This window comes from Streptococcus rubneri, assembly GCF_004785935.1.
Taxonomy (GTDB): Bacteria; Bacillota; Bacilli; order Lactobacillales; family Streptococcaceae; genus Streptococcus; species Streptococcus rubneri.
The window spans coordinates 287241-402583 of record NZ_SRRP01000001.1 but is presented as its reverse complement, the minus strand read 5'-3'; the positions used below and the strand labels follow the sequence as shown (position 1 = coordinate 402583).

106 protein-coding genes, 6 pseudogenes and 1 other annotated feature (2 of these 113 cut by a window edge) are annotated in these 115343 nt (G+C 44.1%); of the genes and pseudogenes, 22 read left to right on the top strand and 90 right to left on the bottom strand.

Annotation, left to right across the window (positions count from 1 at the left end; genetic code table 11):
- The 16 genes from ldcB to hemW all read right to left on the bottom strand — a co-directional run.
- Positions 1-684, bottom strand: the 5' portion of a protein-coding gene (gene ldcB, locus E5S68_RS02140; RefSeq protein WP_135782161.1) for an LD-carboxypeptidase LdcB/DacB. The gene continues 90 nt to the left of window position 1, outside the view; the window shows 684 of its 774 coding nt (coding positions 1-684); its start codon is at positions 682-684; the stop codon falls past the left edge of the window.
- Positions 685-711: 27 nt separating this feature from the next.
- On the bottom strand, positions 712-2034 hold the full coding sequence (locus E5S68_RS10775) for a DUF6574 domain-containing protein (protein WP_135782160.1): 1323 nt from the start codon (positions 2032-2034) through the stop codon (positions 712-714).
- A gap of 106 nt (positions 2035-2140) precedes the next feature.
- Positions 2141-2422 carry a rhodanese-like domain-containing protein gene (locus E5S68_RS02130; protein WP_135782159.1) on the bottom strand — a complete coding sequence of 94 codons (282 nt, stop codon included), beginning with the start codon at positions 2420-2422 and terminating at the stop codon, positions 2141-2143.
- Between the two features lie 21 nt (positions 2423-2443).
- Positions 2444-2935, bottom strand: a complete 492-nt coding sequence (locus E5S68_RS02125) for a prolyl-tRNA synthetase associated domain-containing protein (protein ID WP_135782158.1) — start codon at positions 2933-2935, stop codon at positions 2444-2446.
- A gap of 32 nt (positions 2936-2967) precedes the next feature.
- Positions 2968-3561: a uracil-DNA glycosylase family protein gene (locus E5S68_RS02120; protein ID WP_135782157.1), complete on the bottom strand. Its 594-nt coding sequence runs from the start codon at positions 3559-3561 to the stop codon at positions 2968-2970.
- A gap of 52 nt (positions 3562-3613) precedes the next feature.
- Positions 3614-5020: a dipeptidase PepV gene (pepV, locus tag E5S68_RS02115; RefSeq protein ID WP_135782156.1), complete on the bottom strand. Its 1407-nt coding sequence runs from the start codon at positions 5018-5020 to the stop codon at positions 3614-3616.
- 135 nt (positions 5021-5155) lie between these two features.
- Positions 5156-5761, bottom strand: a complete 606-nt coding sequence (locus tag E5S68_RS02110; protein ID WP_135782155.1) for a nitroreductase family protein — start codon at positions 5759-5761, stop codon at positions 5156-5158.
- Positions 5762-5909: 148 nt separating this feature from the next.
- Positions 5910-6752, bottom strand: a complete 843-nt coding sequence (locus tag E5S68_RS02100) for a metallophosphoesterase family protein (RefSeq protein ID WP_135782153.1) — start codon at positions 6750-6752, stop codon at positions 5910-5912.
- Between the two features lie 95 nt (positions 6753-6847).
- Positions 6848-8680, bottom strand: coding sequence for an excinuclease ABC subunit UvrC (gene uvrC, locus E5S68_RS02095; RefSeq protein ID WP_135782152.1), 1833 nt, complete (start codon positions 8678-8680; stop codon positions 6848-6850).
- A 606-nt stretch (positions 8681-9286) separates the two neighbouring features.
- Complete coding sequence (locus E5S68_RS02085) at positions 9287-9727, bottom strand: hypothetical protein (RefSeq protein ID WP_234697736.1); 441 nt, start codon at positions 9725-9727, stop codon at positions 9287-9289.
- 246 nt (positions 9728-9973) lie between these two features.
- Positions 9974-10933: a CPBP family intramembrane glutamic endopeptidase gene (locus E5S68_RS02080; protein WP_135782151.1), complete on the bottom strand. Its 960-nt coding sequence runs from the start codon at positions 10931-10933 to the stop codon at positions 9974-9976.
- A 12-nt stretch (positions 10934-10945) separates the two neighbouring features.
- A complete protein-coding gene (locus E5S68_RS02075) occupies positions 10946-11575 on the bottom strand; it encodes a TIGR01906 family membrane protein (RefSeq protein ID WP_135782150.1) in 630 nt (209 codons plus the stop codon).
- A complete protein-coding gene (locus E5S68_RS02070) occupies positions 11568-12338 on the bottom strand; it encodes a TIGR01457 family HAD-type hydrolase (RefSeq protein ID WP_135782149.1) in 771 nt (256 codons plus the stop codon). Before E5S68_RS02070 ends, E5S68_RS02075 begins: the two co-directional genes overlap by 8 nt.
- Positions 12328-13032: a hypothetical protein gene (locus E5S68_RS02065; protein ID WP_200773504.1), complete on the bottom strand. Its 705-nt coding sequence runs from the start codon at positions 13030-13032 to the stop codon at positions 12328-12330. Before E5S68_RS02065 ends, E5S68_RS02070 begins: the two co-directional genes overlap by 11 nt.
- On the bottom strand, positions 13014-13772 hold the full coding sequence (locus tag E5S68_RS02060; RefSeq protein ID WP_135782148.1) for an acyl-ACP thioesterase domain-containing protein: 759 nt from the start codon (positions 13770-13772) through the stop codon (positions 13014-13016). Before E5S68_RS02060 ends, E5S68_RS02065 begins: the two co-directional genes overlap by 19 nt.
- Before the next feature lie 3 nt (positions 13773-13775).
- Entirely contained in the window at positions 13776-14906 is a 1131-nt protein-coding gene (gene hemW, locus E5S68_RS02055; RefSeq protein ID WP_135782147.1) for a radical SAM family heme chaperone HemW, read from the bottom strand.
- A 318-nt stretch (positions 14907-15224) separates the two neighbouring features.
- Here hemW and E5S68_RS02050 point away from each other — a divergent pair, with 318 nt between their 5' ends.
- On the top strand, positions 15225-16748 hold the full coding sequence (locus E5S68_RS02050; protein WP_135782146.1) for an ATP-binding cassette domain-containing protein: 1524 nt from the start codon (positions 15225-15227) through the stop codon (positions 16746-16748).
- 33 nt (positions 16749-16781) lie between these two features.
- Here E5S68_RS02050 and E5S68_RS02045 read toward each other — a convergent pair whose 3' ends face one another.
- The 10 genes from E5S68_RS02045 to E5S68_RS01995 all read right to left on the bottom strand — a co-directional run bounded on the left by E5S68_RS02045 (position 16782) and on the right by E5S68_RS01995 (position 22981).
- Positions 16782-16895: a hypothetical protein gene (locus E5S68_RS02045; RefSeq protein WP_411292320.1), complete on the bottom strand. Its 114-nt coding sequence runs from the start codon at positions 16893-16895 to the stop codon at positions 16782-16784.
- A gap of 283 nt (positions 16896-17178) precedes the next feature.
- A complete protein-coding gene (locus tag E5S68_RS02035; protein WP_135782145.1) occupies positions 17179-18069 on the bottom strand; it encodes an RluA family pseudouridine synthase in 891 nt (296 codons plus the stop codon).
- Positions 18059-18520 carry a signal peptidase II gene (gene lspA / locus E5S68_RS02030; RefSeq protein WP_135782144.1) on the bottom strand — a complete coding sequence of 154 codons (462 nt, stop codon included), beginning with the start codon at positions 18518-18520 and terminating at the stop codon, positions 18059-18061. The genes E5S68_RS02035 and lspA overlap by 11 nt, the downstream gene beginning before the upstream one ends.
- 3 nt (positions 18521-18523) lie before the next feature.
- Positions 18524-19426 carry a LysR family transcriptional regulator gene (locus tag E5S68_RS02025; RefSeq protein ID WP_135782143.1) on the bottom strand — a complete coding sequence of 301 codons (903 nt, stop codon included), beginning with the start codon at positions 19424-19426 and terminating at the stop codon, positions 18524-18526.
- 242 nt (positions 19427-19668) lie between these two features.
- Complete coding sequence (gene rpmA / locus E5S68_RS02020) at positions 19669-19962, bottom strand: 50S ribosomal protein L27 (protein ID WP_003002805.1); 294 nt, start codon at positions 19960-19962, stop codon at positions 19669-19671.
- Positions 19963-19979: 17 nt separating this feature from the next.
- Complete coding sequence (locus E5S68_RS02015) at positions 19980-20324, bottom strand: ribosomal-processing cysteine protease Prp (RefSeq protein ID WP_006596492.1); 345 nt, start codon at positions 20322-20324, stop codon at positions 19980-19982.
- A 15-nt stretch (positions 20325-20339) separates the two neighbouring features.
- Complete coding sequence (rplU, locus tag E5S68_RS02010) at positions 20340-20654, bottom strand: 50S ribosomal protein L21 (protein ID WP_003007734.1); 315 nt, start codon at positions 20652-20654, stop codon at positions 20340-20342.
- A gap of 33 nt (positions 20655-20687) precedes the next feature.
- Positions 20688-20774, bottom strand: a sequence feature (ribosomal protein L21 leader region).
- A 124-nt stretch (positions 20775-20898) separates the two neighbouring features.
- Positions 20899-21435 (bottom strand): lipoprotein, encoded by a 537-nt coding sequence (locus E5S68_RS02005; RefSeq protein WP_135782142.1) that lies wholly within the window; start codon positions 21433-21435, stop codon positions 20899-20901.
- Between the two features lie 83 nt (positions 21436-21518).
- Entirely contained in the window at positions 21519-22346 is an 828-nt protein-coding gene (locus E5S68_RS02000; protein WP_135782141.1) for a pyruvate, water dikinase regulatory protein, read from the bottom strand.
- Positions 22343-22981, bottom strand: coding sequence for a CBS domain-containing protein (locus E5S68_RS01995; protein WP_135783082.1), 639 nt, complete (start codon positions 22979-22981; stop codon positions 22343-22345). The genes E5S68_RS02000 and E5S68_RS01995 overlap by 4 nt, the downstream gene beginning before the upstream one ends.
- A 239-nt stretch (positions 22982-23220) precedes the next feature.
- On the opposite strand from E5S68_RS01995, the gene ppdK reads away from it, so the two are divergent.
- A complete protein-coding gene (ppdK, locus tag E5S68_RS01990) occupies positions 23221-25842 on the top strand; it encodes a pyruvate, phosphate dikinase (RefSeq protein WP_135782140.1) in 2622 nt (873 codons plus the stop codon).
- Between the two features lie 117 nt (positions 25843-25959).
- On the opposite strand, the gene thiI is transcribed toward ppdK, so the two are convergent.
- Positions 25960-27180 (bottom strand): tRNA uracil 4-sulfurtransferase ThiI, encoded by a 1221-nt coding sequence (gene thiI, locus E5S68_RS01985; RefSeq protein ID WP_135782139.1) that lies wholly within the window; start codon positions 27178-27180, stop codon positions 25960-25962.
- Between the two features lie 21 nt (positions 27181-27201).
- Positions 27202-28344 (bottom strand): cysteine desulfurase family protein, encoded by a 1143-nt coding sequence (locus E5S68_RS01980; RefSeq protein WP_135782138.1) that lies wholly within the window; start codon positions 28342-28344, stop codon positions 27202-27204.
- 239 nt (positions 28345-28583) lie between these two features.
- Between E5S68_RS01980 and E5S68_RS01975 the strand changes: the two genes are divergently transcribed.
- Positions 28584-29147: a hypothetical protein gene (locus E5S68_RS01975; protein WP_135782137.1), complete on the top strand. Its 564-nt coding sequence runs from the start codon at positions 28584-28586 to the stop codon at positions 29145-29147.
- Between the two features lie 107 nt (positions 29148-29254).
- Positions 29255-29659, top strand: coding sequence for a DUF6556 family protein (locus tag E5S68_RS01970; protein ID WP_135782136.1), 405 nt, complete (start codon positions 29255-29257; stop codon positions 29657-29659).
- 87 nt (positions 29660-29746) lie between these two features.
- Here E5S68_RS01970 and rfbB read toward each other — a convergent pair whose 3' ends face one another.
- From rfbB to yghU, 8 genes are all read right to left on the bottom strand, one after another.
- The gene (rfbB, locus tag E5S68_RS01965; protein ID WP_135782135.1) at positions 29747-30793 is read right to left on the bottom strand and encodes a dTDP-glucose 4,6-dehydratase; all 1047 of its coding nucleotides are present in this window, start codon (positions 30791-30793) and stop codon (positions 29747-29749) included.
- A gap of 202 nt (positions 30794-30995) precedes the next feature.
- Positions 30996-31589: a dTDP-4-dehydrorhamnose 3,5-epimerase family protein gene (locus E5S68_RS01960; RefSeq protein ID WP_135782134.1), complete on the bottom strand. Its 594-nt coding sequence runs from the start codon at positions 31587-31589 to the stop codon at positions 30996-30998.
- The gene (gene rfbA, locus E5S68_RS01955; protein WP_048690233.1) at positions 31589-32458 is read right to left on the bottom strand and encodes a glucose-1-phosphate thymidylyltransferase RfbA; all 870 of its coding nucleotides are present in this window, start codon (positions 32456-32458) and stop codon (positions 31589-31591) included. The genes E5S68_RS01960 and rfbA overlap by 1 nt, the downstream gene beginning before the upstream one ends.
- A gap of 92 nt (positions 32459-32550) precedes the next feature.
- On the bottom strand, positions 32551-33375 hold the full coding sequence (locus E5S68_RS01950) for a ZIP family metal transporter (RefSeq protein WP_135782133.1): 825 nt from the start codon (positions 33373-33375) through the stop codon (positions 32551-32553).
- A gap of 224 nt (positions 33376-33599) precedes the next feature.
- Positions 33600-34715, bottom strand: a complete 1116-nt coding sequence (locus E5S68_RS01940) for an NAD(P)/FAD-dependent oxidoreductase (protein WP_135782131.1) — start codon at positions 34713-34715, stop codon at positions 33600-33602.
- Between the two features lie 9 nt (positions 34716-34724).
- On the bottom strand, positions 34725-35522 hold the full coding sequence (locus E5S68_RS01935) for a Nif3-like dinuclear metal center hexameric protein (RefSeq protein WP_135782130.1): 798 nt from the start codon (positions 35520-35522) through the stop codon (positions 34725-34727).
- Positions 35509-36198 carry a tRNA (adenine(22)-N(1))-methyltransferase gene (locus E5S68_RS01930; protein WP_135782129.1) on the bottom strand — a complete coding sequence of 230 codons (690 nt, stop codon included), beginning with the start codon at positions 36196-36198 and terminating at the stop codon, positions 35509-35511. The genes E5S68_RS01935 and E5S68_RS01930 overlap by 14 nt, the downstream gene beginning before the upstream one ends.
- A gap of 81 nt (positions 36199-36279) precedes the next feature.
- On the bottom strand, positions 36280-37071 hold the full coding sequence (gene yghU / locus E5S68_RS01925) for a glutathione-dependent disulfide-bond oxidoreductase (protein WP_135782128.1): 792 nt from the start codon (positions 37069-37071) through the stop codon (positions 36280-36282).
- A 137-nt stretch (positions 37072-37208) separates the two neighbouring features.
- Between yghU and add the strand changes: the two genes are divergently transcribed.
- A complete protein-coding gene (add, locus tag E5S68_RS01920) occupies positions 37209-38228 on the top strand; it encodes an adenosine deaminase (RefSeq protein ID WP_135782127.1) in 1020 nt (339 codons plus the stop codon).
- A 35-nt stretch (positions 38229-38263) separates the two neighbouring features.
- On the opposite strand, the gene E5S68_RS01915 is transcribed toward add, so the two are convergent.
- The 4 genes from E5S68_RS01915 to recJ all read right to left on the bottom strand — a co-directional run bounded on the left by E5S68_RS01915 (position 38264) and on the right by recJ (position 42847).
- Positions 38264-38950, bottom strand: a complete 687-nt coding sequence (locus tag E5S68_RS01915) for a DnaD domain-containing protein (RefSeq protein ID WP_135782126.1) — start codon at positions 38948-38950, stop codon at positions 38264-38266.
- A 9-nt stretch (positions 38951-38959) separates the two neighbouring features.
- The gene (gene metA, locus E5S68_RS01910; protein WP_135782125.1) at positions 38960-39904 is read right to left on the bottom strand and encodes a homoserine O-acetyltransferase MetA; all 945 of its coding nucleotides are present in this window, start codon (positions 39902-39904) and stop codon (positions 38960-38962) included.
- 101 nt (positions 39905-40005) lie between these two features.
- Positions 40006-40518 carry an adenine phosphoribosyltransferase gene (locus tag E5S68_RS01905; RefSeq protein WP_135782124.1) on the bottom strand — a complete coding sequence of 171 codons (513 nt, stop codon included), beginning with the start codon at positions 40516-40518 and terminating at the stop codon, positions 40006-40008.
- Between the two features lie 112 nt (positions 40519-40630).
- Positions 40631-42847 (bottom strand): single-stranded-DNA-specific exonuclease RecJ, encoded by a 2217-nt coding sequence (recJ, locus tag E5S68_RS01900; protein WP_135782123.1) that lies wholly within the window; start codon positions 42845-42847, stop codon positions 40631-40633.
- A gap of 332 nt (positions 42848-43179) precedes the next feature.
- Between recJ and E5S68_RS01890 the strand changes: the two are divergent.
- Positions 43180-44115: pseudogene (locus E5S68_RS01890) on the top strand (IS30 family transposase).
- Positions 44116-44205: 90 nt separating this feature from the next.
- Here the strand turns inward: E5S68_RS01890 and E5S68_RS01885 are convergent.
- The 8 genes from E5S68_RS01885 to miaA form a co-directional block, all read right to left on the bottom strand.
- Positions 44206-45564 carry a hypothetical protein gene (locus E5S68_RS01885; protein WP_135782122.1) on the bottom strand — a complete coding sequence of 453 codons (1359 nt, stop codon included), beginning with the start codon at positions 45562-45564 and terminating at the stop codon, positions 44206-44208.
- 131 nt (positions 45565-45695) lie between these two features.
- The gene (locus tag E5S68_RS01880; protein WP_135782121.1) at positions 45696-46100 is read right to left on the bottom strand and encodes a GNAT family N-acetyltransferase; all 405 of its coding nucleotides are present in this window, start codon (positions 46098-46100) and stop codon (positions 45696-45698) included.
- Between the two features lies 1 nt (position 46101).
- Positions 46102-46812: a class I SAM-dependent methyltransferase gene (locus tag E5S68_RS01875; RefSeq protein WP_135782120.1), complete on the bottom strand. Its 711-nt coding sequence runs from the start codon at positions 46810-46812 to the stop codon at positions 46102-46104.
- A gap of 10 nt (positions 46813-46822) precedes the next feature.
- Positions 46823-47578, bottom strand: coding sequence for an SDR family NAD(P)-dependent oxidoreductase (locus E5S68_RS01870; protein ID WP_135782119.1), 756 nt, complete (start codon positions 47576-47578; stop codon positions 46823-46825).
- A 1-nt stretch (position 47579) separates the two neighbouring features.
- The gene (gene rnz, locus E5S68_RS01865; RefSeq protein ID WP_135782118.1) at positions 47580-48509 is read right to left on the bottom strand and encodes a ribonuclease Z; all 930 of its coding nucleotides are present in this window, start codon (positions 48507-48509) and stop codon (positions 47580-47582) included.
- 10 nt (positions 48510-48519) lie between these two features.
- Positions 48520-49137, bottom strand: coding sequence for a cystathionine beta-lyase (locus tag E5S68_RS01860; RefSeq protein ID WP_135782117.1), 618 nt, complete (start codon positions 49135-49137; stop codon positions 48520-48522).
- Complete coding sequence (gene hflX, locus E5S68_RS01855; RefSeq protein WP_135782116.1) at positions 49124-50374, bottom strand: GTPase HflX; 1251 nt, start codon at positions 50372-50374, stop codon at positions 49124-49126. Before hflX ends, E5S68_RS01860 begins: the two co-directional genes overlap by 14 nt.
- Positions 50361-51251: a tRNA (adenosine(37)-N6)-dimethylallyltransferase MiaA gene (miaA, locus tag E5S68_RS01850; protein WP_279635596.1), complete on the bottom strand. Its 891-nt coding sequence runs from the start codon at positions 51249-51251 to the stop codon at positions 50361-50363. The genes hflX and miaA overlap by 14 nt, the downstream gene beginning before the upstream one ends.
- An 83-nt stretch (positions 51252-51334) precedes the next feature.
- On the opposite strand from miaA, the gene E5S68_RS01845 reads away from it, so the two are divergent.
- Positions 51335-51505 (top strand): DUF3042 family protein, encoded by a 171-nt coding sequence (locus E5S68_RS01845; protein ID WP_003002781.1) that lies wholly within the window; start codon positions 51335-51337, stop codon positions 51503-51505.
- 466 nt (positions 51506-51971) lie between these two features.
- Here the strand turns inward: E5S68_RS01845 and E5S68_RS01835 are convergent, their stop codons facing one another.
- The gene (locus E5S68_RS01835) at positions 51972-52925 is read right to left on the bottom strand and encodes a hypothetical protein (protein ID WP_006596521.1); all 954 of its coding nucleotides are present in this window, start codon (positions 52923-52925) and stop codon (positions 51972-51974) included.
- Between the two features lie 151 nt (positions 52926-53076).
- Between E5S68_RS01835 and E5S68_RS01830 the strand changes: the two genes are divergently transcribed.
- From E5S68_RS01830 to E5S68_RS01815, 4 genes are all read left to right on the top strand, one after another.
- A complete protein-coding gene (locus tag E5S68_RS01830; RefSeq protein ID WP_006597143.1) occupies positions 53077-53643 on the top strand; it encodes a TetR/AcrR family transcriptional regulator in 567 nt (188 codons plus the stop codon).
- A gap of 209 nt (positions 53644-53852) precedes the next feature.
- On the top strand, positions 53853-54200 hold the full coding sequence (locus tag E5S68_RS01825; RefSeq protein WP_135782114.1) for a hypothetical protein: 348 nt from the start codon (positions 53853-53855) through the stop codon (positions 54198-54200).
- Positions 54201-54557 (top strand): class Ib ribonucleoside-diphosphate reductase assembly flavoprotein NrdI, encoded by a 357-nt coding sequence (locus E5S68_RS01820; protein ID WP_006596524.1) that lies wholly within the window; start codon positions 54201-54203, stop codon positions 54555-54557. It begins immediately after the preceding gene.
- A gap of 32 nt (positions 54558-54589) precedes the next feature.
- Positions 54590-54775, top strand: a complete 186-nt coding sequence (locus tag E5S68_RS01815) for a hypothetical protein (RefSeq protein ID WP_135782113.1) — start codon at positions 54590-54592, stop codon at positions 54773-54775.
- Between the two features lie 263 nt (positions 54776-55038).
- On the opposite strand, the gene E5S68_RS01805 is transcribed toward E5S68_RS01815, so the two are convergent.
- From E5S68_RS01805 to E5S68_RS01775, 7 genes are all read right to left on the bottom strand, one after another.
- On the bottom strand, positions 55039-55344 hold the full coding sequence (locus E5S68_RS01805; RefSeq protein ID WP_135782112.1) for a DUF4298 domain-containing protein: 306 nt from the start codon (positions 55342-55344) through the stop codon (positions 55039-55041).
- Complete coding sequence (gene addA / locus E5S68_RS01800; protein ID WP_135782111.1) at positions 55341-59024, bottom strand: helicase-exonuclease AddAB subunit AddA; 3684 nt, start codon at positions 59022-59024, stop codon at positions 55341-55343. The genes E5S68_RS01805 and addA overlap by 4 nt, the downstream gene beginning before the upstream one ends.
- Positions 59021-62299, bottom strand: a complete 3279-nt coding sequence (gene rexB, locus E5S68_RS01795; RefSeq protein WP_135782110.1) for an ATP-dependent nuclease subunit B — start codon at positions 62297-62299, stop codon at positions 59021-59023. Before rexB ends, addA begins: the two co-directional genes overlap by 4 nt.
- Before the next feature lie 134 nt (positions 62300-62433).
- Positions 62434-63198 (bottom strand): CPBP family intramembrane glutamic endopeptidase, encoded by a 765-nt coding sequence (locus tag E5S68_RS01790; RefSeq protein WP_135782109.1) that lies wholly within the window; start codon positions 63196-63198, stop codon positions 62434-62436.
- Between the two features lie 397 nt (positions 63199-63595).
- Positions 63596-64270 (bottom strand): potassium channel family protein, encoded by a 675-nt coding sequence (locus tag E5S68_RS01785; protein WP_135782108.1) that lies wholly within the window; start codon positions 64268-64270, stop codon positions 63596-63598.
- Positions 64271-64279: 9 nt separating this feature from the next.
- Positions 64280-65662, bottom strand: a complete 1383-nt coding sequence (locus E5S68_RS01780; protein ID WP_135782107.1) for a TrkH family potassium uptake protein — start codon at positions 65660-65662, stop codon at positions 64280-64282.
- A 31-nt stretch (positions 65663-65693) separates the two neighbouring features.
- The gene (locus tag E5S68_RS01775; RefSeq protein WP_135782106.1) at positions 65694-66458 is read right to left on the bottom strand and encodes a nucleoside phosphorylase; all 765 of its coding nucleotides are present in this window, start codon (positions 66456-66458) and stop codon (positions 65694-65696) included.
- 156 nt (positions 66459-66614) lie between these two features.
- On the opposite strand from E5S68_RS01775, the gene E5S68_RS01770 reads away from it, so the two are divergent.
- Positions 66615-69329 (top strand): DEAD/DEAH box helicase family protein, encoded by a 2715-nt coding sequence (locus tag E5S68_RS01770; RefSeq protein WP_135782105.1) that lies wholly within the window; start codon positions 66615-66617, stop codon positions 69327-69329.
- A gap of 58 nt (positions 69330-69387) precedes the next feature.
- Here E5S68_RS01770 and E5S68_RS01765 read toward each other — a convergent pair whose 3' ends face one another.
- The 4 genes from E5S68_RS01765 to E5S68_RS01750 all read right to left on the bottom strand — a co-directional run bounded on the left by E5S68_RS01765 (position 69388) and on the right by E5S68_RS01750 (position 75481).
- Entirely contained in the window at positions 69388-70425 is a 1038-nt protein-coding gene (locus tag E5S68_RS01765; protein ID WP_135782104.1) for a zinc-binding dehydrogenase, read from the bottom strand.
- 89 nt (positions 70426-70514) lie between these two features.
- Positions 70515-71609, bottom strand: a complete 1095-nt coding sequence (gene hemH, locus E5S68_RS01760) for a ferrochelatase (protein WP_135782103.1) — start codon at positions 71607-71609, stop codon at positions 70515-70517.
- 320 nt (positions 71610-71929) lie between these two features.
- Positions 71930-74455: an ABC transporter ATP-binding protein/permease gene (locus tag E5S68_RS01755; protein WP_135782102.1), complete on the bottom strand. Its 2526-nt coding sequence runs from the start codon at positions 74453-74455 to the stop codon at positions 71930-71932.
- A 111-nt stretch (positions 74456-74566) separates the two neighbouring features.
- Positions 74567-75481 carry a cation diffusion facilitator family transporter gene (locus E5S68_RS01750; RefSeq protein WP_135782101.1) on the bottom strand — a complete coding sequence of 305 codons (915 nt, stop codon included), beginning with the start codon at positions 75479-75481 and terminating at the stop codon, positions 74567-74569.
- Between the two features lie 132 nt (positions 75482-75613).
- Between E5S68_RS01750 and E5S68_RS01745 the strand changes: the two genes are divergently transcribed.
- From E5S68_RS01745 to E5S68_RS01735, 3 genes are all read left to right on the top strand, one after another.
- Positions 75614-76153: a TetR/AcrR family transcriptional regulator gene (locus E5S68_RS01745; RefSeq protein ID WP_229104719.1), complete on the top strand. Its 540-nt coding sequence runs from the start codon at positions 75614-75616 to the stop codon at positions 76151-76153.
- A 31-nt stretch (positions 76154-76184) separates the two neighbouring features.
- Positions 76185-76658 (top strand): HXXEE domain-containing protein, encoded by a 474-nt coding sequence (locus E5S68_RS01740; protein ID WP_135782099.1) that lies wholly within the window; start codon positions 76185-76187, stop codon positions 76656-76658.
- Between the two features lie 68 nt (positions 76659-76726).
- Positions 76727-77059, top strand: coding sequence for a glucuronide permease (locus E5S68_RS01735; RefSeq protein WP_135782098.1), 333 nt, complete (start codon positions 76727-76729; stop codon positions 77057-77059).
- Positions 77060-77111: 52 nt separating this feature from the next.
- On the opposite strand, the gene E5S68_RS01730 is transcribed toward E5S68_RS01735, so the two are convergent.
- Entirely contained in the window at positions 77112-78050 is a 939-nt protein-coding gene (locus tag E5S68_RS01730; RefSeq protein WP_135782097.1) for an AEC family transporter, read from the bottom strand.
- A 147-nt stretch (positions 78051-78197) separates the two neighbouring features.
- Positions 78198-78692: pseudogene (gene pnuC, locus E5S68_RS01725) on the bottom strand (nicotinamide riboside transporter PnuC); the annotation flags it as partial.
- Positions 78693-78784: 92 nt separating this feature from the next.
- On the opposite strand from pnuC, the pseudogene E5S68_RS01720 reads away from it, so the two are divergent.
- Together E5S68_RS01720 and E5S68_RS01715 are read left to right on the top strand one after the other, a co-directional pair.
- Positions 78785-79090: pseudogene (locus E5S68_RS01720) on the top strand (DNA-binding protein); the annotation flags it as partial.
- Positions 79078-79239 carry a hypothetical protein gene (locus E5S68_RS01715; protein ID WP_001062367.1) on the top strand — a complete coding sequence of 54 codons (162 nt, stop codon included), beginning with the start codon at positions 79078-79080 and terminating at the stop codon, positions 79237-79239. The pseudogene E5S68_RS01720 and the gene E5S68_RS01715, both read left to right, overlap by 13 nt.
- A gap of 224 nt (positions 79240-79463) precedes the next feature.
- Here the strand turns inward: E5S68_RS01715 and E5S68_RS01710 are convergent, their stop codons facing one another.
- From E5S68_RS01710 to E5S68_RS01605, 23 genes and pseudogenes are all read right to left on the bottom strand, one after another.
- On the bottom strand, positions 79464-80264 hold the full coding sequence (locus E5S68_RS01710; RefSeq protein WP_135782095.1) for an energy-coupling factor ABC transporter ATP-binding protein: 801 nt from the start codon (positions 80262-80264) through the stop codon (positions 79464-79466).
- Complete coding sequence (locus E5S68_RS01705) at positions 80251-81087, bottom strand: ABC transporter ATP-binding protein (protein WP_135782094.1); 837 nt, start codon at positions 81085-81087, stop codon at positions 80251-80253. The genes E5S68_RS01710 and E5S68_RS01705 overlap by 14 nt, the downstream gene beginning before the upstream one ends.
- On the bottom strand, positions 81063-81854 hold the full coding sequence (locus E5S68_RS01700; protein ID WP_182280183.1) for an energy-coupling factor transporter transmembrane component T: 792 nt from the start codon (positions 81852-81854) through the stop codon (positions 81063-81065). Before E5S68_RS01700 ends, E5S68_RS01705 begins: the two co-directional genes overlap by 25 nt.
- On the bottom strand, positions 81854-82456 hold the full coding sequence (locus E5S68_RS01695; RefSeq protein ID WP_135782093.1) for an ECF transporter S component: 603 nt from the start codon (positions 82454-82456) through the stop codon (positions 81854-81856). Before E5S68_RS01695 ends, E5S68_RS01700 begins: the two co-directional genes overlap by 1 nt.
- Positions 82457-83166: 710 nt before the next feature.
- Positions 83167-84687 carry an ABC transporter permease/substrate-binding protein gene (locus E5S68_RS01690; protein WP_135782092.1) on the bottom strand — a complete coding sequence of 507 codons (1521 nt, stop codon included), beginning with the start codon at positions 84685-84687 and terminating at the stop codon, positions 83167-83169.
- Positions 84680-85408: an ABC transporter ATP-binding protein gene (locus E5S68_RS01685; RefSeq protein WP_135782091.1), complete on the bottom strand. Its 729-nt coding sequence runs from the start codon at positions 85406-85408 to the stop codon at positions 84680-84682. Before E5S68_RS01685 ends, E5S68_RS01690 begins: the two co-directional genes overlap by 8 nt.
- Before the next feature lie 171 nt (positions 85409-85579).
- Entirely contained in the window at positions 85580-86731 is a 1152-nt protein-coding gene (locus E5S68_RS01680) for a DUF4767 domain-containing protein (RefSeq protein WP_135782090.1), read from the bottom strand.
- Positions 86732-86841: 110 nt separating this feature from the next.
- Positions 86842-87024, bottom strand: a pseudogene (locus E5S68_RS10605) (alpha/beta hydrolase); the annotation flags it as partial.
- A pseudogene (locus E5S68_RS10830) lies at positions 87004-87283 on the bottom strand (PTS sugar transporter subunit IIC); the annotation flags it as partial. The pseudogenes E5S68_RS10830 and E5S68_RS10605, both read right to left, overlap by 21 nt.
- A 211-nt stretch (positions 87284-87494) precedes the next feature.
- A complete protein-coding gene (locus E5S68_RS01670) occupies positions 87495-88088 on the bottom strand; it encodes a DUF1307 domain-containing protein (RefSeq protein WP_135782089.1) in 594 nt (197 codons plus the stop codon).
- 115 nt (positions 88089-88203) lie between these two features.
- Positions 88204-88827, bottom strand: coding sequence for a hypothetical protein (locus E5S68_RS01665; protein WP_135782088.1), 624 nt, complete (start codon positions 88825-88827; stop codon positions 88204-88206).
- A gap of 33 nt (positions 88828-88860) precedes the next feature.
- Positions 88861-89152 (bottom strand): annotated as a pseudogene (locus E5S68_RS10645) (hypothetical protein).
- A 464-nt stretch (positions 89153-89616) separates the two neighbouring features.
- Positions 89617-89817, bottom strand: coding sequence for a hypothetical protein (locus tag E5S68_RS10640; protein ID WP_234697737.1), 201 nt, complete (start codon positions 89815-89817; stop codon positions 89617-89619).
- 126 nt (positions 89818-89943) lie between these two features.
- Positions 89944-90942, bottom strand: a complete 999-nt coding sequence (galE, locus tag E5S68_RS01650) for a UDP-glucose 4-epimerase GalE (RefSeq protein ID WP_135782087.1) — start codon at positions 90940-90942, stop codon at positions 89944-89946.
- Between the two features lie 64 nt (positions 90943-91006).
- Positions 91007-92479 carry a UDP-glucose--hexose-1-phosphate uridylyltransferase gene (galT, locus tag E5S68_RS01645; RefSeq protein WP_135782086.1) on the bottom strand — a complete coding sequence of 491 codons (1473 nt, stop codon included), beginning with the start codon at positions 92477-92479 and terminating at the stop codon, positions 91007-91009.
- A 12-nt stretch (positions 92480-92491) separates the two neighbouring features.
- The gene (locus tag E5S68_RS01640) at positions 92492-93670 is read right to left on the bottom strand and encodes a galactokinase (RefSeq protein ID WP_234697738.1); all 1179 of its coding nucleotides are present in this window, start codon (positions 93668-93670) and stop codon (positions 92492-92494) included.
- Positions 93671-93906: 236 nt separating this feature from the next.
- Entirely contained in the window at positions 93907-96318 is a 2412-nt protein-coding gene (locus E5S68_RS01635; protein WP_135782085.1) for a glycoside hydrolase family 3 N-terminal domain-containing protein, read from the bottom strand.
- A gap of 113 nt (positions 96319-96431) precedes the next feature.
- The gene (locus E5S68_RS01630) at positions 96432-98654 is read right to left on the bottom strand and encodes an alpha-galactosidase (RefSeq protein ID WP_135782084.1); all 2223 of its coding nucleotides are present in this window, start codon (positions 98652-98654) and stop codon (positions 96432-96434) included.
- Positions 98655-98935: 281 nt separating this feature from the next.
- Entirely contained in the window at positions 98936-100378 is a 1443-nt protein-coding gene (gene gtfA / locus E5S68_RS01625; protein WP_135782083.1) for a sucrose phosphorylase, read from the bottom strand.
- 240 nt (positions 100379-100618) lie between these two features.
- Positions 100619-101452 carry a carbohydrate ABC transporter permease gene (locus E5S68_RS01620; RefSeq protein WP_049491915.1) on the bottom strand — a complete coding sequence of 278 codons (834 nt, stop codon included), beginning with the start codon at positions 101450-101452 and terminating at the stop codon, positions 100619-100621.
- Positions 101453-101465: 13 nt separating this feature from the next.
- Positions 101466-102332 carry a carbohydrate ABC transporter permease gene (locus E5S68_RS01615; RefSeq protein ID WP_167470819.1) on the bottom strand — a complete coding sequence of 289 codons (867 nt, stop codon included), beginning with the start codon at positions 102330-102332 and terminating at the stop codon, positions 101466-101468.
- A gap of 13 nt (positions 102333-102345) precedes the next feature.
- Positions 102346-103605, bottom strand: a complete 1260-nt coding sequence (locus tag E5S68_RS01610) for an extracellular solute-binding protein (protein ID WP_135782081.1) — start codon at positions 103603-103605, stop codon at positions 102346-102348.
- Positions 103606-103619: 14 nt separating this feature from the next.
- Positions 103620-105782 carry an alpha-galactosidase gene (locus E5S68_RS01605; protein ID WP_135782080.1) on the bottom strand — a complete coding sequence of 721 codons (2163 nt, stop codon included), beginning with the start codon at positions 105780-105782 and terminating at the stop codon, positions 103620-103622.
- A gap of 163 nt (positions 105783-105945) precedes the next feature.
- Between E5S68_RS01605 and E5S68_RS01600 the strand changes: the two genes are divergently transcribed.
- From E5S68_RS01600 to birA, 3 genes are all read left to right on the top strand, one after another.
- On the top strand, positions 105946-106779 hold the full coding sequence (locus tag E5S68_RS01600; RefSeq protein ID WP_135782079.1) for an AraC family transcriptional regulator: 834 nt from the start codon (positions 105946-105948) through the stop codon (positions 106777-106779).
- A 67-nt stretch (positions 106780-106846) separates the two neighbouring features.
- Complete coding sequence (locus E5S68_RS01595) at positions 106847-107851, top strand: LacI family DNA-binding transcriptional regulator (RefSeq protein WP_135782078.1); 1005 nt, start codon at positions 106847-106849, stop codon at positions 107849-107851.
- 6 nt (positions 107852-107857) lie between these two features.
- Positions 107858-108799, top strand: coding sequence for a bifunctional biotin--[acetyl-CoA-carboxylase] ligase/biotin operon repressor BirA (gene birA / locus E5S68_RS01590; protein WP_135782077.1), 942 nt, complete (start codon positions 107858-107860; stop codon positions 108797-108799).
- 1118 nt (positions 108800-109917) lie between these two features.
- Here birA and E5S68_RS01580 read toward each other — a convergent pair.
- The 5 genes from E5S68_RS01580 to udk all read right to left on the bottom strand — a co-directional run bounded on the left by E5S68_RS01580 (position 109918) and on the right by udk (position 114029).
- On the bottom strand, positions 109918-110130 hold the full coding sequence (locus tag E5S68_RS01580; RefSeq protein WP_006596552.1) for a DUF3272 family protein: 213 nt from the start codon (positions 110128-110130) through the stop codon (positions 109918-109920).
- A gap of 38 nt (positions 110131-110168) precedes the next feature.
- Positions 110169-111845: a DNA polymerase III subunit gamma/tau gene (dnaX, locus tag E5S68_RS01575; protein ID WP_135782075.1), complete on the bottom strand. Its 1677-nt coding sequence runs from the start codon at positions 111843-111845 to the stop codon at positions 110169-110171.
- Positions 111845-112342: a free L-methionine (R)-S-oxide reductase MsrC gene (locus tag E5S68_RS01570; protein WP_135782074.1), complete on the bottom strand. Its 498-nt coding sequence runs from the start codon at positions 112340-112342 to the stop codon at positions 111845-111847. The genes dnaX and E5S68_RS01570 overlap by 1 nt, the downstream gene beginning before the upstream one ends.
- Positions 112343-112654: 312 nt before the next feature.
- The gene (locus E5S68_RS01560; RefSeq protein ID WP_135782073.1) at positions 112655-113326 is read right to left on the bottom strand and encodes a YoaK family protein; all 672 of its coding nucleotides are present in this window, start codon (positions 113324-113326) and stop codon (positions 112655-112657) included.
- Between the two features lie 61 nt (positions 113327-113387).
- Positions 113388-114029 carry a uridine kinase gene (gene udk, locus E5S68_RS01555; protein ID WP_135782072.1) on the bottom strand — a complete coding sequence of 214 codons (642 nt, stop codon included), beginning with the start codon at positions 114027-114029 and terminating at the stop codon, positions 113388-113390.
- A gap of 209 nt (positions 114030-114238) precedes the next feature.
- On the opposite strand from udk, the gene E5S68_RS01545 reads away from it, so the two are divergent.
- Together E5S68_RS01545 and E5S68_RS01540 are read left to right on the top strand one after the other, a co-directional pair.
- A complete protein-coding gene (locus E5S68_RS01545) occupies positions 114239-115216 on the top strand; it encodes a Gfo/Idh/MocA family protein (protein ID WP_135782070.1) in 978 nt (325 codons plus the stop codon).
- A 1-nt stretch (position 115217) separates the two neighbouring features.
- Positions 115218-115343, top strand: the beginning of a protein-coding gene (locus E5S68_RS01540; RefSeq protein ID WP_167470818.1) for a DEAD/DEAH box helicase. 963 nt of this gene lie beyond the right edge of the window; only the first 126 of its 1089 coding nucleotides appear in the window; it begins with the start codon at positions 115218-115220; its stop codon lies off the right edge, out of view.

Here is a 115343-nt window from a genome sequence, read left to right as displayed (position 1 = left end):
AAGGTGCCAGCTTTCAGGCATGTAGCCAGTGCTCGCTTCTTTTCCTTCTTGATAACGGACGATAAAGCCATACTTGGCAGCATTCTTAAGCAACCATTTGCTGGCGCCTGGTTCTTGGACCAGATTGCCACTGGTATCGATGAGGTCAAATGCTAGACCTGTCTGGTGCTCGCTATAGCCAGGACGAGCTGAATATCGGTCTGCTGCGTCGACACCATCTTGATCCACATAGCTTTGGTAAAGGCCAACCTGGGTCTCATAACTACGGAAACCACTGTACTGATCACTGATGGCATAACCTTCAGCCTGCATGGCCGCAATCAACTCGTGCAAGGCCGCAAGAGCTGTCGGATCCTCACCTGGATTGTAGTCTGCTGCTAAGGGATAGTGCTTGTTAGCAATCACGATATCACCAGACTTCCCTTGGACACTGTAATAAGAGCCATTGAAGGAAACACCTTGATCCACCGTGACTTCTCCTGCCTTTTTAGCAGACTTTTGACTTCCTTGAGAAGAGGTCTCTTCAGAAGCACTAGTTACTTTCCTACTTGATGACTGTGCTACCTGTTTGCTAGAGGCAGGCTCTTTTATAGAGCTGTTTTTAGATTCCTTATCATGACTACAGGCCCCTAGAGCTATAATAGCTAGGCAAGCCAAGCTAAGGGTTGTGATTTTTACTTTCATTATGATTCCTCACTTCTATCCTCTCACTTAGATTGGTAAGTAGAAGATAGAGATTTGAGACAAGAGATAGCGATCAATGATGATCACCAAGATTAAGATGGCTAGATACACAGTGAAGGATGCAAGGAGCAAGAAGAACTTGTCCATTTTTAACTTGGTTTTGTTTAACCCTTCATACGTGATGTAAGAAGTTCCTGCACCAAATAATGCAATCAGGAGGAAGATGAAAAAGCTAAAGCCATCATAGAATCGGATAAGAGTCATAAGTAAGACCAAAAGAGATCCTGGCAAGGCATAAATGGATAAGCGAGCAAACAAATCAAAGGATTGTTTATAGCCAAACTCCTGATCTTGCAAGACCACACGACGAACGAAGAAGCCTCCAAATTGGAAAGCATACAAGGTCAAATAGACGGCAATCATAATGAGGAAGAAACTGCTGAACCCTACTTCACCAAAAGTCACCGTGTTGGCAACTAAGAAGACTGATATAGTCAGCAAGAGAGCCGTTAGAGCATAGTGCAACAAGCCGTTTAAGATATTCACCGGTTGCTTAGCAGTTGGACGAATCAAAGCTGACACAAACCATGACCAGAAACCTCCTATCGTTTGGTTAAACGCATTTGGTTGAACCGATTGACTATAGTAAGGTTGTCCCGCTGGCGCTTGGCCTTGGTAGCCTACTTGCTCAAATCCTTGACCAGGTGTCACTTGACCAAATCCTGGTTGAGGTTGTTGTTGAGGAGCTTGTTGGAAGTTCCCACCTTGGACAGGTGTCCCAAACTGTTGACCCACTGTGTTGACTGAAGCAGAGCCAAATTGAGGAGCTGCTTGTGTCGGCGCTTGACCTACTGGTGCTTCTGGAGCTGGAGTAAATCCTGGCGCTTGACCTACTGGTGCCTCTGGAGCTGGAGTAAATCCTGGCGCCGGAGCTACTGGTGCCTCTGGAGCTGGAGTAAATCCTGACGCCGGAGCTACTGCTTCCTCTGGAGCTGGAGTAAATCCTGGCGCCGGAGCTACTGGTGCCTCTGGAGCTGGAGTAAATCCTGGCGCCGGAGCTACTGGTGCCTCTGGAGCTGGGGCTACTGATGGTGCTTCTGCTTCCGGCCATACTGGAATCGTGCCTAACTGTGAGGCCACCTCATCAGGAGATGCTGGGGCTCCCACAAAGTTTGGAGTCACTTGATCCGGAGCCACTGGGGCTGCCACAAAGTTTGGAGCTGCTGGAGCAGGCTGGCCCACCCACTCGTCTTGAAATTCACCAGTAGCTAAAGCTTGAGCAACCTCTGCTTCTGTAGCCGGTCGTCCATTTACAGCTTGGAATTGATTAAGCCAATCTTGTTTCTTCATATACTGTCTCCTTAAAATAGATATACCCGTCCATTATATAAAAATTTTAGGGCTTTTTCAATGGCCATTCGATTCACCAATGACTAGACATGGAAGATGCCCCCTCTTATTCAAGAGCATCCATGCCCCCTTGGACGTTGGTTACATCATAGCCCGCTTCTTCCAAAAATTGACAAGCTCTTCCTGAACGGCCACCCGACTTACAGATGACATAATAGGCTTGATCTTTATCTAGCTCAGTATAGCGATCTAGCAATTCAGACAGAGGAAGCAAAAGCACTCCATCCAAATGGACGGCATCGTATTCGGCCTGTTCACGGACATCAACAACTTGGATTTCTCCTGCTTGGTATTTTTCTAAAAACTCATTAAATGGAATTTCTTTCATCATTTCTCCTTTTTAATGCCACTATGGCAAGGTTAGTATTTCATAATTAAAATCAATAGATTCTAAAAAGCGGAATAGGTCTTGGGTTTTGATAAAGATCGTCTTTTCATTCGTGTTAGGATGGAAGGTCATGATTTCCTCTGACACAATGTCCTGATCAAAATAGACGAGAATATCCTTTTCTTCATTGTTTAACAAGCCAAAAGGAGATACTGTCCCAGCTGGTAATTGCATTTTTTCTGCCAGAGATTCAGTTGAAGCCATACGGATCCGATTGGCTCCTACTTGGTCTTTGAAATCCTCCATATCCAAGGGTTTCTGGTCATCCATGATAAGCAGATAGTACTGGGTTTTCTTTTTGTTTGTCAAAAACATGGATTTGGTCCGGACCCCTTCTAGACCTTCAATATAGGAATCGGCCTGCTCAGTGGTTAATGCCGGTGGGTGTTCCACCACATCAAAATTAATACCGAGTTGGTCTAATCTGTCTTTGACTTTTTGATATGCATCCATAGAATACCTCCTCCTGTAAATATCACTAATTATTATGTGTTAAACTCTGCTATAATCTGCTGGACCCGATCCTGGAGAGCGGGCACCACTTCTGCTTTAAACCAGGGATTCTTGGCCATCCAGATCTGATTGCGAGGCGAAGGGTGGACCAGAGGGAAATAGTCGGGCAGGTAGTCCTTGTATCGGCGCACCCGCTCGGTCACCTTGCCACTGACCTTCTCATGGAGATAGTAGGCTTGAGCGTACTGGCCGATCAAGAGAGTCAACTCAATATCCGGACACTCCTTAAGGAGCAGAGGGTGCCACTTTTCCGCAAAACCCTTGCGAGGTGGCAGATCTCCTGATTTGCCATGCCCTGGGAAATAAAAGTCCATGGGAATGACCGCAAATAGACCCGAATGGTAAAAGGTCTCTTCATCGACTCCCAACCATTCCCTTAAGCGGTCCCCACTCTTGTCCTTCCAATAGAGGCCCGCTTCTTGTGTTTTCAGTCCAGGTGCCTGTCCGATGATATTGATCCGAGCAGTCTTTGGTGCCGCAAACAAGGGCTCAATCCCTTTATCCGTATAGTCTTTGTTTTGTGGATCGGCCATGATGGCCTCTTTGATCCGCTCCAGTTGCTCCATTTCTCCTCCTCTAAGCAAAAACTCAGCCAGCAAGTACCGACTGAGTAGCGTCTTATTTGATGAGTTCGTAGATGGCTTCTGCGTAGATTGCAGCTGCACGGTAGAGATCTTCTACATCCGCAAATTCATTGGCTTGGTGCATCGTGTTCACATAGTCTGGGAACATGGCACCGAAGGCAACCCCACGTTTTAATAGACGACCAAAGGTTCCGCCACCGATTACTTGCTCATGACCTTTCAGTCCGGTTTGTTTTTCATAGACACGCAAAAGCGTTGAGACCAATTCATCTTCCATAGGAACATAGTGAGGTGTGTGGCCGTGGGCAGACAAACTGACGGACGCCACTCCTTCTACTTTTTCAAGACCAGCTTTGATGGTTTCTGGATCTGTTCCTTTAGGGTAACGAATGTTCAAGGCAATGGTGTTATCTGAGCTGTTTTCGTCGAAGTTGAAGACACCCGCATTCATGCTGAGAGCCCCCATCTTTTCATCCGTATGGGCAATGCCAAGCTTCTCACCAGCAAAGTCTTCATGAAGAAGAGAAGCTGACACCTGCAAGTAAGCTTTGGCATCTCCACCAAAGTCAAATTGGTTCAAGAAAAGAGCCAAGTAGGTCGCTCCATTGATTCCAGCTTCTGGAGTAGATCCGTGGGCAGATTTCCCGATAATAGTGATCTTGAATTTGCCGTCATCTTCTGTTGCAACTTCATAACGAAGTTGGTGTTCATTGGCAAAGGCCTCCAAAAGACTAGCTAGATCAGGTAATTGACCAGAAACGACTGCAGTCGCTGACTCAGGCACCATGTTTTCACGAAGGCCACCGGTAAAGCTATGAAGATGCGCTTGACCTGTGTTTTGACCACCGAAATGGAGATACTCGGTAATGTTTCCTTTTTCCCCGTTGATGATTGGGAATTCGGCATCTGGAGAGAAACCAAAGTCTGGATCAGGAAGACCGACATGTTTGAAATAGTAGTCCATATCGCCCCAACCAGACTCTTCATCTGTACCTACCACAAAGCGCACGCGCTTAGATACAGGTAATCCCAGATCCTTAATAATCTTCAAACCGTAGTAACAAGCTACTGTAGGCCCTTTATCATCTGATGAACCACGTGCATAGAGCTTGCCATCGATAATCTCAGGTTTATAAGGGTCTGTATCCCAGCCACTACCAGCAGGCACCACGTCCATGTGAGCAAAGATCCCAAGCTCTTCTTCCCCTTGTCCAAAGGTGAAGTGTCCAGCATAGTTGTCCACATTGGTTGTCTCGTAGCCATCACGCTCAGCAATTTCCAAGAATTTTTCAAGAGCTTTGACGGGTCCAGGTCCATATGGGTGAGTCGCATCCGCCTGGCTATCATCTCGTTCTGAGTTGATTTCCAAGAGGCTGAAAAGGTCAGCCATCATTTCTTCGCGGCGTTTTTCTACTTCTGCTTTAAAGTCAATTGTTGTCATGCATTCCTCCGTTATTTCGATTTAAATTGAATACTCCAGAATCGCCATCGGCGACTGTCTATCAGCCTACCAAAGAATTCTAGAAAACCGGACTTGTATCGTAGAGACGAGAACATCCGGTTCTTTCTGTTGTTATTAGCGTTTTTCAATGATTTCGTCTACTGGCAAGCGGTAGCTAGGTTCTACCTTCTCAGCAGCGTAACCGACCGTAATCAACAACTCTGGACGATAGCGCTTATCAATTTCTAAGACTTCATTGACTTTTGATTTGTCAAAGCCAAGGATGATGTTCGAGCCGATCCCTTGGTCAGTCAAGGCCAATACCAAGTTCATCGCGACCAACCCAGCATTTAATGCCAAGTAATCGCTGATCTGTTGCTCATTGTAGCGAGCATATTCGGCAGGAAGGTTTTGCATAAAGTATTGCAACTTTTCGTCTGTGAAGTTCTTGACCCCACCAACACGCGCAATCTTCCGAGCCCGACGTTGCAAATCGGTATCCGTAAAGAGAGCAATGGTCACAGGTGCTTCCATGACTTGGTCATAGTTCCCACCATAGGCTACTTTTGCCAATTCTGCATTTTTCTGACGAACGACCACGAATTTCCATGGTTGGCTATTGTGCGCACTTGGTGCCAAGGTCGCAATTTCAATAGCTGTCCGCACATCTTTTGGATCGACTGGTTGGTCTGTGAAATGCTTGATCGCATGACGTTTTTTGTTGAGTTCTAGGAATTTCATAGTCAACTTCCTTTTCTAATTCTATTACCTCTATTTTAACACAAAATGAAAGAGCTTGCAGAGTTTTACAGCCGGAGATTGTGAAAAAAGAAGCGAACATTTTGAAAATCCGCTTCTTTCTTATGGTTTGAATACACAAGAGATATACCTATGATTCATCGGAAAGATCAAAATAGGCAGCTACTTCTTTGGCATAGCCGTATTTCTCAATTAAGCTAGTTAGCAACTCATTGTTATGACCTCGATAGTTATCCTCGCGTCTCAATTCTTCGTACATCTCAATGAAAGGAAGGCCCTTGTCCTTGGCATCTTGGAGCTCTGCTTCATAGTCATAGGCTACCTTGCGAAATTGCAGGTTGGTCACCCCATCTTCTTCAACATCAATCAGCGCATACTGGGCCCTGTGATTTTGGAGCCGCTCCCAGTCAAAATAAGGCATACCAATAGTACCTGGATTGAGAATCTGCTGGCCCTGATTGCCGTAGCGAAGCAACTGCTTGTGGACATGCCCGTAGATGGCCATATCCGTCTGATCATCCAGCAATTGGTCAAAGTTCTCCGTCGCATTTGCTGGACGCAAGTCTCCACCATAATTCTTTTCTGGTAAGTTGTGGGTCAGGGAAAAGCGAATGCCATTGACCTCCTTCTTCTCTACCAATGGAAGGGAGCGAAGCCAATCGATCCGCTTAGGATCTAGTCCTTCCATGAGGTACTGAGTAAGACGGAGAAGCTGGATCTCCTGCGGATCCTCAAGACCGTACTCGCCATCCAAAGTCTCTAGGACACAATCGTCCCAATTTCCACGAACAGCCGCTGTGATAGGAATCGCATCCAGCAAGTCAAAAAGGTCCTCTCTTCCAGGCCCCGGTAGCAAAATGTCCCCTAAAAGCCAGTATTCCGTCGCGCCTAGAGCACGCGCATCCGCAATCACTGCCTCCAGAGCTGTCGTATCTCCGTGGATATCAGATAAAATAGCGATTCGATGGTTCATAACTACTCCTTTATGGATTGAAAAATCTGTGTGCATTTAGTATAACAAAAATGAGTACAAAAAGTAAAAACCATCCATGAAAATGGATGGTGCAATTACTCAAATCCTTGGGAGGACTCCGCCACTTCCATCAAGGGACTTGCTTCTTCCTGCTTTCCTTGATGAAGCTTTTCTTGCACTGCCTCTGCCACTGCTCGTGGGATGCCGACCGTGACGATCTCATCCACAGTAGCTTCTTTGATCTTGGTCAGTGATTTGAAGTGTTTCATCAGCAACTGCTTGCGTTTTGGTCCTAAGCCTTCTATGCCGTCCAACTGGGAGGAGAAGGAATTCTTGGACCTTAGCTGGCGGTGGAAGGTGATAGCGAAACGGTGAACTTCATCCTGGATCCGCTGGAGAAGGAAAAATTCCTGCGAGGTGCGCGAAAGTTCAATGACTTGGAGAGGATCACCAAAGAGCAATTCATGAGTCTGGTGCTTGTCATTCTTTTGCAGACCTGCAATAGGAATATCCAGCCCCAACTCTTCTTGGATGACTTGCTTGGCAATATTGACTTGCCCCTGCCCCCCATCGATAACGATCAGATCTGGTGGCGTTAGGCCATCCCGCATGACCCGGCTGTAGCGTCTGCGAATGACTTCCCGCATGCTAGCATAGTCATCTGGCCCCACGACGGTCTTGATCTTGTACTTGCGGTAGTCCTTTTTGCTTGGCTTCCCATTGACAAAGACCACCATAGCAGAGACCGGACTGGTCCCCATGATGTTGGAGTTATCAAAAGACTCAATGCGCACAGGAGTTGGAATTTGCAAGAGTTTTCCAAGATTTTCAATAGCACCTTGGGTCTTTTCCATCGATTTTTCAAGGAGATTGAACTTCTGCTCCAGACTGACCCGCGCATTCTTGATGGCCAGATTGACCAACTGCTTCTTCTCCCCTCGCTGGGGCTTGAGGACCTTGGTATCCACTAGGGCTTTGACCGCTTCCTCATCGATATCTTGAGGGATCAGGATTTCATTGGGGATCAGGTGAGATTTCTCCTGGTAAAACTGACCCACATAGGTCAAGAAATCCTCGTCCGGATCATTGTAGTAAGGGAAGAGATTGACATCCCGCTCGATCAGCTTGCCCTGACGGACAAAGAAGACCTGCACGCACATCCAGCCCTTGTCCACATAATAGCCAAAGACATCCCGGTTCTGCAAATCCTTGGCCATAACCCGCTGTTTGGTCCGCAGGGTCCCGATGGCCTGGATCAGATCCCGGTATTCGGCCGCCCGCTCGAATTCCATGTTTTGCGCAGCCGTAGTCATCTTGAGCTTGAGCTCATCGATAATCTTGTCATCCTGTCCTTTAAGGAAATCAGAAACCTCCTGAGCCATGCCCTTGAAATAGGCCTTGTCCTTGTGGCAGACCGTGTGGGCCATACATTGCCCTAGATGGTAGTAAAAGCAGACCTTGGAAGGCGGATTGGTACACTTGCGGAAAGGAAAAATCCGATCCAAAAGTCGCTTGATCTCATTGGCTGCCCCAACATCCGGATAGGGACCGAAATAGAGACCGCCATCCTTTTTGACCTGGCGCGTGATGATGAGACGCGGATAGCGTTCATTGGTAATCTTGATGAAGGGATAGGACTTATCGTCCTTGAGCATGATATTGTACTTGGGCTTGTTCTCCTTGATGAGGTTGATCTCAAGAAGCAAGGCCTCAATATTAGACTCGGTAACGATAAACTCAAAATCCACAATCTCAGATACCAACGCTTCTGTCTTGGTATCGTGGCTCCCTCTGAAATAGGACCGCACCCGATTGCGAAGATTTTTGGCCTTCCCCACATAGATAATGGTTCCGTTCTTGTCTTTGTGAATGTAACAGCCCGGACTCGTCGGTAGAAGCTCGAGCTTGGATTTGATCAAGTTATTCATACTCTCTATTATAGCAAAAAAGAGGGACCTAGCACTTGGCCAACCTCTCTATAATCTATTAAATTGATTAATTATTTAACGAAAATAACATCTGAAAAATGACCAATCCAAAAAGAAATTGTTTTCTTCATTTTCCTTATAAAATCTTATTATATTACGTTCACTTTAATACTGTCAAAATAAAGTAGAGGTGGATAATTAGCTCTACCTCTTACTATAAAAACTCAAAGCTATATTGAAACAATAGGCAATGATTATTGAGTAAAATATTAGCTTTAAAAAAAGGGGACATGTTAATTTATTGCTAAAATAAGCTATTGAGGTCAGGATTAGAAGAGAGAGACAAAATAATAATAGTTTAATTTTAAGGCCACGCATTTATGCTTCTCCTTTCTAACCTAAACGAACTATTTTTGCTTTCATTATAGCATAAAACGTAATGGAAAGTTCAAAAATATCATTGCGATATTTTTTCGTCCACTGCTCTATATCAACATTTTTAATAGCGGTATTTATATCAAAGATAGTATCAATATTTATAACTTCATTAATCAGTTGGAAAGGGATAGATAATTGATTGATCTTGATGGGGCATATCTTCTTCTCCTACAGTTGCTCACCTTTTACTTCCTCAAACCATTTTTCAAATTCTAGTCGTGGAAGCAACTCTTCATCCTTGTCATAACGCCCTTCATAGCTATAGCGACTATCAAGACTGTTTTTTTGTGCATCATAAATCAACCACATTTCAGTTGGATGTTCGCGGTCATATTCTTGGCACAGCTTGACCATTCTTTCTATATCTTGTGCACCAATTCTTAATAGACTAAACTGAATTTCATCCGAACTATCTATTCTATTAGGTAGGTAATCCGAAATCTCATCTCTATCTAGATAATGATTATTAGTTTTAAAAAATACATCAAATCTATAAAAATCATCAGCAACGCAATAAATAAATATTTTTTCTGCTTGATTTTGGACATATTCCATTGCTAGCGAAATCATATCAACCTGGATTTCCATAAATTTATCTTCAAAATTCATTATATCCTTCACCCTTATCTTTCATCTCATATTGTGCCATTGTTCAAAAATAAAATCATTTCTATCACTGATATAGTCGCCTTAATTGTAAGTCAACTTTTGTAAAAAAACTAGCAAGTTCGCATTCCATTCCATAATTTTATCCTCAAGTAAGCTAACCTTGTATGTTATTTACAGAGATTCTATATTATTATTACTCTCTCTATTATAGTAAAAAAGAGAGACCTAAACGATCCCTCTTTGATATTAATAGCCTCTTAGGTAAGGAAGTAAGGACATAAGAGTTGTTCCAAGGACCACTACCCAGAACCAGAAAGAATACATGCTTCTTTGGAAGACGCCTGGTGCTGGTCGATTTTCTTGAATGTAGTGCAAAATCTCTTTTCGTTTCACTATCAAAACGACTGTAAAGGCAATGGTTCCTCCTACAAAGACTAGAACCTGTATGAAGTCGGATAAGTTTTCGTTGACATGGGTTCCTAGGTAATGGAGCCCTTGCGACAAGACTAGGTTGTTAAAAATATGAAAGAAGATTGCCCACCAGAAAGAATACTCAAAGGTCAAATAACCAAATCCTAAACCAATGATGATCGCGAAGAACAACTGATCCAAGTTAGCATGGAAGAGTCCAAAGATGATAGCTGTCATCAGAATGGCAAAAACCTTGCCAAACTTTTCCAAAGCCCTTAATCCTGCTCCTCGAAAAACTAGCTCTTCTGTAATGGGTCCAAGGAGGGTCGCATAAAGTAAAAGACTCCACGACTGACTGAGTTGCTCTGACATGTCTTCTTGAGGATTGTAGAAGCCCAAGGTCCCAAGCATCTGATTCAAGATTTGCCCGATGGTGGCAGAGACCAACTGTGCAAATCCAAGAAAGACAATGAATACCATGAAAGTCTTCCAAGTCATCTTGCGTCCCTTTTGTCTCACATCTCCTTTAAAGAGGGCTCCTTTTCGATACAAGGCAAAGAGGATTACCCCTATGAGGACCGCAATGATATAGGACATCCCATCCTTAGAAATACTTTCTGTAAGCTGTTGCTGCATCTCCAGAGGATCCCCTTTATAACGTCCTACGATAAAGCTACTGATAACAAAGGACCAAAGGAAGGAAACACCCGTCATGATCGCGAGGTAAAGGACGATCATGGCAGAAAAGGCTCCCAAATCCTTTTTAGGATCTAAAAATCGATTGTATTGCTTCATATACTCACTCCGCTAATCTACTGTTTTTGTTTTCTGACTCCAGCCGTAGCACCATCCAAAAGCCCCTTCATAGAGAACAAAGAAAATCAGAAAGGCATGTAGGAAATAGTCCTCAGGAAGGACTAGAATAATCGGATCCCGATAGGGATCAAAGAGCCAGGTAGCATCTCCGACAAAGAGGACTTGGTGAAAGAGGGTAAAGAATTGATCAAAGCCAATATAGAGGGTCACTCCTCCTATGACGATAGGCAAGAGAACCATCCAGCCAAATAAGCGGCGATAGAGGCCTGCATAGCCCTTACGCATCACTGTTCGAATAAATCGTATAGCCACTGGCAATAAGACCAGGAACAGGGCCTGGGTCAGGTGAAAGAGGTACTTGACTGCTTGAAAATGATGCAGACCATCTGGAGAGGATGGGAAATCTGGCATCTCCAGCTTCCAAGTAAAAGGACTGGTCAAATACTGCATGAGGATCTGAAAGTTTTTCTGGATGACTGCAGGGGTCAAACCGGTCCGATTCTGAATTCGTAACCAGCTGATCTCCATGGGATAGATCATCCAGGCTACTAGAATGGTCCCCAAAATCACCGTTGCTAAGAGCCAGAGCACAAAGCCCGTTACTTTTAACCGATCACGCATCGAAATCCCACTCCGCTAAGCTAGATAGGACATGCGTTGGTGGCAAGGGCAGGTCTGGCACTTCTTCTGGCTTGGTAAATCCAGTCGTCACCAGCAAAGTAGGAATACCATTGTCGATTCCTGCCCGGATGTCGGTCAGGTAATTATCCCCTACCATGACCACTTCTCCGCGCTCTAGTCCCAGGTGAGCGATGGCCTTATCCATGATGATGGCATTGGGCTTACCGATAAAAGTTGGCTTCACGCGCGTTGCCGCTTCGATAAGAGCATTTAGAGCTCCTGCCCCTGGCATCATTCCCCGCTCTGTCGGGATATTGAGGTCTGGATTGGTCCCGATGAAATGGGCTCCCTTTTGAATAGCCAAGGTCGCGATAGAGAATTTCTCATAGTCCACTTCCCAGTCGAGACCCACCACAACATAGGCTGGATTCACCGTATCTTCGACGAAGCCTGCTTCAGCAATGGCGTGTTTCAAGCCCACATCTCCAATGACATAGGCGGTTTTCCCAAGATTCATATCCACCATATAATCAATGGTTGCAAGCGTCGCTGTATAGATAGTATCCAGTGGCGTTTCGATGTTGAACTGGCCTGCCAGCATTTCTTGGATCATTTCCGGCGTCCGGGTAGTATTGTTGGTCACAAAGAGATAGGGGATCTGACGCTCTTGCAATTGGTGGACAAAGGCTTCCCCAGCTGGGATCCGCTCCTTGCCCTTGTAGATGGTTCCGTCTAAGTCAATTAAATAACCCTTATAAGTCATGGGATTCTTGGTCTCCTTTTTCACTTGCTTCCTCTGCTACTTTCTCCCGATCTTGAAACTGGCCTCCTGCTCCATACAGAAGCAAACAAGCCCCATATAAGGCAAATTGAAGGACCAGACCGAAGAAATTAATACTTGCTTTTCCAGCCTGAGTAAAGAGGAAGGAGGAAATCATCAAAATCACGATGGTCACCATTAAGCCACCAATCTTAGCCTGATCAATGGTAATAGTATAGACGCCGGTTTCTTTTTTCTCATTGCTTTCTTTCTCGGCCTGGATAGGCTTCATGGTCTCAATGAAGTCTGTCATTAAGGTCGCTGCGAGGCTGACAGTCGTACTGAAGAGGACACCTTGGGAGAGCTTGTCAAAGAAGTTACTCCAGAAGCTACCCGATTGGATGGTGATACTCAAAGAAAAAACGACAACAGGCAGGATAAAGGCCAAAATCAAATGAATCCAGACACGATACCAGCGGACATCTTCCTTGAGAAAACGAAGAAAGGCTTCAAAACTCAGACGATAGCGGATAAAACGAACCGCTTCCTCAATAAAGATATAAAAGGCTGCGACTAAGGTTAAGAAGCCATCCCCCAATACATAGAGGGGATTTTTCTTACGACGAGCATAGGCAACAACCCGGCGTTGAACCTCCATCAAGTCTTCTTTTTTCTGTTTTAATCTTCGCTTTTCCATAATGTTTCCTTATCTATTTCTTCCCAAGTGATGAGGGCTTGTGCGTGGATTTGGCCTTCCGACGAGATGAGATGATTGCTAACCATTCCTTCTCGCTCGACGCTAGAGGTGATCATGCCCCCAGGCAAGACCTCCTTGACATACTTGAGATGGACCCGTTTGGGGATATGCTGGCTTAGGAAATCCGCTCCCATCACTTCAAAAACCCAGTCTAGGTACTTGCTGTTGTTGACATGTCCGTTCATGTCTAAATCATAGAAACGCACATGGTAGTCCTGCTCCATAGCTCCATTCAGTTCTGGATAGCGTGGACCACGGCGGATCTTCTTCTCAAATGGGGAGTCATATGGGGCAGTGACTTCCTCCGGTACGGATTGGACCTTACGACTGTCCCGATCCATCAAGACAAAAGTCGCCACCATTTCTACGATGGCTTGACCCTTCTGATCTCTAACGACAAAGGAACGGTAGCAAAAGAGACGGTTGTGGGCCAGGGCCTGGGTCTCAATGGTAATCTGTTCATCAAAGACTGGTAGGCGGTGGACCCTGATGTCATAGTCAGTGATGATCCACACCAGATTGCGCTGTTCGAGCAGGTCCCTGTCACTGACACCCAGCTCCATCGACTGCATGCCTGACACCTGCAAGGACAAGAGGATGAGCTGTGGCATCTTGATAAAGCCATTCACATCGCTCATATCAAAGGGAACTTTCATGTCATACTGATAAATTTTAGCCATCGTTTACTCCAATATAAATTTCTCTGCTACGGTATCTCCAAGGAACAAGCCTCTCTTGGTCATCCGAACTTGCTTGTCATCTGGAACCAGAAGTCCCTGCTCCGTCAGACTGGCCACCACTTGTCCATAGCGTTGGTCAAAGGAGACACCAAATTTTTCTTCAAATCGTGCCTTAGACACACCTGCCTTTTTCCGTAGACCGAGGAACAACTCCTCTTCCATCTTCTCTTCCAGTGTCAGGTGCTCCTCTGTTATCCGAGCCTTACCTGCCTCAACAGCCTCCAGATAATGCCGGATAGGCCCGTGATTCTTGTAGCGAATCCCATCGACATAGCCAGAAGCTCCTGCTCCTAGACCATAGTATTCTGCATTATCCCAATAGACCAGATTGTGCCGACTTTCGAAGCCAGGCTTAGAGAAATTAGAAATCTCATAATGCTCAAAGCCTGCTTTTTCCAGCTCCTCAATGATGTACTCGAACATCTCTGCTTCCAGCTCCTCTTTGGGCAAAGGAAGCTTGCCTCGTCTCATGCGATTCATAAAGACCGTGTGGTTCTCTAGAATCAAGCTGTAAAGACTCATGTGGGGAATGTCCAAGTCGATGGCCTTGGCGACATTTTCCTTGACCTGGTCCATGGTCTGACCCGGCAGGGCATAGATCAAATCGATGGAAATATTGTCAAATCCTGCCTGCTTAAGGTGGCGAATATTGTCATAGATATCCTGCTCCTGGTGACTCCGTCCGATCTTTTTCAGCATCTTGTTATCAAAGGTTTGGACCCCCAGAGAGACCCGATTGACCTGAGACTCCTTGAGGACTGCGATCTTATCCGGATCCAGATCTCCTGGATTGGCCTCGATGGTAAACTCTTCTACCTCCGATAGGTCCATGACCTTGGGCAATTCTGTCAAGAGATAGGCCAGTTGTTGAGCAGATAGGGCTGTCGGTGTCCCTCCACCAATGTAGAGAGTCCGAAGTTTGCCAATCTCATAGGATCGAGTCTCCTGGATTAAGTGTTCCAGATAGGCATCGACCGGTTGATTCTTGATAAAAACCTTCGAAAAGTCACAATAATAACAAATCTGGGTACAAAATGGAATATGCACATAGGCAGAAGACGGTTTAGCTTGCATAACCTTTATTATACCATATTTCCGACCAAAGCCCGAGCAGAAAAAAGAGGGGGAGACAAGGATTTCCTTGACAAGAAGGAATGAAAGGAATAGAATAAAGCTAATCACATTCGGAGGTAAGGAGATATGAACAACTAAGTTTCGTTAAATAAGATACTTTATTTAGTGGACTGCTTGTTCTATCTCTTTTTGTGTACCCTCTCGCCTAATTTCCAACCTTTTGTTGGCTAAATAAGGTCTTTTTCTGCTTGGGTTTCACTTGAATACAGCTCTACTAAATAGGTAGAGCTGTTTTTTGTCCCAGTAGAAAGGAATCTTATGCTAAAACTATCCCACCTCACTATTCGACATACAAAAGATTTACGAGATCTGGTTCGAGATCTTTCCCTGACCATTCATGAAGGAGAAAAAGTTGCTATTATTGGCGAAGAAGGGAATGGAAAATCTTCCTTACTTCAGGTCCTTATGTCCCCAAAATCTCTACCAGATTATCTGACCATAGAAGGAGAAATCACCACTAATTTTCACTCCTATGCCTATATTCCCCAAACTTTACCGGAAGCTTTGAAGGGAAAAACCTTGGAAGAATATTTTTTTGGAGAGGACGAGCTAGACTATGCCACCCTCTACAGACTAGCAGATCAATTGCATTTTAATAGCGAGCGCTTTGCAAGCGATCAAACTATCGGAAGTCTATCTGGAGGAGAAGCCCTCAAGGTCCAACTGCTTCACGAGCTTTGTTGTCCTCATGAATTGCTATTTTTAGATGAACCTTCAAATGATCTGGATTTGGAGACCTTAGACTGGCTCCAGCAGATGATCCAAACGAGCCCCCAAACCATAATATTTATTTCCCATCATGAGGATTTTTTGACTCAGACGGCGGATACGATCATACACCTCAGACAGATCAAACACCGCAAGGAGGCTGAAACCATCGTAGAGCACCTAGGCTATCAAGACTACAGTAGCCAGAGGGAACAACAATTTAAGCAACAGTCTCAGCAAGCGGCCAACGATCAACGATCCTACCAAAAAACTATGGAGAAGCACCGTCGTGTCCGTCAGCAAGTCGAAACCTCCTTACGAAACACCAAAGATAGCACTGCTGGACGTCTCCTGGCAAAGAAAATGAAGTCCCTCCTCTCACAAGAAAAGCGCTACGAGCGAGAATTCCAATCCATGACTTCCCAACCCTATGATGAGGAAATCATCAATCTGCATTTCCCTTCCCTCACTCCCTTGTCTCCTCAAAAACGTGTACTTCTCTTAGATCAGGAAGAGCTCGCAATTGGTGATCGTGTCTTAGTCAAGAACCTCTCCCTCACACTTCAAGGGCAGGATAAGATAGGGATTATCGGTTCCAACGGTGTTGGGAAATCCACTTTCCTAAAAATGATCTGGGAGATTTTACAGAATAATGAGAGTATCCGCACTGCCTATATGCCTCAAGATTACACTGAACGTCTCCCTCTGACTCAGACACCCGTTCAATTTCTACAGCATTCAGGTGATCGCGAAGAAATTAACACTATTCAATTGCATTTAGCCTCCCTCAACTTTACTTATTCTGAAATGCACCATCCTATCTCTGAACTTTCTGGTGGCCAGCAAGGAAAACTCTTCCTCCTTCAATTAGTACTCACAAGTCCCCAGTTTCTGCTCTTGGACGAGCCTACTCGTAATTTTTCCCCCACTTCCCAACCAGAAATTCGTCGCCTATTCGCAGACTACCCAGGCGGACTGGTTACAGTGTCCCACGATCGGACCTTCCTCAAAGAAGTCTGCAAAAAGATCTATCGTCTGACTGAAAATGGTTTGGTAGAAATTGAGGCTCTCTAACGTAAAAAAGATTGGCAAAAACCAATCTTTTTTCTAGTTCTTCGCTGCCTCTTGTCCCATTTCTTGGGTGCGTTTGTAGGCTGCTTCCACACCTACAATAATGTCGCCCCGTAAACCGACTTGTTCTAAGCGGTTGACTCCTGCGATGGTAGAGCCACCTGGACTACAAACCGCATCCCTTAATAGGACTGGGTGATTGCCTTGACCTTGCTCCGAGATAGGCTTCCATCTTGATTGGTCAGGGAAGAGGTCCCTACTTTAAACACAATTCGCTTATTCTTCATCCATTCATTCTCCAGAGTAATCGATTGTAACATTATACCATGAAAGCCTTAAAAAATACTAAGAGCGGACCAGGGGAAACCCCCATTTACCCACAAAAAAACGAGTTTCTACCACAAGAGGTAAACTCGTTTTGATAATGATATGTTTATCCTTGACGAAGCTGTTCCAAGGTTTTTTGGAAAATCTCCGGAACCTCCACTGAAAACTCCATGACCTCTCCCGTCCGAGGATGGGTAAAGCCCAGTGTCTTGGCATGGAGGAATTGCCCATGGCCTTTCAAAGTCCTGCGAGGTCCATAGACTTCATCACCAGCGACCGGATGGCCAATATAGGCCATGTGAACCCGGATTTGGTGGGTCCGTCCTGTCTCCAATTGCAACTCGACCAAGCTATAATCTCCAAAGCGTTCCAAGACATGAAAGCGAGTCAGAGCTGGTTTCCCTTTGGCTGTCACAGCCTGCTTCTTGCGATCCTTGTCACTTCGCCCAATCGGCGCCTCAATGACACCCCGATCGTTGGGTAGATTGCCATGGACAATGGCCCAGTACTTGCGCAGAGATTTCTGAGCCTTGAGCTCATCTGCAAGTGCTACATGAGCCGCATCGTTCTTAGCCACCATGAGGAGACCAGAGGTATCCTTGTCAATCCGATGGACAATCCCCGGACGAAGCTCGCCATTGATCCCTGACAAGTCTTTGATGTGATACATGAGGGCATTGACCAGAGTTCCACTGGTGTGGCCCGCACTAGGATGGACCACCATGCCCTGGGGCTTGTTGACCACTGCGACATCCACATCCTGATAGACAATCTCTAAGGGAATATCTTCTGCCTCGTAGATCACTTCTTCAACTTGAGGGACTTCATAGCTGATGACATCCCCTTCTTTTACGGTATACTTGGCCTTTTTGACTTGACCGTTGACGAGGATCTTCCCTTCCTTGATCTGCTCATTGGCCAAGCCACGTGAGAGTTCAGTCAACTCTGAGACAGCCTTATCCAGTCGCGCTCCAGCGACTTCTACTCTAACTTCCATGGCTCTCCTCTCTTAAAATATAGATCAATAACAAGCCAACACCGACGGTTAAATAAATATCTGCTACATTAAAAATGGCAAAATTCATAAAATCCAAGTGAAACATATCGACGACAAAGCCCTGACGAACCCGGTCAATAAAGTTGCCGATTCCCCCTGAGATAATCAGGGTCAAGCCCAACAAGAGCCAGAGTGAACCCTTGATGTGACGATAAAGGTAGACAAAGGCTGCCCCCATCGCTAGGATGGTAATAATGGTAAAGAACCACTGTTGGTTTTCCAATATGGAGAAGGCTGCACCTGAGTTTTTTAGATAGGTCAGACTGACTACTTTGGGAATGAATGAACGCATGCCTCCCAGTGGGATTTCCTTGACCACATACCATTTAACAGCTTGGTCCAAGGCAATTAGGAGGAGGATACTGATAAAAATACTTACTTTTCTCTTCATGTCCTACCTCTTCTCATCAAAGTAGGCTTCCATAACTTGGACAAACTTCTCAGCCACTGGTGAAAGATCCACCTCTTCCCGCTTGACATAGACCATTTTATTATCCAGATCATCGATCAAGGGGATAACCGTAATACCATTCACCGACTGACTATCCAAGAAACCAGAACCGGTCGCATAGGCGTCGGTCCGCTCTAGGATCCCATTCAAGGTCGCTCGGTCTGTCACATTGAAGAGTTGGGAACTGCTACTAGTATCGACGAAGTTCTCCGAATAGTAGAGATACTCATCCTTTTCCTGGGTAAAGCGAACAGTCGGCAAGTGCGCCAAGTCTTCCATCACTAAGGATTCCTTCTTAGCTAATGGATGACCCTTGCGCAAATAGATATGCGTCTGGAAAGGAATCAGGTCAATGACTTCCAAGCCTAATTTATCCACCCGTTGCATGATCCCTTTGGTATTTTGCTTATTGAGGTAGATAATCCCGAGTTCACTATGACCCTGGGCCACTTCATCCAGGATTTGAACCGTGGTCGACTCAAAAATCCGGAAGTTTTTATTATCAGGGTAAAGGACAGAGAATTGGGTAATCAACGGAGGAAGGAAATCATAGTGCTGACTCGAGATCGAGAATTCCTTCTTTTCTTCCTCAGGATTGGCATACTGGTTTTGAAAAACATCAAAGCCCTTGACCAATTCTTGGGCCTTTTCATAAAATTCCATCCCCCGGCGGGTCAAGAAAGTGCCTGAACTAGTCCGACGGAAAATCTTAAAGCCCAGTTCCTTTTCCAAGTCTCTCACAGAGATGGACAGACTCGGCTGACTAACGTACATTTTTTCAGCTGCTTCACGAAAAGTACCACTATTGGCAATCGCGACAACATAGCGTAATTGTTGAATATTCATGTCTTCTTCCTTCTAACAATATCACTCCATTATACCATAATCTAGAGGATGAAAAAAGTTGGGGGCTTCAATCGAAAGAGAGCATAAAAAAAACTCTCTGATTAATCAGAGAGTTTTATAATCTGTTACCTCAGCTTTATAATTCAAGGCTCGTGATAAAAAGGTATCACTGTGGGTATCAAAATAAAAAAATAGGTTTTCCGAATCAATCAGAAAACCTTATTTTATGCTATTAAAAGCGATTATTTTGCGATTGGGTAAACAGAAACTTGTTTCTTATCGCGACCTTTGCGTTCGAAGCGTACTACGCCTTCAACTTTAGCGAACAAAGTATCGTCTCCACCACGTCCAACGTTCACACCTGGGTAGATGTGAGTACCGCGTTGACGGTAAAGGATAGATCCACCTGTTACAGTTTGTCCATCAGCTGCTTTAGCTCCAAGACGTTTAGCTTGTGAATCACGTCCGTTTGATGTAGAACCTCCACCTTTTTTGTGGGCGAAAAGTTGCAAGTTAGCAAGATTCAATTTCAACATAATTGTTTTCCTCCATGTTAGTTTTCTGTGATAACTCTTGTTTGGACGAACTCCGATGAGTTCTCCGATAAGTTTGCCATCCCTAAGAAAAATGATTCAAAGAATAGTTGGGTCATTTCTCTTTGATGAGGTGGAATGTCTGTCGGGATTGTTACCCGCATGAAGCCACCCTCTTCTTCGTTTAATTCTAGTTCCGGTTCATAGCCTGCAAATTTCTCAACTGAGTTGACAAAGTTAATGGCAAGCGTAGAAACCGATGCACACACGACATCTAAGCCGTATTCGCCACTTTCGGCGTGACCAGTAATTTCTGCACTCCTCAGCTCGCCATCTTCGGCTCGTTCAAAGACTGCTTGTATCATGTGTTCTCCTAAAAATTAAGCGTTGATTGCGTTGATGACAACTTTAGTATAAGGTTGACGGTGACCTTGTTTACGGTGGCTACCTTTTTTAGGTTTGTACTTGTAAGTAACAACTTTCTTTTGTTTTCCTTGTTTTTCAACAGTTCCAACAACAGTAGCTCCTGAAACAAGTGGAGTTCCGACAACAGTGTTTTCACCACCAACAAGAACAACTTCGTTAAATGTAACTTCTTGACCAGCTTCAACGTTCAATTTTTCAACGTAGACTGCTTGACCAACTTCAACTTTAACTTGTTTTCCGCCAGTTTTAATGATTGCGTATGTGCTCATTATGCACCTCCTATGTATTTTTGGGTTTCCCCGTATTTTGTGAAGACTCGCCTAGCATCGTGGGACGAACCACTTAAGCTCAAAGGATGAGCGACGATGATCGAGCGGTTGCACAGGCATGTGCATAGTCAACTCTCTAAGTATATCACTTCTATCAGACAAAGACAAGTATTTTTGTCCCTTGAAAACGGATTTTCATCTAGAAACTTATTTTTTATATAAAAGTGAGGTTGAATTCCCCTGTTTACTTCTTAAATGTGAAGTCAGTCATGGTCATTTTTAATTTAGAGGACTCTTCCATACTTCTCATTTTTTCTTCTTGTTCGCGGGTAATTTTAAGAGGAATAGCTGCAACTGTATTCCGGTTGAGGACACCCGATTCTTCTATACGATAGTTTACAGTGATATTTTCTAAAATCGGCTCTCCATCATATTCTAAGTTTAAGTCAAAGTTCCCATCGCGATCAATATTGGTTGTGGTTTGATTGACAATCAATAATAATGCATATCGTTGCTCCTCATCCCCGAATGTATAGCCAGGGAAAAAAACAACCAATCGACCAGGCACGCCAAGATTTGGTTCTTCTTTCACATACCTTTCTGCTAAGTCTAAAATCTCGTTTGGTTGATTTTTATAGCGCTCTGCTCTCACAAAGGTTAAAGAGGCCTCTTTCGTTTCTGTCTGACTGGTCTTTTCATCTTCCTTTGCCCCATGAATCGAAACATTTATACAGCCCGTTAACAATACCAAACTAGTTAGCAATAATAAGATTTTTTTCATGTATTCACCTTCTAGAAAAGAGGCTGGAAATTCCAGTCCCTCCTATCATAATCGATAGACAATCTCCTATACTTCTCTATTTCTTATCTATCTTCGCTCATCTTTTTCAAATGCTCCTCTATTAAGAAGGCCGTTTCTTCAATGGATTTATCTGACACATTGATGATGCTAGCACCATATTTTTTAAAGACCATTTTCGAATAATCCAATTCCTGATAAATCTTTTCCAAATCCGTGTAGCTCGTTTCCTGTGATAGACCTAAAGAGTCTAGACGGTTGATTCTGATTTTAGCTAATTTTTCTGGCTCACAAACCAGTCCGATAAGACGATGCGAAGCAACCTTTTCCAGGACCTGAGGCAAGGGAACTTCTGGAATCAGGGGTAAATTTGCAACCTTGTAGCCTTTATTTGCTAGATAAATACTAAGGGGAGTTTTTGACGTCCGAGAAACACCCAGCAAGACCAAATCTGCATCTATAAATCCCTGAGGGGCCTTGCCATCATCATACTTGACAGCAAACTCAATAGCCGAAATCTTCTTAAAATAATCACCATCCAATCGATGCAAGGTCCCTGGTACTTCTATTGGTCTACTTCCTGTCTTTTCTTGGATGATTTCAAAAAATGGATGCATTAGATCTAGGTAAGACAAACCATGGCTCTGACTAAACTCTCTTGCAAGAGCTGCTAGTTGACTATTGACCAAGGTAGTAATCACCAGAGCATCATCCTTCACTGCATCCTGTAAGATATCTAGAAGCTCTTCCTCCTGGTTAATAAAAGGGAAGCGATAACTGTTATTAAAGATAATATCCGGATACTGTGCTGTCACAGCAGCTAACAACTTCTGAGAAGTTCCCCCCAAAGAATCCGAAATACTATAGACAATGATTTCCTTTTTCATCTTCATTCCTCTTCTCTCTTTACTTCAACACGACGAGCTTCTTGAATAATATAATCCAGTAAAGTCGACTTGGTCACACATCCCACCACTTTACGGTCATTGCTTTCATCGACCACAGGCAAGGATTCAATTGCCTGATCTTGAAGAAGGGCAGCTACCTCTAAAATGTTCATATCCTTCTGACAAGTAATGATATGAGGCATCCTGGTCATACAGACAGCTACAGGAGTCTTCTGGATACTCGAATTGAGAGATGCTCTTAATAAATCTTTACGGGACATAATTCCTAGTAAGAGCTTGTCTTCATCGATAACATAGAGGACATCGGCATCATACATAAATAAGGTGATAATCGCATCTTGAATAAAGCAATCATGGGATACCAAGACAGGAGAGGTCATGATATCTGCTACTTCTTTTTGAAAGGTATCGAAAAAGAAAAGTCTTTCTAGATCTGAACCGGAGTATGTATATCCAATTTTTGGGGTTGCTTTTAAGATTCCAACCAAGGTGAGAAAGGACAGATCAGCTCGTAGAGTCGCTCTCGAAATATCTAACAAGTCAGAGATTTTTTCCCCACTCAAAGGCTGTTGCACCTTAACAATTTCAACTATTTTCTTTTGGCGTTCACTTAATTTCAAGGATTGGATCCTTTCTAAATACGAAATATGATGAAGATAAAGACTAGTCATGCTAGATTATCCTGAACATAAGAACAAATCAGTACCATATAATCATCATTTTTTGTTAAATATTATAGCAAAAATCTTAAAATAGTCAATGTAAACTCTTTACTTTATTAGTTGACAAACATATATGATGTATATTACAATATTTTTGTCGTATATATGACACATATTTGATAAAATTGGAGGCTAATATGACAAAATGGATTTACTCCTTCGAAGAAGGAAGTGCAAATGACAAAGATCTCCTAGGTGGAAAAGGGGCCAATCTAGCAGAGATGAGCAATTTGGGCTTACCTGTCCCTCCTGGCTTTACCATCACGACTCAAAGTTGTATCAACTATCTCGATAACCCTGATTTCTTTGATTCCACTTTAAAAGAGGAGGTTTTGAAAGCGCTTGCTCTGTTAGAGAAAAAGACGGCTAAATATTTTGCTGGAGAGGATCCTCACTTACTCTTAGTCTCTGTCCGTAGCGGGGCCAAGTTTTCCATGCCAGGAATGATGGACACCATCCTCAATCTTGGCCTCAATGACCAACGGACCAAATTACTAGCAAAAGAGACCAATGCTAATTTCGCCTACAACTGCTACCGCCGCCTGCTACAAATGTTTGCAGATGTGGTCTATGGCATTGATAAAGAACTGTTTGATCATCTACTAGAAGACTTTGAAAAGAAACAGGGAAGTAAAGTCCATGATTTCCTCCCATCCCAGCACCAAGAATTGATCCAACAATATAAGAAACTGTATCAAAAATACAGCCACCAATTCCCTGAAAATCCAATTGAGCAACTCTACGCTGCGATCCAAGCTGTCTTCAAGTCCTGGAACAACAATCGGGCTAGAGTTTACCGTGAATTACATCAAATCCCTCATGATTTAGGGACAGCTGTCAATGTTCAGGCTATGGTCTTTGGAAATAGTGACCAAAACAGTGGTACAGGAGTCTGCTTCACCCGAAACCCTGTCAGTGGAGAAACTGAACTCTTCGGTGAGTTTTTGATCAATGCTCAAGGGGAAGATGTGGTAGCTGGCATACGAACCCCCGAACCCATTGCGACATTAGAAACTGTTCAACCAGAAGCCTATCAGGCTTTCAAAAACTATGCGAGTATTCTTGAAAACCACTACAAGGATATGCAGGATATTGAATTTACCATTGAGAAAGGCAAGCTCTACATCCTACAAACGAGAAATGGAAAACGGACAGCCAAGGCTTCATTAAAAATTGCCCTAGATATGGTAGACCAAGCTCTGATTAGTAAGAAAGAAGCTCTCCTGAGAGTAGCTCCTGCTTCCATCAGTCAACTAATCCACCCAGTCTTTGAGGAAACTGCCTTAGAGAAAGCCCCTTTCTTAGCTCAAGGTCTACCAGCTAGCCCAGGTGCTGCTACTGGTCAAATCGTCTTTACTGCAAACCGAGCTAAAGAAGTTCATCAAGAAGGTAAAAAAGTCATTCTTGTTCGACAAGAAACCTCTCCAGAAGATATTGAAGGGATGATCGTCAGTCAAGCTATTGTCACTAGTCAAGGAGGGATGACTTCCCACGCAGCCGTTGTGGCTCGCGGGATGGGAACTTGCTGTGTCGCAGGTTGCGGAGAGTTGACCATCAGCGAAGAGAACAAAACCCTTTCCTGTGGCAGTCTAGTCCTAAGAGAGGGAGATATCATCTCCGTCGATGGTTATTCTGGTCGTATTTATAGTGGTGAAATCCCAACAGTCCTAATCGAGAACAACCAGGACCTCCAGCGTTTGCTTGCTTGGTCAGATGAAGTGGCCATCCTCCAAGTTCGAGCTAATGCAGAAACCGTCAAGGACTTGACAACAGCCATGAACTTTGGGGCCAAAGGGGTCGGGCTAGCCCGCACAGAACACATGTTCTTTGGACAGGAACGAATTCTTGAAATGCGTCGCCTCATCTTAGCGGATACCGAAGACGAAACAAAAGAAGCCCTCTCTAGACTTCTAAACTTCCAGGAAGAGGACTTTTATCAAATGTTCCAAGCAGTTCAAGATAAACCAATGATTGTCCGCCTACTCGATCCACCCATGCATGAATTCCTACCGAAAGACGATCAAGATATTGAAAATCTGGCCAAACAACTCAAAAAATATCCTAAAAAATTGGCCGAGCGCATCGAAAGTCTGCAGGAAAGTAATCCGATGTTGGGACACCGTGGTTGCCGTCTCGGCATAACTAAGCCAGAAATCTACAAGATGCAGACAGAAGCTATATTTAGAAGTGCCATCAAATTGCATCAAGAAGGTCAAAAGATCAAGCCAGAAATCATGGTTCCTTTAATAGCTGACAAAAAAGAATTAGAATGTATCAAGGAGTATCTCGTTCAGCATATTGAACATCTTTTCGAGAAATATGGTCATGAGCCTTTCCCTTATGAAATTGGTACTATGATTGAACTGCCACGCGCCTGCCTAACTGCAGATAAACTAGCCCAAGAAGCCGATTTCTTCAGCTTTGGAACCAATGACTTGACTCAAATGACCTATGGCTTCTCTCGTGATGATATTGGAAAATTCATTGGCCACTACAAGGATAAGAATATTCTTTCTTTCGACCCTTTCCAAAAAATTGATAAGGATGGCGTCGGTGAATTAATGAGAATTGCTATCAGCAAGGCTCGTCAAGTAAAACCAAATCTCGCTATCGGGATCTGTGGAGAAGTTGGCGGAGATCCTTCTTCAATTTCCTTCTTCCAAGACATTCAAGTAACCTACGTTTCCTGTTCTCCTTACCGGGTTCCTGCTGCTAGACTAGCTGTCGCTCAAGCAGCACTCCAAGAAGGACGAAATTAAATTAGAAAAGCACCCTTGAAGCTAGATGCTCTGCTCTAGCTTCAAGGGTGCTATTATTCTTTATCAAACTCATGCCAGTAGTCAGGGCTCTTAGTGAGAACCGATTACCGTCATCTTTTACAACAAATCCTCAATCAATTCATCGACTTCATCCGCTTCTGCTTGAGGAGTGATTTCTGTGATCATGATTCCAGCAACAGCTCTCTCCACCAAAGCTTCCACGTCCATACGTTCCTCATATTTCTCTGCATTTTTGAGTTTTGGGTTGGTCTTTGGACGATCCGGCGCAAAGATGGTACAGCAATCTTCGAAAGGTTGGATGGAGATTTCAAAGGTATCGATGGCTTGGGCGATATCGATAATCTCCAACTTATCCATGGTCACCACTGGACGGATGACGGGCGTATTGGTCACTGCATTGATGGCCTGCATACTCTCTAGCGTTTGGCTAGCTACCTGACCGAGGCTTTCCCCATTGATGATGACCAAGCCACCACGGATTTGACGGATGCGATCAGTGATCCGCATCATAAAGCGACGGGTCAAGGTCATGAGATAAGCTTCTGGTGCCTTGGCCTTGATTTCTTCTTGAATCTCAGTAAATGGGACTTCGATAAACTGGATATTGCCTCCAAACTTGGTTAATTTACGAGTTAAATCGTGGGCTTTTTTCAATGCTCCTGGGCTAGTATACGGCGGGCTAGCAAAGTGGACCGCTTCAATGTCCACGCCCCGCTTCAAAGCTAGGTAACCAGCTACTGGAGAGTCAATCCCACCAGATAGCATGAGCATCCCTTTTCCAGATGTCCCAACTGGCAGACCACCTGCTCCTTTAATGGTCTCGTAAGAGATATAGGCTGCTTCTTCCCGGATTTCGACTTGTAGATTGATATCCGGTTTTTTCATTTGGGCCTGGATACTTGGGATCGCTTCAAAGACAGCTCCACCCAAGGTTTGATTGAGTTCACGGCTATCCAGTTCAAAAGAGTGGTCACTCCGTCTGCTGGAAATCTTGAAGGTCATCCCTTCTTGGTAAATATCCTGCATGATTTCTTGAACGGCTGAAATCAAGGCCGGGATAGATTTCTCAATCTTGTAGACTGGAGAAAAGTTTTGGATTCCGAAGACCTGTTTGAGGGATTCAGCCACCGGTTCATAATCCGTTACATTTAGATAAGCATGAGCGCGGTCCCGATCAGCTGTCACTTTGACAGCTGGGTAAATGGACAAAACATCTGAGATATTATTGCGCAATTTATTGATGAAGCGCATCCGGTTCTTTCCTTTAGTAGAAAGCTCCCCATAGCGGATCATAATTTCTGAATAAGTTAATGGCATAGTTACTTCCTTTTCTTTTCCTTAACGCACCTTTCGCGTCTTTTCATAGATCAGTTTGAACTTGGTCAAAAATTGCTCGACTTGACTCATATCATTTTCGAGATCAAGACTGAGGCGGACAGCTGTTTGCGCCAGAGCCTTGTCGACTCCCATGGCAATCAAGGTTCCAGCTGGCTTGCCAGCCTTGGAAGAGCAGGCAGAGGTTGTCGAAATATAAATCTCATACTCTTCAAAAGCGTGGACGATGACTTCTCCTCGCACACCCTTAATACCGAAAGTTAAGATATGAGGCGCAAAGCCCTCATCTCCTGAGAAGACAGTCACATCTGGATAGTGGGCTAATTCCTCATGAATGACTTCCTTCAACTGATGGCACTTGCGCTCAAAGTCCTCTTGACGCTCCATCGCCAAACGCAAGGCCTTGGCAGTCGCAGCAATACCAGCTAAGTTCTCCGTCGTCGAACGAAGGTCCTTTTCTTGTCCGCCACCTGTTAAGAGGGGACTAATCTTTTTGCCTTCTTTGAGATAGAGAAAGCCAACCCCACGAAGTCCATGAAACTTGTGACTGGAGAAGGTCGCTAAATCCACCCGATCTGGTAAGTAGAGAGCAGTTGAAATCTTAGCTAGAGCCTGAACCCCATCGACGTGGAAGGTGATGGTCGGACGATCCGCCAATAGATCTGAAATGGCTTGAATAAGCTGGATAGAACCTACTTCGTTATTAACTGCCATGATCGAAACGAGGGTTGTATCCGGACGCAAGAGTTTTTCCAACTCTTCTACTTGGACAAAGCCACGCGCATCAACTGGAGCTATATCCACCTCAAATCCTTGACCTTGTAGCCAGAGGGCTGATTCCTTTACAGCCGGATGCTCAATAGCTGAGACAATAATATGCTTCCCGTAAGGAGCTTTTTCAAAAGCAATTCCTTTGATCGCCCAGTTGTCCCCTTCAGTCCCACCTGAAGTGAAATAGATTTCTTCTGCTTTCTTGCCTAGGAGGGAAGCTATCTGCTTACGAGATGCCTCCAAGATCCGAGTCGCTTGACTTCCCAGATTGTGCAAGCTAGATGGATTGCCCCAAATTTTGCTTGCGACTTCTGTGTAGGTAGCCAAGGCCTCTGGATAAGGTTTGGTTGTTGCTGAATTATCAAAGTAAATCATCTTCCACTCACTCCTAGTAGTTTTCAATCATCTTATTGTATCATTTCTGACAAGGAGGGACAAGGATTTGGCAGGCTTCATTTTGTTCCTAGTTTCAGACAGAAAACTTGTAAATTTCTCAAAATAGCTTATGATGAAGATGGGGAGTTTTGTCAAGCGCTTACAAAACTAAGTTCTGGCTTTTAAAACATTTGTTCAACCACTGAACTAGTCCCGAAAGATGATAAAAGGAGACAAACATGAAACGACCAATCTATCTATCCATTGCCCTAGCTGGAAGTCTTGCCCTTGGAGGACTGCTCGCTGTCCTACCACCACTTCCATTTGCCCTCCCCTCTGCTCAACTAGCCTGTCACGGTAAAGGACAGTGTGACTTGCAACAGCCCTTGGAGAAGCCACCTTACTTTAGGGAAGATGAAGGGAGTCTACGTGAAATGAGTCTTATCCAACCAATCCCTGGCGAATCCGATAGTCACGTCGAATTCAAATGCTTGGTCGAATACAATGGCTGGTTCCGTCGTATCATCCGCGTCAAAGATGTAAAAGTGATTTCAAAAACCAAGGAATTCAAGGGAAGGATTGACTACTCTATCCCGGATCCTAACAAGATAGAGATTCAGGCGAATGGCCAGTTTATTTCTCCTAATGATTCCTCTAGTTTTAGTCACCATGAAATCATCAGCCAGCCTAGTCAAACAAGCCAGCCGATTTCAGTCTCTGAAAAAGGACAGGCAAACTTTGCAACATCCTCTGAAGCAAGCGAGACACAAAGTGTCCAGTTTGAAAGCAATTTGAAATTTTAATAACCTCTTTCATTTCTTTTTAGACATTTTCTCAAAAATGACGTATAATATCTAAAGTGTCCCTCTAAATGAGACATGAATTGAAATGAAGAGGAAGAAAAAAGAGAATGTCAAACTATTCACGTAAAAACAAGCATCAAGATGATTCCAGACCCTCTAGAGGAGAAAAGGTCAAACAAAGCCTCTCCTTTTTCCAAATGATTGTCGCTACAATTGCTAGTCTGCTCGGGATTATCGTCACTTCATTTACCATCTATAGCATCATGAAGCCGACTAACAAGACCGAAGATAAAAAAGAATCTAGCACCAGTGTCGTCGTTGTTCATGAGAAGGGTAGTGAGAACACCAATACAACTGCTACCACTACGGAAACCAATACTAGCAGTGATGCAACTGACACGAGCAACACTCAAACGGATGCAAGTAGTGCGTCACAAACAGATACGAATACAGGAGAAACAACAACTGAGACTACTCCTGCAGCCAGTGATACAACCACAACTGCCAACTAATAAAAAAAAAGACCGTTTGGTCTTTTTTTTGTTTCTAAAATAGAAAAGTCTCTGTCGATCAAAAATCCTGATCGACAGAGGCTTTTTTTATTTGATGACTTCTTGTGTTTTTGCGTAGTTGGCTTCGACAGCTTCTTTTTCAGCTTTCCACCAGTCTTGGTTTTCTGTATACCACTTGATGGTTTCTGCCAAACCTGCTTCGAAGTTTGTGAATTGTGGTTCCCAACCTAATTCTTCACGCAATTTTGTTGAATCGATGGCGTAACGCAAATCGTGACCAGCACGGTCTGTTACACGGTCGTAAGCATCTTTTGGTTGACCCATTTTTTCAAGGATGAGTTCAAGCACTTCCTTGTTGTTCTTTTCACCATCCGCACCGATCAAGTAGGTTTCACCGATACGGCCTTTAGTGAGAATAGCCCATACACCCGTTGAGTGGTCGTTGGTGTGGATCCAGTCACGGACGTTCTTCCCTTCACCGTATAGTTTTGGTTTGATACCAGACAAGATATTGGTGATTTGACGTGGGATGAACTTCTCGATGTGTTGGTATGGCCCGTAGTTGTTTGAACAGTTTGAAATCGTTGCTTTAACACCAAAAGAACGAACCCAAGCCTTCACGATCAAGTCTGAAGCAGCCTTGGTTGATGAATAAGGGGATGATGGGTTGTATTTGGTTTCAGCAGTGAATTTTTCACCAGGACCATCCCCATGTCCAGGAAGATCTTCACGCAATGGAAGGTCTCCATAAACTTCGTCTGTTGACACGTGGTGGAAACGAATATCATATTTACGAGCCGCTTCCAAAAGTGTGTATGTACCGATGAAGTTGGTGTGGATAAATGGTGATGGGTCGTTCAAGGAGTTGTCATTGTGGCTTTCAGCCGCATAGTGAACAATCGCATCTGCCTTAGCAGCCAATTGGTCCACCAATGCTGCATCAGCAATATCCCCCACAACCAATTCAACACGATCCCCAAGGATTTCTTCAATGTTGGCACGGTTACCAGCGTAAGTGAGTTTGTCAAGGACAGTCACATGTACATCTGGATGGTTGTTGTAGACATAGTGTACGAAGTTTGAACCGATGAAACCAGCGCCGCCGGTTACGATGATGTTTTTGTATTCAGTCATTTTTTCTCCAAATAGTTTTTTCTTTGCATTGTTCCTTTAGCTAGTGAGGGACGCCAGCAACCCTTCGGTTTCATGGCTAAATCCGAAGCCGAAGTCTCCGGATTTCCCTACAAGATTCCCTCAGGGAATCTTGTTTTCACTAGGGCAGGAACAATCTTATAACGCTCCTTGCAGTCGCAATACTGCTATGCAGGGTTCATTCTTACAAATCTTCTGCTTTTAGGGGTTTGACGTCTTTGAGCAATGGGTGATTCTTGTCAGCTTCTGAAACTTCTGCTTCTTCCAAGTTTTCCCACTGGATGTCTAGGCTTGGGTCTGCGTAATTAACAAATGCATATTTTGGCTTGAGCTCCAATGCCCAGTAGTCATTGACTAAGTAAGTATAAGCCACTTTATCCGTCAAAACTTGGAATCCATTGGCAACACCACGAGGGACAAAGATTCCTTTAGAAGCATCAATCACAGTTTGGTAAGTGTTCCCAAAAGTCTCACCTTCACGAAGGTCTACCCAAGTACCGAGAACCTTTCCTTCATCTGCTACAGAGATGTACTTGTCCCAAGGTTCTGCATGCAAGCCACGCAAGACATTCTTACGAGAGAATGAAATGTTATTTTGCAACTTGCCTTCCGCAAAGAAGCTTTCTGGAAAACCAAGAGGAAGCATCTTCTCTTTTTGGAAGTTCTCCTTGAACCAACCACGGTTGTCCCCACGAACTGGAATATCAAACTCCATCAAACCTGGGATAGCTTCAATCTTGCGGGCTGCTAATTCTTTCTCAAAAAATTGATCTGTCATTAAGCTTCTCCAATCAAACGGAGCAAATATTGTCCGTACTCGTTTTTCTTCAGAGGTTGAGCCAACTCATAGACTTGCTCTTTAGTAATATAGCCCATACGATAAGCGATTTCCTCAAGGTTGGCTACTTGGACATTTTGCAAACGTTGAACAGTCTCGATATATTGAGAAGCCTGCAAGAGACTTTCATGAGTTCCTGTATCCAACCAAGCAAAGCCACGGCCCATGAGCTCAACAGAGAGATCTCCACGCTCCAAATATGCCTTGTTGACATCTGTGATTTCAAGCTCTCCACGAGGACTTGGTTTGATATTTTTGGCAATCTCTACCACATCATTGTCATAGAAGTAAAGACCCGTCACCGCAAAGTTTGATTTCGGATGTTCTGGTTTTTCTTCGATTGAGACGGCATTCATGTCCGCATCAAACTCTACCACACCAAAACGTTCTGGGTCTTTAACTTGGTAGCCAAAGACTGTGGCACCTTTTTCTTTCGCTTCCGCTCGTTGCAACATCTTGGTTAAGCCATTTCCGTGGAAGATATTATCTCCAAGAACGAGGGCAACATGATCATCACCAATAAACTCTTCTCCAATGATGAAAGCTTGCGCCAATCCATCTGGGCTTGGTTGCTCAGCATAAGAGAGAGAAATACCAAGTTCAGAACCATCTCCAAGAAGCTCTTCAAAACGAGGAAGATCCTGCGGAGTTGAGATGATCAAGATTTCTTTGATCCCTGCTAACATAAGAGTTGACAAAGGGTAGTAAATCATTGGCTTGTCGTAAATGGGCATCAACTGTTTGGAAGCGGCACGGGTCAAAGGATACAAACGAGTCCCCGAACCACCGGCTAAAATAATACCTTTCATAATGTTAGGCCTTTCTACGTATTCATTACCCTTATTTTATCATGTTTATATAAAAAAGTCACCTTGTTCCCATGCTACAAGGTGATGACACTTTATCCCAAAGCGACGTCGAGGATCATCATAATAACAAAGCCAACCATGAGACCGAGAGTCGCAACGTCTGTATTTCCATTGGTCTGGGAATCTGGGATCAACTCTTCGACCACTACAAAGATCATAGCGCCTGCCGCAAAAGAAAGGGCGTAAGGCAAGATAGCCGTCATGGATAGGACGGCAACTGCTCCTAGCAGGGCTCCTACTGGCTCAACGATGGCAGACATAGATCCCCAATAAAAGGCATTGAGACGGGATTTTCCATCCGTCCGAATCGGGATCGAGAGGGCAGCCCCCTCTGGGATATTTTGCAAGCCAATCCCAATGGCCAAACCAACCGCCCCGATAAAGGCTTCTGGACTTGGATTACTAGCCAGAGCTCCAAAGGCAACCCCGACCGCTAATCCTTCTGGGAAGTTGTGGATAGTAATGGCTAAGAAGAGGAGGGTCGTTTTCGACAACTTCTTCTCCCGTGGCGTATGGATGCTCTCAGCCTCCTCAATCTCCTTCGTCATATGAAGGTGAGGGACGATGGCGTCGATCAAGCGGAGGAAGAATCCTCCAGTTAGAAAACCAATCGCCGCTGGCAACCAAGTCAAAATTCCATAGGAGTTTTCCGCATATTCAATAGACGGTTGCAAGAGGGACCAAAATGAAGCCGCAATCATGACTCCTGCCGCGAAGCCCATCATGATGTCCAATAGTTTTCGACTAATATGCTTGAAGAAAAAAACGATGGCTGACCCTACGATGGTACAGCCCCATGTAAACAATCCTGCGAGAAAGGCCTGTAAGACCACGGATTGTGATTGAAACCAATTCATAACAACTCCCATTTTCTTGTTGATTCACTTGTTTTATTCTACTATTTTCATCCGAATTAAGGAAGGTCTTTCGAAAAAAAGAGGCTGGGACAAAAGTCCTAGCCTCTCAATTGTTTTTGGATTGTCGAGCAAGACGCAGTGGTTGAGTGGGCTCTACTACGCTGATTTCGTCAGCTTTTACAGCCCTACTCAACTGTGCGGAGGTGGGACGACGAAATCGAATTCTAACGAATTTCCGATTTCTGTCCCACTCTCTTCTTCACATATTGTTCAACTGGATAATCTGCTGGATCTAGGCGCACCTTTCCTCCTGCCACTAGTTGGGCCAGGTGCCACCCAATAAGGGGACCTGTTGTGAGGCCAGATGAACCAAGTCCACTAGCGACATAGAGAGCTGCTTGATCGAGAAGTCCTCCCCAAAAGGGCGAGAAGTCACTGGTGTAAGCCCGGGTTCCCACGCGCTCCCTGATAACTTCAGCTTGAGCTAGTTCTGGATAGTAGGTTAAGGCTTCTGTTTCCATCTGATTCAGTAAAGCTTGATCCACCGTCAGGTCAAAGCCCATCTCATTCTCATGAGTAGCTCCCATACTGATCTTGCCTTTCTGGAAGGGAATGATATCCAGTTCTCCTTCTGGCATAACCACAGGATAATCATCAGTATCTATGTCTAGCTGATAATCCCTCAACTGTCCTTTTTGTGGACGGACATCCACTTGGTAGCCAAGTGGCTCAAGGATTTTCCCCAACCAGGCTCCTGTCGCTAGGATAACTTGGTCATAGCTCTCTCCTGCTATCTGATAGCCATGATCCGAGGCGGAGAGGGCAACTTCTTCCTTGATGACTCTTGCGCCACTGGCTTTGAGAAGAGTTTCCGTCAGAAGGGCTCCTTCTACATGGGCCCCACCCGAGGCATAAAGGAGCTGTTCAAAGCCTTGCAGACCTGGGAACTGTTGACCTACTTCTTCTTTGGTTAAAACCGCCAAGTCCCCAATCAAGGGAGATTCTTCCCGTCGACTCAGCGCCAACTGATAGAGTTCATCTAATTTCTCTTCCTTTTTCTTAAGGAGATAGACCCCTGTCTGCTGGTAAAAGTCTGTTTCGATTCCATCCTTGGCCAGGTCCTCTACTAATTCTTGGTAGAAATCAGCTCCTAGCCGAGCCAGGCGATACCAGGCCTTATTTCGTCGCTTAGAAAACCAAGGGCTAATAATGCCAGCCGCTGCCTTGGTTGCTTGGCCAACTCCGTGATCATAGACGGTGACATCTATCTGTGCTTCCTTGGATAAATAATAGGCTGCAGTGGATCCAACGATCCCTGCACCGATAATGGCAACTTTCATGATAACCCCTTAGATATGATAAAAAGGATTGGTGCTGGCTTGACTGCCAATCACTTCGATCTCCCACGCTTCTTCAGACTTCCACTGATTGAGTTTTTCGACTAGTTTCGACACAAAGAGAACTTCGATATGGTGACCTGGATCCAAAGCCAGGAGACCATCGCTCAGCATGTCTTGAGCCGTGTGGTAGTAGATATCTCCTGTGATGTAGACCTCAGCCCCCTTAGCGAGAGCATCTTTGTAAAAGGATTGGCCACTTCCTCCGCAGATAGCGACGCGCTCAATGACCCGTTCCAAATCCGCCTGGTCATAACCAACCAAGCGTAAGGCATCTAAGCCAAAGGTTTCTTTTACCTTATGAGCCAACTGCCCAAAGGTTTGAGTAGCAACCCGACCGATACGGCCGATTCCTAGACCTTCTCCTGTCATGCTGAGGGGCTCTGCATCTTCAATTTCCAAGAGCTGGCAAAACCAATCGTTGAGACCATCTGGGACAATATCAATATTGGTATGGCTGACATAGACCGCAATATCATGCTTAATCAAGTCAATGTAGATCTGATTCTGGGCGCGATCGGCTACCAAATCCTTAATCGGACGAAAAATGGGCGCATGCTTGACGATAATCAAGTCCACTCCATGGGCAATGGCTTCCGCCACCGTCTGCTCCCGGATATCCAAGGCTACCATGACCTTCTTGATGTCTTTTTGCAGCGTCCCGACCTGTAGCCCACGGACATCTCCCTCCATGGAAAGTTCCTGGGGACAGTAGGCTTCATAGCGTTTGATAACTTCACTTGCTAGCATTTAGGACCTCCTTGATTTGGGCGATGCGCTCTTCTAACGATGCTCTGGCAGATTGATTCTCAACTGGGACCTGCTCCAAGGCAAAGGCTAATTTTTCCACTTCTCTGGACCACTTTTGGACAAAGGCTGGATCTTGTTCTATCATCAAATACGGACCAAAGCGCAATTCCTTAGGTGTCAACTCTTGAGAACCATGCTCTACCACGAGGATCTCATAAAACTTCTCATTTTCTTCTAAGATAGCTTCGTCGACAAGGCGGAAATCATGTTCTACTAACCAAGTCCGCAGTTCATCTTCCCGATTATTGGGTTGCAAGACCAAGCGGGAGACACCGGCTAATTTCTCAAGACCTGCTGCTAGGATATCTGCAATCAAGCGCCCGCCCATTCCTGCAATAGTGATGCAGGAAATACTATCTGTTGGTTCAAATGCAGCCAAGCCATTAGCTAGGCGGACTTCAATCTTGTCCTCTAAACCATTATCAGCGACATTTTGCAGGGCAGACTGATAAGGTCCCTCAACCACTTCCCCTGCAATAGCAGCCTCAATCTTGCCTTCCTGTAAAAGAGCGATTGGGAGATAAGCATGGTCACTTCCAACATCTAACAGACGCGCTCCAGCTGGGACGAAGCTAGCCACCAAGTCCAAGCGATTTGATAATTTCGTAAATTCCATGTGCTTCTTTCTATACTTTTATTCCATCCTTTAGTATACCATGTTTGCACCATTAAAAAAAGGCGCAACGGCGCCTTTTCCTTATGCAACAATTTCCTTATATTCTACTTCCAAGCCACGTTGCACAGCTGGGCGATTGGCAATTTTCTCTGTCCAAGCTTGCAAATGCTTGTATTCCTTCACATCTAGGAAAATTCCAGCACGATCCCAAACCTTGTCTTGGGCAAGGCGGCCATACCAAGACCAGATGGCAATATCTGCAATGGTATAGTCATCTCCTGCAATATAAGGTTTGCTTGCTAGCTCTTTATCAAGCAGGTCCAATTGGCGTTTGGCTTCCATAGCAAAACGGTTGATGGCATACTCGATTTTTTCAGGGGCGTAGTGGAAAAAATGGCCAAAGCCCCCACCTAAAAATGGCGCGGCACCTGTCTGCCAGAAGAGCCAGTTAAGCACTTCGGTCCGTTTAGCAGGATCTGTCGGAATCAATTGTCCAAATTTCTCTGCTAGATGCAAGAGAATATTGGCTGATTCAAAGACCCGAATGGCTTGGTCACCTGATTGATCCAACATGGCTGGAATTTTCGAGTTTGGATTGATGGCCACAAAGTCACTGCCGAATTGATCCCCATCACCAATCTTGATGCGATAAGCGTCATAGCCCGCATCTACACCCAACTCTTTTAGTTCTTCCAGCATAATAGTCACCTTGATCCCATTTGGGGTTGGAAGAGTATAGAGTTGGAAAGGCTGATCGCCTTTTGGAAGAGTCTGTTCAAAACGGGCTCCTGCAGTTGGTTGGTTTAGACCACCCCAAGCACCTCCCATTTGGCTCGGTGCTTCCCATACTTCTGGTAATTGATAATCTGACATCTCTTTTCTCCTTTTTCTACGTTACTACTAGCATATCAAATCCCGTTCGCACTTTCAAAAATCTGCTACGCTAGCTTTACTTGACTTTTCTTGGCAAAATGATAGTATAGAAAAAATACATTTTATGGAGAAAAAATATGTCCACAATTGACTTTCATAGTTTGGCAAAGACAGAACTCCACTGCCACTTAGACGGTTCCTTGTCTCTTCCGACTATTCGCCAATTGGCAGCCATGACTAATATTGACCTTCCTCCTAGCGATGAAGAGCTCAAACACCATGTCACTGCCCCTGCCCACTGTGAGAATCTTTTGGACTATTTGGAGGCCTTTGACTACATTCGCCCTCTCCTTCAAACCAAGGAAGCCCTGACCCTTGCTGCTTACGATGTCGCTAAGCAAGCGGCTCTGGAAAATGTCCTCTATATCGAGGTTCGTTTTGCCCCAGAATTGTCCATGGATCAAGGACTCACTGTCCCAGAAACTATCGATGCTGTCTGTGAAGGATTGCGCCAAGCCCAGGATGAATTTGGCATTACAGCCAAAGCCCTCGTTTGTGGCATGCGCCAGTCCGATCAAGAGCTCACCTCTAGCATCCTGGCAGAAGCCAACCAAGTCACTGATCAGGTTTTTGTTGGTTTTGACTTCGCTGGGGATGAACACCACTACCCTCCACAAGCCATTGACGCCCTCATCCAACAGGTAAAAAGTTACAACCGGCCCATGACCCTCCATGCTGGTGAATGCCACTGCCCAGCCAATGTCGCTCAATCCATGGCCTATGGCATCAAACGAAATGGTCACGTGACCTTGCTAGCTGACGAACCAGAACTTCTAAAAGAGTTTGTAAAAAATGGGGTCACCGGTGAGCTCTGCTTGACCAGTAACCTTCAAACCAAAGCAGCTGCCACTGTGGAAGACTTCCCTTACCTCAAGATGAAAGAAACTCAAGCCCATATCAGTATCAGCACCGATAACCGGACCGTATCTGATACAGATTTAACCAAGGAATACGAGCTCTACCACCACCACTTCCAAACGACACCAGCTGACTTTTACCAGCACAATGTCGATGCCATCCAAGCTTCCTTTGCTAGTGAGAAGGAAAAGCAAGAACTCCTGACCAAACTAGAAGAAGCCTACGCAGACTATTTATAAACGAAAAAAACTAGCACTTTATGAGTGCTAGTTTTTTAATCTTTCCACAAATCCATGGCCTGTAAGAAATCATCTGAAACGGTAACATTTTCAGGCTGAAGGGCCTCCCTCTCTTGTTGCTTGATTTTTAATTGTGTCAAACTGGTAATGCCCTCCCGTCGCCAATTGCGCAGGATGGCCTGGATGTACTTCCAGTGAGGCTTGCCGTTAAAGACTGCTTCTCTCAAGGCAGCCTTCACAATATCAGGGTCTGTTTGGTCCTGTTTGACTGTCTGCGTCAAGTCTTCGATTTCAAAGGGAGTCAATAAACGGCCTAACTCCTGCTCAAAGGTTTTGACCAAATCAGCCAGCTCATTTTCTGCCTGCTTGTCTTGCCCACGCTGTGCTACTTCCGTCTTACTTTGAAGAAAGTCATCCAGGCGTTCGAGCGCAACAGTCGCATCAAAAAGAACTTCAATCTCCCCATCCAGCTCAATGGTTCGATACTGGAGCAAACCTTGATTGGTCAGGCGAGACATGGACTGGTTGACTTCTGTTACCGACTTGCCAATCGCATCTGCAATTTGATTCGGCGTGAGGCTGGATTGGTTGGTCGTATTCTGCAAATAAAAGAACTGCCAAACCAGAAAATCCTCTGCGTCTTTAAATAAGTGTTGATAATGGAAAAGTAAGGCACTTGGTAAGACCAAATTGCCTGACTTGAATGCTTGTGAATATGTCATACTACCCCTTTATAGGTAACCATAAAATGAAATATCTTTTTCTAACTCCTCCAAACGATAAGGAGTTTCTTGGTAAACTGCATAATTGATCCAATTACTAAAGAAGTTGGCTGCCGCTAAGTTCCACCGCATCCGAGGATCGCGACTGCTGTCATCCTGATCATAATAGTTCTTAGGAAGATCTGGATTCAAGCCCGCTTTCACATCCCGCTGGTATTCCTTGGCCAAGGTATCACGGTCATACTCCAGATGACCAAAACTATAGACCTCTCGAAGGTCTGGACTGGCCAGAATAGATAGCCCTACTTCACCGCCTTGAGCTAAGACTTGCAAGTTGCTCTTGTCTAGCACTTCTTTGAGGGGGACATCCGTATAACGTGAGTGAGGAGCCAAAAAAGCATCGTCAAAACCACGCATCAATCGGTTCTGTGTATTCATGACTGTTTGCTCATAGATCCCTGATAGCTTGTCACAGAGAGCTACTTTTTCAATCCCATAGCGGTAATAGAGACCAGCTTGCGCACCCCAACAAAGATGCAAGGTTGAAAAAACATGGCGCTTCGACCAAGCAAAGACCTTTGTTAACTCCTCCCAGTAATCCACTTCCTCAAAAGCCAATTTCTCTACTGGAGCTCCCGTAATGATCAGGCCATCATAATAATTCTCTTTAATATCCTCAAAGGATTTATAGAAGACTTCCATATGCTCTGCTGCTGTTGTCTTGGACTCATGGCTAGTCATATAGAGGAAATCCACATTGATCTGCAAGGGAGTATTGGCCAGGAGGCGTAACAGTTGAGTCTCAGTGGCTACCTTAGTCGGCATGAGATTCAAAATCAGAACATTCATCGGACGAATATCTTGGTGAGTTGCCCGAATATCATCCATGACAAAAATATTTTCTGAGCGAAGAATATCAACTGCTGGTAATTTCTTATCTAAGGTAATTGGCATAAAAAGCTCCCATCTTACAAGTTGTTACCTCTTATTATAAGACAGGAGCATATAGTTTTCAATTATGGTTTTTCTCTATCTAGATATAGCTCTAAACTATATTAGTAATGCATCAAGACCTTGTAATCGTAGTCTCCAATTGCTTCGCGACCTTTGAGATCATCGAGCTCGATCAAGAAGGCACAACCTGCAACCACTCCACCGAGTTTTTCAATCATTTCGATGGTTGCTTTAACGGTACCACCTGTTGCCAAGAGGTCATCGACGATGAGGACGCGTTGGCCTGGTTTGATAGCATCGGCGTGCATGGTCAAGGTATCCACACCGTATTCTTTTTCGTACTCAGCAGAGATGACTTCACGTGGCAACTTACCAGGCTTACGAACAGGTGCAAAACCAATCCCCAATTCAAAAGCGACTGGACATCCAACAATGAAGCCACGCGCTTCAGGTCCGACGATCATATCGATCTTCTTATCCGTCGCGTATTGAACGATTTCACGAATCGCATAACTATAAGCATTGCCATCTGCCATCAAAGGGCTGATATCACGGAAGGTAATCCCTTCTTGTGGATAGTTTTCAATGCTTGCAATGTAATCTTTTAAATTCATTTTTAACTTCTTTCAAAAATTTATGTTTACATTTCATTATACCATGAAAATTCACGGGATGCACTAGAAAGTCTTAAAAAAGCAGATCTTAGTATAATTTATGATCAAGTTTTTACTTTTCATCAGAAAGTAAATAATCATAGATTTCTTGCACAGATCCTAGGGCCATGAGTTCCTGGTCTTTGACCGTCTGCACCAAGTCCTGATAGATGGAACTAGAGGCAATCTCCTTCTTCTCCGCATCCTTGTTGACCGTCATGATGCCATTTTCAATCTGGACAAAGCCCAATTCTTGGAAAATCTGGATCATCTTGATTAACAAGACCTGTGGAATCTTGAGGTAGTTAGATAGTTGGCTGAGCTTATGGCGGATATCAAATTCAGGGAACTGATAAAGCGTTTTGTAAAGTCTAGCATACTGATCGCGACTGCCATAGCCGATCAAATAATAGGCCTTGTCTAGGTAATTTTTAAAATAAACCGCTTGGAAGTTCTGTTCTTGGAAGAGGGCTTTCAAGTCAGCCAGGTCATCCGGTATGCGATCGATGACAATGGCTGGGGAATCAACCGCTCCTTCTAACTGACTAAAGAGTGGGATAGCTTGTGGGAGAGGAGCATTCTTTCCTCGGATATTGTAGAGCTGTACTCCTTCTACACGGGCATCCACCACCATCAGTTGCAGGGTGGTCTGTCCATTCCACTGATTGATGGACAAGGATACCACCAATTCCAAGTTTTTTGCTTGGGAGTACTCCAATTCCAAATGGCCCTGACCAAAAGCCACCACATCAAAGCGGGCATCGACTTTTTGAATCTTCAACTTCAGATGGCTATTGCCGGCCCCCATGGTCCGACTAGACTCTACTTGGAAATCACGAATGTAAAAGACCGGCTTCTTATGGTCCATCCCAAAAGGTGCTAGACGATCAAAGCTCTTCAAGGTATCCAAGGTCAGCTCTTCTAGGTCCAATTCCTCGTCTACGAAGAGAGTAGATTTGGCCGTCAGGTCAATCCCTTTTTCACGAATATAATCGGAAAAAATCTCGGTCAGACGAGGGAGCTTGTCCACTTCCAGTGTCATACCAGCTGCACCCGCATGACCTCCAAAGGCGATAAAGAGATCCCGATGGGGATCTAGGGCTTCAAAAATATGGACACTTTCGGGACTTCGCGCACTTCCCTTGGCCTTGCCTTGGCCTACGGTGAGGACGATGATGGGCTGATGGAGCTCTTCTAGCAGTCGACCGGCTACGATCCCTAAGACACCAGGATTCCAGCCTTCCTTGGCCAAAATTTGAACGGGAAGACTTGGATCGACCATAGATTTGGCCTCATCATAGATGGCTTGGACGATCTCCTTACGCTCTTCGTTCTTGGCTTGAATCATTAACGCAATTTCCAGCGCTTCTTCGTCGTCAAAGCCTGTCAGGAGCTCAACCGCTGGATTTGGGTCATCCAAGCGACCTAGCGCATTGAGACGAGGGGCAATCTGAAAACCAACCGTTTCTTCATTTACATCTTGAGGGGCGATGGAGGCCAGCTTGAGCATTTCCTGAAGGCCGATCCGTTGGGTTTGACGAAGGACACCTAAGCCGTACTTAACTAGAATGCGGTTTTCATCTGTCAAACTAACCATATCTGCAATGGTCCCAATAGCTACCAAATCTAGAAAATCTAGAGGCACCTCTTCTAAGAGAGCAGTCGCTAATTTAAAGGCAACTCCACAGCCTGCTAGGTGCTTGAAAGGGTAATCGGCATCTGGATGCTCGGGGTGAATGACAGCATAGGCATCGGGCAAGACTTCGGGCATGGCATGGTGGTCTGTCACAATGACATCTACCCCCATGCTTTGGGCCAAGTCAATGGCTTCGTGTCCAGCTACTCCATTGTCCACCGTGATGATGAGGGAAATCCCCTGCTGTTCGATAAAGTACTTGTAGACACTGGCATTGGGACCATACCCATCTGTGAAACGATTGGGTAGATAGACCGCTACTTCCGCCCCCATCTGCTCCAGGGTTTCCTTCATGATAGAAGCGGCCGTCATCCCGTCTGCATCATAATCTCCATAAACTAGGATCTGTTCATAATCTTCAATAGCTTGACGAATCCGTTCCACAGCCTTGTCCATATCGTGCAGCAGGTAGGGATCATGCAGATCTTCTAGCCGCGGTTCTAGAAAACGATCCAGTGCGTCTTCCGTCTGGATCCCTCGTTCTCCCAGTAACTTGGCTGCGGATGCTTCCAATCCTCTTTTCTTTGCTTGCGCCAAAAACGTATCATCTGAAAAAGGCTCAGCAAACTGCCATTCATATTTTGACGTGATCATGTCGGTCCTTGTCTCCTGTTTTTCTTATCAGCATATTATAACATGAAAGCCAGGAATCAGGAAAATGAAAGCTAGCTTTGAATCAGTAGGGGGAATTTCTTCTAAGTCAGGCCTTAAAAATCAAGCTTAGACCAGCTCCCAAACCTCCTCTGTTTTACGTCTTCTTCCTATTTTTTTCAATCTTTTTAAACAACAATAAGACCTGCCTATAAAAAATCCTACTAATTTTTATAATTAAATAAATTGTAAAATATAGTGCAACAAAAAAACTCATAGCGTTTCATTGGTGTAAACTGTAAGTAACCACACAAACAGAATCCCGAGGAAAAACTATGAGCTACTTCCATATTACCATAACCGACCGAATAAAGATAGAAACCTACTTGGAATTAGGTTTGAAACCTTGTCAAATTGCAAGTAAACTTAGCGTCCATAAGTCTACCATTTCAAGAGAGTTAAGACGATGCCAAAATGGTTATTCCGCAGCCTTAGCACAGGAACAGTACGAGCGCAGGGCTAAACAAAAAGGTCGTAAGTCTTGTTTGACACCAAAGTTGAAAACGGATATTGAGAACGGCTTAAAATCCTCTTGGTCTCCTGAACAGATTTGTGGCCGCTATCAACTGGAACAAAAGCCAATGGTAACTTTTAAAACCATCTATAACTGGCTCTATGCTGGTTTGATTGATCTGGATTTGAGCGTCCTTCGTCGTAAAGGAAAAACTCGACACCCTAAAGAAACACGTGGAAGATTTAGGATTGGTACATCGATTGCCAAACGTCCTAAAGAGGTTCGGAATCGTGAAACTTTTGGCCACTGGGAACTTGATACCGTGGTGTCTTCCAGAGGCAAAAGCAAGGGGTGTTTAGCTACTTTTCTAGAGCGAAAAACGCGCTTTTACTTAGCTTTCAAGATACCAGATAGAACAGCCAAAGCCATGTTTTCAGCCATCGAACAACTTTGTGAGCTATTTCCAAAAGAGGCTCTTAAAACCTTCACTTCAGACAGGTGAAAAGAGTTTACCTGCTATCCTCTGGTAGAGAATTTGGGAATTTCCTTTTTCTTTGCGGACGCCTATTCATCCTGGCAGAGAGGAAGCAATGAAAATGCAAATGGCTTACTAAGAGAATATTTCCCAAAGAAAACAGATTTAGCCACTATCTCTGATGAGGATTTGAACAGGGCTTTATATGATATCAATCACCGACCACGAAAATATTTAGCTTACAGAACTGCTTGTGAAGCTCTAGAGGATGAGTTCGAGTAAATGTTGCACTTATTCTTGCAATTTATCATATATAAAAAGAGCCTGTGAATACTTCACTAGGCTCTTTCGTATCTTCATTTGTATTCCATTCTATTTCATATATGGGAAAGTTTCTATTATTTTTTTCCTTAATTTTTCATTTTCTATCTTTTCAATATTGAGGACCTCTTGAAATTGGAGCGTATCTTGAATCACATGTTCTTGCCCATCTTTTGAAAACTCGGCGGGAATGGTTAAATTTTTAAAAAGCTCTTTCCTTATGTATCCTTCTGGTGTTACTTCGTAAAATATATTCATAAGAGCTAACTCAAAATTAGTACTGTTTTTTTGAGGCTGAGATTTGAAGTATTGAAGAAATTCCTCTTTATTCTGAACAAGGTGCTCTTGCCCATCTTTTGAAAAATCAGCAGGAAGCGTGAAATCTTTAACGAATGAACCATAGGAATCATATAGTAATTCCAAAAAGGAGAGTCGAAACTCTACATCTTCCTCGCCTAAAAAATACAAAGTTGATCGATACTGATTTTTCATCATCTGATAGACCTTTGGGTAGGCTGAAGCTAAAGGTATGATATTCTTTTCAGTTTCCCTAAAACTTTGATTAAACCTAAGTTGTAAGCCTCTAGAACTTAAGTGATTTGCTCTGGGACCAAATAATCCTGTTCCTAGCATAAAGGCAAATGGATGTCTACTTTCAAGTCTCTGCTTTGATTCCGTTACAACTTCTTCAACACTTTTACCAGAGGAAGTCATTGTAGATATTTTTCCTGTTTTTGCATCAATCAGCCCCTCCTCAACCGGATACTCTGAAGTCTCGTTAAAACCCTCCGTAACAACTTTCATAACTCCATTTTCAATCACTACTTTTGATTCCTTAGGTGCTAACATAGTAATAAGAAAGTATACTTCATTATCCTCTGTTTCGTATATTTCTTCTGAAATATCGAGTGGGATATATTTCTTATTATAGTCACGTACCATTTTAAAGACATCATAGGTTTTAGGTTTTAGTTTTCGATCGTTCGTGTCGTAAACATCAATCAACCAATACTCCCCTTCTTTGGGTTCATTGTAGCTTAGATATGGCGCCGAATCTGGTGCAGTGCGATAGAGTGAAAACTTATCACTACTCGCTTTTAACCTATAGCTTTCTTGCATGATATAGCGCTCACCACTTGCACCATTAGGTGTACTAAGTTGATACGCAAATTGTGGTTTACCTTTATTAACTTCTTCAATTAATTCTCTTTCATCAACATCGTCCCATTCGATGACTAGTGCTTCCCCGTTATTAATAAATTCATAGTCCTTAATTACTGGCCTTGGTTTCCATTGAACATACTGACGCAATTCTCTTTCACGAAGTTGTTCTTTGATAGAGGAGATAGAACCAATCATAACGACGAATAAAGTAAATAAAAACATCTTTGACTTAAATAACTTAGGCATAAACAGTTCCTCCTAATATCCCCCTCATTTTACCATCAATTCCCTCTTTTGTCAGTCAAATATATAATAGAGAGTGGGACAGAAATCGGTAATTCGTTAGAATTCGATTTCGTCGTCCCACTCTCTCTCCGTCAATTATTATAAATCATTCCCGTACAGGCTTGCTCTGAAAGTTCGACAAAGCCCAGGGATTGGTAAAAGTCTAGATTTTTCTCGCTCCGTTCAGTAACAAGGAGTCGTTGATAGACATGGGGGAACCTTGCTAAAGCCTCTTCTAAGAGTTTCGTTCCAATGCCTTGGCGCTGGTGATCTGGTCGCACCAAGAGGTCCTGCACCAACAGGACAGAGTGCCCATCTCCTACCAAGCGAATGTAAGCGACGAGTTCTTTCTCATCATAGACTGCTAACTGCCAGAGACTGGCTTTGACAGCTTCTTCTAGCATAGCTGGGTTGTTAGTATAATTGGTCCAGCCGACCGAGCTGTAGAGTGCGACTAGGTCTGTCATCGCTGGAATCTCTTGTTCATACTCTAACATCTTAACTCCTTTTTAACCTATAGTGCTGGAAGAAGGCCATATCCCGGTAAGGGGACTGTTGGCAGACTGCCAACTCCATCTTGAGCATAGACTCTCGCCAACCTTCTTGGCTTTTGAAACGATTATCCTGCAAGCCATAAAAGACTCGAATTCCTTGGTAGTCCTGGGCTTCAAGGGCTAAATCTTCTACTGCTGTAGCTAAATCATAGGCCTGGGCCAAGCCCATGGAGTGGGTTTCCAGGTCTTGACCTGCTAAAAGATCGAGGGCCTTCTGAGTATTATTTTCAAAAACGACAGTCTGCAGGACGCGGCCAACCTCATTGTGCTTGACGATGGAGAGCAGGCCTCTTGGTTTCAAGAGACGGGTAAATTCTTCAAGAACCAGCTTGCGATCCTCTACATACTCCAAGACATTGTGGCAAAGGATGACATCAAAGCTGGCATCTTCAAGACTTGCTAACTGTTCCAGACTTCCGACCAGTTGCTGGTAGGGATGGTCCTTAGCCCGCAAGGTGACCATTTCTTCATTAGGCTCCACAGCAAGGACTTGATTTTCTTTCGCTAGGTGGTTAGCCACCAGGCCAAAGCCACTGCCAAAATCAAGCACTCGCTTTCCCTTGATGTCCTGTAATTGGTCAAAAAGGATATCATAATAGATCTGTCCCCAGGGTTTCCGGATGTTTTCTAAATAGGCTTGAATATTGGCTGTCATCTGACTCCTCCTATTTGAAGTTAAACATCTTGCTAGCCAGCTTGTCCGAGATGCGTGGAAATAGGGTATAGAGCTTGTGGGTCAGGTTCAAGAGCCAAGGAAGATTGAGCTCGCGTTTTGCTTTTCCAAAGTTTTTAACAATCTTCTTAGCCACAAAGTCTGGTTCCAAAATGTAGCGGTCCACAGCCTTAACATAGCTTCCATCTGGATCTGCCTGGTCAAAGAAACTTGTCCGAATGGGGCCTGGATTGACCGTCGTCACATGGACACCAAAGGGCATTAGCTCTAACCGTAGGGCATTAGAGAAGCCAATGGCCGCAAACTTGGTCGCCGAATAGAGACTAGATTTAGCAGTTGCGACGAGACCCGCCATGCTGACGATATTGACAATGTGCCCCTTGCCTGCTTCCTTCATTCTCTTAGCGACGATGCGCGAGAGGTTCATCAGGGCAAAGGTATTGACTTCAAACATGGAATGAATCTGCTCATTGGTGATCTGGTCAAACTCTTCAAAGATCCCATACCCAGCATTGTTGACCAAGACATCAATTCCGCCATAGCGGTGAGTCAGGTCCTCTACAAGTTGTTCAAGGGCATGTGAATTAGTAATATCAAGCCCGATGCATTCGGCTTGAGGATGGCCAGCATAGAGGTCTTCCAGTTTTTCTTGATTTCTACCTAGGAGAATGAGTCGGTCCTCAGGGAGAAGCTTGACCATTTCCTGAGCTAAGCCTCCACTCGCTCCTGTAATGATAATGGTTCGCATCTTAGATCTCCACTTCTTCTAAGTCCTTGACCACATGGACCTTCTCAAAAATAGTCGCTGCATCTTTTCGCAATTGACTGACGTCTTTGGAGAGGAAGCGGGCACTGATATGGTTGAGAAGTAGGCGTTTGGCCCCTGCTTCCCGCGCCACTTCTGCCGCCTGCATGTTAGTCGAGTGTCCGTGCTTACGAGCAATCTTCTCATCGCCCTTGCCATAGGTGGACTCATGCACGAGGACATCTGCATTGACGGCGAGTCTGACGCTAGCATTGGTCTTCCGTGTATCGCCTAGGATGGTAATAACCTTACCAGGTCGAGGGGCTGAGATATAGTCCGCAGCAATGATCTTGGTGCCATCTTCCAGAGTGACATCTTGGCCATTTTTGACCTGGCCAAAGAGCGGGCCAAACGGCACTCCTGCTGCCTTGAGCTTGTCTGCATCCAACGTTCCTTCCAGGTCTTTTTGCATGATGCGATAGCCCACACAGAAGATGGTATGGTCTAAGGCCTCGGCATAGACCGTGAACTTATCAGTCTCCATGATTTTCCCAAGTGAACCTTCATCGAACTCATGAAAATGGATCTGATAGGGTAGGCGAGAACCGGAAACTCGCAGGCTGGTCAAGACAAAAGACTTGATTCCAACTGGGCCGTAAATCTCTAGATCAGTCTGTTCTTCATTGGCCTGAAAAGCCCGGCTAGAGAGGAAACCTGGCAAGCCAAAGATATGGTCACCGTGTAGATGGGTGATAAAAATTTTGCTGACCTTTCGAGGACGGATGCTGGTTTCTAAGATTCGGTTCTGCGTCCCTTCCCCACAGTCAAAGAGCCAGACTTCATTGATTTCATCCAGGAGTTTGAGAGCTAGACTAGAGACATTACGAGATTTGGACGGTTGTCCCGCACCCGTTCCTAAAAATTGAATTTCCATTGTATACTTTCTAACTAATATAGATCATAGCGGTCCGATTCTTGGATCGAACAGCGATTTTTCCAGGGTAGGCAGTGGCTAATTGAACCAATTCGTCCTGGTTGTAACCAGATAGACGGATGCTACCATCTGCCAGCTCTTCAAGATTAGACAAAGCTGATAACTCCTTAGTCTCGGCTACCTCTTGTTCCCTAACCAGACGCATCAAGATCAAGCCTTCCTCTTCATAGACGAGGTAGTGAGGAAAGATTTGCGCTATCTCAAACAAGAGATCCATGCGAATGGTTTCTGCTTGCTGGGCAAATACTTGCGCCAATCCCTTTTCTCGGTAGCAAAAACCATAGGCCTTGCCAGAAAGATTAAGACGGACAAAGGGTTTCTCCTCCTCAAAGCTGGGACTCGTCTGATAAAGGTCAAAGGCCTCAGTGACCTGTTCATAGTAGTCAGTTGCTGCTTCCGGGCTTTTCTTTTGGTAGAGCTCTGCGAAGTAGGCGTTGATGACACTGGGTGGTGGCGTGATAAACTGAAGCTTCTGCTCCTCTGTCAATCCCGCCAAGACCCGATCTAAATAGACCTTGTCTAGACTGGTATAGCCACCGTAGCTGAGGGCGATGTTAAGATAATCCATGGTGATAAAACTCCTCTAGTCTCCATGCATTTTTCGGGGCGATGTAGCCTGTTATGACCTCACCAGTCTCCTCATAGGAACGCTCGGTCAGAATGGCCATGGTCTCCAATTCATGGATGCGGTAGGCTTGCTCAAAAGTAACCTGAATCGTAAAGGGCTGGAAGAGCTCTTGCATCTTTTCAAGTAGAATGTCCTGAAGTTTAGCCCGACTATCGGGATCCTTGGCCGAAACCAGGCGGTAAGGTGTCTGTGTCGGGGTAAAGTCCTTGACCTTGTCTGCCTTGTTGTAGAGGGTCAAGCGTGGAATATCCAACATCTCCAAATCTTTCATAATCTGAAGGACTGTCTTTTCATGCTCTTCATGGTTGGGATCAGAAGCATCGATGACATGGACCAAGAGATCCACATTCTTGCTCTCTTCTAGGGTCGACTTAAAGCTGGTCACCAACTCTGTCGGCAAGTCCTGAATAAAACCAACCGTATCTGTCAGAGTTACTTGTAAATTCCCTGTTAGATGAATGCTCTTGGTTGTCGCATCCAAGGTCGCAAAGAGTTCATCTGCTTCGTACTGGGCCTTACTGGTCAAGGCATTCATAATGGTTGACTTTCCTGCATTGGTGTAGCCAATCAAGCCAATCTTAAAAACAGAGGATTCCAGACGTTTTTCTCGAACCACTTCTCGATTCTTCTCGACCACCTTGAGTTGACGCTCAATATCGGTGATTTGATTGCGGACACTCCGGCGGTTTAACTCCAGCTGACTTTCCCCTGGACCACGGGAACCAATCCCTCCAGCCTGACGGCTGAGCATGATTCCTTGACCCACCAAACGAGGTAAGAGGTACTTAAGCTGGGCTAGATGAACTTGGAGCTTGCCTTCATGGCTCCGTGCCCGCATGGCAAAGATATCCAAGATCAGCTGCATCCGGTCAATGACCTTAACACCCAAAATTTCTTCTAAATTCACATTCTGCCGAGGAGTCAAACGGTTGTTAACGACAACTGTCGAAACCTCATCTGCATCCACCATTTGGGCAATTTCTTCTAGCTTTCCAGAACCGACAAAGGTCTTGCTGTCGTATTTTTCTCTCTTCTGAGTGTAGACACCTACGACTTCTGCCCCGGCTGTCTTGGCTAGACTGGCCAACTCCTCCATGGACATGTCAAAGTTTTCCATCCCTTGGAGCTCGACACCGACAATGAGGACCCGCTCCTGTTTTTTCTCAGTTTCTATCATCTAAAAATCTTTCTATATCTTGGAAAACCCGCTCCTTAAAGCCTTCTTCTCCAATCTGGTAAAAATGGACCGTCATCCGATTGCGGAACCAGGTCAACTGGCGTTTGGCAAAACGGCGTGTATTTTGTTTGAGTTGCTCCAGGGCCTTTTCTAAATTTTGCTCCCCCTTGAAATAAGGGAAGAGCTCTTTGTAGCCAATCCCTTTGGCTGCCTGAACATCAGGATGGTTGTCATAGAGCCACTGGGCTTCTTCAAGCAAGCCCTGCTCAACCATAAGATCCACCCGTCGGTTGATGCGGTCATACAAGGCTTGGCGATCATCGTCTAGACAGATGATATAGGGCTCATAGGCTGGAGCTTGATTTTCCAAGTCCTGACCGAAATGGGCGATCTCTAAAGCTCGCATGGCCCGTCTACGATTGATCTGCGGGATCTCCATTCCCTCTTTCACTACTTGGTCAAACAGTTCTTCATCTGTAAGAGGAGACAAGGACTCCCGATAGGCTAGGATATCCTCATGAGCAACATCCCCTCCTAGATGATAACCTTCTAGCAGACTTTGGACATAGAGACCTGTCCCTCCAGCAATAATGGGAAGATGGCCCCGTTCTTGAATCTCTTCGATGGCTTGGCTGGCTTCTGTCACAAAATCATAAGCTGAGTAGGTCTCTGTCACCTCACGCACATCAATCAGATGATGGGGAGCTGCTTCCTGCTCCTCTGAACTAGCCTTGGCCGTTCCAATATCTAGTGTGCGGTAGACTTGCTGACTGTCCCCACTGATGACCTCGCCCTGAAAGCGCTGGGCCACCTCGATAGCGAGGGCTGTTTTTCCAACAGCGGTCGGCCCCACTATCACAATTATCTTGTTTTTCATCGTTTTTCCTTGCAAAAATCGCATTTTTTCGTTACCATATATTATAACATAAATATTTAAAGTTCAGAAAAGGAGAAATTCTCATGGCTAAAGGATTTGGTAAAGGTTTTGTTACTGGTGTTGCTGGTACAGTTGCGGCTGTAGCAGGTGCAGTTTACACATTCAAGAAAAAAGTAATCGAGCCAGAAGAACAAAAAGCAGCTTTCATCGAAGAAAACCGCAAAAAAGCAGCACGTCGTCGTGTCTCACACTAATCAAAAGAAAAACTCCGGGAAACCGGAGCTTTTTGAATGGAAACAAACTATTTTTACATTAACTAGCTAGATAATATTTCAAAAATTTTTTATTAGATAAGCATTTAAGCAAATCTAAAACTTTCCGCCGTGAGAAAAAGTGCTTGAACCACTATGGTTCAAGCACTCGATAGTTTTGAAACCTTAGGTTCAAAACTAAGTCATGGAACTTCTACGAAGTTCGCTGACGTCCGCACTCACCTAAGGAAAGTTTTTCAAAAGACTTTATCTTCAATTTGAAAAGACTGGGACAAAAGTCCTAGCCTCTCAATTGTCTTTGGATTGTCGAGCAAGACGCAGTGGTTGAGTGGGCTCTACTACGCTGATTTCATCAGCTTTTATAGCCCTACTCAACTGTCCGGAGGTGGGACAACGAAATCGAATTCTAATGAATTACCGATTTCTGTCCCACTCTCTTTATGTGATATTACACTCCCAATCGGATATGAGGGAAGTGGTTGTAGAGGTAGTCAAAGGTTGACTGAAGTTTAGTGTCTGTTGTTTTACCAATGTTCTTAATAGGCATTTGGTATTTCTTTTGATTGTTTCGAACAGCAACTAAGGTTGAGTTTCTGTTTGAAGCAACGAAGCCACGATGCATGGTGAGAATGTGGTGGTAGAGATGGACGACCTGTTTGAGATCAATCGCCTTGAAACCTCTATAGTAGGCAATGAGATGGTCTTTATAAACAGCAATTTTCAGCACATCGTCGTGGAAAGAAGCTTGTTCCAGCAGGATATTGAGATTATTCTTGGCCTCTGGATAGGCTGCATAGATTTCTTCGTAGGCAGCGATATTTTTCTTGCGGCCGATAATTCCTATAACGACAAAGAAAACACAGAGTCCAATCAAAAACAGAATGTAGAACATGAATGCAAGATTGTCAGATTCAAATTCAGTGATAGAGATATAGGAGCTGCTTGACATTACTGTGATGACTTCGGGATTGTCTGCTAGGAGACCGCGAACGAGGCTGCCATAATTAGAGATATATCCCTGATTTTTTTTAGGGGAGTTAGCATTAACATAGGAGCCAACGATTCGGACAGGATTTTTTTCCAGCTCGCCCTTTTTCTCTTTTTCCAAGAGCTGGGCAATCTGTTTGTCTCCCTTTTTAGCCTGCAGACCAACATATCCGTCTTGGTAAGCAACCAGCCAAACTTGAGTATTATCTTCTACTTCAATCAGAGCCTCTGGAAAAATATATGACACTTCAGCATAGACTGCTGAATCTGCTCCGGGATTGCTATTTCGGTCATAGGCAGTCTTGGTGTTGACTTTTTGGTATTGGATAAATCCCATCACTGCAGCAACTGCTAGAAAAATAAAAGTAATTACCAGTAGGGCGATGGTACCCTGGTTACGTCTTTCCTTGAGCATAGCTCAACTTCCAAAATATAGTACAAAAAAATAATTTGATTAGCAAACTATCTTTTTTGTATAGTATAGCATAAATGCTTGACAAATGGCAAGAATGTGTTAAAATATGAATGAATATATAGATTAATTCATTCATAAAAGAGGCATGGAAATGGATAAAAAAAATGAGCTCTTGGCTGCGGCTAGAGAAGTATTTGCAGAAAAAGGCTATAAGGCAGCTGGAATTTCTGATATTGCTAAGAGAAGCCATATGGCTGTCGGATCATTTTACAAGTATTATGAGTCCAAGGAAGCTATCTTCTTGGAGGTTTATGTAGCTGAAAATAGCCATATACGTGAGGGAATCATGCAACGCGTAGACTGGCAGGGCGAGCCCGAGGCAATCGTTGAGCAGCTTTTTGCAGTCACTTTTGAGTTGATTTCACCCAATAAAATTCTGGCTGAGTGGAACAAGCCAGGCATTTCTCAGATTCTGCACGATTACTATAATCAGGATGCCGGACGAGCATCCAATGCCTTTCATCAGTTTCTGATTCAGACCTTCAGCCAGCGCTTGCAGGAAGAGGGCTTTTCGAAGGAGAAAATAGCTGAGATCATGAAGGTTTATGACTTGATTTATTACATAGACATGCATGTCACAGAGCAGGAATTTTCAGGCTACTTCGATAGTCTTGAGACTTTAGTGAAATATTTTGTTAAGGGGATTTTTTCCAAATAGAGGAAATTCCTTTACTTAGAAGCAAGTATGAATAAATTTTTAAAATCATTCATTCATAAACAAAAGGAGGTGATGTCTTATGTAGTGCGAATAGGAATTGGAAGGTATTCAAGAAATGTGATTGGATAAGTATAAAGTGAATTATTTTTTAAAAAGTTTTGAATGAATATTAGAAATCGTTCATTCAAAAACGGAAAGTGAGGAAATGAATGAATAAGCAAGGAGGATTTGCTATGAGCGGATTGTCTATTTTGGGTATCTGTCTGGTGCTGATTGGTCTTTTGACCATTGGTTACGGCGGTGCGACAGTTGGTTTTAGTTTAAGTGTGGATTTTCAGTCATTTTTAGTCGGAGGTCTCATCGTTGTCCTGATCGGAGCAGCTTTGATTCCGGGCTTGCCGGCAGTTGTTAAGCTGACGGCACTGGCTTTGACAACTTTGTCATTGCTGATGTACATTCACATGATGCCAGATTTAGAGTTCATGCTTATGCTCATCTCAGATGTCGTGGTTTTAGGCTTTGCGGCTTGGTTTGCTATCCTTTTTTTAAGAAAGTAGGTGATGAAGATGATTGTAGTTTATGATTCAAATACTGGTATTGGTAAACGATTTGCAGAATCACTGGGCTATCCGACCCAGACTATCAAGGAGAAACTGGAAGAGCCCTGTATTCTCATTACTCGAAATGCTGGTGCTGGGAAAATTCCCTGGTCTACCAAACGCTTTATCAAGAAACATCCTGGGCTGATTAAAGGTTTTGTTAATAATGGTGACTCTGTTAAACACGGCCGGACCTTCTGCGGGGCGACTGCCTTGATTATCGAAAAATATGGGCTCCAGCATATCTGCGATATTGACCGAGGCGGTAGTCCAGAAGATGTCGAGACTGTGCAGGAATTTTTGGCGGAGTGCTAGTCTCATCAAGTTTCGTAAAATGGAGGACTCGTATGTCTAGATTCAAGAAAATTGGGAGCTTGTTTCTGTCTCTGATTTCTGTCTTTATCCTAACGGCCTGCGGGCATGTACAGAAAGAGCCCGACACTTTAGATAAGACGGAAAGAAATTCTTCTAAACAAGAAGAAGCAGATCAGAATCAGGTAGACGCAACTTCCAGTGCGTCACAGAAAGATTGACTTTTTTGTCAAAATAGAAGAGCTTAAGTTGTTCAATGATTTTTAGGTCATCTGTTGACCTGTTTTGCGTATCAATAGAGGATGGAACAAAAGTCCTAGCCTCTCAATTGTCTTTGGATTGTCGAGCAAGACGCAGTGGTTGAGTGGGCTCTACTACGCTGATTTCATCAGCTTTTACAGCCCTACTCAACTGTGCGGAGGTGGGACGACGAAATCGAATTCTAACGAATTACCGATTTCTGTCCCACTCTCTTTTTGTGTTCTTATCGTTCTTTTAACATCTTAGTCGCAAGGTCTAGCATTTCCACTGCCTTTTGGTAATGCTCGTCCAACAAATCGTAGACGGCATCTTCCGACAGCACACCACAGTAGACTTCATCAGGGAAGTCTGGTTGGTTGGACAGTTCGACATCCTCCATATAGACCTGGCTGGTGTAGTAATCGCGAAGGGCGATATAGCGAGACTGGCCAGCTTCCACTCGTTGTAAACATGCTTCAAGCTCTTCGATTAAGCCTTGGTAGGCGTTGAGATGGCCTTCCATCTCTTGGATTCGTTCGATAGGGGTCATGATTGTTCCTTTCTATCTGCTAGAGAAACGACTTGCAATTGCTCACCTCCTAGTAGGATCAAATACGATTCGATGCAGTCTACACTATAGGAGCGACGGAGGGCTTCTGCGTAGAGTTCCAGTTGGGCTTGGTAGCGATCTAGCATGTCCTGAGGGTTGCGGTAACGGTCTGTCTTGTAGTCAAAGAGAAGGATCCGATTTTCCAGAAGCAGGTAGCCGTCTAAGATCCCCCGGACCACAAAGTCCTGACCACTAGTTGGATCCGTCTTGAGCATGGCAAATGGGGCTTCACGATGGACCTTGTCTGCCTCCTTGAGCATGAGTTGGCCCAAGTCAGTCTGGAAGAAGGCCAAGACCTTCTTGAGGTCGATCCGCTCCTTGACTGCTGGGCTGGCATTGACCTCTTTGAGAACCATTGCTAGGCTTTCCATCGTCGGCATCATCGTCAATGGAATCCGTTGCATCAGTTCGTGTAGGGCACTACCGACTGCTGCTCCTGTTACAGCTTCTTCCTTGCCGAAGTTTGGAAACTCAAAGCTTGGTAATGGGACGTCCGATTTTTCCATGAGATCCACTCCTTCCATATCTTGGATGGGTTCATAGAATTTTTTAATTTGACTCGGTGTCCGCACACTAGGGAGTTGGATAGCAGCTTGGTACTGGGTGTTGAGTCGGTCCACAGATTCCAAGACATCCAGGGCACGGCGAATCTCTTCTGATTGGCGGTTGTCCTTGAGGTCATCGACTGGGAGAGACGTCTTCAACTCCAAGTGACCGATTTGCTCCGGCGTCAAGTCTTGGTCGGTCACAAAGCGAGTCTGATAGGCCAAGTGTTGCTGGGCAAAAACTGCCTGAATAGCGTAGAGCCAGTCTTGGAAACAATTGATCTCCTTGCGAAGAGCTGGGCTCAAGCGTCCATTGACACTGGCTCCCCATTTTCTCTCTTCCAACTTATCCTGCCGCCCCTTACCGACCAAGTAGAGCTTGCGCTCTGCCCGGGTCATAGCGACATAGAGGAGGCGCATCTGCTCCGACAAGGCTGCCAGACGAATTTCCTCGACATTTCGCTGGTAGGGTAGGGTCTCAATGACCAATCGAATATCTTCTGGGAGGCCAGGCTGGTCATTTTCAACGGGAAGACTAGCCACATACTTGATGCCCACCCCATTTTTCCGACTGATAACGGCATTGGTAGATAGTTCCTTGCCGACAAACTTTTTGTCAGTATTGAGGATAAAGACATAAGGAAACTCAAGCCCCTTGCTCTTATGGATGGTCATAAGCTGGACAGCATCCTTAGGAACTGCCTGAGCAACATTGGCCAAGTCGTGCTGATTTTCCAAAATCTTATCAATCATGGAAATAAAGCGAGGCAGCCCCTTGAAGCTAGAGCTTTCGAAATCATTTGCACGAAGGGTCAAGGAATAGAGATTGGCCTGCCGTTGGGCTCCATTTGGCAGGGCACCTACATAATCATAATAGTGGCGATCTTGGTAAATCTTCCAAAGCAGATCGTAAAGGGAGTGCGTCTGGGCATAGTCACGCCAGGCATCCAGTGTCTCCATAAAGCGAGTGAGTTTCTCTTTTAAGCTCGCATCGATCAATTGAGGAGCACTTCCAGTCTGGTCTAAGGCATGTTGCAGTTTCTCATAGAGATTTTCTGCTTTTTTGCCTTCACCTCTCTGTAAGGCTAAACGGGCCAACTGGTCCTCGTCAAATTCAAACATGGCTGATTTCATGAGGGCCACCAAAGGATAGTCCTGTAAGGGATTGTTAATGGTGCGGAGGGTATCCAAGAGGACCATGACCTCAACCGACTGGAGGTAGTTTTCCTCTCCCCCGTCCGCAACGATAGGAATCTGATAGGCTTCAAAGGCTGAAAGAACCTTGTCGTTACGGGTCCGAGAAGCCGTTAAAAGCGTCATATCCTTGAAAGGTACCCCCTCTTCATTGTGGAGGCGGATGATCTCCTTGATGACCAAAAGGACTTCACCTGAGGATAGACTATCCCCTTCTTGCTCCTCGTCTTCACCTGTTTCATCCACTTCCTGACTGCCATCATAGAGCAGGAACTCCGTCTCATAGGCCGGTGTCGGCTCCTTCTTCTCTGGATTGCCTGCAATCAAGCGATGGCTCTGGTCATAGAGAATTTCTCCAACTTCCTCATCCATGAGGCGTTCAAAGACGTGGTTGGTCGCTTCTAAAACCTCTACATGGCTCCGGAAATTCTCCTTGAGCAGAATCAACTTGCCATCTGCCTCTTCTTCTTGGTAGGCCTTAAACTTGTCATTAAAAATCTGAGGATCTGCCTGACGGAAGCGGTAGATAGACTGCTTGATATCTCCCACCATGAAGCGGTTGTGGCCATTAGACAAGAGCTCCAACATTCGCTCTTGAGTATGGTTGGTATCCTGGTACTCATCGACCATGACCTCGTGGTAGCGCTCTTGATAGAGCTTACGGATATGAGGAAATTCTTCTAGAATCTGGATGGCAAAATGGCTGATGTCGCCAAATTCAAAGGCATTTTCCTGCTTCTTGCGTTCTAAATAAGCAGTGGAGAAAGCTTGGACAAAGTCCCTGAGCAAGACTAGTAAAGGCAAGGGCTCATCCTTAAAGAGAATCTGATAGGTTAGCTGGTAATGCTGGGAAGCTGCTGCGCGCAAGGCTTCAATCCGTTCTTTACGTTCGTCATTGAAGGCAGTAGCTAGCTCTTTCAGGTCTTCTTTTCGTGTCGTGATGGTCAGGCTTCGTCCTCCGCTAGCACGAGAAATCAAGACCACCCGCTCTAAGACCTCAAAGATGGCTTCCTGGCTGGACTGCTCATTAAGACTAGCGATTAAGTCTTGAATAGCTGTGACATTCTCTTGGTACTTGGCCCCTGAAAAGGCTTGGCCTTCATTGGCCAGGTGGAAGGTAAAGAAAGATTCCAATTCAAAGAGCTGCTCTTTTACCTCTTGGGCCAAATGGTCCAAGGCTTCATCATAGTGCAGGTCTTGATAGCCTTTGAGGAAGGAATCCTCTAGCCAGGCTTGGGGATCCGCAGTGGATTGGAGAAAATCTACCAGGGCATGAACCTGGTCCTTAAAACCAGCTAGCGACTTGCCCTTTCCTGTAAAGTTTTTGACCAAGCGACTAAAGAGGCGGTCAGGCCCTTGCTCCTCATAAAAGCGTTCAAAGACTTGTTCAAAACAGTCATTCTTAAGCAGGTACTGCTCGCTCGCGCTTTGAAGAATGCGGAAGGTCGGCGAGAGGCCTACTAAATAACCATATTTGGAGACCAGTCGCTGCGTGAAGGCATCCATGGTTCCGATATCACTAGTTGGTAATTCTGCAATTTGTTGAGCCAAGTGGTGCTTGAGCTCCTCATCCTGGCTAGCCTTAAGACTTTTCTCTAACTCTTTTTCTAAGCGTTCCTTGAGCTCAGTCGCTGCCTTGACGGTAAAGGTCGAGATGGACAATTGCTGGATAGAAATCCCCCGATGCAACTGATCCAGGATCCGTTGAACCATGACAAAGGTCTTTCCAGATCCAGCCGAAGCTGATACTAGGATATTGGTCCCTGACGAATAGATGGCTTCTATCTGCTCAGGGGTCCGTTTTTGTTCCTTGTCAGACTGGGCCTCCTGGATTTGGAGGTCTTGAATCTGAACGGGACTTAAAAATTCAATTGGCTTCATCGACTCAATTCCTCCTTCATTTTTTCTATCCAGGCCTGACGAAGCTTGTCACCAACTGGACGTTTGGCATACTGACTTAGGTCCAGTTTCTCCAAGAAGCGAGCTTGTCCTAAGTGGAGATTGGCTTCAAATCCTGTAATCGATTTGTATTGTTCTACATATGGAGCAATGCTTCGACCATTTTCAGTATAAGGGTTGATAGCAAAGTCTCCCGATAAGATGCCCTGGGCTGCTTGTTGATAGAGATGGGCATTATAGAGCAAGAGCAGATCTAGCTCCTCTTGACTCAGCAACATGGCCTTGTTTTTCTCATAGCTCTCCCCTAGTTGGCTAGCTTGATCCGCCAAGAAGAGCCCTTTGTACTGCTGGGATTTTAGAACCACTTGGACAGCATCTTCGACCGCCTTGGTATCCTTGAGAGGCACCAAAGGATCCACCATTTGCAAGTACATGGCTCCAAAAATCCCCTTGTCAGGATCAAAAGCCTGAAAGTCTTTGATAGCAGATAGATAAGTTGGCAATTGGGAGTTGAGACCGTTAAAGAACTTCTCAAAGTTAAACTTGGTCTCACTGGACTTGTAGTCCACCACTCCCAAAGCTCCTGTATCAGACAGCCTGTCAATCCGATCGACCTTGCCCTTGACCAAGAGCGGACGACCATCTTCTAAGGTTAAGAAGGGACGATCTTCTCTGCCGAAGAGAGCTTCTTCTCCAATGGTTTCAATACTGTCATTATGAGCGAGGACACGACCAGTCGCCCGAGCTGTATCCAGGAGCAATTCTTTTGAAAAAGTGGCCATAGCATTCTCCTGATAAAGGAGAGCGAACTCTGTCTCCTGGCTGGTTTCGCGAATGGCCTTGTTCAAGCGCTCATTAAAATCCCCTTCTGAAGGATCTTTCAGCACCCGTTCAAAAATACGGTGCAAGAAATTCCCATGGCTTCTCGCGTCTGGGCGCAAGTGCCACTCCTCCTGCAAACCTAGGACATAGTGGAGATAATAGCTGTATTGGTTTTGGTAGTAGGTGTTGAGAGCTGAGGCAGACAAAGATAGAGCCTGCCCTTTTGGATAAAGGACTTCCAGCGTCTCATCCTCTAAGACCTTGGTCGTCAAGCTTTGGCTGAATTGCGGGATATGCAAGCCTTCTGAAGCTAATTTCTTCCGAAGGACGCGAATGGCAACTGCCCAGAAGGTCGCTTCTTCCTTGCTCAACTCCTGGTCAATTTCTCCCTGGTGCAATTCAATCAGTCGAGCTAAGAGGGCCTGGTAAGTCCCCATATCTTCACTAGAAGCCCTTGCCTTCTTCTCAATGACAGGTAGAGTAAGCGGTGCCTTGGTCAGCTCAAGCAAGTAAGGGGACATCTTATCGTCCACCTCATTGACAAGGATAGGACTGGACAAGACTAAGTGTTTGGTGGCTGCATTGAAGAGAGATAGGGCGACGAAGCGATTCTTCCGTAAGTTGTCCTGACTGGCAATTTGGAGATTAGCCTGTTCGTCTGAAGCTTGGTTCAAGACCTGACGCTCCTCATCTGTCAGCAAGGATTGGTCCTTGGCAATCTTAGGGAAGCGCTCCTGGGTCAAGCCAATGGCATAAACATAAGGAGCTGATAAGGGCTCAATCAAATCATAGGACTGAACCGTCACTACATCCACTGTCGCTGGGACTGTCCGATAGCTTGCCAACAAGATCCCTGACAAGAGAAGGCTAAGAAAATCATCTAAGGTCACCTTGATTTGATCAAAGACCTGGGCAAATTGTTCTAGCACATGGCTAAAGGACTTCCAGACCTGGTCATAACGTTCCATCTCCTGCTCTGAACCACGACTGGCTAACTGTTGCATGTTTTGCGCCAGCTGCGCCTCTTGGCAAAAATGGGCAAACTTCTTCAGTAGGCCCTGGCTGGTCTGGCTCTTGGTCTTATAAAATTCCTGCAAGGGGCTGATGACCTGCTGGCGAATCTGATTGAGACGCTCTAGGTCAAACTTGTCCTGGTGGTTGGCCGTAAAGTCACGTGAAAAGGCAGCCAGACCCTTAATCTCTGCAAAGCGAACATATTGTTCGAAATGGTCGATGTCCTCTCGTGTTAGCGTCCCATAGAGCCCCGTCTTCAAGAGATTGACCACATCCTCGGTCAAAAACCGATAGCGACGAAGACGGTCCAAGGATTCCACCCATTGGACAAGGGGATGCTGGGACATGGACTCACTCTTTCCAAAATAAAAGGGAATCTGATACTGGTCAAAGATGGTCTTGAGCTGGAGCTGATAAGCATCCACATCCCCCAAGAGGACTCGAATATCTTTGTAACGAACTCCCTCATACAGACGCTGGCGAATGGAGCGGGCTACCGCCTCTAATTCTTCCTTTTGATGGTTACAGGTCCAAATCTCTACTGCTTCTCGATCTTGATCAGACAGCTCACCCTCTACCTCTGTAAAGTCATAACGAGCTTCCAAGATCCGCGTCATACGACTAAAGGCATCCTCTTTTCCTTGACCGACATAGCTTGGCGTGACCTGGTAGGTCCTAGTCAAGTCTAGCAGGAAGTCCACACTGGCCTGGTAGAGGTTTCCTTCACGAAAGCTCGAGCGATAGGCTTTCTCACTGGTGTATGCCCCAATAATGATCTCGACGCCCTTGTCGTGCAGTAAATGAACTAGGTAGTCCTCCTCGGCTGAGAAACGGGTAAAGCCGTCAATCACTAAAGCCAAGTCTTTTAACTCCTCATCCAAATCTCCCTTGACAAGGTGAGAGGCAAAACTAGCCAACTTAGACTCAGACTCAAAAGAACCTGCTACTAACTGGTCTTGAACAGCCTTCAAAATATGGATCAGATCTTCCCTCTTTTCCTGATCTGGCAAGGCATCCAAGTCGGATGCTGTCATCTGGGCCGTCTGCAACTCATGAAAGAGCTGGATCAATTGTTGGATAAACTGGGGATCCTTCTTAAGACGGGCATAAACCTTGAGCTCTTCATCCGGCATCTGAGAAAGCACCTTAAAAAAGAGCATGCCAAGACCGATATCATCGAGCGACTGCTGCTGGTGGCTTTCATTAAGTGTAAAATAGCGTGCCATCTGAGCAAAGCGCGTAATGGTGATGGCAAAAGAAGCCTTCTGGTCTATGAGTTGCAAGACTTTGCGCTCCTTCTCAAAAGATAGAGAGTTGGGCGCGATATAAAAGACCCGCTTCCCTTCTGCAACCAAACGATTGGCTTCATCCACCAAGACCTGGGTTAAAGGGGTTCGAATATCTGTATAGACTAATTTCATAATGTTATGATTCCTGTAAAATGATAGTTCTATTATACCATCTTTGCGCCTTTTCTACAGGGATTTTCCCATCATTCAGGAGTTTCAAAGCAGATAAAAAACTGGACAAAATGTCCAGTTTTTCAAGGATTTTATTAACTCCCCCAGTTAATCAAGAGATAGAGCAAGCTAGATCCAAACATATCGGCCAAGGCATGCATGAGGAAGAAAGGCAAGAGGTTTTTTACCACCTTCTTATACATTACGTAATAAAAGAGTCCATAGACAATTCCGATGACCACTGCCCAGAGCAAGCCCTGGTAGGTATGGAAGGAAACCCGTATCAAAGTCGAATAAGCCAGCGCCCACCACTTGTACTTATCATTGACAGAAGTCATTAGTCCCAGAAAGAAAAATTCTTCATAGAATCCATTGAGTAAACCATAGGCAATGGCCATGGGACTAAGCGCTAGGAACTTGTGGATAATCTGTATGGGATTGATGTATGGGAGGAGGGTAATGTTAAAGTAATCATACTCTCCACTTACTGTCGTTACAATGTCCCCAAAGAAACCAACGATGGCAAAAAGAAAGGGAACCCAGAGCAAGGTCGACCACTTAAAACGGATCGGTAGTTGCTTGAAGTCAAAACTCCGCAGAAGCAAGTAACCTACTGCTAGGGCTAATAAGATAATCTGTAAAGTAAAGTTACTGGAGTAGGCTGCCCCATCCGTTGCTGTATTGGTAGCTGTCTCCGTGGCTGTGCTAACGGTTTGCGCAACTGGGTGAAGACTGGCAAGGAAGAGTTCTGTAGACCAGACAATAAACTGCCCAAACATGATCGCAGTCACAATAGCGATATCATGCCATTTGAGCTCTTTTAATGGCTTTTCAGGTCGTATAAATTTAAGAATGTTCATCATTCATCCTTCTATTCCACATTGGAAGTATTTTGATAGTTCTACTATAAAAGAAAATGCTTAAAGAAACTTTAATTCTTAGTTAGTAATAAATTTGTTATAAAAAACTTGCTGTTATTTCAATATGAAGATAAAATTTATTAATAACTTTCCTTAGGTGAGGGCGGGCGTCAGCGAACTTCTACGAAGTTCCATGACTTAGTTTTGAACCTAAAGTTTCAAAACTCCCGAGTGCCTGAAACAATTGAGTTTCAGGCACTTTTCTCACAGCGGAAAGTTTAAATCATTACTGAAAAGACTTTAAAATAAGAAATAGCTGATTTCTTTGAAGAATAATCTAGGTTAATTTATATATAAAACAGTTTTTCTATATAAAAACGACCATTCGGTCGTTTTCTCAGTTCCTTTCCTCTAAGAGGTCTTGGATTCTATCCAGATACTGGTTGTCTGTCACCGCCATCACGCGCACCCCTTCTGGCCAGATAAAGTCGGGACCAATCTGACTTCGCAAAGGCTGGTCTTCCGCATCTCGATAACCAATAATATTGAGTTGATATTGGTCTCTGATTTCCAAGTCTTGGATGCTTTTTCCTACCCAGCTAGCTGGAACCGTAAACTCGACCACCACCACTTCTTCATCCAACTGGAAAACTTCAATCCCATGTTGGAAGAGAATCATCTTGGCTAGGGACATTCCCGCTTCCACCTCTGGTAGGATGACCAAATCAGCCCCAATTTTCTCAAGGACTTCCTTGGTCACTTCATTCTTGACCTTGGCAATGACATGCTCGACGCCAAGTGACTTACAGTGCATAACAGCCAGCACACTGGACTCCAGGTTTTCACCCGTCGCGATGACGACTGTATCACAGTTCCCAATATCTGCTGCATCCAAGAGGTCCAACTCCGTAATGTCTCCAACAATTCCAGTTGTAATCATGGATTCATACTGATTAATCACATCTTCGTGATCATCAATTGCAATAATATCCACATCCTGGTCCTGCAGGGTTTTCAGGACACTCTGTCCAAAAATTCCTAATCCTAAAATTCCAATGGTTCGATTCTCCATAAGTTTCTCCTATCCAATAATGATATCTGCCTTGGCATACTGCAAGGTATCTGCTTTCTTGGCTTGGTAATTGTTCAAGCTAACCATGAGGGTCAAGGGACCGATCCGTCCGATAAACATGAGGACCATGATAATGCCTAATCCCGCTCCATTTAAGGTCGAGGTCACATTGGCGGTCACTCCCACTGTCGCTAGAGCGGATACCACCTCAAAGACCAAATAAATAAAGCGTTGGCCATCCGGCGTTACCAAACAGATTCCTAATAGACCCACTAAGAAGGTCAACTGGAAAATCACCGCCGTCCCAAAGGAACGTTGAACAATGTCTGGTGAAATCGTACGTTTTCCTAAATTGGTATGTGGTAGCCCCAATAGTTCCTTCCGAGCCAGGAGCAAGAGGACCAGGAAGGTGGTGATCTTCATGCCCCCTGCTGTCCCACCTGGTGCTCCACCTAAAAACATCTGCAAGAGATAGACGAAGAGCGTCACTGGCCGGACTGCTGTATAATCTAAGGAAGCAAAACCAGCTGTCCGCATGCTGACGGTTTGGAAAAAGCTGACTAAAATTTTCTCTCCTAAGGGGAGGGACCCAATGGATGCCGGATTATCAAACTCGGTCAAGAGACTGGTGACTGTCCCAAAGAGGAGGATCGCAGCTGTTAACCAGAGAACCACCTTGGTATGGAAGCGAAGAGTCCGCCGTCCTGATTGATTGCGGGCCTTGGTGGCCAGGTCAAACCAGACCATAAAGCCCAAGCCCCCAGTAATAATAAGGGCAGACAATGTCAGGTTCACCAGCCAATCGGTCTGGAAACTCATCATACTATCGCCCCCAAAATTATCAAAGCCCGCATTACAAAAAGCTGAAACCGCGACAAAGATGGAGTTAAAGATTCCATGCCCCCAGCCGAAGCGAGGAATGAAGCGAATCATGAGGAGCAAGGCCCCCAGTCCTTCGATGGTAAAGGTGGTTATGAAAATAGAACGGACAAAACGGGCCAAGCTCTGGTTATTGCTAAAGCTAAAGCTGTCCCGAATGGTCTGTCGGTCCTTGTAGCTGAGCTTTTGACGACTTTCCATAAAGAAAAGTCCGATAAAGGTCAAGATCCCCAGGCCACCGATCTGAATCAAGAGCATACAGATCAACTGCCCCCAGGCATTGTAGGTCGAGGCTACTGATTGGGTAAAGAGCCCTGTCACACAGACCATGGAGACTGCTGTAAAAAGGTGGTCAACATAACCTGCTTTTGAGCTTGCTTGCTGGACAAAAGGCAGACTCAATAAGAGGGAGCCAATTAAGATAACCAAGACAAAGCTGAAAAAGATCCTCCTTGCTGGAGACAGGCTTTTAATCTTGGATTGCCATTGTTTAAAAAATAATTTGACTAACATAGCTTCATTGTACCATAAAAAGAGAATAGACCTACAAGTGAAGAACCATTTCAAGGCACAATTCTAAGGCTTTATCGAATGCTTCAGATCCCCAGTCACGCTGGTCATAATTTTCCAGGTCTGCAAGAGAATCTGCGGTAAATAGGAGCAAGCCCCAAACCGCATCACGAAGCTGGGCTACTGCTGCAAGTGACGCGCACTCCATCTCCACAACGCTACAGCCTTCTTCAATGCGATAGGCTACCTTGTCAGGCGTTTCTCTATAAAAGCCGTCCGTCGTCCAAGTCATCACTTCTTGATAGGGAATGGACGCTTGTTTTAGAACCCTTTCAATGGCAGTCAGTGCGCGACGATCCACTTCTATATACCGAGAAGGCGCCACATAATGGTAACTAGCTCCCTCATCTCGCAAGGCCTTGGTCGGGATTAAAAAGGCATTTTCTTCCATGTCTACCAAGACGCCACAGCTACCTGCCGAAATGATCTTCTTCACCCCATATCCAATCAACCAATCCATGAATTGAGCTGCTGATGCAGATCCAACTGGCGCTTGGACCAAGCAGATTTCCTCTCCTTGGTGCTCCATGACATAAACCGGATAGGTCTTGGTAGCTGAGACAAAGCTAGCTACTTGTTTGGCTCCAGCAGCTTTGGCAAAGCGGTCAATCTCATCCTCTAAGAAAGCATAAACGCATTTTTCAGGCAAATGCAGGTCTAGCCCCTCATGGGTAGGCATTATGACTGCCTGTGGGTTGTCGTCAAACTCTAAAATAGGAATTTCATGTTTATGGATCATCGGCTACCTCCAAACTTGTTTGTAACATTATATAAGTCCTTCTAGCCGGTGTCAAGAAGAGATTGCAAATATGGTGATTTCCCTTCCATAGCAACTCCCCTTCTAATGAATACCTTCAACTATGATATAATGGGGACAGTACAAGGGAGGAAACCAATGTTACAAGAACTAGCTTTTACAGGTCAATGGAGACACTATCAAAAACACGTTCTCGATAAGAGTGAGGCTTTTATGGCGGATGGCCACCTGCATTTGGTGGCGGCTCCTGGCTCTGGGAAAACAACCTTAGGTATCGAATTTATCCGACGCTTTGGGCAACCAACCCTGATCTTGGCACCTACGGTCACGATTCGTCAACAATGGGTCGACCGGATTATCCAAGCATTCTTGAAAGATGAAAGCCAAGCGGAGCAATTGATCTCTCAGGACCTCAAACATCCTAAGCTGATTACAGTGGCTACCTATCAGGCCCTCCACAGCGCCATGAATCAAGTCGTTGGCCAATCGCAAATCGAGGATACCGATGACCAGGCAGAGATTGAAACATTTGATTTCAAAGGCTTTGACATCTTTTCTACTTTCAAAGACATCTCACTTGGAACCCTCTGTTTAGATGAGTGTCACCACCTGCGCAATGAATGGTGGAAAAGTTTGGAAGCCTTTCGCCAAGCCTTCCCTGACTTAAAGATGATCTCCCTCACTGCTACCCCTCCCTATGAAGGGGACCCTGCTCTTTGGGAACGCTATATCCGAATGTGTGGTGAGATTGATGAGGAAATCACGGTTCCCGAATTGGTCAAGGAAGAAACCCTTTGTCCCCACCAAGACTATGTCTACTTTGCCTTTCCAACCAAAGAAGAGCAGGCTCAGTTGGATGCCTTTAGCCAACAAAAGAATGCTCTCTTGCAGCAACTGACTTCAGACCCCCTCTTTTGTCAACACCTGCAATCCTGTCAGGCCTTATCAGGGCAGATCAGTGATGATGAATTGCTCAATGAGCCCAAGTATCTCTCTGCTACCCTGATCTTTCTTCGAAGCAAGGGAATCGCCTTTCCCAACCGTTTCCAGGACCTTCTAGGAGCTAAAAAACTACCTACCTTTACCATGGACTGGCTTGAAACTCTTCTGCAAGGCCTGCTCTTTCAGGTGCCTCACTGGTACAATCTACCAGAAGAATACGAAAAGCAAGTCCTCCATGAATTAAAAGCAGCTAGCTTAATCGATCGAAAACAAGTCAAACTGGTCCGCAACAAAAAGCAAGATCTCCTGCTCAATCAATCCCTCGGAAAACTCAATGCGGTTCGAGAGATTTTCAAGGCGGAATACCAGGCTCTTGGAAGCCAACTGCGCCAACTGGTTTTAACAGACTATATTCGCCAAGACTTTGAAGTTCATCTCGGGGATAAGGATGCCCAATTCACTCAGTTGGGAGTACTCTCTTATTTCGAATCCATTCGCAGGGAAAGCATGGAGCTAACGACCCCTCCTGCCATCGCTGTCTTAACAGGTAGTATCGTCATCATCCCAATAGTTGCGAAGCCAAAACTAGAAGAGCTTCTAGGAGCGGATCGACTGACTTACCAAAATGTCGGCCAATTATTTCCTGATGACTTTCTCAAGGTTCGTTTGGTTGGTTCTCAACATGATTTGGTGACAGCTGTGACCCAGCTCTTTCAAGAGGGGCTCATCCAAGTCGTGATTGGAACCAAGTCTCTTCTAGGAGAAGGCTGGGATGCTCCTTGTGTCAACTCCCTGATCCTAGCGAGCTTTGTCGGTAGCTTTATGCTTAGCAACCAAATGCGAGGCCGTGCCATCCGAGTATGGCCCCAAGATCCAGACAAGACCAGTAACATCTGGCATCTGGTCTCCATCAATCTTTCCTCAAAGAAATGGTATGAAAAGTCCGATCTTGAAAAGGAAGAGATCGAAGCCATCACTGATCAACTGAAAGAATACAGTCCTGATCTAGAGCTTTTAGAGAGACGGATGAAGCAATTTTTAGGCCTTCACTACAAGGAACCCTTTATCGAATCCGGAATCGAACGTCTATCCTTTGACAATATCCGCTATACTAAAAAACAGTTACAGAAACTCAACAAAGAGTCCTTAGAGCGCTCCACTCATCGTCAAGAACTTCGGGATGGCTGGCAAAAAGCTCTTCCGATTCTTGAGAATATGGAGATTGCAAACGAGGTCCAAGTGGATAAACACTTCCTGCCTCTGGCCCTATTTTTTGATGCCAGAAAGCTAGCTCGCTGGCTGACGGCCGCTGCTTTGACCGATGCTTTCGCCAACCTTATTTACTACTCACATAGAGGAGGAAGGAACACTGTTTCTCTTATTCTTCTATTCGTCTTAGCTGTTCTCGCACTCCTTGCTTGGTTGCGCTACTATCTCTATAAGAGCCCTTATAAACGGCTAGAGATCTTTGGCCAGGCCATTCACCAAGCCCTGCTCCTTTCTGGGCAGATTCAAACCCAGGAGAGCCGCATCCAAGTGGTCCGAGATAGGAAGGATGCCATCAACACGCTGATCTATATGAAGGGCGGAACCATGCGAGAGAAAGAACTCTTCTCGCAAACCATGATCGAGTTTTTCGCACCGATTGAAAACCAGCGTTACATCCTAAAAGCCCAGGAAAAAGTATCCGACCAGACAGAATACTTCGCCGTGCCAAGCCTCTTTGACAAACGAAAAGAGGAGGCCCAAGCCTTTGTCGAGCAAATCCGAAAGAGTATAGGTAAGTATGACCTGGTCTATACTCGAAGTACGGAAGGTCGTGCTGTTCTTTTAGATGCGCGCATCAAGGCACTAGCCAATAAACAAGAGCGCACCTTCACCAAGAAACAAGTGATGTCAGATTTGAAATAAGAATTTATTTCACAATAAAAGAAAAGTCTAGCAGAAACAATTCTACTAGACTTTTTCGTTACTCAATCACAATCATGGCCTTGATGGTCTTGCGTTCGTCCATATCTTTATAGGCTTGGTCGATTTCTTCTAAACTATAACTGTGTGTAAAGACGCGGCCTGGATTGATATCTCCGTCAAGCACTGCTTTCAGCAAGAACTGTTTGTCATAAGTTGTTACGGAAGCAGCCCCTCCTGCAACAGAAATGTTTTGCGCAAAGGTTGAACCAAGAGCACGGTTATTGTAGTGAGGCACACCGACAAAACCTAAGCGCCCTCCATTGTGAAGAACCCCAAGGGCTTGGTCGACAGCTGCCGCTGTACCGACACATTCAAGAGCGGCATCCGCTCCTCCACCGAGGATTTCACGGACCTTGGCAATCCCTTCTTCCCCACGCTCCGCTACGACCGCTGTTGCACCAAATTCTAAAGCCATTTGTTGACGGTCCTCATGCCGACTCATGAGGACAATTTGCGATGCTCCCCGCATCTTAGCTGCAATCACAGCACATTGCCCCACGGCTCCGTCCCCGATGACAACCACTTTGTCGCCCCGTTTTACATGAGCCACACGCGCCGCATGGTAGCCCGTCGGCATGACATCTGCCAGCGTCAAGAAGGATTTGAGCATGGCTTCTGTATAATCAGATGGTTGCCCAGGGATTTTGACAAGGGCCCAGTTGGCGTATTCAAAGCGCATGTACTCTGCTTGAACCCCATCAGACCAGTTGGTGCCGATATGGCGGTCACAGGTCCCATCATAGCCAGCACGACAAGCATCACACTCCCCACAACCATGAGTGAAAGGGGCGATGACAAAGTCTCCCGGTTTCACCGTTGTAATAGCTTCTCCGATTTCTTCCACAATCCCAATGGCTTCGTGACCACTATTTTGGTGGCCCTCTTCAATATCTGGATTGCGGTAGCTCCATAGATCAGAGCCACAGACACAGGTGCGAACGATGCGGAGAATGACATCATCTGGTGCTTCGATGTGTGGACGCTCCACTTCTACAAGGCCCACTTGCCCAGCTTTTGTATAGACTGTTTTCTTCATAGGAACAACCTACTTTCTATTGCTTACTTACCTATAGTATACACTTTTTATCGAGCTCTAGCCCACTTCCTTATTTAAAACTCCATCATTTAATCATATTTTTTACCATACTTCTTTTCAAGCATTTTCTTAACTAGATATGGCATCTTGACATTCTCTCGACCTTTTTTAGCAATCAATTTTTTGACGAAATCAGGCATCTGAATATCTTTTTCTGCTTCCAAAATCTGACCTGTACTTGAAGGAGCTTCCAACTCATCAAAAGTCTCTAGTTGAGGTTGATAGTCACTATAGTCACCATCTATATGAGACTGAATGGTTGAAAGAAGGGCTTTAATCAAACGAGAATCGCTATTTGGCATAGGAGGACGGTGATAGGCCACACCAAGCTCATGACAAAGCTCCTTACACTCCACATCATTATCAAAAAGAACCTCAATATGCTCACTAATAAAGGCAATCGGAACAAAAATATAGTGGTTCGGGTGTTCACTCTCATCTCGCAGATATTCTAAGACATCTGGTTTAATCCAAGGAATACCTATATCACTCTCACTCTGCCATGTATTAGTGTACTGTTCTTCCTTTAGCCCTAAAATCTCCGCAATCAGGCGACTATTGTCATAAATCTGGTCGATATAGGGGTCACCGAAATCTATTGCCAAAACTGGGACACTGTGGGCTGAAAAAATCACCTTATAACTGTCGTCTCCAATCTGATCTAAAATCTTTTGGATTTCATCAGCCCAATAGTGGAGTAGGTCATGTTCACGGTACCAATCCTTGATAATTTGGAACTTTATCTGACCACTTTCTAAAAATTTTTCATAACCCATGACAGAATAGTAAGAATAATGAGGCTCTAAAATCAAGCACAAACATTCTTCAATTCCGTCATTCTCCATCTCTTTGATTACATCAGTGATAAAAGGGCGGGAAAATTTGTTGGCAAAGTAAACCGACGCTTGTTTTCCAAGAGCAGTAGCAACCATGTCCACTTCTTCTCTAGTTATCCTTTGGAGTGGGGTTCCACCGATTCGGACGTAATTGTCATATAAAGTCTGAATTTCATGTGGTTCAGGACGAACCCCACGGCGTATATTTGTGAAAAATTCCGCTACTCCTTCATAGGTAATCTCTTCTGGTGAACCAAAGGTCATCATCAACACAGCTCTTTTACTCATAACTACTCCTTACTATATACTTTCCACTATTTTACCATGAAAAGGATTCCTTTAGGAAATTCTTTTATAAATCATTTGGAAAAAGAAACTAATTTTCTAGGTAAATACACAAGCTATTAAAAGAAATCATTCAAAGAAAGTGGAACAAATATCTTTTTATGTCCAATCCGATACTGTATTATTCTTTGAAAACAACATCTATTTGAAATGACCATCTTTCATGTAAGGAGAGAAGGTTTGAATCCCTTTCTAAGAATTTCTACACAATAGAAAAAGTGGATAAAGAAACATTCTTCTATCCACTTTATTGTTTACAGCTTTTATTCGCTACGTAAAGATTCCACTGGGTCTTTCTTTGCGGCGATGCGTGAAGGGATGAGACCAGCTAACATGGTAAGGACAATAGAAATACCGATCAGGATGAGCGCTGCTTCCCATGGTAACTGCGCCACGTTCTCCACATTAGTCATTTTCGCAACGACGGCATTGATTGGAAGTGTTGTAAGGAGTGTAATTCCGATACCGAGCACTCCGGAAATAAATCCTTCGATGGCTGTTTCGGCAGTGAAGATACGACGGATATCTTTCTTCGAAGCCCCCATTGCACGTAAGATTCCGATTTCTTTTGTACGTTCGAGAACTGAGATGTAGGTGATAATCGCAATCATAATCGATGATACGATGAGCGAGATGGCTACGAAACCAACGAGTACGGTTGTAATCACGCCCACCATTGTCGTAATCGAAGACATGATGGTTTGAATATCGTCGGAGTAGGCGAGCACTTTATCGTCTTCACCAGCGTCTTTTTTCGCCGTGTTATAGGCGTTGATGAAGTCCTTCAACTCTTGTTTTTGTTGGAAGGAAGAGGTGTAGAACTCGATGGCAGCCGGTTTGGATTTGTCGATGACACCCAATTTCGCGAGATTTTCCTCGTAAGTGGCAGCCGAGTTTTCGTTGTATTGTTGGATGTATTGTGCTTGTTGTTCAGGCGTCAATTTGACCAACTGGATTTTTTCTTCTTCGGTTAAATCAGCCGAATTGAATGGTTTTGGATCTTTGGCAAATGCTTTTCCAGTAAATACATTGATAGTTGGGTTAGCTTCTTGCTCCTTCACGATGTCACTGTTTTGAATTTGTTCAGAAGTGTCATCAATCAGGGCGCTTGTATAAGCCACACCGCCAGAAGGAGAGTTCACCCCAGAACTGGTGCCTTCTTTTTGACGAAGAACGCCGACAATTTTAAGCTCGAGGCCATTCTCGATTTGCGTCTTCATATAGGCTTCGTCGTCAATTTTATTCATCCATTGGTTGTTTTCTTTGACGAAGCGGTTCGTGTTGACAACAGCTTTGAAAGTTTTTCCAATGAAATCCCTATACTGATAGGTTTGGGATTTGAGTTCATCCAGTTTCTTCGCATCGTTTAATTCGCTAGGGTCTTTGATGCGCAAGCTATAAAGGAGGAGGTCACTGATTTGGTTTTCTTCATCCACGATCAGGACGATTTCAGATTTATCCTTCGGAAGGCGACCTTCTAGCACATCATATTGCGCATTAAGCATCTCCTGGTCGCTTGACAGTTGGCTCCAGTAGTCGATGTTTTGCAAATAGCCTTTAATCGTTTGGTTGGCCGTATCGACTTCGTCCGCGAGGTTAGACGGAAGAATGCTCTTTGGACCGTTGGAGGTGTCACTGGCGTAAATATAGGGTTGTAAATTGTATTGGTAACGAATGTCTTTTGTAAGGTGTGCGACTTCTGAAGCGTGTTTATCCAAGTAGGTTTTGAAGGAAGCGAGGTCATTTTTCCCGATTTGTTTTTTCAATAGATTCGTTAAAAGCGTATTGACACCGAGTTCGTTTTTATCCCTATAAGGCTTTTCACTCAAGTCTGGAGAGGTTGCCATCAGATTACTCTGGTTCTGCTCGCTAATCGTCAATGGCAAAGAGACGAGAGTGTCTTCTTGCACCTTTTTCACATAGTCACTCACACCATTTGAGAGGGCCAAGATCAGGGCAATCCCGATAATCCCGATGGAACCAGCAAAGGCAGTCAGAAATGTCCGACCTTTCTTCGTCAATAGGTTATTAAACGAAAGGGCCAAAGCCGTCAGAAAGCTCATCTTTGTCTTTGTAAACTGAATGTCCCCTTGTTTGGGTTCTTCGGTTGGTTCGTATGGATTCGAGTCGCTTAAGATATTTCCATCTAATACTTGTACGATACGTGTAGAGTAGGTTTTCGCCAGTTCTGGGTTATGCGTCACCATGATCACTAGACGTTCCTTTGCGATGTCTTTTAATAACTCCATGATTTGAACAGAAGTCTCAGAATCGAGCGCTCCTGTTGGCTCATCAGCTAAAACGACTTTAGGATTATTGACAAGAGCACGCGCAATCGCAATTCGTTGCATTTGTCCACCAGACATTTGGCTTGGTTTCTTATATAAATGATCTTTTAGGCCAACGCGTTCAAGTGCTTCGATGGCACGCTTCTTGCGTTCCGATTTAGAAACGCCAGAGAGCGTCATCGCAATCTCGACGTTTGAGAGTGCCGTTTGGTGACCAATCAGATTATAGGATTGGAAGACGAATCCGATGGTGTGGTTTCTGTAGCTATCCCAATCGCGGTCTTTAAATTGCTTGGTTGATTTTCCTTGGATGAGTAAATCACCCGATGTGTACTGGTCGAGTCCACCGATGATATTTAAGAGGGTGGTTTTCCCTGAACCCGATTGTCCGAGAATCGAGACGAACTCATTTTCACGGAAACGAATCGAGATATCCTTCAAAGCGTGAAACTCTTGATTCCCCGTATAATACACTTTTGAAATACGTTGTAGTTGTAACATATACTCGATCCTTTCATAAATATGAGTAGTCTATCACAATTTGAATCGGGAGTCAATATATTAAATCGATGATTTCTAAAATATCCTCAACAAAGGAATGATCGATTTCCATTAATGATGGTGATGGTGGTGGTGTTCATGTCCATGACTTTGACTGGCTTCCAGCTCTTCGATATTTCGCTTGTGGGAGCGGTGAGTTGCTAGGTCTTCATCCACTTCGATGGTGACATTTTGAAAACCCCTCTCTTTGAGCAAGGCACGGATCGCTTCTTTGCAGATTTCCATCTGCTCCATCCGCTTGAGACAAACATGAACAATAGCATTTTTCTCTAGTCCATCCATGGTCCAAAGATTAAGCTGATTGATACTAGCGACATTGTCCAACTGCTCTAAATCATTCTTAACTTGCTTGATATCTACCCCTTCTGGCACAGCATCCAGGAAAATCTTGAGCGTGCTCCAAAAACGTGGAATGGCTTTGGACAGAATAAAGAAGGAAATAGCAAGAGACAAGAGGGGATCTAGGATATACCAGTCAGTAAATCGGAGGACAATGGCCATCAAGATGACAGCCAACCAACCTAAGGTATCTTCCAAAAAATGCAGGCTGAGAATGGATTCATTCTTGGTTTGCCCCTTGCGAATGACCAGACTCGCCAGCACATTGACACTGATAGCAATCATGCCCAACCAAAGAAGCCCTTCGTCATTGACGGGCTGAGGGTGGAAAAGCTTGCTTACATTTTCTAAAATCACCATACCAGACCCGGTCATCAGAATGACTGCCGTTACTAAAGCCCCTAATAAGCTAAAACGCTTGTAGCCTAGGGTATAGCGACTATCCTCTTGACGATTGGAGATCGTTTCTAGAAAGGCCGAGAGGCCAATGGCTAGAGCATCCCCCAAGTCATGGACAGAATCAGCGAGAACAGCACTGGAACCAAAGATTCCCCCTGCAATAAACTCAATAATGGCAAAACTCAGATTCAAGAAAAAAGCCAGCCAAACAGCACGTTTTGAACTCATTTTTTTACCTTCCTTTGGTATAATAGTAATAGTATTATCTTCTCACTAGTATTATCTCTAACTCTAAAAAGAAAGGATAGGGGCAAACTGTTTAGGATGTACGTTACTGAACAATTTGTTCAAAGTGTCCATATGACAACACAGGATCGTCGCATCACCAAAACTCGAAAAGCTATCTATCAAGCTTTTTTACAATTACTCAACCAAAAAGACTACGAGGCCATCACGGTTCAAGAAATCATTGACTTAGCCGATGTGGGACGTTCGAGCTTTTACAGCCATTATGAGAGCAAAGAGTTACTACTGGATGAGCTCTGCCAAAAACTCTTTCACCACCTCTTTGAGCGAGATGATCAGCTCTCTCCCCAAGACTACCTAGCCCATATCTTTCAGCATTTCAAGAAAAATCAAGACCATGTAACCAGTCTTTTGCTTTCAAAAAACGATTATTTTATCCGGCAACTGAAAAAAGAACTGGAACATGACGTCTATCCCATGATAGCAGATGAACTGATTCAAGCATACCCCAACATTCCTCACTCCTATCTCAAGCACCTGGTTGTCAGCCACTTCATTGAAACTCTCAGCTGGTGGCTAAAAAAGGGTAAGTCCTACACCGAGCAAGAAGTCATCCAGTTTTATTTGGAGATACTGCACGCAAACTCTAAATGAACCTCCTGTTATCTAGAAAGGACTAGCTTTCATGTCTACCTTACTATTTTATTTCCTTTTTCCGAGTTTATTCATGCTTCATGAACTGGAAGAAATCATATGGATGCCATCTTTTGTCAAAAAAATATCATTACAAATTCCATATAAACAAATCTTCACTTTTTACACCCCTTTTGCTTTCAATGCTATTGTCATGGAGCAACTTTTACTTCTAATGATAACACTTTATCTTAGTTACCAATTTAACAACTATACCATTTACACAACCATCGTAATCGCTTATATCTATCATGTGTTCGGACATCTTATTCAGACAATTGTTATTCGAAAATATGTGCCGGGATTGCTAACTGGCATTTTTACGAGTTTATTTTCTCTATTCTATCTCAAAAATAACGTACCAATCAATCTTTATTGGTACTCTTTTATCACTTTAATCCTTATCATTGTTAATCTTGTGCTTTCATTCATGGTTCTTCATAAGAAGACCCTCAAACTAAGGTAAGTTAAAGTCTTAAGTTCTTAACACTATCACATTACATTTACTTTAATTATCCTAGAAAGAAAACAAATATGCCACTTTATTACATTTTCAACATTATTACAGCCTTCTTAGCCCTTGCTTTTGCTCTTCTTCATTTATTAGTCAGCCTTTCCGAATTAAAAAAGGGCAAGAAGACCCTTGGAATTTACCTACTTTTTCTAGGAAGTAGCCTTGCAACTTTGTCTCTCTTCCTCTACTTCTTTTTGCCGATTGTTGCTTTATTCATTTGGCTGATCGGAGTTAGCTTGATTTGCTACGGAGCCTATTGGAATGGCAAGCACAAAGAAAACTTCCATCTAGCCCACCACGTCATTCGATTGGGAATCGCTCTGATTCTTACCATTTTGTTAGCCCTCATATAAGAAAAACTCAAGTTTTATCAATGAAAACTTGAGTTTTTGTATTTTCTATTTATCAAGCCATCAACATCATGAGTATCGGAATGACCACCATGGTAGCAAGGGTCGTCTCTGTCACCATGACCGCTGCGTAATCACTATCAGCTCCGTAGAGTCTGGCAACGACTGGCGCATTGGTCATCACAGGCATGGCAGACTGGATGATAAAGACTTGCTTCATCAAACTTGGTAGAGGCGCCCAGTAAACAATGGTCGCCATTAGTAGTGGAGCAACCACGAAGCGTCCTAGTAGAATGAGGAGCTGATCTTTTCCAAGCACCAACTGCTTCACGCCTACATGAGATACCGACAAACCGATGAAAATCATGGATAAGGGGGTTGTTAAATTGCCCAGATACTGCAAATCACTGGCTAGAAATGCAGGGAGCTTTATCTGCAGCATCACCATGACTAGTCCCAAGATGAAGCCCATCAGAGGAGGTGAAAAGACTTTTTTCACACTCGTTTTGAGATCAAACTGAGCTTCTCCTTCGCCATCCCGCTGGATCAAGTAGGTCCCCAAGGTCCAGAAAAAGGTCGTATTACACATGTAATAGATCAGAACGTAGGGAATACTGCCATCCCCGAAAAGGGCTTGGTTAATGGGGAGCCCCACAAAAATCGTATTGGAGTTAAAGAACATGGAAATAAAGAGGCCACGGCGGTCCCGTCTCACTATAAAGATCCTGGCTACTGCTGTCGCTATTCCAAGCAAAACGACCATAGACAGGGCAGGAAACCGCAATGCTGGCAACATTTTTAGGAGGTCAGCCGCTGTAAAACGCTGTGTAATGGTATAAAGCATATAGCAGGGCAGAGCGATTTGAGTAACTAATTTTGCGATCAAGCCACGTGACTTGTCATCAAACCAGCCTTTTTCACCTATGACAAAGCCCACTAATATCATCCCCAGAATGACCAGGATCCCCGATATGCTCTTAAGAAAGATATCCATGTTCTCTCCTTTTCTTTTTATAAATTTGAACTAGAAAACACATTATTTTCAAGTCTCAAAAACTACTCTAGTATATCACAAATAGAGCTCGATTTTTCAAACAAAGAGGACCTCTCGGTCCTCTTGATAAATTAATTCAAACGGTTATTAAGCTTTCTTAGCTGCCTTGCTCCATTGGTACCAACCAACTAGACTGTTGATTAAGTAAATGAAGTATTTCCCTTGAATTTGAAGGCTCTCTACCCACCAAAGGTAGATAGAGAAAACGTTGGTCGCTGCCCAGAAAATCCACTGTTCACGGTAAACAGCTGTCATTAAGAGTTGGCCAACACCATTTGTTGCATCCGTAATGGAATCCCGATACGGACGATTGGCCCCAACTGATTGGTAAATATAGCCAAATACCAGCCACCAAATGGCACTGATCGACAAGTACTTGGTCCAGCCTACCGCATCCAGCTTACGAGCAACAAACTCTTGCTCTTCCTTTTTGAACTGGGCTTGGTAGATCCAAACAAAGAGACCAATAGGTTGCATGACGGTAAAGTAGAGTGTCGTTAACACTTCACCATAGAACTTGCTCTGTAAGGCAAGTATCAGATAAATAACGGAATTGACCAAACCAAAGAGATAGTTACTGGCACCTTAAAAGTTCCAATGGGTCTAATCTAATAAATTCTAAAGCAGAAAAAATAATTTTAGGTAAAGTAGAAAGTAGTAGCAAATCAAATACAAAAGACCAACAAATAAGTAGCAAAGACCAACAAATAGAAAAACTAACTAATTTGTTAGACCAGCAACAACGATTAGCCTTGCAAGATAAAAAGTTGCTAGAAGAATACAAGGCGGAAAATGATAACTTAAAAGCCCTCAAAATGCCCTCACAGGAAACAGAATTCAAACACTTAGACAATCAATATAAAGATGAAGTGAACGCTCTTAAAGAGAAGTTGGAAAATTTGCAGGAACAAATCAAAGATCAAAAAAGGATAGAAGAACAAGAAAAACCAATAAAATGGTGGGGACTATGGCGAAAATAGATGATTCAGTTAAAAAGAAAGTTCCAGAATTGCGATTTAAAGGATTCACGGATGAATGGGAACAGCGTAAGTTGGGAGACGAAGTTCGAATAGTGATGGGACAGTCTCCTAATTCAGAAAATTATACTGATGATCCTAATGGGCGCTAAAAATGCGAAGACCTATGAAGACCTATTTTGTATTAGTCAAACAAAAGATCCAAAAGAAATGGTATATGATTATGACCATGAAACAAAGTAAAATCAAACCGAGTTATCTGAGGAAGCACCCGATGATCGTGAAACGTTATTAAACACAAAAGTCACCCATGTGAGTTCTTGCCAGAAGCTGAAGTTAATCCTTCAACCTGGAAAACCCGCAGAGGTGACTTTTTCTATACATCTCGATTTTTCTGGTAATAATCATTAACCGATAAATATGTCTGTGAATCACCCAGCGACTCCGCTATGTCCATAATCCGCGGTGGTAGTAATCCCACTCGCTGGACAAGTTCGTGATCGCTGAACAATTCCCGTGGACTGCCGGCGAAGCCAAACTTCCCGTGTTCCATAACATACACCGACTCAAACTCGGCGGCGACCCAATCCATGTCATGGGTGATGGTCACAACTTGGTGGCCCGAATCAGCCAACTGATGGAAAATTGCGGTCAACTTGCGCCGGCTTTCCCAATCAAGCGACATCATCGGCTCATCAAATAAATAAATCGCCGGATCCACTGCCAAAACTGTGGCAACGCTCAACAGCTTGCGTTCCGACAATGACAGGTCATATGGACTTTCAGCTGTTTTATCATCCAAGCCAACTCTTTTTAGAGCCGCTAAAGCCCGCCTCGTAATCGTGTCGTGGTCATCCATGACCTGCGCGACACTCCACTCCACCTCTCGTTGAACGGTCGGGTTGAAAAGCTGATCGTCAGGATTCTGAAAAGTAATCCCAACCTTCAGTAACTTTTCGACTGGTTTAAGATCATTAAAATTTTCTCCATCGATCTTAATCACACCGGTTTGTGGTGTCAGCAAGCCCGTCAACAATTTGAAGAGCGTTGATTTGCCGGCACCATTTTGGCCGACAATCGCCACCATCGGATCGGCGAAGTGTTTGTCTTCAACATCCAAGCTAAAGGACCGTTCCGGATAAGTGAACGTCAGGTGGTTCAGTTCAATTATGGACATAAAAAACCTCCTTCAGTTCAGCGTCATTCACCGGATACCGGCCATCAGCCAAGTGCCAATCCATTTTTTGAGCAAGTTGCTGGATTGTCGGGGCTGGAATCTGCCAGTCAGCTGCCAAATGATTAAACACCTCACCCGGCCTGCCCTGGGCTACCATTTGACCCTCGTGCAGCACCCACACAACGTCGGCGACTTCGCACAAATCGTCAATTTCACTGGTGACAATGAAGACAGTCGTCTCTTTGACTTGGGCCAGCCATTGGAAAAATTGCCGGCGGCCAAGGGGATCCATCTGACTGGTCGGATCATCCATAATCAAAACAGCCGGATTAGCCACAATCGCCGTGGCAATTGCCAACCGCTGGATCTGACCACCGGAAAGGCTCTCGGGACGCAAATTCAGCTGTTCAATCAGCCCCATTTGCGTGGCAACTTCTTCAACCCGTTTTTGAATCAGTCCTTCAGCCATTCCCTGATTAATCAAGTCAAAGGCGATTTCATCGGCAACCGTGTCTGCCAACCCGCTTAGTTGGCCAGCTGGATTTTGCAGTACAACTCCATTCATGGCATTATAAACGAGCCAATTGTCGGACACTCGCTGGCCAAACATGTGCCAGTCGCCCTCAATCTCAGCAGACACAATTTTGGGAATGACCCCTGCCAGCACACGGCACAAAGTCGATTTGCCGGAGTGGCTATTCCCGATAATCCCAACCACCTGGCCGGTATGAACCTCCGCGTTAATCTGACGCAGTTGTGGTTGCTCAGTACCCGGATAACGGGTGGTCAAATTTTCAATTATAATCCGTTTATCTTCGTCCATATCTTCCACCCAATCAATAAAATTGCCAATCCAGTCAGACCAATGTGCAGCGTCCGCGACAGGCGATACACGCGCTGGGAGGTTCTGACAGTCCGGTTGGGATTATCAAAACCTCTCAATTGGAGAGAAATCGACCGCGCCATCGATTGATCCAAGGTCTTAATCACCAATGGAATTAGAACCGGCAGGACTGACTTTAATTTCTGAATCAACGTTTTTTGCGGATTGGTTCCGCGAACTTTTTGTGCCTGCTGGATTTTCCGCATATTGCGCATCATTTCCGGCAAAATATAACACACCGACATCAGAACGTAGACGGTTTTATAAGACAATCCGGACAGTTCCAAATAGGCCGCGTTTTCTGAAATACTCGTGGTCACCATAAAAAAGCCACTGGTCAAAATAATCACCAATACTCGACAACCCAGTGTGGTGGCGTAAATCAGGCCTTCTTTGTAGAACGACACCCCAAGCACAGAAAACAGCACAGTTTGATTCCGACTGTAAAATAACCCTTGGATGATCAGCATGGTGCAAATCAGAAACAGGCTGAATCCCAGCGCCTTAAAGATGGTAGAACTCAATTTGGAAAATAACAATAGCAGTGTTGCGACAAGAATTAATCCGGCCTGAAACAATAAATTCATACTGGCAAAGCTCAACAACGTCATGTCCAAGATGAACAAGAGCTTAGTAATCGGATCGATCACCTGGTACCACTTGAGCTTTACCCGTGGCGCTCCAGAAATCAATGTTTGATCAGTCATCATTTATCACCGCTAAAGAAGTGCACCATCCTCTTCGGCAGCTGACGATAGATGAAGAATGCCATGTAGGACACGCAGACTTTATCCAAAATATCCAAGACAAACTCATCGGTAAATGAGGCCAGCCACACTGGTGCATGATTGGCGACCATTACCGCAAACAATGAGTCACCCCAAGCGATACCGGTCTGACCACCCCAAAAGATGACGTTGAGTGGCGTTGAAATGACAGCTGAAACGATGGCAATAATAATAGCAGAAACAAATACTCGTCGCACTGACAAGAACCACCCATTGGCGTGCAAAACTCCGACAGTAATCCCAATTCCGATGCTGGTAATCGCATACACGGTTGAAATTGGCGATAAGGTCAGCCCATAGATCACGTTGTTGATGAAACCACTGATGGCACCGGCAACCGGCCCAGCCAACATGCTGGCAAGAAAGGTTCCCAAAGACCCCAGCCAAACGGGCAACTTTAACCCCTCCGCCAAGGCTTTGGCAACATAGTTAATCCCCACGGCAGCGGGAATCAAAGTCATGGTGGCAGCACTTAACTTAAATTTCCACATACTGGTACGATGAATCGGTTCTGTTTTCATAATCTTCTCCTTTTGTTTTTAAAGAGCCGTGTCTGTTTAGACTTTCGGACGCAACGCTCTATAGATTTTTAATTTGAACTGCTTCTCCTTTCACAGATCCCTTAGTCGACATCAGGGATTCTCTTGAATATGATTGTTCAACGGTTCACAACCAATCATACGCCTATTTTTATAGAAGTCAAGATTTTTCTGAAATTTTCCTAAAAACGTTCGGGAATTAAAAAAAGCTCCTCAAGGCTAGAGGATATTGCCCCTACAAGTCTCAAAAACTACTCTAGTATATCACAAAAAGAGGTGGGCAACATGCCCAACCTCTAGTGGTTTGTAAATCATTAATTCTAGTCCTTCTTGCTAACCTTCAACAACTAGATAGTTTTGGTTCTTAGAGAAAACCTTAGAAGGCAAATTAAATAAGTTACTTTTAAATATAGACAAACTATTCTTTTACATAAAACAGCTAGATTATTTTTATAAAATGACTTTTTTAGTCATTTAAAAAGTTGAGAAACTTTTCGCTGTGAAAAAAGTGCCTGAAACACAATTGTTTCAGGCACTCGGAATTATTGAGACCTTAGGCTCAATAATTAGTCATGGAACTTCGTAGAAGTTCGCTGACGTCCGTACTCAGCTAAGAATAGTTTCTAAAATTATTTTGCCTTCAATCTGAAGTAACTTAAATAACGTGACTTATATTTCTAGTTTAAGTGACATTATTTCTCAATCATCCCTTCCTGAGTCAAAAAGTCACGCGCCACTTGATTAGCTGACTTGCCTTCTACTCCTACTTGGTAGTTCATCTGGCTCATTTGCTCTGCTGTGATTTTACCAGCTAACTGATTGAGAATCCCTTCCAATTCTGGATGTTTCTTAAGAAGAGCTTCTTTCATGAGGGGAGCTCCTTGATATGGCGGGAAGAGTTGCTTGTCATCTTGGAGGACCACGAGGTCATAGCGAGCAAGTTCGGCATCCGTTGAATAAGCATCTGTGATCTGGATATCACCGGACTGGATAGCCTGGTAACGAAGGGCTGGCTCCATGGTGGAGACTTGTAGATGGAGTCCGTAAACCTTCTGCAAGCCCTTGTTCCCATCCTCTCGATCATTAAACTCCAAGGTAAACCCTGCCTTGAGTTGTCCTTCCACCTTTTTCAAATCTGAAATGGTCTTGAGGCCATACTCTTGGGCAATTTTCTTAGGTACCGCGACAGCATAGGTATTCTGATAAGCCATGGGTTTGAGCAAGGCCAGGTGGTCTTGTTTCCTGATCCCATCTCGAGCCGCTTGATAGACTGCTTCTGGATCATGGTCGACTTGCGGCGCCGGCTTGAGGAGACTTTCGGTCACAGTCCCTGTAAACTCTGGATAGATAGCAATATCCCCTTTTTTCAGAGCTTCATAGAGGAAGGTGGTCTTGCCAAAATTTGGTTTAACAGTCACTGTCATGTCTGTGTTTTCTTCGATCAAAATCTTGTACATATTGGCTAGAATTTCCGGTTCAGGACCCAACTTCCCAGCAATGACCAGGTTTTCTTTTTCCGGTTTGGGAAGAAGACTTGGTGTATAGCTAGCCCCCAATCCCAGGATCATGACCGCAAAGGACACAAAGATGGTCCGCAATTTGGCCTTTTCCATCCATTTGAGAAGAAGGTTAAAGGCGATGGCTAAGAAGGCAGAAGACAGGGCACCGATCAAAATCAGACTGGCATTATTGCGGTCAATCCCTAGAAGGATAAAGGAACCGAGTCCCCCTGCTCCAATCAAGGCAGCTAGAGTAGCCGTCCCGATAATCATCACAGCTGCTGTCCGAATCCCAGACATGATAACGGGCATGGCCAAGGGAATCTCGAACTTCTTCAAGCGCTCCCACTTGGTCATCCCAAAGGCGGTTCCCGCTTCTTCAAGGCTTGGATCAATCCCTTGTAAACCGGTGATGGTATTTTGAAGAATGGGAAAAATGGCATAGATGACGAGAGCTGTCAAGGCCGGAAGCGTCCCGATTCCCATGATGGGAATGAAGAGCCCCAAAAGGGCCATGGAAGGAATAGTCTGGAAGATCCCAGCTACCTGTAAAACCCAGTTGCTGGCTCTCTTGCGTGTACTTAAATAAATAGCCAGAGGGACCGCCAGAAAAATCGCAAGGAGTAAGGTCAGTAATGACAGTTGCAAATGTTGTCCCAGTGCAGTGAGCCAGTCTCCAAAGCGTTCTTGAAAGGTTGCAAGTAGTTTAGACATGGTGAGCACCTCCAAATAAATCCGCAACAAAGTCGTTGGCTGGTTGGGCTAGAATGCTATCAGAATCCGCCACCTGCACAATCTCTCCTTCTTGTAGTACCGCAATCCGATCGCCTAATTTCAAGGCCTCGTCCGTATCATGAGTCACGAAAATAGTCGTCATACCAAATTCTTTGTGCAAGTCTTTGGTAAGAGCCTGCAACTGCTTGCGGGAAATGGCATCCAAGGCTGAAAAGGGCTCGTCCATCAATAGAATCTTTGGCTCTGCAATGATGGCCCGCACAATGCCAATCCGTTGTTGTTCCCCACCAGATAACTCACTTGGCTTGCGATTTGCATACTCTGCAGCAGGCAGACCAACCTTGTCCAGGAGTTCTTCTGTTTTAGAGGCTATTTGGCTTTTAGTCCACCCTTTCATCTCTGGAATTAAAGCAATATTCTCAGCGACAGTTAGATTTGGAAAGAGAGCAATGGCCTGCAAAACATAACCAATAGAAAGACGTAACTCTCGTTCATCATAGTCCTTGATGCGTTTTCCGTCCATATAAATATTGCCATCTGTCGGCTCCAAAAGACGATTGATCATCTTGAGCATGGTGGTTTTTCCAGATCCTGAAGGGCCTACCAAGACCATAAATTCTCCATCTTCAATACAGAGATTGACATCTTTTAAAATGTCTGTATCCGTGTAACACAGGACTACATGTTTATATTCAATCATATTCTTCCTCACCATCTCCTTAAAAGCTAAGATCCTTATCTCACTTTTTATAAGAGTGTAATCATTATTATAATATTGTAATGCTAGATATTACATCTGTCAACGATTTTGATTTGAAATCATATATAAGAAAAAGAGCTTGGCTAAGGCCAAACTCTCCATTATGATGGATTATTCTTCTTCCACCAAACGTTTAAACTCCGCTTGGATTTCTGTATTTTCTGTTGGTTTTAAGTACATGACCCCACCATTAGTCGTCGGTGAATGAAAGACAATCGCTTCTCCTGTATTGGTTATCGCAAAGAAGTAACTATGAACATCCGGGTACTTATCCCAATTGCTATAACGCTCTACAATTCGGTACTGAGCATTTCCTAGACCTGTATCCGAGTACTCAGCATTCATTTTCTCACTTGGTCCATCATCCCTAAGTGTATAGAGGCGGTCAGGTCCGACATCTCCTCCTGCGATCCCCTTTTGGTAATTGGGCTGTCCTAGTCTTTCCCCCCAGTCCTTTATAAAAGCTTCTAGCTTAGCAGATTTGCTTTGATTCCATGGTGCTTTTTGCTCAGTTATTGACTTAGTTGAACGACTTGGAACTTCAAATTCCTGCCAATCGAGGCCTCTTAAGTCAATTTGATCCGATGCATTTTTTCCAAAATCAGCGGCAATATCATTTGCTTGTATTTGAATCTCTTTTTCTTGGAGCTTTTTAGCAGTCTCTTGCTTGGCATTAAGTTGATACAAAATTCCATAGCCTATATCTGTACCCGAGGTCCAGCTTAGTTCAAGGACTTGGCCACCTTTATAAATAATCGTTGCGCTTCTATTTCCGCCGTCAAGCTTAGACATAAAACCTTCTGCTAATAAGACTGGCTTCCCAGCTTGTAAATAGTAAATTCCGGTTAATAAATATTTGCCACTCAAATTTAGGTCCGCAATCAGAAATTCCTCTATCCCATCGTTATTTAAATCTGCAAAGGCATAGCGCATTTCACTTGCATTGTTGACTGCATTCTCAATTGCCCAACGATTCATTTGTCGCTCAGTTGCATGTAAGCTTTCATAAAGATTTGTAATCGCAGATTTGTCATTAGGAGTGGAAAATATTTTTTTGTAATCATCAAAAACCGGTTGGTACAATTTCTTGTAGGCCTGCTTATTTTCTTTTTTAGAATCATTTTTACTAGATGTCACTTGACTAGATACAGATGATGAGCTACTTAACTGAGTAGAGTGCCTTGGAGTCCGTTTACTACAAGCAACCGTGACAAGTCCTGCTGCTAGGAGAATGACGGCTCCTAATTTCTCTTTTCGTTTCATAAGTTTCTCCTTTTGTGTCATCCTTGATAGCTGTACTTTTCTCTTTATATTATACCAAAAAAGAAGGCTACACCTAATAACTTGTGTAAAACCTTCTTAGTATATATGATTTAATTCGGATTCTTCTGCTCCCGACGATTTTGATAATCCTGGCTTTCAATATGTTGCTTGATCAAGGCAACCACTTCATCATTGGTCGGAAGGTCCGAGTGTTGCGCATCTTCTCCTGTAACGGTAATCTCGGTGTAGCTTTCTGCTTGATTCTGATAGATGTACTTCCCAGCAAAGTAACTATCTAAAGAGCCAGCTAAACCACCTAAAAAACTGGATAAGTTTGACAAACTTGAGAAAGGAGGCGAAAGATAGGAAACCAATCCGTAATCGAAAAAAATGATTGATATAACCAGGCTCCGAAAACAAAGACTGGGAAATCACTCCGATAATAGCTGAAAAAAGAAAGAATGGAAAAAGAGAGACTAGAGTTTTTTTGGTAATCTGTACAAAGCCTCGTTCTCTCAACTGGAGTATTTTTTTGACCAAATAGTTTGACATGTTTGCTCCTACTTTACTTGATAATCCGATAGCGATACTGGTAAGTATCTCCGAGTGTTTCCTCTATAGCATATTCCAAATCTACCCGTTTCCATCAAAAACTTCGATATATTGCTTCTAACCCAAAAGAGGCCTTCATAACAAAACACCCCAAAAGTTAGAGTTTTCAGTCTAACTTTTGGGGTGCAAAACCGTTTAGGAAATCTAAACATTATTTTTCTACATAACCGCTCTTAATGAAACTATCTTTTGTTGTAGAATAACTAATTGTATTGTCTTCCAGAGGTTGAAAGCCCGGTACAATTTCTTGTAATTTTTTCAAATCAACCTTAGTATAATCAATTGTATTGGAGATATAGAAGATACCATCCTTGTATTCTGATTTAAGTTCAAACCCTTTCCCCAAAACATCTTTGAATTTTTCTTCGCTATTAGCAACACTTGCTTTTAGTCCTTGAAGAGTTGTCTCACCATCCATATTTGCGATATTATAATCATCTACCTTTTCTTGTACTAATAAAGTATCTCCCTTGTAATATAATGTCATTACTGATTTACCATTTTCATCGCTAATTTCAAGAACGGTTTTTTGAGCACCTGCTTTTGAATCTTCTTTCGTATCAACAGTTGTTGAAGAAGATGATTTTTCTTTAGACGACTCTTTCGTTTTTGATTCAGCTGGCGCTTTAGTCGTAGATTTAGTTGTTGATTCAGTTGTCGCCTTCGTATTGTCTTTTTGTACGCAACCAGCTAATAAAAGACCAGCTGTAAACAAGATGGCTACTGTTTTTATTGTTTTATTCATTTTGATGACCTCACTTTTTATGCTTACTCGTTACCTATATTATAAGTGATATTATTCTAAATAGCAAGGCCTTCCCTGACAAAGCTATGCTATCAAGTTAACCATTGCTACCATCCTAAATTCCAAAATCTGTTAGTGATTTTTGCTTCTCTCTTAATAACTGTGTTACATAATCAGGCTCTACCTTTAAGAATAGCTTCAGAGTATCATGAATTCGCCAATAATTATCCTCAGGTTTGTCCAAAATGGTTGCAAGGAAGTATTTCAAGTAGGGGATGTATTCAGAAAAAACATGATCTTCCACTAAGTAGTAAAAATATGAAAGATGATAATAACTGTTTCCCGCCTGCTCTATAATTTGACAGACATAAGGAAATATATCTTGCCTTGCTGTATCACCATCACCTTTATCTGACTGATTAGCCCAATAACTTATAAGGGCATCTAATATGATCCGATTGGTATCATCATAGCCATACAGACGATGCGAAATCATCCCTTCTAATTGCCCTTGACTGAACATCTGAGTCAACACATCAAAGCCTTCTTTTATCCCCCAAATTGTCAACAAGCTAGAAGATTTATAGCGCAAAAAATCATCATCACTAGACAATAATGAAGTCAACTTTTGAATCGTTTCTTCAGGCACATCTTCTAGATCAACATCTTCCAATAGATCTGCATAATCAATCTCTTCAGGGACTTTATAAAATAAATCTTCTAATTCTTTATTGTTCATCACTTCTCCATTATTTGGGGGATTACTTCAATTTCAATCCTTTAAAGTCACTGGAAAACCATCTGCCCCACTTTTCATTCTTTCTTCCATTTCTTTCCATTCTAAAACCAATTTATAAAGTTCATTTGTAGGAATAAAGCAAGGGGCCTCCAAGACTTTCATCATCCATCTGATAGTATACTTCTGTCTCTTCTTTGCCTATATCAATATTTAGCATATTACCGCCAAAGTCTGATTCTTCTTTTTGACCTGTAACAACTGCCTCGAATTCTTTATAAATGTGAGGGTAAAAATTATGAACCTCAGAATTTAAAAGGTCTGACAACGATTGAAATTTTTGATATGAATCATAGACTACTCAGTAAAGTTCTCTGTATGTTTGAGATTTGCTAAGTCATCCATCTTATACATTTTCAATTCAGAAGTATTACGATTCCAACTTTCAACCAAAGAGTCGTCCTTAGTGGTTTCTGTTATAGTTTTACCATTGATATCTACCTTAAGGTTCACCTCAGTAATTACTAGTTTCCTATTGAAGACAGGTGTTTCCCCTTTCACCTTACTAAATACATCTGAGAAAGTTGTGTAGGGTTTATTGTAGTACTGATTATATCCAACATAATTGGTATACAAGGTACTTGCTAGTTGGAGGGTATCAGTAAAAGCCCTCACCTTCTTGATATTTTTTACACGATTGATTTCTTCCTGTGTAGCAGGTTTACCTGTAAAAGGATCAATTCCTTCTTCAATTATATAATAATCATATTTAGTTTGAAAGGCGGGATCTCGTCAACTGAGCATTTTTTGACTATCTAAAAGGAAATAGCGGTCTAGTAGGTAATGATCATTAGCTCGCTCTGTTTCAGATTTAAATAGTTGTGCAAATGGATTCACATGAGCCATGGAGATCAATGTTTTAAGTTCTGGGTAGGCCACTTCTAACGCTTCTTGATCCATTGCATCGATACACTTCTTAAATTTTGGGTCCACCTTGGCTAATTCTGAAGGTCATAATCCTTAACTCCATTATTCACATAGAAAAAACCTAGTTGTGGCATGACTAATACCTTTGTTCCACACTAAAAAAACTCAAGCCAACTGACTTGAGTTTTCTTCTTATCGATCATTGTAGCCATCTGGGTGGCTGGAATGCCATGCCCAGGCTGTTTGGATGATGGTCTCGATATTATCAAATTTTGGTTGCCAGCCGAGAATTGCACGCGCCTTCTCAGAGGATGCAATCAGGGTATCAGGATCTCCTGGTCTACGATCAGCAATCTCAAGTGGGATCGGATGTCCCGTCACCTTGCGGGCTGCTTCAACGATTTGAAGATTAGAGAATCCGGTCGATGAGCCCAGATTAAAGGCAGTCGATGGGTTGCCATTTCGTAGATACTCCACCGCAAGCAGATGGGCATCTGCCAAGTCAAATGGATGGACATAGTCCCGAACATTGGTCCCATCTGGTGTATTGTAGTCATCTCCAAAAATAGAGATCTTATCGCGTTTGCCTTGGGCTACTTGTAAGACGATTGGCAAGAGGTGGGTCTCTGGTCCGTGGTCTTCGCCAATCGATCCATCTGGCTTAGCACCCGCTACATTAAAGTAACGAAGGGGCACATACTTGATGCCGTATGCTTGATCGGCCCAGCGCATAATAGTTTCCATCATGAGCTTGCTTTCGCCATAGGGATTAATCGGTTTTTGTGGAGTGGTTTCAAGAATCGGAATTTCTTCTGGAATACCGTAAGTGGCAGCAGTTGAAGAAAAGACGATGTAGTGCACCCCACATTCATGCATGACTTCCAAGAGTTTGACCATGCCAGCTGTATTGTTATCAAAATACTTCAATGGATCTGCCATAGATTCTGCGACTAGTGAGTAGGCCGCAAAGTGGATGACTGCATCGATATCTGCATGTTCCTTAAAAACCGTGCGCATGAAGTCTTGGTCCGCTAGGTCTCCTTGGTAAAAGACGGCATCTGGATGCACCGCTGCACGGTGTCCTGTGACCAGACTATCGACCACGACGACTTTTTCCTGTCCTTCATTGACCAAACGGTCTACCATGTGGGAACCGATATAGCCAGCTCCTCCGAGTACGAGTATTGCCATTTGTTTTCCTTTCGCTTCTTTGTCTTCTCTCTTATTGTACCAAATTTCTGCCTCTTCTCCACACTTAAAGTGTCGCGACAAAGCGTCCAAAGGCTGCTTGGCCTTCTGCTGTTCGCTTGTAGACACCGGCATCTTCGAGCACGCGCGCAAAGATTTGACCAACTGATTCACGAACAATGGCTTCTGCCTCTGCTTCGTCTATGATGGATGGGTGAGTAGCTTTCAAGTCATCTGCCCATTCTTGGTGGTAGGTCGCTACAGTGTTTTCACGTCCAAGTAGATAGTCTTGAACCTGCTTGAGCTCTTCTTTGAGACGAGGAGGCAAAATGGCTAGACCCATGACCTCGATCAGGCCGATATTTTCTTTTTTGATGTGTTGGACATCCGCATGTGGGTGGTAAATGCCATCTGGATGCTCTGGTGAGGTTTGGTTGTCACGGAGCACCAAGTCCAGTTCATAATGCCCATCGCGGATTCGTGCAATGGGAGTAATGGTATGATGGGGTTGACCGTCAGATGTGGCTAAGACTTGCACAGCTGGATCCGAGTAACCTCGCCAGCTTGCTAAAATATGATCTGCCAAGTTAATCAGCTCTTCCTTATTATCTGACTGCAGACGCAAGACAGACATTGGCCAACGAACGATGCCCACTTGAACCTCTTCGAAGCTAGGAATGGTAAAGGTTTGGTCAAGCTCTGCCAGCTCCATAGGGAAGGTGTAACGTCCGCCTTGATAATGGTCATGAGTCAGGATGGATCCTCCTACAATAGGTAGATCTGCATTGGAGCCTGCAAAATAGCCTGGAAAAGTCTCTACAATGGTCAAGAGTCGCTCAAAGGTCTTGCGGCTAATGGCCATAGGAACATGCTGGCTATCGAGAAAAATGCAGTGTTCATTGAAGTAGGCATAAGGGGAATATTGAAAGCCCCAGTCATGACCGTTCATGTCAAAGCGGATGATCCGATGATTGGCACGGGCAGGATGGTCTAGGCGACCTTGATAGCCTTCATTTTCAAAGCACAGTTGGCAGGCTGGATAATGACTAGCTTTAGCCAGCTTGGCCGCTGCGATGTCTTTAGGATCTTTTTCAGGTTTTGACAGATTGATGGTGATCTCAAGGGAGCCATAGGGAGTTTCTGCCTCAAAAGCGATATTTTGCGCAATCGCCTTGACCTTGATGTAATCATTGCACTTAGAGAGGGCATAGAAATCAGCAATCGCGTCTTCCTTGGACTGACCGTAAGTCTCCCAGAAATAGCGGTTGACCTGACTAGGACTGGGGGTGATCCAATCCATCAACTCTGCTCCCAAGCTGTCCTTTGCGGCCATGCTATCTTGGATCTTACTATTCGCAACAGCGATTTCCACCAGCTGATCTTTGAGTGCGATCAAGTCAGCCTGATGAGCTGGGGCGTCTAGCCCTTCTTCTCCAATGCGACTCATAACGCGGTTTTTTAGATAAATCCGATCCATCTCTTCATAGTCACTTGCCGCAATGACGGCTGTGACAAATGCATCTAATACCAGTTCTGTCATCCTATCTCCTTTTTAATCAAGCACCCGTGTCCCCGCAGCAACCTCTGCAATGTAGAAACTTGGCGCATAGCCAACGATTTCCTCATAGCGTTTGCCGACAGCTTCCTCAAAAGCCTCAACCTTATCTTTGTTGACAAGGGCGATGGCGCAACCACCAAAGCCTGCTCCGGTCATACGAGCACCAAGCACTCCTTCTTGTTCCCAAGCTGTATGCACTAAGGTATCCAATTCTAGACCAGTCACTTGGTAGTCATGCTCCAAAGATACGTGGGAAGCATTCATGAGACGGCCAAAGCCTTCCAAATCACCTGCTTCAAGCGCCTTGCGTGCTTGGAGGGTCCGCTGGTTCTCAAGTACAGCATGACGAGCCCGTTTGATGCGATTTTCATCCTTGATCAAGTAGCTGTAAGCATCAAAAGCCCAGAGATCCAATTCCCCTAAGGTTTGGATGTCTAGTTTTTCTTGGAGTTCAGAGACGGCGGTTTCACATTCTGCACGGCGTTCATTGTATTTGGAATCCGCTAATTCCCGGCGTTTGTTGGTATTCATGATGACCACGACATTGTCTTTAAGGTCGAGCGGTACCAAATCATATTCTAGGGTGTTGGTATCGAGATAAATAGCCCGTTGATCAGCCCCCATACCGATGGCAAATTGGTCCATGATACCAGAATTAACCCCGATGAAGTGATTTTCGGTTTGTTTCCCGATCTTAACCAGATCTAAGCGGTCTAACTGAAGATCAAATAGTTTCTCAGCGATGACGCCAATCAAGAGCTCTAAGGAAGCTGAAGAGGAGAGGCCTGATCCATTAGGAATATTGCCGTAGACATAGATGTCCATGCCGCTATCAATGACGTGTCCCGCTTCTTGCAAGAAATGAAGCACACCTTTTGGATAGTTGGTCCAGTTGTGCTCTTTTTCAAAACGAAGATGATCCAGTGGGACTTCAATGATTCCCTTGTCTTCAAAATTTCCTGAGAAGAAACGCAAGACCTTATCCTCACGCTTTCTTGCTGCCCCGTAGGTACCAAGCGTAATGGCTGCTGGGAAGACATGCCCTCCGTTGTAGTCTGTGTGTTCACCGATCAAATTAATCCGTCCTGGTGAAAAGAAGGTATGATCAGCCTTCTCGCCAAAGACAGCCTGAAACTTTTCTTGTAGATCTTGAGACGTGATTGATGTAGTCATGAGAAACTCCTTTTAGTTTTGTAAACGTTTTTATACTTGTATTATAAACGATTAAAAGGATAATTTCAAGTATTTTTAGTAAAATTTTATTTATTTTTAAATTGTCTTTAAAAAGCCCACAATAAAGCTTTCCTGCCCTGTATCAAGATCTTATACCATTCTATTTTGAGTTAATTTTAGTAAAATTTTACCAAAAAATCTCAATTGGGAGTGACCCAATTGAGATTCTTCATTCCTTAGTTTTTCTTTCTTGGATAGACAAAAGATACAAGGAAGGTTAAGAGGCTGACACCCATAAGGGCTAGGAGGTTCTCGGTTTGACCGGTCTTTGGCAATTCCGATGAAGCAGGACTAGCGGATACACTTGCAGGAGCCTGAGCAGTATCATATGACACAGAGACCGGACGAACTTGTGGACCATCAAGAGAGCTTGTGTTTTCTTGCTTGCTAAGAAGGACCTGTGTCTCTGTGTTTCCAACCACTACTGGTTTTGTCTGATGGGTTGGATCTAGAACTGGTGAAGTTGGGTCTTGGGCTTCTGGTGTTGGTAATGGAGCAGGTGCTGGATAGAAGAGACCATGACCAATACGGTAAGCATACTCTGTTTTCGACATTTTTCCATCTACAATTTTTGGAATATCCACCGGCAAGGTACCTAGGTGTTCCTTACCATTGAAGATGACTTCCACTCCTGCAGGAATATTAGGACCGAAGGCATTGTCTGGTTTGAGGGATTCTGTCGGATCCATTCCCTTATTTCCATAGACTGCTAGAATGGCTTTGGCTGCTGGATAGTTGGCTACATCATAAGGTTTAGAGATGGAAAGGACAGCTGCCTTCTTATGGTTGGTGTTGGCATAATGGACGATTTCAGTTGGAATCTTGGTTCGCCAGAAATCTTTATCCAGCTGCCCTTCATAACCGATCTCTGAAATCACTACGATGTGAGTGGCTTTTTCGAGGTCTTCTTTTAGACTATCAAGGGTGGATTCTTTGGTGAAGTTCTTCGCCACAAAAGAGGTATCTTTTGGAAGCACTCCATCCGCGATTAAGCGACGCATGCCCAAATTTAGTCCAGGGACTTCATTTTCAAACGCTCCTAAGAGGAGGACATGATCTCCTTTTTGAACCTTAAATGGCAAGGTATGGTCTTCATTTTTTACAACCGTCACCGCTGCTGCTGCAATCTTGCGTTCCAAGTCACGATTGAGGGTAGAGCCGACTGCTTCTTCTGCTTTTTCAGCCGTCCGAGCACTCGGATCAAAATTCAGGACCCCACGTTTTTCTTTGAGGGTGAGAATCCGACGAACTGACTCATTTAAACGTTCTTCTGAGATGTCACCCGTTTGCACCGCACGCACCACTTCATCGACAATGGTATCAATCTTGCTTAAATCAGTTTTACTGCGAAGGGACGTTGGCATCAAGACCAAATCAACTCCTGCCTTGATGGCCATTTTTACAGCCTCGACTTCACCGAAGTTCTTAGCGATAGCATCCATTCCCATGGCATCAGAAACAATCACACCCTTATAGCCGTATTTCTTCCGTACCAAGCCCGTTAAAATATCATCAGAGAGTGTCGCTGGAACATAAATTTTCTCACCAGTTTTTTTTGACACAACCTGATCTTTTTCAATCTGTGGGTATTGGATATGAGCCGTCATCAAGAGGTCTACGCCAGCATCCATGGCTTTTTTGAATGGAAGGAGTTCCAATTTTTCAAGTTCGGCAAGAGATTTATCCACCAATGGGAGACCTGTATGGGAATCGACTGCTGTATCCCCGTGGCCTGGGAAATGCTTAGCAGCTACAGCGACATTGTAGTCTTGAATCCCTTTCATCATCGGAATACCTAAGTAAGCAACCCGGTTTGGATCAGAGGAGAAGGAACGAAGCCCAATGACAGGGTTTTGAGGATTGTTATTGGTATCTAGCACCGGAGCGAAGTCCACATTCAAACCTAGTGCAGAAAGCTCTCGACCAATAATTTTTCCAGCTTCTGTCGCTAACTTGGGATCATTGGTCGCTCCAATGGCCATATTTCCGGGGAGAGCTGTACCGCTACCCAATCGATAGACGATGCCTCCTTCTTGGTCAATCGCTAACAATAGCGGAATCTTCCCGTTATTGGCCTTGTTTTCAATAGCTGCCTTTTGCATATCTTGGGTCAGAGCTAGGGTCTGCTTGGTTTCTTTCACATTCTCAGCGAAAAGAATGACACCTCCAAAGTCATACTTATCAATAGCCTCTGCCACTTCAGCATTGACCTTAGTGAGATCTTGTGGCGACTCCTGACCTGCCTCCTGCCACTTACGGAAGTCCGGCATGATCATTTGCGTTACCTTTTGCTTGAGAGGCATGTCTTCAAGCAGTTTTTCCACTTGAGGAGATGCCGTCTCCGTTGTTGTTTCCGTTGGGGAAGCTACTGTGACTGCTTCACGATCAGTCACAGTTGACGTATCTGACACCCCTCCCTGATTTTCTGTGGAGGTTTCTGGAGCTGGAGAAGCCACAACCTCCTCTACTGTTGCTGCCGGTTCATTGCCTTGATCCGGTGCTTGAGCTGTGTCTGCCTTTGCTGTTTGAACCGATAATAGAGCAAAAGCCGTTAATAGGGCCGCAGATGGATAAATGATTTTTTTCATAAAGCGACCTCCTTTCTTCATGGATATTGTACCATAATTTTATAGTTATGTAAACGATTTCAATTATAAATCATTAAAAGCGACTATCTAAAATTAGATACTCGCCTCTCTTATTATGTTACTTCCTCAAACACCCAAATGTGAGAGTCAAAATCACAACTCAGTTTTTCTTGATTTAAAGGCTGTCCACAGGAAGCGTCTGAAAGACTAAAACCTGCTAACATCAGTTCTGCACCTTTAAACTGTTTCCCGTCCACTTCATAGAGAGCATCTGCATTCAGTCCTTGCAGATACACACGATCATAAGCACGGTTCACTTCGTTCAATAGCTTATACTGAGCCAGAATCACTCGGGAACGATTTTGACTGACAACCGACCATACGACTTGATTTGAGTCAAAAGGAGAGCGCAAACGGTAAAAATTTCCTTGATGAATCAGGGATCGCTCTTTTTTGTAAAAGGCAATTTGCTCTTTTACTATTTCCTTCTCAGCCTGCGTCAAGTCTGCTAGATCCAACTCGTAACCAAAGACCCCAAAATAAGCGACATTTCCCCTTGTCGCAAGTGGTGTGATCCGATTGGTTTGATGGTTAGGGACAATGGACACATGTGCTCCCATCGTCGAGAGTGGATAGACTAGACTGGTTCCGTATTGGATCTTAAGCCGTTCAACTGCATCTGTATCGTCACTGGTCCAAGTTTGGGGTGCATAATAAAGCAAACCTGGATCAAATCTACCGCCTCCCGAAGCGCAAGATTCAAAGAGAACAGAAGGGAATGCTGTCGTTAAACGATCATATAAGTGGTATAATCCTAGAACATAACGATGAAACACTTCTCCTTGCTGATCTGGAGCCAAGGATTTAGAAAAGACATCTGTAAGCGGACGGTTCATATCCCACTTGATATAGTCTAATTTCGTCTCTTCAATCACACGCGCCATTTGCTCATAAATTGCATCTACTACTTCTTCACGGCTAAAGTCTAAGACAAATTGATTTCGTCCATGACGTGGTGAATGACCTGCTACTTCTAGGATCCAGTCTGGATGAGAACGGTAAAGATCGCTATCTTTGTTGACCATTTCCGGTTCAAACCAAAGGCCGAATTTCAAACCCATATCATGAATTTTCTCTGATAAAGCCCCGATTGTATCTGGAAATCGCTCGCAATTGGCAACCCAATCTCCAAGACCAACTCGATCATTGGTTCGTTTTCCAAACCAGCCATCATCCAACACAAATAATTCGACACCAACTTCTTTGGCATTTTGCGCAATCCTGAGCAGTTTTTCCTGATCAAAATCAAAGTAAGTTGCTTCCCAATTATTTAGTAGAATCGGCCGCTCCTTATCTCGCCATTCTCCCCTAGCTAGACGGGTACGATAAAGTCGATGGAAAGTTTGACTCATATCGTTTAAACCATTTCTACTGTATACCAGAACTGCTTCTGGACTTGTAAAGCTAGCACCAGGCGCTAATTTCCAACAAAATTGGAAGGGATTGATTCCCACTTGAAGTCGGGTGACATCGAAAGTATCCACTTCTGCTTGAAGGAGGAAATTCCCTGAGTAAATCAGGCTGAGTCCAATAACCTCCCCTTGAGTCTCAGTGGTTTCTGGCCGTTTTAAGGCAATGAAAGGATTGTGCAGATGACTAGAGATTCCACGTGTTGATTCAATCGATTGGATTCCTTGACGTAACAATGTGGAATGAATATGCCTTTCACGAGCCCACGCTCCAGAAAGCTGTATCATCTCATAGTTTCGATCAGGTAGGTCTAAAGAAAGACTAGTTACTCCTTCGATGGATAGAGGCCTTGAACCTTGATTGTTGATCAGATGACTTCTCGTTATCACAGGGAAGTCTCGGAAAATACTATACTGAATACTCACCTCCACACCCGACACCGAATCGGTCAGATTGACTTGCAAGGTCTGACATTCATCCTCATTTTCAACATAAGTTGCTGGTAAACCTTCTAATCTTGGTTTTCCATTTGAAATTTCATGATCCTTATAGATAAAATCTGTCAGCCGAGAACCATTTTCCAAAGACAGTTCTAAGGCAGGATGGCGAAAATCTGTCGCCCCAAACTCTGGAAATTCTTGCTGCAGGTGTTCGAGTGAATACAGAAGATCCCCTTCTCGCCGGTAAGTGGTCATAGGGCGGTGCTTCATTTCCACCAAATGACGATAATCCCCTTCTGGCAAGGTCGGTCCATAATAAAGATGGAGCAACTTCCCATCATGGGAAATCATAAAGATATAAGAAATAAAATCATTTCGCAGATGAAACTGCTTGTATGTTTCCTGGTAGAGAATGAGGTCCCTCATATTTATCCTTTCTTGTATCAAAGTTCCTAGTATCATACGAAGCTTTTAAGATAGATAGAGACAAAATTTGCGAAGATCATAGCAGATCTTGAATGGTCAGACCCTGACAAGGTCAAAGTAACAAAAGGATCACTTGCAGGGTAGAGATGCTACTAGAAAGGGGGGCAAAATCCTTTGTTTTAAAAATATTGGAGAAAAACTGTGAAATCATAAAATCTCCAGCAATCTGTCCAATCAAAAAGGGAATATCCGAAACATGTCTCGCCTGACTTCAATTGTTTTTAAAACTCAATGTCTTGACCGTTTTCTGTCACTTGGTAAGTCCCGTCAGCAAGATTGATTCGTGCTACTGCTGTGGCGGTCTGGTCTTTGTCTTGGCGCGTGATGACAATGCTATGTTCATCTGGTGTTTCCACTTCAATGCTTCCTTCTAGGTCAAAAGCTTGCGAGTTGTTCCGGAAACTAAAGAGCTTGAGAAGGGATTGCACGACTGGTCGCTCTACTTCTTGGGCGATTTCTTCATTGCTGTAGTAATGACGGTTGATATTGCGGCCTTCCTTGGTGTTTTCTAAGAGTTCCAAATCATTCTTCCCAGCTAGGAATCCAACATAATAAACTTGTGGAATGCCTGGCGCAAAGGCTTGAATCAAACGGGCTAGGAAATACTTGCGATCATCATCTCCAAGCGCTGAATAGTAGGTCGAATTGATTTGGTAGATGTCCAAGTTGTTGTACTCTGCTGTTGAATATTTGCGTTTCACATTTGCTCCTACCTTGTAGAGCTCATTTGATGCATAGTCAATTTCTTCATCTGTCAAGATATCCTTGACATCAACCACCCCAATCCCATCATGGGTGTCGAGTGTCGTGAATTGCTTCATCGGACTCATCTTCAACCACTTAGCAAGGCGCTCCACTTTTGAGCTATAGAGGGTATAGAGGGTCACCATTGGAAGGGCAAAGTCATAGACATAATAGTCGTGATCGGCAATCTTAAATTGGATGGAATAGTGTTCATGAATCTCTGGCAAGAGCTCAGCACCGTAGCTGGCTGCCATATCGCGCACCTTATCCAACAAATCCCAAATGTCTGGCTCCACGAAGAAATCATTGGTGTCCAACTTCTTGACTGCATAGGCAAAAGCATCTAGGCGAATGAGGTCACAACCATTGCTCGCCAAATGTTCGATGGTCTTGCGAATAAAGTCCATGGTCACTTCCTTGGTCACGTCCAGGTCAATCTGCTCTTCCCCGAAGGTATTCCAGAGATGCTCAGTTGTCCCATCCGCAAAGGTAATTTCTTGCTTGGGAGCTCGATCCTTGCGCTTATAAATCAAGTCCACATCCGCTTGAGTTGGACGATTCTCTGGCCAGAACTTGTCCCAGTTTAGGAAAAGATCCTTGTAAGCACTTTGGTCATGCTTCTCTTGATAATCTTTGTAGTATTTAGACTGACGGGAAATGTGATTGATCATAAAGTCAAACATGAGATAGTACTTTTCGCCCAGGCGTTTGACATCTTCCCAATCTCCAAAGGCTGGATCTACTTGATCATAGTCCACAGGCGCAAAGCCACGGTCACCGGTTGATGGGAAAAATGGCAAGAGGTGAACCCCACCGACTGCATCTCCAAAATATTTCTCCAGATTTTCATAGAGGTCCTTGAGGTTGTTTCCCAAGCTGTCTGAGTAAGTAATTAACATGGTCTTATTTTGAATTGGCATAATGGTCTCCTTTTCTTTATTTGAAAGCCAAGTCTGAAGAGACCTGGCTTTCTTGAGTTTTTCTATTTTAGAATTGCTTTCTAGGATACGATTGAAATCAGCAAGCTGAATCGTCCCTTTGTATACGGAATTGAACACGCCCTAAGCTCTGTGTGAAAAAGATGAATCCTCCAAGAAGCCAAGGCTTCTTATTCAGATTCCCTATTTTCACTGTGAGCTTTTAACGGGCTTTGTATCTTATTATTTCACTGCGCCGTTGCTCATTCCTGCGATGATATGGCGTTGGAAGAAGAGATAGACAATGGTGATACTGATAATGCCGACCACGTAAGAGGCAAAGCTTGGTCCGTAATCGTTGAAATATTGGCCTGCGTAGTTGTATTGGAACAAAGGCAAAGTCCACATTTTGGAATCCCGGTTCAAGACAAGGAGTGGCAACATGAAGTCATTCCAGAACCAAAGGGCATTGATGATCATGGTTGTCGCATGCATCGGTTTCATCATTGGGAAGATGATGCGGAAATAGGTTGTAAATTTATTAGCACCATCAATCTCAGCTGCTTCATCCAGACTTTCTGGGATCGAGATTTTGATATAGCCGACATAGAGGAAGAGGGTCTGTGGAATCGCATAGGTCAAGTAGAGCAAGATCAAACCAAAGGTGTTGGCCAAACCGAGTTTACTCATCATGACGGTAATTGGAATCATGATAACCTGGAATGGGACGAAGATCCCAAGGATTAAGAGGGTATACATGATGGTAAAGGCTTTTCTCTTACTCATATTGCGTGCGATGGAGTAGGCTGCCATGGGGATAACGATCATTACTGCAAGTAAAGACAAGACAGTGATGACGACAGAGTTCCAATAATAGCCTCCGATGCCATCCGCTAAGAGACGGCTAAAGTTGTCCCATGTGAAGTTGGTTGGAAAGCCAAAGAAATTGTCTACGATATCCTTGGTGGGTTTGAAGGAACTAAAGAGGGTGGCAAGGAGAGGCACTAAAATCAGAACCGATCCTAGAATCAATAGAATGTATTTGCCAATCAGGGCTTTTCTTTCATCTTGTTTCATCGTGCTTCTCCTCTTAAATTTCAAATTTCTTAGATACTCTCAATTGGATGATCGAAATCACTACAATTAAGAAGAACAAGATTACGGCAATGGCATTGGCATAACCGAATTGGTTGTTTTTAAAGGCATAATTATAAACCAAGAGCCCAAGTGAGGTTGTGGCATTGTTTGGACCACCACCGGTCATAGCAAAGACTTGGTCAAAGGCAGTCAGCCCACCTTTTAGGGCTAGGATAAAGACCATAGAGATACTTGGTAGCAAGTAAGGCAATTCAATGTTCCAGAAGACTTGCGTGCTAGTCGCGCCATCAATCCTTGCTGCTTCCGTAATCTCAGTTGGAATGGATTGCAAACCAGCTAGGAAGATGATGATGGGCATAGCCACCCCTTGCCAAAGAAGGACAAAGACAGCCGCAAAGATCGCTCCCCACTTAGTCCCTAAAAGACTGGTTTGGAGAAATTCAATATGAAGGGCATTCCCAATCGCTGGAAGACCGTAGTTGAAGACTTGCTTGAAGATCAAAGCCACTGTCAAACCAGACAAAACAGCTGGGAAGAAGAACCAAGCACGGAAGAAGGTTTGACCTTTGATTTTAGAGTTCAAGACACGCGCGATAAAGATCCCAAGGGCAATCTCACCAACCACCATGGCAATCGTAATGATTGCGGTAAAGCCAATCGCATTCATGAATTTTGGATCCATGAAGAGGAGCTTGAAGTTGTTTAAGCCGACAAACTTGTAGTTATAAGTCAATCCTGTCCAGTTGGTAAAACTGTAAAAGGCTCCTTGAAACATCGGCACATAGAAGAAAATTGCTTGTAACAAGAGGGGGATGACCACAAAAGCCCATGCCCAATATTTTTGTAATACTTTTTTCATAGTCTCTCTACTCCTAATCCACATCCGCTTTCATCGGGTTAAAGAAGGCATTCAAATCATTGACCATGCCTTGTTTATCACCGGTCAAGACATAGTTCATGGTCAAGGTATGGAAGTCTGCTTCACTGGTCCAGTATTGTTGCAACCAGACCAAGTGACGATCCGTAAAGGCATATTCGGTCATCCCAGCAAGCGGTGAATCTTCTCCTGCTTGTTTGACCCCTTCGATCGCTGTTGGAGATCCGTCCACATCGTAGTATTTTTGCATGACTTCTGGACGGGTCATATATTCCACAAAGGCATTGGCTTCTTTTGGATGTTTGGTGGTGGCTGAGATAGACCATGCCAAGTCTCCTGCACCAACGGTTAAGCTTTGTCCTTTTTCTTTTCCTGGAATCATGAAGGTCCCAATCTTAAAGTTCGGTTTTTGTTCATTAATCGCTGTGATCGCCCAAGACCCATTTGGTGTCATGAGGACATCCCCACGTGCGAAGGCTCCGATAACATCGGTATAGCCAGCACCTTCCCAGTTCTTTTGTTTAGAACCATCAATGCGAAGAATATCCATGACCTTGATGTCATCTTTCATGATCGGATCAGTCAATTTAATGGCATTTGGTTGAGAATAACGAAGGTATTGATTGGCTTCTTTTCCTCCACCTGTTGCTGTCGCAAAGGCTAATTGATTGTAACCATTGAGTGTCCAAGCATCTGCACCTGCAATTCCAAATGGTGTTTGTCCTTTAGCAACGATGTCTTTGACTAACTGTTCAAATTCATCCCAGGTTTCAGGAACCTTCAAGCCCAGTTCTTCGAATTTATCTTTGTTGTAGTAAATTCCATAAGCATTGGCTGTAAAGGGAACGTTGTAGACTTTTCCGTTCACGGCATATTTTTCAGCATAGCCATTTTTTACGCGTTTCAGGTAGTCTTTATTGGACAAATCTTCGAAGACACCTGCTTTTGCCCATTCTTGTAGTTCGATGGACTGTGGGTATATATTAACCACATCCGGCACATCTCCTGCGAGGACACGTGTTTTCAATACTTCACCACCGTTCGGTACATTGACAACTTTGACCTTGACCTTTGGATTTTCCTTTTCAAAATCACGAGCGATTTCTTCCAAGGTTTTGGTCATTTCTTTTTTCTGGTTGAAATACTCGATGGTCACTGTGCCATCCGCAGATTTACCATCGTTGGAGCAAGCGCTAAGCCCAAACAAAGCTAAACCTGTAGTTGCAAGAAGTCCGATTTTTTTAAACCATTTCATTTGGCTGTCTCCTTTTATTTTTTGACAAAAACATATTGTTTAGAGAGGAAATCTCCCTGAGGAAGAACGACGGTTAAGCCAGCATACATGAGCTCAGCTCCTGAATAGACTTGGTCCGTCCCTTCTAAGCTATAGAGTGCATCTTCTTCCAAGCCTTTGAGTTTCAGAGTCGGCTCGATCTCTTCAACCGTTGATAAGACCCTTACATAGGTAACAACCGTTCGGTCTTGATAAGTAAACTGGATGGCTACTTGGTTGGCACCTTGACTAGGATTCATTAAGCGGTAATGTTGTCCGAATTGGACAAGGGGTCGAATCGTTTTGTAGTGAGCGACTTGAGTTGCGATGACATCCAACTCTTCTTGAGAAAGGCTGGTCAGATCCAATTCATAGCCTAGATTTCCCATCATGGCTACATGGCCACGCGTTTCTAGTGGTGTGATCCGTCCCATCTGGTGATTTGGTACCGCTGATACGTGAGCCCCCATGGAAATAGTTGGATAGAGATAACTAGATCCATACTGGATCGGAAGTCTGGCCATGGCATCCGTATTGTCACTCGCCCAGACCTGCGGGAAGTAACGCATCATACCCAGGTCATTGCGACCACCACCACCTGAGCAAGACTCAAATAGGATGTGCTCGTACTTCTCTGTTAAGAAAGAAACCACTTCATAGAGACCTAAGATATAAGCATGAGATTGCATCTTGGTTTCCAGGTAGGTTTTACCATTTCCAAGCTTGGTGATATTGCGGTTCATATCCCATTTGATATAGTCGATCTCATGGTTTGCAAGCAAGTCATCCAAGACCTGCTTGATATAAGCTACCACTTCTCTATTTGCGAAATCGAGGACTAGTTGATTCCGTGAATAGGTGTGTTCATAGCCTGGGACTTGAATAGCCCAGTCCGGATGAGCCCGATAGAGGTCGCTATCAAGAGAAATCATTTCTGGCTCCACCCAAAGGCCAAATTGAAGTCCCTTGTCATGGATGCCTTGGATCAATTCTGCTAGACTTCCACCTAATTTTTCTTCATTGACGGTCCAATCACCAAGGGCCCGATTGTCATCATAACGATTGCCAAACCAGCCATCATCAAGAACAAAGAGTTCGATCCCCACTTTTTGAGCTTCGTCTGCTAGCTCCAATAATTTGTCTTTTTTGAAATCAAAGTAGGTCGCTTCCCAGTTGTTGATAAGAATTGGACGTTCTTTATGGGCAAACTGGCTAGGAATGATATGGTTTTGGACAAATGCTTGACTCTCTTGACTGAGACCGGTCAATCCCTTATGGGAGTAAGTGATCATTGCCACAGGCGTATCAAAACTCTGATTTGGTTCCAATTCCCAAGCGAAGTTTTCAGGATTGATCCCCAGTCCAACCCGAACTTCATTGAGTTGATTTTTCTGAACAAATCCTTCAAAATTCCCACTGTAGAGCAGTTGGAAGGCAAGGGCAGAACCGGCATCTTCCGTCACTTCATGGTCAGCAAGGATAAGGGCTGGAGTCTGGGCGTGTCCAGAAGCACCACGGTTGGAACTGATGGAGAAGATTCCTTGCTCCACTTGCTGACGGCGAACTGTTTTTTCTCTCGCATAGGCTCCTTGCAGAGTGATGATATCGTAATCACCTGCTGGGACATCGGCCAACACACTAAGAGCCTTGTGGATCACAACCGTTTCATCACTACAGTTTTCAATCTTTGAGAAGCTAGTGATGGTTGCCCAATCCTCGTAGGCGGTGTAGTAGAGGGTCAAACGCAGGGCTGCTTGATCATCTTCGAAGACCAGTGCCAAGGTTTCAGCCTGATCTACTGAGTGAGGGTTCGGAAGACCGGTCGCCTCGACACTACCAGAATAGATGTTGGCTCCAACATAAAGGAAATCTGTCACTTCTGTAACACCGTGTTGGATCTTGATCGACGGTTTTCGAAAATCTCCTAGCCCGTGCTGTCCCAAGATCTGTCGCTGGGTATCCAAGCTAAAAGTTCGATTGTCAGGTGTTGGATTTCCAGCGAAAGCATGGTCCTTCTCATGCACCGTATTGGAAAAATGATAGGACGGAATTGGGCGCCCTAGATGTTTGAGCATCAAATAGCCATCGCGATTTTCAAGGATGAGACTCAGTCCTTTACTCTCTATATAGAACAAATTTTGTTCAATACGTATTGCCATATCTTCCTCCCCTTGGTTCCTATAAAATATCACTATGTATTTTTAAATTCAGTTACAATATCTTTTTTTCATTTATATGTCTTTATTTTACTCGTTGTAAACGCTTCCGAAAATAGAATTTTGTTGGGCATATATGGTAAAATGTTAGGTAGGAGGTTCAGCTATGTTAGTCTTTTCTGAATACCAAACCGACACCATTGATCTAGCCCTTGATTTTTACGGCTACGAAGATTGCCCGAAGAACTACGAATTCGGACCTAGCGTCCGTGACAATTTTGTTCTGCATTTTATCACCAAGGGAAAAGGTGTCTTTCACATCAATAAAAATGAAATCCATTTAGAAGCCGGGGATCTCTTTCTTCTCCCTAAAAATATGGTGACCTACTACCAGGCAGACGCAGAAGATCCTTGGTCCTACTACTGGATTGGGATTAGCGGCACCAAGGTAAGTGATTTCATGCGCTTTTCAACTCTTCATGCCAAAGGCTTTCTAAAGAAAAATGAAGTGGACACAGAGCGGATCGGCCAGTTTATGGAGCAACTTGTCCACAAGGCAGAGGCTTCAAAGATGACCTCGCACTACCAACTCCACCTTCTCTCGCAAATCTATGAACTGCTATTTCTTATCAGTGAAGTGGCTCCTGATAGCCATCGGAACGATCCATCACCAACCTATCAACTCTATCTGACCTGCAAGCATGTGATTGAGACGCATTACAATAAAGAGCATCTAAGTATTCAAGAGATCGCTGATGACCTCAATGTCCATCGGTCTTACCTGACAACTGTTTTTAAGGAGTTTCACCAGATCTCTCCCAAAGAATTCCTGCACTCGGTCCGCATGCAACGTGCCCAGCAATTGCTGACCAACACAGACGAGAGCATCAAGATTGTGGCTTACTCAGTTGGTTTTTCAGACCCCCTTTATTTTTCAAAGGCGTTTAAGGCCTATAGCCAACTGACTCCTAGCCAATATCGTAACAAACATAAAATTTAGTAAAAATTTATTTCCTTTTACTAGTATTTAGAGTATACTGAAACTAACAAGCAATAAAGGATGAACTATGGCTACTATTAAAGATATTGCTCAAGAAGTCGGAGTATCTCAAGCAACAGTCTCTCGCGTCCTCAATCAGGATCAAAACCTATCCGTTAGTGATACAACTCGGAAACTGATTTTTGAAACGGCTGAGAAACTCCATTACCAAAAGAAACAGCGAAAAAATAACCCTCTTCAAAGCAAGCGCTACCGTATTGCTATTTTAGAATGGGTGACCGAAGAGGAAGAGTTAGAGGATCTTTATTACTACTCTATTCGCGTTGGGATTGAAAAACAAGCCCAAGAACTCGGGCATGAAATCTTCCGTGTCTTTAACTTAGAGGATTGGGGACCTCTTGAAAAAGCTGATGGAATTATCGCTCTAGGTAAATATAGCCCAGAAACCATCCGTCAACTTGAAAGCTATCAGAAAAAACTCGTCTTTGTGGACTCCAATACTTTAGTATATGGCCATACCTGTGTCATGACAGATTTTGAAACATCTGTCTACCAAGCACTAGCTTACTTGATAGAATCTGGTCACAACCAGATTGGTCTCCTTGTTGGACAAGAAACGACCGCCGATAATCGTCCTCTTCAAACTGATCCCCGTTACTTGAGTTTTAAGTACTTTCTAGAAGAGAAAGAACTCTATCAACCAGACTATATCCGAGTGGGCCACTTCTCAAGTGACTCTGGCTATGAAATGATGAAAGAATTGATTTATGAATTGGGAAATCGACTTCCATCAGCCTTTTTTATGGCCAGCGATGCCTTGGCTGTTGGGGCTCTTCGTGCCCTCCAAGAAGCTAGCATTCCGGTTCCAGATCAGGTCAGTCTCATCTCCTTTAATGACACCTCGATTGCTAAGCATGTCTATCCGCCACTTTCTACCGTCACTGTCTATACGGAAGAAATGGGGAAACAGGCCATTCACAGTCTGTTACAAGACCTTCAAAGAAGAGATTCAGGTATTCCAACTATGCATACTCTGGCCACTCGTCTTACCATCCGTGAAAGCACACGTTAAGAAACTATGAAAACACACGAAATTTTATACCAAACCTTGGCACAAGCTCAAGACTATGTCAACGGCGAACAACTAGCCCAAGAAATGGGACTGTCTCGTACCTCTATCTGGAAGGCCATTCAGCGTCTAGAAAAAGAAGGCATTGAGATTGAGTCCGTTAAAAAACGAGGCTACAAGATCCTTTCCGGAGATCTCCTAATTCCTCAAGTTATCGAGGAGCATTGTCCTCTAACAGTCTCCTACAATCCTCATTCCCAATCCACTCAACTGGACGCTAAGAATGCTATGGAAGCTGGGGGAAACTCCTCTACCCTTTATCTGGCTCCCTATCAAACGGCTGCTAAAGGACGTTTTGGCCGCGACTTCTTCTGTCCTTCTCAAGGGGGAATCTATATGTCGCTCCACCTCAAACCCAATCTCCCCTTTGATCAAGCTCCCGCCTATACCCTCATGGTCGCAGCTGCTATCTACAAGGCTCTGAAAAATCTAGCCTTATTGGATGTCGATATTAAGTGGGTCAATGATATCTACTACAAGGGGAAAAAAGTTGGAGGCATTCTGACTGAAGCCATCAGCTCCATCGAAACAGGCCTCATCACAGATGTTATCATTGGTATCGGCCTTAATTTTGCCATCACCAATTTCCCTACGGAACTGAAGGACAAGGCTGGTTCCCTCTTTGACTCCCAGCCTCCCATTACTCGCAATGAACTGATTGCTGAGATTTGGAAGGAATTTTTCAATAGTCCAGAGGAGGAGCTGATTTACCTCTACAAGCAACGCTCACTAGTTCTTGGTAAGGAAGTCCGCTTCGAACAAAATCAGACTAGCTACCAAGGCCTGGCCAAGGATATTTCGGACAGTGGACAACTACTAGTCCAACTAACGGACGGCCAAGAACGCTGGCTCAACAGTGGCGAAATCTCCCTCAAGCAGTGGGATTTATAAAACAGAGACAACAGCTCAAAAAAGAGTCTGAGACAAAACATTTCTCAGACTCTTTTGTGTGAAGATATATCAAAACTTTTTAAACCAATTCTTGATATACTCTAAGCATATATCCAGTAAGAATTTGATAAATAATAATACAATTCCAATCTTCACAAACATGTAATATTTAAATGTGTCATCAAATTCATGCACACGGATCGGAAAGGTGAAGATATTAGACGGATTGATAAGAAAATAAAGTGAGATACAAATGGATAAAACCAACGCCACTATAAAATTTTTTTTATGTAATTGCATATTTTACCTTTTCCTTTCTTGTTTTACAAGATTAGATACCAATCAACAATTATATATAGCCTTATTAATTCTTTTAATCTCCTTTCTAACAGGCTATTTTAATAGTTTTTATACCTTCATCGTATACCAATTTCAAAAAAAATCAAGTCTGTTTTTCTAATCATTTTTATGATATAATAATAAAGTTCGAATGATAAACAAAAAAACTCTGCAACAATCCCAACAAATGTTATAAAATTATCTTTTTAGATATCACCATGATATACTTAAGGTACTTAAAAATTTAAGAATTGTATGCATAAAGAAAACACACCTGGTGTGTACTGAGCCAAAAAAGTTAAACAATTAATTGACACAAAGGATTTAGTTCTGTATTGCATAGGACTAGCTGCTTTTTTTAGAAAGCAGACAAATTCCTAATTACATAAAGTAGTCAGCTGACTCTTCAAAAAAAATGACGGCTATTTTTTGAATTCGTTAAGTAAATCTAAAACTTTCCTCTGTGAGAAAAGGGTGTGGAAAAGAACTCCGACTAGTAAAAAAGAGTTCGTCTTCCCACCCCCGCACAATTAATTAGGTCATCTTTGGTGCTTAGAAGGCGAACAAAGATGCCAATTAACCACTGCATCATACAGTTATTTCTATTAAATATAAAAGGCTAAACAGTTTTTTCCCGGGCACTCGGGAGTTTTGGAACCTTAGGTCCAAAACTAAGTCATGGAACTTCTTCGAAGTTCGCTAACGTCCGTACTCACCTAAGGAAAGTTTTTAAGTAGACTTTATATTTCATTTAAAATAAAATAAGCACCACTTGGTGCTTATTTTTTATACTTATCTCGTTTTTTCTGATTAAGCTGTTGATCGATACTTTCGACCAACTTCCCTAAGATATAGCTGACTTGTAAATTTCTCAATATCAAGAGAGCCCAAAAGATAGCTGCCAGGTAGCTTTCCCTCATCACAGCATCATTAAAAAAATAGGTTTCTAAGGCTGTAAAGATAGCCATAGTCCAAAATTGACGTTTATTCATATTGTTATTCTACCATGATTTTCTGGAAAAAGCACAGGCTAGTCTTCTTGGATCGTAATTTTTTCAGAGAGGAAATCAAAACCTTCAGGAATGACGGACTCTTCTGCCACCTCTGCCTCTTCCTTGTGACCACGCGCTTTCTTAGAGAATTCCGCCCGAACCTGGGTCCATTCCTCCATTGAAATAGCCAGAATCTCCGGAGAGAAACCTGCCGCATTGCTTAAAATATTGCCAAACATGGTATTGAGGTTATCTCGCTTCATGGTCTGTTCGGCATTAAAGGCAGACTCAAAAGCTAAAATCGCATGGCGTTCATTGGCCGCAACCGGCTGTGAACCAACCAGCAAAGCCTTATCTGCCCCTGCTAGGCTTTCAATAATTTCCCCCCAAGCATTCTGCAGGCGGATGAGATTGTTACGCGCCAAATCTGGATTTTCAACTGCTTCTTGTAAGATAGCTTGAAGCTTATTGCGGTCCACTCGATAGCCCTTGCTAGACTTCTGAGGACGAGCAAGGCTTGATTTAGCTGCAGGAGCCCCACTCGCTACTTGAGCCAACTGATTCTTCAGAGACTCGACTTCTCGTTTGAGCTGGTCTACTTGTGCTGAAAAATCTGCTGGAAGAGCCACTTGGCTAGCCGAAGGGCCCTCACCCTTGTATTCTGCCAAACGAATGGTCATCATCTCCGTATAGATTTTCGGCTGCAGGCTGTTTTTGATATCCGCTAAACTCCTTGTCGCAAGATCAATCCAAGCAAAGAGGGTGGCTTGTGGAATGGCTAGATTCTGATTAAATCGCTCACTGACATGGAGATTTTCCCCACCTGTCTGAACGATCAAGAGATCCCGTAAATACTGCAAGAGGTCCGTCACAAAGCGGGCCATGTTTTTCCCATTATCAAAGATCAGGTTCAACTGGTCCAAGGCAGCTGTTGCATCTTGTGCTGACAAGGCTACAACATAAAGATCTAAGGCTTCTTGACTAATGGAACCTGTGATTTCTTCAGCCATCGCAGTGGTCAATTGGGCACCAGCTGTCAGGCTGAGGGCCTGGTCCAAAATGGACAAAGCATCCCGCATCCCACCTTCTGCCCGACGGGCAATAATGGCTACAGCTTCTTCTTCGTAATCAATCCCTTCTTTATCCAAAACAGCTTTTAGGTGGTCTTGAATGGCTGGCGTCTTGATAGATTTGAACTCAAAGCGTTGAACCCGTGAAAGGATGGTTGCTGGAATCTTGTGCAATTCCGTTGTTGCTAGGATAAAGACCACATTTTCTGTCGGTTCTTCCAAGGTCTTGAGAAGAGCATTAAAGGCTCCCGTCGAGAGCATATGGACCTCATCGATAATATAGACCTTATGAGGAGCCAAACTAGGCGCATAGGTAGATTTATCGCGGATATCTCGGATCTCATCTACCCCATTATTTGAGGCTGCGTCAATCTCGATAACATCCTCTAAACTGCCATTGGTAATGGCTTCACAGATATAGCATTCGTTACAAGGCTCTCCCCCTTTTTGATTGGGGCAGTTCATGGCCTTGGCAAAGATTTTCGCCACACTGGTCTTCCCCGTCCCACGAGGTCCAGAAAAGAGATAGGCATGGCTAATTTTCCCCTGTTCGACAGCTTGTCGAAGGGTCGTCGCAATAACCTCCTGCCCTACAAGTTGGCCAAAGGTCTGGCTACGGTATTTACGATAGAGGGCTTGATACATTAGTCTACTACTCCAAACATCCTAAAATTCCATTTTGTTTTTTCAAGCAAGATGGCTACAAAACGTTCCAAATAAAAGCGATCCAGGTCATCATAATCTCCCACCCGATCCGAATCTAGATCCAACACTCCTAGCAACTGGTCTTTCAAGACCATGGGAACCACAATCTCACTCATAGCGCGACTGTCACAAGAGATATAATTGGCATGCTGGGTCACATCCTCAATCACCAGCGTCTCTCTTTTCTCTGCTGCTTCTCCACAGACGCCTTTTCCTAAGGCAATGTGGACACAGGAAACCTGACCTTGAAAGGGGCCTAAAATCAGCTCTTTTTGATCATAAAGATAAAAACCTGCAAAGACCGAATGTGGTAGGGCTTGATTGAGCAAAGCACTGGCGTTGGCTAAATTGGCCAAAGCATTGCTCTCACCCTCTAAAAGAGCTTCTAACTGAGCTAGTAAGAGTTGGTAACGTGATTCTTTTTCCTGTATATTCATAACCTTTATTATACCAAACTTTAGTTAGAAAATTAAGTATTTACAACGGAGCAACCTTTGATAACAACCCAGCTTGCCATCAGAAGTATCCAGCAAATATTCCCAATTAAAAGAGAGTGGGACAGAAATCGGTAATTCGTTAGAATTCGATTTCGTCGTCCCACCTCCGCACAGTTGAGTAGGGCTGTAAAAGCTGATGAAATCAGCGTAGTAGAGCCCACTCAACCACTGCGTCTTGCTCGATAATCCAAAGAAAATTTAGAGGCTAGGACTTTTGTCCCAGCCTCGATTGATCAAACTATTTGAATGTGACTAGATATCCCTTCGAACATATTGAATCGCCCGATAAGAGAGAAAAAGGGTCAGAACAAGGGAAACAAACCAAATGGTCCGAAGGCCATAATATTGGATGAGGAAGGTGGAAAGAATAGCTCCTCCCACAAAGCTCCCAATCAAAGAAGTCATAAAGAGAGACTCCCAGAAAAACTCCATCTTCCGCTCCCGTACAAAATTTCCATATGCGACCATGGTCTTCTTGAGATTCCCTGTCATAAAAGAATGGTTATAAGCATAGCTATCGACTTCTCCAAAGGAAATGGCTACAATCCCCAAGCTTAGCCCAAAGAAAGGTACAATTAGAACATTGGGCACTTCTTTGGGAAGAGATCCTGCCACCAAGGTCGTCAGAACCAAGGGAACCAAGGTACTGAGTCGCCAAACGGAATGGCTAAAGAAGCGTTGAAAGACGGTCATCAAGAAAATCCCAATCATAAAGGCCAACATGGTGGCTAGTTTGACCTCCACATCCGCGATTTCATGGCCAATTAAACCAACAGATAGAAAGACCACGTTTCCCGTTTGGCCCGCGGCCAAGGTCCCTCCTCTTTCGATAAAGGTGTAGGCATCTGAAAAGCCTGCACACATGGTCAGTAGGCAGGCAAAGGCCTTACTTCTGGAGTGAAACTCCCTTCTTAACTTTTTCATATTTCTCCCTATTTGTCATGGAAAAGAGGCTGGGACACTACTTCCTAACCTCTCTCACTTGTTATCCTTGTCCTTCACGTGATTCGCTCAAAATCTTCTCAATTTTGGTTGTAATCAAATCGATGGCTACGGTATTGGTCACACCTTCTGGAATGATAACATCCGCATAGCGCTTGGTTGGCTCGATAAACTGATGGTACATCGGCTTCACCACTCCCAAGTACTGCTCGATGACGCTGTCCAAACTCCGACCGCGCTCTTCCATATCTCGCTTGATCCGGCGAATAATGCGTACATCATCATCGGTATCAACGAAAATTTTGATATCCATCAAGTCACGAAGACGCTTGTCCTCCAAGACCAAAATCCCTTCAACGATAAAGACATCCTGAGGCTCTTGGCGATAGGTCTTGGCGCTACGCGTATGCGCTGCGTAGTCGTAAGTTGGAATGTCAACCGGACGGCCAGCCAACAACTCATTGATTTGCTCAATCATGAGATCTGTATCAAAGGCAAAAGGATGGTCGTAGTTGGTCTGAATCCGCTCTTCAAAGGTTAGATGACTTTGATCCTTGTAATAAGAATCGTGCTCAATCATAGCAATCTTTTCATCTGGGAAGTGGGACAAAATTGCACGAGAAACACTGGTTTTCCCCCCACCAGAACCACCTGTTACACCGATAATAATTGGTCTGTTTCGCATCTTCTTCTCCATATTCTATAATCTTATTTATTCTATCACAAAAGCGGTCTCTTGACCACGACTTAAACCTTTTTTCTAAGGATTTTCATCAACCTTCCAAGAAGACCTTCCCTCCTATCCTCCATCCCAATTAGAAAGGCCCATTCCATCTTTTTAGGATGAAACATGATATAATGAAACCAGTAAATACCTGATTGAAAGGAGCTGCCATGCTGAAACTCGGTATCATCGGCACTAGTGCCATTTCCCATTCCTTCCTTGCTGCAGCTAAAGAAACAGACCAGTATGAGTTAAGAGCGGTCTATTCACGGACCTTGGAGAAAGCTCGTAGTTTCACCCAACCCTATGGACAAGTGGCCCTCTATGATGACCTGATTGCCTTTTTAGATAGTGACCTAGATGTCATCTACATTGCTAGTCCCAATTCACTCCACTATCCTCAGGCAAAGTTAGCCCTCTTGGCTAAGAAACATGTCATCCTTGAAAAACCAGCTGTCACCACTCCCAAGGAATGGAAAGAGTTGGTTAAATTAGCCAAGGAGCACCAGGTCTATCTCTTTGAAGCCGCTCGCAACTATCATGAAAAAGCCTTTGCGATCATCCAAGACTTTCTCAAAGACAAGACCATCTTGGGTGGCCACATGACTTATGCCAAATACTCTTCTAAAATGCCCGAGCTCTTGAAAGGAAATACTCCCAATATTTTCTCCGACCAATTTGCGGGTGGAGCCCTCATGGATTTGGGAGTCTATCCTCTCTACTTTGCAATCGGCCTCTTTGGTCAACCTGAATCAGTAACTTATCAAGCGCGGCAATTGCCTAATTCAATCGATTTGAACGGACAGGGTAGCTTGGTTTATTCTGACTTTGTCATTGGCATTCAAGCCGGCAAAGATGTGACCAGCAATCTTCCTGCGGAAATTTACACGACAGATGGCACCCTTTTCTTAAGTGGAATCGAAGCCGTTAGCCAGGCTCTCTTTCAAGATCATTCTGGAACTAGTCACCAACTTCCGATTACTCCTGCTTCTCATAACATGCTCGAAGAAGCTCAGGCCTTTGCAAGTATAATGACAGAAGGCAACCAGACACTTTACCAGACTTGGCTTCAAACAGGACAGATAGTTCACCAAACCCTCTACACTATGCGCCAAGATGCTGGAATACACTTTAAGGACGAACATTAATATGACACTAGCATTTCCACCGCTCTGGCAAGAGCAACTCAAAACCCTCGGCTTTGAGCAACTGACTGAAATCCAAGAACGCCTCTTCGAGCCGATCACCCAAGGGGAGAACGTGCTTGGAGTCAGC

What these genes read in the sequence shown, in the direction of transcription:
- E5S68_RS02080 (WP_135782151.1), bottom strand. Translation starts at nt 10,933, where the DNA reads ATGAAGCAATACAATCGATTTTTAGATCCTAAAAAGGATTTGGGAGCC.
- birA (WP_135782077.1), top strand. Translation starts at nt 107,858, where the DNA reads ATGAAAACACACGAAATTTTATACCAAACCTTGGCACAAGCTCAAGAC.
- addA (WP_135782111.1), bottom strand. Translation starts at nt 59,024, where the DNA reads ATGAAGCCAATTGAATTTTTAAGTCCCGTTCAGATTCAAGACCTCCAA.
- E5S68_RS01710 (WP_135782095.1), bottom strand. Translation starts at nt 80,264, where the DNA reads ATGTCCATAATTGAACTGAACCACCTGACGTTCACTTATCCGGAACGG.
- E5S68_RS01635 (WP_135782085.1), bottom strand. Translation starts at nt 96,318, where the DNA reads ATGAAAAAAATCATTTATCCATCTGCGGCCCTATTAACGGCTTTTGCT.
- E5S68_RS02075 (WP_135782150.1), bottom strand. Translation starts at nt 11,575, where the DNA reads ATGCGTGATCGGTTAAAAGTAACGGGCTTTGTGCTCTGGCTCTTAGCA.
- E5S68_RS01640 (WP_234697738.1), bottom strand. Translation starts at nt 93,670, where the DNA reads ATGACTACATCAATCACGTCTCAAGATCTACAAGAAAAGTTTCAGGCT.
- E5S68_RS01700 (WP_182280183.1), bottom strand. Translation starts at nt 81,854, where the DNA reads ATGACTGATCAAACATTGATTTCTGGAGCGCCACGGGTAAAGCTCAAG.
- E5S68_RS02065 (WP_200773504.1), bottom strand. Translation starts at nt 13,032, where the DNA reads ATGGAAAAGCGAAGATTAAAACAGAAAAAAGAAGACTTGATGGAGGTT.
- rexB (WP_135782110.1), bottom strand. Translation starts at nt 62,299, where the DNA reads ATGAAATTAGTCTATACAGATATTCGAACCCCTTTAACCCAGGTCTTG.
- E5S68_RS02000 (WP_135782141.1), bottom strand. Translation starts at nt 22,346, where the DNA reads ATGAAGATGAAAAAGGAAATCATTGTCTATAGTATTTCGGATTCTTTG.
- thiI (WP_135782139.1), bottom strand. Translation starts at nt 27,180, where the DNA reads ATGCCATTAACTTATTCAGAAATTATGATCCGCTATGGGGAGCTTTCT.
- E5S68_RS01745 (WP_229104719.1), top strand. Translation starts at nt 75,614, where the DNA reads ATGACAACACAGGATCGTCGCATCACCAAAACTCGAAAAGCTATCTAT.
- E5S68_RS01765 (WP_135782104.1), bottom strand. Translation starts at nt 70,425, where the DNA reads ATGAAGAAAACAGTCTATACAAAAGCTGGGCAAGTGGGCCTTGTAGAA.
- yghU (WP_135782128.1), bottom strand. Translation starts at nt 37,071, where the DNA reads ATGTCAGATTATCAATTACCAGAAGTATGGGAAGCACCGAGCCAAATG.
- E5S68_RS02110 (WP_135782155.1), bottom strand. Translation starts at nt 5,761, where the DNA reads ATGAAATTCCTAGAACTCAACAAAAAACGTCATGCGATCAAGCATTTC.
- E5S68_RS01790 (WP_135782109.1), bottom strand. Translation starts at nt 63,198, where the DNA reads ATGAACATTCTTAAATTTATACGACCTGAAAAGCCATTAAAAGAGCTC.
- metA (WP_135782125.1), bottom strand. Translation starts at nt 39,904, where the DNA reads ATGCCAATTACCTTAGATAAGAAATTACCAGCAGTTGATATTCTTCGC.
- dnaX (WP_135782075.1), bottom strand. Translation starts at nt 111,845, where the DNA reads ATGTATCAAGCCCTCTATCGTAAATACCGTAGCCAGACCTTTGGCCAA.
- E5S68_RS01870 (WP_135782119.1), bottom strand. Translation starts at nt 47,578, where the DNA reads ATGCGAACCATTATCATTACAGGAGCGAGTGGAGGCTTAGCTCAGGAA.
- E5S68_RS01620 (WP_049491915.1), bottom strand. Translation starts at nt 101,452, where the DNA reads ATGAAACAAGATGAAAGAAAAGCCCTGATTGGCAAATACATTCTATTG.
- E5S68_RS01805 (WP_135782112.1), bottom strand. Translation starts at nt 55,344, where the DNA reads ATGACCCCTATCGAACGAATCCAAGAGATGGAAGGCCATCTCAACGCC.
- rnz (WP_135782118.1), bottom strand. Translation starts at nt 48,509, where the DNA reads ATGGAAATTCAATTTTTAGGAACGGGTGCGGGACAACCGTCCAAATCT.
- E5S68_RS01735 (WP_135782098.1), top strand. Translation starts at nt 76,727, where the DNA reads ATGCCACTTTATTACATTTTCAACATTATTACAGCCTTCTTAGCCCTT.
- E5S68_RS01970 (WP_135782136.1), top strand. Translation starts at nt 29,255, where the DNA reads ATGTCAAACTATTCACGTAAAAACAAGCATCAAGATGATTCCAGACCC.
- E5S68_RS01695 (WP_135782093.1), bottom strand. Translation starts at nt 82,456, where the DNA reads ATGAAAACAGAACCGATTCATCGTACCAGTATGTGGAAATTTAAGTTA.
- E5S68_RS02125 (WP_135782158.1), bottom strand. Translation starts at nt 2,935, where the DNA reads ATGGATGCATATCAAAAAGTCAAAGACAGATTAGACCAACTCGGTATT.
- udk (WP_135782072.1), bottom strand. Translation starts at nt 114,029, where the DNA reads ATGCGAAACAGACCAATTATTATCGGTGTAACAGGTGGTTCTGGTGGG.
- E5S68_RS02060 (WP_135782148.1), bottom strand. Translation starts at nt 13,772, where the DNA reads ATGGCTAAAATTTATCAGTATGACATGAAAGTTCCCTTTGATATGAGC.
- E5S68_RS01605 (WP_135782080.1), bottom strand. Translation starts at nt 105,782, where the DNA reads ATGGCAATACGTATTGAACAAAATTTGTTCTATATAGAGAGTAAAGGA.
- hemH (WP_135782103.1), bottom strand. Translation starts at nt 71,609, where the DNA reads ATGAGTAAAAGAGCTGTGTTGATGATGACCTTTGGTTCACCAGAAGAG.
- E5S68_RS01770 (WP_135782105.1), top strand. Translation starts at nt 66,615, where the DNA reads ATGTTACAAGAACTAGCTTTTACAGGTCAATGGAGACACTATCAAAAA.
- E5S68_RS01885 (WP_135782122.1), bottom strand. Translation starts at nt 45,564, where the DNA reads ATGCCTAAGTTATTTAAGTCAAAGATGTTTTTATTTACTTTATTCGTC.
- recJ (WP_135782123.1), bottom strand. Translation starts at nt 42,847, where the DNA reads ATGATCACGTCAAAATATGAATGGCAGTTTGCTGAGCCTTTTTCAGAT.
- E5S68_RS01785 (WP_135782108.1), bottom strand. Translation starts at nt 64,270, where the DNA reads ATGGAGAATCGAACCATTGGAATTTTAGGATTAGGAATTTTTGGACAG.
- E5S68_RS02015 (WP_006596492.1), bottom strand. Translation starts at nt 20,324, where the DNA reads ATGATACAAGCAGTCTTTGAACGAGCCGAAGATGGCGAGCTGAGGAGT.
- E5S68_RS10775 (WP_135782160.1), bottom strand. Translation starts at nt 2,034, where the DNA reads ATGAAGAAACAAGATTGGCTTAATCAATTCCAAGCTGTAAATGGACGA.
- galE (WP_135782087.1), bottom strand. Translation starts at nt 90,942, where the DNA reads ATGGCAATACTCGTACTCGGAGGAGCTGGCTATATCGGTTCCCACATG.
- rfbB (WP_135782135.1), bottom strand. Translation starts at nt 30,793, where the DNA reads ATGACTGAATACAAAAACATCATCGTAACCGGCGGCGCTGGTTTCATC.
- E5S68_RS01670 (WP_135782089.1), bottom strand. Translation starts at nt 88,088, where the DNA reads ATGAATAAAACAATAAAAACAGTAGCCATCTTGTTTACAGCTGGTCTT.
- E5S68_RS01570 (WP_135782074.1), bottom strand. Translation starts at nt 112,342, where the DNA reads ATGAATATACAGGAAAAAGAATCACGTTACCAACTCTTACTAGCTCAG.
- E5S68_RS02085 (WP_234697736.1), bottom strand. Translation starts at nt 9,727, where the DNA reads ATGAATTTTGAAGATAAATTTATGGAAATCCAGGTTGATATGATTTCG.
- hemW (WP_135782147.1), bottom strand. Translation starts at nt 14,906, where the DNA reads ATGCAAGCTAAACCGTCTTCTGCCTATGTGCATATTCCATTTTGTACC.
- galT (WP_135782086.1), bottom strand. Translation starts at nt 92,479, where the DNA reads ATGACAGAACTGGTATTAGATGCATTTGTCACAGCCGTCATTGCGGCA.
- E5S68_RS01615 (WP_167470819.1), bottom strand. Translation starts at nt 102,332, where the DNA reads ATGAAAAAAGTATTACAAAAATATTGGGCATGGGCTTTTGTGGTCATC.
- E5S68_RS01630 (WP_135782084.1), bottom strand. Translation starts at nt 98,654, where the DNA reads ATGAGGGACCTCATTCTCTACCAGGAAACATACAAGCAGTTTCATCTG.
- lspA (WP_135782144.1), bottom strand. Translation starts at nt 18,520, where the DNA reads ATGAAGAGAAAAGTAAGTATTTTTATCAGTATCCTCCTCCTAATTGCC.
- E5S68_RS01705 (WP_135782094.1), bottom strand. Translation starts at nt 81,087, where the DNA reads ATGGACGAAGATAAACGGATTATAATTGAAAATTTGACCACCCGTTAT.
- E5S68_RS01730 (WP_135782097.1), bottom strand. Translation starts at nt 78,050, where the DNA reads ATGGATATCTTTCTTAAGAGCATATCGGGGATCCTGGTCATTCTGGGG.
- E5S68_RS02120 (WP_135782157.1), bottom strand. Translation starts at nt 3,561, where the DNA reads ATGGAGCAACTGGAGCGGATCAAAGAGGCCATCATGGCCGATCCACAA.
- E5S68_RS01740 (WP_135782099.1), top strand. Translation starts at nt 76,185, where the DNA reads ATGTCTACCTTACTATTTTATTTCCTTTTTCCGAGTTTATTCATGCTT.
- rplU (WP_003007734.1), bottom strand. Translation starts at nt 20,654, where the DNA reads ATGAGCACATACGCAATCATTAAAACTGGCGGAAAACAAGTTAAAGTT.
- rpmA (WP_003002805.1), bottom strand. Translation starts at nt 19,962, where the DNA reads ATGTTGAAATTGAATCTTGCTAACTTGCAACTTTTCGCCCACAAAAAA.
- E5S68_RS02035 (WP_135782145.1), bottom strand. Translation starts at nt 18,069, where the DNA reads ATGGAAGTTAGAGTAGAAGTCGCTGGAGCGCGACTGGATAAGGCTGTC.
- E5S68_RS02025 (WP_135782143.1), bottom strand. Translation starts at nt 19,426, where the DNA reads ATGAATATTCAACAATTACGCTATGTTGTCGCGATTGCCAATAGTGGT.
- E5S68_RS01905 (WP_135782124.1), bottom strand. Translation starts at nt 40,518, where the DNA reads ATGAATTTAAAAGATTACATTGCAAGCATTGAAAACTATCCACAAGAA.
- E5S68_RS01545 (WP_135782070.1), top strand. Translation starts at nt 114,239, where the DNA reads ATGCTGAAACTCGGTATCATCGGCACTAGTGCCATTTCCCATTCCTTC.
- E5S68_RS01685 (WP_135782091.1), bottom strand. Translation starts at nt 85,408, where the DNA reads ATGATTGAATATAAACATGTAGTCCTGTGTTACACGGATACAGACATT.
- rfbA (WP_048690233.1), bottom strand. Translation starts at nt 32,458, where the DNA reads ATGAAAGGTATTATTTTAGCCGGTGGTTCGGGGACTCGTTTGTATCCT.
- E5S68_RS01960 (WP_135782134.1), bottom strand. Translation starts at nt 31,589, where the DNA reads ATGACAGATCAATTTTTTGAGAAAGAATTAGCAGCCCGCAAGATTGAA.
- E5S68_RS01560 (WP_135782073.1), bottom strand. Translation starts at nt 113,326, where the DNA reads ATGAAAAAGTTAAGAAGGGAGTTTCACTCCAGAAGTAAGGCCTTTGCC.
- E5S68_RS01835 (WP_006596521.1), bottom strand. Translation starts at nt 52,925, where the DNA reads ATGCTCAAGGAAAGACGTAACCAGGGTACCATCGCCCTACTGGTAATT.
- E5S68_RS01780 (WP_135782107.1), bottom strand. Translation starts at nt 65,662, where the DNA reads ATGTTAGTCAAATTATTTTTTAAACAATGGCAATCCAAGATTAAAAGC.
- gtfA (WP_135782083.1), bottom strand. Translation starts at nt 100,378, where the DNA reads ATGCCAATTCAAAATAAGACCATGTTAATTACTTACTCAGACAGCTTG.
- E5S68_RS02130 (WP_135782159.1), bottom strand. Translation starts at nt 2,422, where the DNA reads ATGAAAGAAATTCCATTTAATGAGTTTTTAGAAAAATACCAAGCAGGA.
- E5S68_RS01750 (WP_135782101.1), bottom strand. Translation starts at nt 75,481, where the DNA reads ATGAGTTCAAAACGTGCTGTTTGGCTGGCTTTTTTCTTGAATCTGAGT.
- E5S68_RS01690 (WP_135782092.1), bottom strand. Translation starts at nt 84,687, where the DNA reads ATGTCTAAACTACTTGCAACCTTTCAAGAACGCTTTGGAGACTGGCTC.
- hflX (WP_135782116.1), bottom strand. Translation starts at nt 50,374, where the DNA reads ATGATAGAAACTGAGAAAAAACAGGAGCGGGTCCTCATTGTCGGTGTC.
- add (WP_135782127.1), top strand. Translation starts at nt 37,209, where the DNA reads ATGTCCACAATTGACTTTCATAGTTTGGCAAAGACAGAACTCCACTGC.
- E5S68_RS01980 (WP_135782138.1), bottom strand. Translation starts at nt 28,344, where the DNA reads ATGATTTACTTTGATAATTCAGCAACAACCAAACCTTATCCAGAGGCC.
- E5S68_RS01580 (WP_006596552.1), bottom strand. Translation starts at nt 110,130, where the DNA reads ATGAATAAACGTCAATTTTGGACTATGGCTATCTTTACAGCCTTAGAA.
- E5S68_RS02100 (WP_135782153.1), bottom strand. Translation starts at nt 6,752, where the DNA reads ATGAACCATCGAATCGCTATTTTATCTGATATCCACGGAGATACGACA.
- E5S68_RS01600 (WP_135782079.1), top strand. Translation starts at nt 105,946, where the DNA reads ATGTTAGTCTTTTCTGAATACCAAACCGACACCATTGATCTAGCCCTT.
- E5S68_RS01610 (WP_135782081.1), bottom strand. Translation starts at nt 103,605, where the DNA reads ATGAAATGGTTTAAAAAAATCGGACTTCTTGCAACTACAGGTTTAGCT.
- E5S68_RS01845 (WP_003002781.1), top strand. Translation starts at nt 51,335, where the DNA reads ATGGCTAAAGGATTTGGTAAAGGTTTTGTTACTGGTGTTGCTGGTACA.
- E5S68_RS01935 (WP_135782130.1), bottom strand. Translation starts at nt 35,522, where the DNA reads ATGCTAGCAAGTGAAGTTATCAAACGCTATGAAGCCTACTGTCCCCAG.
- E5S68_RS01975 (WP_135782137.1), top strand. Translation starts at nt 28,584, where the DNA reads ATGAAACGACCAATCTATCTATCCATTGCCCTAGCTGGAAGTCTTGCC.
- E5S68_RS01940 (WP_135782131.1), bottom strand. Translation starts at nt 34,715, where the DNA reads ATGAAAGTTGCCATTATCGGTGCAGGGATCGTTGGATCCACTGCAGCC.
- E5S68_RS01775 (WP_135782106.1), bottom strand. Translation starts at nt 66,458, where the DNA reads ATGATCCATAAACATGAAATTCCTATTTTAGAGTTTGACGACAACCCA.
- E5S68_RS01825 (WP_135782114.1), top strand. Translation starts at nt 53,853, where the DNA reads ATGAATAAGCAAGGAGGATTTGCTATGAGCGGATTGTCTATTTTGGGT.
- E5S68_RS01880 (WP_135782121.1), bottom strand. Translation starts at nt 46,100, where the DNA reads ATGTTAGAGTATGAACAAGAGATTCCAGCGATGACAGACCTAGTCGCA.
- pepV (WP_135782156.1), bottom strand. Translation starts at nt 5,020, where the DNA reads ATGACAACAATTGACTTTAAAGCAGAAGTAGAAAAACGCCGCGAAGAA.
- E5S68_RS01860 (WP_135782117.1), bottom strand. Translation starts at nt 49,137, where the DNA reads ATGGATTATCTTAACATCGCCCTCAGCTACGGTGGCTATACCAGTCTA.
- E5S68_RS01950 (WP_135782133.1), bottom strand. Translation starts at nt 33,375, where the DNA reads ATGAATTGGTTTCAATCACAATCCGTGGTCTTACAGGCCTTTCTCGCA.
- E5S68_RS01665 (WP_135782088.1), bottom strand. Translation starts at nt 88,827, where the DNA reads ATGAACAATAAAGAATTAGAAGATTTATTTTATAAAGTCCCTGAAGAG.
- E5S68_RS01595 (WP_135782078.1), top strand. Translation starts at nt 106,847, where the DNA reads ATGGCTACTATTAAAGATATTGCTCAAGAAGTCGGAGTATCTCAAGCA.
- E5S68_RS02050 (WP_135782146.1), top strand. Translation starts at nt 15,225, where the DNA reads ATGCTAAAACTATCCCACCTCACTATTCGACATACAAAAGATTTACGA.
- E5S68_RS01755 (WP_135782102.1), bottom strand. Translation starts at nt 74,455, where the DNA reads ATGTTACAACTACAACGTATTTCAAAAGTGTATTATACGGGGAATCAA.
- E5S68_RS01930 (WP_135782129.1), bottom strand. Translation starts at nt 36,198, where the DNA reads ATGGAATTTACGAAATTATCAAATCGCTTGGACTTGGTGGCTAGCTTC.
- E5S68_RS01830 (WP_006597143.1), top strand. Translation starts at nt 53,077, where the DNA reads ATGGATAAAAAAAATGAGCTCTTGGCTGCGGCTAGAGAAGTATTTGCA.
- ppdK (WP_135782140.1), top strand. Translation starts at nt 23,221, where the DNA reads ATGACAAAATGGATTTACTCCTTCGAAGAAGGAAGTGCAAATGACAAA.
- E5S68_RS02005 (WP_135782142.1), bottom strand. Translation starts at nt 21,435, where the DNA reads ATGAAAAAAATCTTATTATTGCTAACTAGTTTGGTATTGTTAACGGGC.
- E5S68_RS01815 (WP_135782113.1), top strand. Translation starts at nt 54,590, where the DNA reads ATGTCTAGATTCAAGAAAATTGGGAGCTTGTTTCTGTCTCTGATTTCT.
- miaA (WP_279635596.1), bottom strand. Translation starts at nt 51,251, where the DNA reads ATGAAAAACAAGATAATTGTGATAGTGGGGCCGACCGCTGTTGGAAAA.
- E5S68_RS01680 (WP_135782090.1), bottom strand. Translation starts at nt 86,731, where the DNA reads ATGAAACGAAAAGAGAAATTAGGAGCCGTCATTCTCCTAGCAGCAGGA.
- uvrC (WP_135782152.1), bottom strand. Translation starts at nt 8,680, where the DNA reads ATGAATAACTTGATCAAATCCAAGCTCGAGCTTCTACCGACGAGTCCG.
- E5S68_RS02070 (WP_135782149.1), bottom strand. Translation starts at nt 12,338, where the DNA reads ATGACTTATAAGGGTTATTTAATTGACTTAGACGGAACCATCTACAAG.
- E5S68_RS01875 (WP_135782120.1), bottom strand. Translation starts at nt 46,812, where the DNA reads ATGACAGCCAATATTCAAGCCTATTTAGAAAACATCCGGAAACCCTGG.
- E5S68_RS01915 (WP_135782126.1), bottom strand. Translation starts at nt 38,950, where the DNA reads ATGACATATTCACAAGCATTCAAGTCAGGCAATTTGGTCTTACCAAGT.
- E5S68_RS01715 (WP_001062367.1), top strand. Translation starts at nt 79,078, where the DNA reads ATGGCGAAAATAGATGATTCAGTTAAAAAGAAAGTTCCAGAATTGCGA.